The sequence below is a fragment of the Sinisalibacter aestuarii genome, assembly GCF_027923545.1.
Taxonomy (GTDB): domain Bacteria; phylum Pseudomonadota; class Alphaproteobacteria; order Rhodobacterales; family Rhodobacteraceae; genus Sinisalibacter; species Sinisalibacter aestuarii.
Map to the genome: position 1 here is coordinate 1 of NZ_BROH01000014.1, position 111,382 is coordinate 111,382.

The 111,382-nt window shown below is 59.6% G+C and carries 117 protein-coding genes and 2 pseudogenes (1 of these 119 cut by a window edge); 68 read left to right on the forward strand and 51 right to left on the reverse strand.

Annotated features, from left to right (window positions below):
- The 5 genes from QMG28_RS17810 to QMG28_RS17830 all read right to left on the reverse strand — a co-directional run.
- A partial coding sequence (locus QMG28_RS17810) for a VirB4 family type IV secretion/conjugal transfer ATPase (protein WP_491850074.1) occupies window positions 1-1,284 on the reverse strand: 1,284 nt, incomplete at its 3' end.
- Window positions 1,274-1,552, reverse strand: coding sequence for a VirB3 family type IV secretion system protein (locus tag QMG28_RS17815; RefSeq protein ID WP_009574151.1), 279 nt, complete (start codon window positions 1,550-1,552; stop codon window positions 1,274-1,276). The genes QMG28_RS17810 and QMG28_RS17815, both read right to left, overlap by 11 nt.
- A 21-nt stretch (window positions 1,553-1,573) precedes the next feature.
- Complete coding sequence (locus QMG28_RS17820; RefSeq protein ID WP_043872335.1) at window positions 1,574-1,888, reverse strand: TrbC/VirB2 family protein; 315 nt, start codon at window positions 1,886-1,888, stop codon at window positions 1,574-1,576.
- Window positions 1,885-2,568: a lytic transglycosylase domain-containing protein gene (locus QMG28_RS17825; RefSeq protein ID WP_043872336.1), complete on the reverse strand. Its 684-nt coding sequence runs from the start codon at window positions 2,566-2,568 to the stop codon at window positions 1,885-1,887. The genes QMG28_RS17820 and QMG28_RS17825 overlap by 4 nt, the downstream gene beginning before the upstream one ends.
- Window positions 2,525-2,851 (reverse strand): hypothetical protein, encoded by a 327-nt coding sequence (locus QMG28_RS17830; protein WP_009574148.1) that lies wholly within the window; start codon window positions 2,849-2,851, stop codon window positions 2,525-2,527. Before QMG28_RS17830 ends, QMG28_RS17825 begins: the two co-directional genes overlap by 44 nt.
- A gap of 218 nt (window positions 2,852-3,069) precedes the next feature.
- Between QMG28_RS17830 and QMG28_RS17835 the strand changes: the two genes are divergently transcribed.
- The 6 genes from QMG28_RS17835 to QMG28_RS17860 all read left to right on the forward strand — a co-directional run bounded on the left by QMG28_RS17835 (window position 3,070) and on the right by QMG28_RS17860 (window position 7,766).
- A complete protein-coding gene (locus tag QMG28_RS17835) occupies window positions 3,070-3,324 on the forward strand; it encodes a hypothetical protein (protein ID WP_158664612.1) in 255 nt (84 codons plus the stop codon).
- 651 nt (window positions 3,325-3,975) lie between these two features.
- Window positions 3,976-4,191, forward strand: coding sequence for a hypothetical protein (locus tag QMG28_RS17840; RefSeq protein ID WP_066707477.1), 216 nt, complete (start codon window positions 3,976-3,978; stop codon window positions 4,189-4,191).
- A complete protein-coding gene (locus tag QMG28_RS17845) occupies window positions 4,188-5,588 on the forward strand; it encodes a TolC family protein (protein WP_281843678.1) in 1,401 nt (466 codons plus the stop codon). Before QMG28_RS17840 ends, QMG28_RS17845 begins: the two co-directional genes overlap by 4 nt.
- Window positions 5,585-6,952 carry a multicopper oxidase family protein gene (locus tag QMG28_RS17850; protein ID WP_074646437.1) on the forward strand — a complete coding sequence of 456 codons (1,368 nt, stop codon included), beginning with the start codon at window positions 5,585-5,587 and terminating at the stop codon, window positions 6,950-6,952. The genes QMG28_RS17845 and QMG28_RS17850 overlap by 4 nt, the downstream gene beginning before the upstream one ends.
- A 26-nt stretch (window positions 6,953-6,978) precedes the next feature.
- Window positions 6,979-7,455: a cupredoxin domain-containing protein gene (locus QMG28_RS17855; protein WP_009574143.1), complete on the forward strand. Its 477-nt coding sequence runs from the start codon at window positions 6,979-6,981 to the stop codon at window positions 7,453-7,455.
- Between the two features lie 23 nt (window positions 7,456-7,478).
- Entirely contained in the window at window positions 7,479-7,766 is a 288-nt protein-coding gene (locus tag QMG28_RS17860; protein WP_009574142.1) for a copper-binding protein, read from the forward strand.
- A 55-nt stretch (window positions 7,767-7,821) separates the two neighbouring features.
- Here the strand turns inward: QMG28_RS17860 and cueR are convergent, their stop codons facing one another.
- On the reverse strand, window positions 7,822-8,226 hold the full coding sequence (gene cueR, locus QMG28_RS17865) for a Cu(I)-responsive transcriptional regulator (protein ID WP_009573646.1): 405 nt from the start codon (window positions 8,224-8,226) through the stop codon (window positions 7,822-7,824).
- Window positions 8,227-8,238: 12 nt separating this feature from the next.
- The gene (locus tag QMG28_RS17870; RefSeq protein WP_281843679.1) at window positions 8,239-10,743 is read right to left on the reverse strand and encodes a heavy metal translocating P-type ATPase; all 2,505 of its coding nucleotides are present in this window, start codon (window positions 10,741-10,743) and stop codon (window positions 8,239-8,241) included.
- Window positions 10,744-10,917: 174 nt separating this feature from the next.
- Between QMG28_RS17870 and QMG28_RS17875 the strand changes: the two genes are divergently transcribed.
- Window positions 10,918-11,115, forward strand: coding sequence for a heavy-metal-associated domain-containing protein (locus tag QMG28_RS17875; protein WP_009573644.1), 198 nt, complete (start codon window positions 10,918-10,920; stop codon window positions 11,113-11,115).
- An 88-nt stretch (window positions 11,116-11,203) separates the two neighbouring features.
- On the opposite strand, the gene QMG28_RS17880 is transcribed toward QMG28_RS17875, so the two are convergent.
- The 8 genes from QMG28_RS17880 to QMG28_RS17915 form a co-directional block, all read right to left on the reverse strand.
- Window positions 11,204-11,524 (reverse strand): YnfA family protein, encoded by a 321-nt coding sequence (locus tag QMG28_RS17880; protein ID WP_009573643.1) that lies wholly within the window; start codon window positions 11,522-11,524, stop codon window positions 11,204-11,206.
- Window positions 11,525-11,642: 118 nt separating this feature from the next.
- Window positions 11,643-12,371, reverse strand: coding sequence for a DsbA family protein (locus QMG28_RS17885; protein ID WP_040402930.1), 729 nt, complete (start codon window positions 12,369-12,371; stop codon window positions 11,643-11,645).
- A 5-nt stretch (window positions 12,372-12,376) separates the two neighbouring features.
- The gene (locus QMG28_RS17890; protein WP_009573641.1) at window positions 12,377-12,847 is read right to left on the reverse strand and encodes a c-type cytochrome; all 471 of its coding nucleotides are present in this window, start codon (window positions 12,845-12,847) and stop codon (window positions 12,377-12,379) included.
- The gene (locus QMG28_RS17895) at window positions 12,844-14,238 is read right to left on the reverse strand and encodes a multicopper oxidase family protein (protein WP_009573640.1); all 1,395 of its coding nucleotides are present in this window, start codon (window positions 14,236-14,238) and stop codon (window positions 12,844-12,846) included. Before QMG28_RS17895 ends, QMG28_RS17890 begins: the two co-directional genes overlap by 4 nt.
- 56 nt (window positions 14,239-14,294) lie before the next feature.
- Window positions 14,295-15,239 (reverse strand): c-type cytochrome, encoded by a 945-nt coding sequence (locus QMG28_RS17900; protein WP_066707480.1) that lies wholly within the window; start codon window positions 15,237-15,239, stop codon window positions 14,295-14,297.
- A 2-nt stretch (window positions 15,240-15,241) separates the two neighbouring features.
- On the reverse strand, window positions 15,242-15,814 hold the full coding sequence (locus tag QMG28_RS17905; protein ID WP_066707483.1) for a c-type cytochrome: 573 nt from the start codon (window positions 15,812-15,814) through the stop codon (window positions 15,242-15,244).
- Between the two features lie 426 nt (window positions 15,815-16,240).
- Complete coding sequence (locus QMG28_RS17910) at window positions 16,241-16,705, reverse strand: c-type cytochrome (RefSeq protein WP_066707486.1); 465 nt, start codon at window positions 16,703-16,705, stop codon at window positions 16,241-16,243.
- A 29-nt stretch (window positions 16,706-16,734) separates the two neighbouring features.
- Window positions 16,735-17,298 carry a L,D-transpeptidase gene (locus QMG28_RS17915; protein ID WP_066707488.1) on the reverse strand — a complete coding sequence of 188 codons (564 nt, stop codon included), beginning with the start codon at window positions 17,296-17,298 and terminating at the stop codon, window positions 16,735-16,737.
- Window positions 17,299-17,461: 163 nt separating this feature from the next.
- Between QMG28_RS17915 and QMG28_RS17920 the strand changes: the two genes are divergently transcribed.
- The 9 genes from QMG28_RS17920 (at window position 17,462) to QMG28_RS17960 (ending at window position 28,784) form a co-directional block, all read left to right on the forward strand.
- Window positions 17,462-17,758 (forward strand): DUF2933 domain-containing protein, encoded by a 297-nt coding sequence (locus QMG28_RS17920; protein ID WP_066707491.1) that lies wholly within the window; start codon window positions 17,462-17,464, stop codon window positions 17,756-17,758.
- Window positions 17,759-18,009: 251 nt separating this feature from the next.
- On the forward strand, window positions 18,010-20,190 hold the full coding sequence (locus QMG28_RS17925) for a protein-disulfide reductase DsbD family protein (RefSeq protein ID WP_281843680.1): 2,181 nt from the start codon (window positions 18,010-18,012) through the stop codon (window positions 20,188-20,190).
- Window positions 20,191-20,341: 151 nt separating this feature from the next.
- Window positions 20,342-20,662, forward strand: a complete 321-nt coding sequence (locus QMG28_RS17930) for a hypothetical protein (RefSeq protein ID WP_143093135.1) — start codon at window positions 20,342-20,344, stop codon at window positions 20,660-20,662.
- Window positions 20,663-20,752: 90 nt separating this feature from the next.
- A complete protein-coding gene (locus QMG28_RS17935) occupies window positions 20,753-21,934 on the forward strand; it encodes a YncE family protein (protein ID WP_281843681.1) in 1,182 nt (393 codons plus the stop codon).
- A gap of 33 nt (window positions 21,935-21,967) precedes the next feature.
- Complete coding sequence (locus QMG28_RS17940; protein ID WP_066707496.1) at window positions 21,968-23,353, forward strand: MBL fold metallo-hydrolase RNA specificity domain-containing protein; 1,386 nt, start codon at window positions 21,968-21,970, stop codon at window positions 23,351-23,353.
- Window positions 23,350-24,864 (forward strand): thymidine phosphorylase family protein, encoded by a 1,515-nt coding sequence (locus tag QMG28_RS17945; protein ID WP_066707498.1) that lies wholly within the window; start codon window positions 23,350-23,352, stop codon window positions 24,862-24,864. Before QMG28_RS17940 ends, QMG28_RS17945 begins: the two co-directional genes overlap by 4 nt.
- Window positions 24,864-25,754 (forward strand): ribose-phosphate diphosphokinase, encoded by an 891-nt coding sequence (locus QMG28_RS17950; RefSeq protein WP_009573625.1) that lies wholly within the window; start codon window positions 24,864-24,866, stop codon window positions 25,752-25,754. The genes QMG28_RS17945 and QMG28_RS17950 overlap by 1 nt, the downstream gene beginning before the upstream one ends.
- Before the next feature lie 65 nt (window positions 25,755-25,819).
- Window positions 25,820-28,180 carry a copper-transporting P-type ATPase gene (locus QMG28_RS17955; RefSeq protein WP_009573624.1) on the forward strand — a complete coding sequence of 787 codons (2,361 nt, stop codon included), beginning with the start codon at window positions 25,820-25,822 and terminating at the stop codon, window positions 28,178-28,180.
- Between the two features lie 121 nt (window positions 28,181-28,301).
- The gene (locus QMG28_RS17960) at window positions 28,302-28,784 is read left to right on the forward strand and encodes a c-type cytochrome (protein ID WP_009573623.1); all 483 of its coding nucleotides are present in this window, start codon (window positions 28,302-28,304) and stop codon (window positions 28,782-28,784) included.
- A 57-nt stretch (window positions 28,785-28,841) separates the two neighbouring features.
- On the opposite strand, the gene lgt is transcribed toward QMG28_RS17960, so the two are convergent.
- The 8 genes from lgt to QMG28_RS18000 all read right to left on the reverse strand — a co-directional run bounded on the left by lgt (window position 28,842) and on the right by QMG28_RS18000 (window position 36,515).
- Window positions 28,842-29,747: a prolipoprotein diacylglyceryl transferase gene (gene lgt / locus QMG28_RS17965; protein ID WP_009573622.1), complete on the reverse strand. Its 906-nt coding sequence runs from the start codon at window positions 29,745-29,747 to the stop codon at window positions 28,842-28,844.
- Between the two features lie 97 nt (window positions 29,748-29,844).
- Complete coding sequence (ccmI, locus tag QMG28_RS17970) at window positions 29,845-31,008, reverse strand: c-type cytochrome biogenesis protein CcmI (RefSeq protein ID WP_009573621.1); 1,164 nt, start codon at window positions 31,006-31,008, stop codon at window positions 29,845-29,847.
- Window positions 31,005-31,475, reverse strand: coding sequence for a cytochrome c-type biogenesis protein (locus QMG28_RS17975; protein ID WP_009573620.1), 471 nt, complete (start codon window positions 31,473-31,475; stop codon window positions 31,005-31,007). The genes ccmI and QMG28_RS17975 overlap by 4 nt, the downstream gene beginning before the upstream one ends.
- Before the next feature lies 1 nt (window position 31,476).
- Entirely contained in the window at window positions 31,477-32,037 is a 561-nt protein-coding gene (locus QMG28_RS17980; RefSeq protein WP_009573619.1) for a DsbE family thiol:disulfide interchange protein, read from the reverse strand.
- Between the two features lie 3 nt (window positions 32,038-32,040).
- Entirely contained in the window at window positions 32,041-34,041 is a 2,001-nt protein-coding gene (locus tag QMG28_RS17985) for a heme lyase CcmF/NrfE family subunit (RefSeq protein ID WP_028095416.1), read from the reverse strand.
- A gap of 47 nt (window positions 34,042-34,088) precedes the next feature.
- Window positions 34,089-34,409 carry an SHOCT domain-containing protein gene (locus QMG28_RS17990; RefSeq protein WP_281843682.1) on the reverse strand — a complete coding sequence of 107 codons (321 nt, stop codon included), beginning with the start codon at window positions 34,407-34,409 and terminating at the stop codon, window positions 34,089-34,091.
- A gap of 1 nt (window position 34,410) precedes the next feature.
- Complete coding sequence (locus tag QMG28_RS17995; RefSeq protein ID WP_281843683.1) at window positions 34,411-35,796, reverse strand: ATP-binding protein; 1,386 nt, start codon at window positions 35,794-35,796, stop codon at window positions 34,411-34,413.
- Entirely contained in the window at window positions 35,793-36,515 is a 723-nt protein-coding gene (locus QMG28_RS18000; RefSeq protein WP_009573615.1) for a response regulator, read from the reverse strand. Before QMG28_RS18000 ends, QMG28_RS17995 begins: the two co-directional genes overlap by 4 nt.
- On the opposite strand from QMG28_RS18000, the gene QMG28_RS18005 reads away from it, so the two are divergent.
- The 6 genes from QMG28_RS18005 (at window position 36,477) to QMG28_RS18030 (ending at window position 41,734) form a co-directional block, all read left to right on the forward strand.
- A complete protein-coding gene (locus QMG28_RS18005; RefSeq protein ID WP_081423917.1) occupies window positions 36,477-37,307 on the forward strand; it encodes an EF-hand domain-containing protein in 831 nt (276 codons plus the stop codon). The genes QMG28_RS18000 and QMG28_RS18005 overlap by 39 nt on opposite strands.
- A gap of 89 nt (window positions 37,308-37,396) precedes the next feature.
- The gene (locus QMG28_RS18010; protein WP_009573613.1) at window positions 37,397-37,783 is read left to right on the forward strand and encodes a DUF302 domain-containing protein; all 387 of its coding nucleotides are present in this window, start codon (window positions 37,397-37,399) and stop codon (window positions 37,781-37,783) included.
- A gap of 21 nt (window positions 37,784-37,804) precedes the next feature.
- Window positions 37,805-38,266, forward strand: a complete 462-nt coding sequence (locus QMG28_RS18015; RefSeq protein WP_009573612.1) for a rhodanese-like domain-containing protein — start codon at window positions 37,805-37,807, stop codon at window positions 38,264-38,266.
- A 15-nt stretch (window positions 38,267-38,281) separates the two neighbouring features.
- On the forward strand, window positions 38,282-39,730 hold the full coding sequence (locus QMG28_RS18020) for a multicopper oxidase family protein (protein WP_009573611.1): 1,449 nt from the start codon (window positions 38,282-38,284) through the stop codon (window positions 39,728-39,730).
- Window positions 39,727-40,419, forward strand: a complete 693-nt coding sequence (locus tag QMG28_RS18025) for a TVP38/TMEM64 family protein (RefSeq protein ID WP_009573610.1) — start codon at window positions 39,727-39,729, stop codon at window positions 40,417-40,419. The genes QMG28_RS18020 and QMG28_RS18025 overlap by 4 nt, the downstream gene beginning before the upstream one ends.
- The gene (locus QMG28_RS18030) at window positions 40,412-41,734 is read left to right on the forward strand and encodes an APC family permease (protein WP_009573609.1); all 1,323 of its coding nucleotides are present in this window, start codon (window positions 40,412-40,414) and stop codon (window positions 41,732-41,734) included. Before QMG28_RS18025 ends, QMG28_RS18030 begins: the two co-directional genes overlap by 8 nt.
- 208 nt (window positions 41,735-41,942) lie before the next feature.
- Here the strand turns inward: QMG28_RS18030 and QMG28_RS18035 are convergent, their stop codons facing one another.
- The gene (locus QMG28_RS18035; RefSeq protein WP_009573608.1) at window positions 41,943-42,263 is read right to left on the reverse strand and encodes a type II toxin-antitoxin system RelE/ParE family toxin; all 321 of its coding nucleotides are present in this window, start codon (window positions 42,261-42,263) and stop codon (window positions 41,943-41,945) included.
- A gap of 5 nt (window positions 42,264-42,268) precedes the next feature.
- Complete coding sequence (locus QMG28_RS18040; RefSeq protein ID WP_009573607.1) at window positions 42,269-42,511, reverse strand: type II toxin-antitoxin system ParD family antitoxin; 243 nt, start codon at window positions 42,509-42,511, stop codon at window positions 42,269-42,271.
- 473 nt (window positions 42,512-42,984) lie between these two features.
- Here QMG28_RS18040 and QMG28_RS18045 point away from each other — a divergent pair, with 473 nt between their 5' ends.
- Together QMG28_RS18045 and QMG28_RS18050 are read left to right on the forward strand one after the other, a co-directional pair.
- Entirely contained in the window at window positions 42,985-43,638 is a 654-nt protein-coding gene (locus QMG28_RS18045) for a hypothetical protein (RefSeq protein ID WP_040402907.1), read from the forward strand.
- 236 nt (window positions 43,639-43,874) lie between these two features.
- Complete coding sequence (locus tag QMG28_RS18050) at window positions 43,875-44,717, forward strand: hypothetical protein (RefSeq protein ID WP_096807337.1); 843 nt, start codon at window positions 43,875-43,877, stop codon at window positions 44,715-44,717.
- Between the two features lie 111 nt (window positions 44,718-44,828).
- Here the strand turns inward: QMG28_RS18050 and QMG28_RS18055 are convergent, their stop codons facing one another.
- The 6 genes from QMG28_RS18055 to QMG28_RS18080 all read right to left on the reverse strand — a co-directional run bounded on the left by QMG28_RS18055 (window position 44,829) and on the right by QMG28_RS18080 (window position 48,916).
- A complete protein-coding gene (locus QMG28_RS18055) occupies window positions 44,829-45,353 on the reverse strand; it encodes a L,D-transpeptidase (protein ID WP_235816322.1) in 525 nt (174 codons plus the stop codon).
- Between the two features lie 140 nt (window positions 45,354-45,493).
- Window positions 45,494-46,051, reverse strand: a complete 558-nt coding sequence (locus QMG28_RS18060) for a methyltransferase family protein (protein ID WP_165809144.1) — start codon at window positions 46,049-46,051, stop codon at window positions 45,494-45,496.
- Window positions 46,048-46,965, reverse strand: a complete 918-nt coding sequence (locus QMG28_RS18065; RefSeq protein WP_165809145.1) for a cation diffusion facilitator family transporter — start codon at window positions 46,963-46,965, stop codon at window positions 46,048-46,050. The genes QMG28_RS18060 and QMG28_RS18065 overlap by 4 nt, the downstream gene beginning before the upstream one ends.
- Complete coding sequence (locus QMG28_RS18070; protein WP_165809146.1) at window positions 46,955-47,710, reverse strand: transglutaminase-like domain-containing protein; 756 nt, start codon at window positions 47,708-47,710, stop codon at window positions 46,955-46,957. Before QMG28_RS18070 ends, QMG28_RS18065 begins: the two co-directional genes overlap by 11 nt.
- Before the next feature lie 95 nt (window positions 47,711-47,805).
- Window positions 47,806-48,384, reverse strand: a complete 579-nt coding sequence (locus QMG28_RS18075) for a cation efflux transmembrane domain-containing protein (RefSeq protein WP_088726088.1) — start codon at window positions 48,382-48,384, stop codon at window positions 47,806-47,808.
- A 103-nt stretch (window positions 48,385-48,487) separates the two neighbouring features.
- Window positions 48,488-48,916, reverse strand: coding sequence for a MerR family transcriptional regulator (locus QMG28_RS18080; protein WP_013959865.1), 429 nt, complete (start codon window positions 48,914-48,916; stop codon window positions 48,488-48,490).
- 207 nt (window positions 48,917-49,123) lie between these two features.
- Between QMG28_RS18080 and QMG28_RS18085 the strand changes: the two genes are divergently transcribed.
- Genes QMG28_RS18085 through QMG28_RS18145 form a run of 13 tightly spaced genes read left to right on the forward strand, consistent with a single transcriptional unit; the run spans window position 49,124 to window position 59,699 of the window.
- Window positions 49,124-49,690, forward strand: coding sequence for an SCO family protein (locus QMG28_RS18085; RefSeq protein WP_281843687.1), 567 nt, complete (start codon window positions 49,124-49,126; stop codon window positions 49,688-49,690).
- 5 nt (window positions 49,691-49,695) lie between these two features.
- Entirely contained in the window at window positions 49,696-50,118 is a 423-nt protein-coding gene (locus QMG28_RS18090) for a disulfide bond formation protein B (RefSeq protein WP_281843688.1), read from the forward strand.
- Window positions 50,115-50,768 (forward strand): DsbA family protein, encoded by a 654-nt coding sequence (locus QMG28_RS18095; protein WP_281843689.1) that lies wholly within the window; start codon window positions 50,115-50,117, stop codon window positions 50,766-50,768. The genes QMG28_RS18090 and QMG28_RS18095 overlap by 4 nt, the downstream gene beginning before the upstream one ends.
- 29 nt (window positions 50,769-50,797) lie before the next feature.
- The gene (locus tag QMG28_RS18100) at window positions 50,798-51,265 is read left to right on the forward strand and encodes a copper chaperone PCu(A)C (protein WP_281843691.1); all 468 of its coding nucleotides are present in this window, start codon (window positions 50,798-50,800) and stop codon (window positions 51,263-51,265) included.
- Window positions 51,265-51,891, forward strand: coding sequence for an SCO family protein (locus QMG28_RS18105; RefSeq protein ID WP_281843692.1), 627 nt, complete (start codon window positions 51,265-51,267; stop codon window positions 51,889-51,891). Before QMG28_RS18100 ends, QMG28_RS18105 begins: the two co-directional genes overlap by 1 nt.
- Window positions 51,888-53,261, forward strand: coding sequence for a M23 family metallopeptidase (locus tag QMG28_RS18110; RefSeq protein ID WP_281843693.1), 1,374 nt, complete (start codon window positions 51,888-51,890; stop codon window positions 53,259-53,261). The genes QMG28_RS18105 and QMG28_RS18110 overlap by 4 nt, the downstream gene beginning before the upstream one ends.
- A gap of 3 nt (window positions 53,262-53,264) precedes the next feature.
- A complete protein-coding gene (locus QMG28_RS18115) occupies window positions 53,265-53,720 on the forward strand; it encodes a DUF411 domain-containing protein (protein ID WP_111734014.1) in 456 nt (151 codons plus the stop codon).
- Between the two features lie 12 nt (window positions 53,721-53,732).
- Complete coding sequence (locus tag QMG28_RS18120; RefSeq protein ID WP_013959873.1) at window positions 53,733-54,515, forward strand: ZIP family metal transporter; 783 nt, start codon at window positions 53,733-53,735, stop codon at window positions 54,513-54,515.
- A 28-nt stretch (window positions 54,516-54,543) separates the two neighbouring features.
- Window positions 54,544-55,002: a signal peptidase II gene (gene lspA / locus QMG28_RS18125; protein ID WP_281843711.1), complete on the forward strand. Its 459-nt coding sequence runs from the start codon at window positions 54,544-54,546 to the stop codon at window positions 55,000-55,002.
- Entirely contained in the window at window positions 54,969-56,582 is a 1,614-nt protein-coding gene (gene lnt, locus QMG28_RS18130) for an apolipoprotein N-acyltransferase (protein WP_281843696.1), read from the forward strand. Before lspA ends, lnt begins: the two co-directional genes overlap by 34 nt.
- Window positions 56,573-56,767, forward strand: a complete 195-nt coding sequence (locus QMG28_RS18135) for a hypothetical protein (RefSeq protein ID WP_066707510.1) — start codon at window positions 56,573-56,575, stop codon at window positions 56,765-56,767. The genes lnt and QMG28_RS18135 overlap by 10 nt, the downstream gene beginning before the upstream one ends.
- Window positions 56,764-58,701 carry a penicillin acylase family protein gene (locus QMG28_RS18140; RefSeq protein ID WP_066707513.1) on the forward strand — a complete coding sequence of 646 codons (1,938 nt, stop codon included), beginning with the start codon at window positions 56,764-56,766 and terminating at the stop codon, window positions 58,699-58,701. The genes QMG28_RS18135 and QMG28_RS18140 overlap by 4 nt, the downstream gene beginning before the upstream one ends.
- Entirely contained in the window at window positions 58,698-59,699 is a 1,002-nt protein-coding gene (locus tag QMG28_RS18145) for a cytochrome c oxidase assembly protein (protein ID WP_281843697.1), read from the forward strand. Before QMG28_RS18140 ends, QMG28_RS18145 begins: the two co-directional genes overlap by 4 nt.
- A 219-nt stretch (window positions 59,700-59,918) precedes the next feature.
- Here the strand turns inward: QMG28_RS18145 and QMG28_RS18150 are convergent, their stop codons facing one another.
- The 3 genes from QMG28_RS18150 to QMG28_RS18160 form a co-directional block, all read right to left on the reverse strand.
- Window positions 59,919-60,431 (reverse strand): L,D-transpeptidase family protein, encoded by a 513-nt coding sequence (locus QMG28_RS18150; protein ID WP_040618649.1) that lies wholly within the window; start codon window positions 60,429-60,431, stop codon window positions 59,919-59,921.
- 182 nt (window positions 60,432-60,613) lie between these two features.
- Complete coding sequence (locus tag QMG28_RS18155) at window positions 60,614-60,901, reverse strand: TFIIB-type zinc ribbon-containing protein (protein ID WP_066707524.1); 288 nt, start codon at window positions 60,899-60,901, stop codon at window positions 60,614-60,616.
- A gap of 34 nt (window positions 60,902-60,935) precedes the next feature.
- A complete protein-coding gene (locus QMG28_RS18160) occupies window positions 60,936-63,284 on the reverse strand; it encodes a heavy metal translocating P-type ATPase (RefSeq protein WP_066707526.1) in 2,349 nt (782 codons plus the stop codon).
- 182 nt (window positions 63,285-63,466) lie between these two features.
- Between QMG28_RS18160 and QMG28_RS18165 the strand changes: the two genes are divergently transcribed.
- Entirely contained in the window at window positions 63,467-63,751 is a 285-nt protein-coding gene (locus QMG28_RS18165) for a hypothetical protein (RefSeq protein WP_066707528.1), read from the forward strand.
- Between the two features lie 47 nt (window positions 63,752-63,798).
- Here QMG28_RS18165 and QMG28_RS18170 read toward each other — a convergent pair whose 3' ends face one another.
- From QMG28_RS18170 to QMG28_RS18185, 4 genes and pseudogenes are all read right to left on the reverse strand, one after another.
- Complete coding sequence (locus QMG28_RS18170; RefSeq protein WP_009503854.1) at window positions 63,799-64,461, reverse strand: L,D-transpeptidase; 663 nt, start codon at window positions 64,459-64,461, stop codon at window positions 63,799-63,801.
- 257 nt (window positions 64,462-64,718) lie between these two features.
- A complete protein-coding gene (gene istB / locus QMG28_RS18175; protein ID WP_058317429.1) occupies window positions 64,719-65,483 on the reverse strand; it encodes an IS21-like element helper ATPase IstB in 765 nt (254 codons plus the stop codon).
- Window positions 65,480-66,978 (reverse strand): annotated as a pseudogene (gene istA, locus QMG28_RS18180) (IS21 family transposase). The gene istB and the pseudogene istA overlap by 4 nt, the downstream one beginning before the upstream one ends.
- Before the next feature lie 454 nt (window positions 66,979-67,432).
- Window positions 67,433-68,512: a hypothetical protein gene (locus QMG28_RS18185; RefSeq protein ID WP_066707532.1), complete on the reverse strand. Its 1,080-nt coding sequence runs from the start codon at window positions 68,510-68,512 to the stop codon at window positions 67,433-67,435.
- Window positions 68,513-68,738: 226 nt separating this feature from the next.
- Here QMG28_RS18185 and QMG28_RS18190 point away from each other — a divergent pair, with 226 nt between their 5' ends.
- The 8 genes from QMG28_RS18190 to QMG28_RS18225 all read left to right on the forward strand — a co-directional run bounded on the left by QMG28_RS18190 (window position 68,739) and on the right by QMG28_RS18225 (window position 79,176).
- Window positions 68,739-69,620, forward strand: a complete 882-nt coding sequence (locus QMG28_RS18190) for a recombinase family protein (RefSeq protein ID WP_281843712.1) — start codon at window positions 68,739-68,741, stop codon at window positions 69,618-69,620.
- Between the two features lie 366 nt (window positions 69,621-69,986).
- Complete coding sequence (gene repA / locus QMG28_RS18195) at window positions 69,987-71,186, forward strand: plasmid partitioning protein RepA (protein WP_009574209.1); 1,200 nt, start codon at window positions 69,987-69,989, stop codon at window positions 71,184-71,186.
- Window positions 71,171-72,154: a plasmid partitioning protein RepB gene (repB, locus tag QMG28_RS18200; RefSeq protein WP_281843703.1), complete on the forward strand. Its 984-nt coding sequence runs from the start codon at window positions 71,171-71,173 to the stop codon at window positions 72,152-72,154. Before repA ends, repB begins: the two co-directional genes overlap by 16 nt.
- Before the next feature lie 240 nt (window positions 72,155-72,394).
- On the forward strand, window positions 72,395-73,450 hold the full coding sequence (gene repC / locus QMG28_RS18205) for a plasmid replication protein RepC (protein ID WP_281843704.1): 1,056 nt from the start codon (window positions 72,395-72,397) through the stop codon (window positions 73,448-73,450).
- 106 nt (window positions 73,451-73,556) lie between these two features.
- A complete protein-coding gene (locus QMG28_RS18210; RefSeq protein ID WP_281843705.1) occupies window positions 73,557-75,725 on the forward strand; it encodes a ParB/RepB/Spo0J family partition protein in 2,169 nt (722 codons plus the stop codon).
- A 99-nt stretch (window positions 75,726-75,824) separates the two neighbouring features.
- On the forward strand, window positions 75,825-76,298 hold the full coding sequence (locus tag QMG28_RS18215) for a UCP036055 family protein (protein ID WP_281843706.1): 474 nt from the start codon (window positions 75,825-75,827) through the stop codon (window positions 76,296-76,298).
- Between the two features lie 387 nt (window positions 76,299-76,685).
- Complete coding sequence (locus QMG28_RS18220) at window positions 76,686-76,850, forward strand: hypothetical protein (RefSeq protein WP_009574204.1); 165 nt, start codon at window positions 76,686-76,688, stop codon at window positions 76,848-76,850.
- 217 nt (window positions 76,851-77,067) lie between these two features.
- Complete coding sequence (locus QMG28_RS18225) at window positions 77,068-79,176, forward strand: hypothetical protein (RefSeq protein ID WP_281843707.1); 2,109 nt, start codon at window positions 77,068-77,070, stop codon at window positions 79,174-79,176.
- Between the two features lie 145 nt (window positions 79,177-79,321).
- Here QMG28_RS18225 and QMG28_RS18230 read toward each other — a convergent pair.
- A pseudogene (locus QMG28_RS18230) lies at window positions 79,322-79,642 on the reverse strand (H-NS histone family protein).
- A 427-nt stretch (window positions 79,643-80,069) separates the two neighbouring features.
- Between QMG28_RS18230 and QMG28_RS18235 the strand changes: the two are divergent.
- Window positions 80,070-80,474, forward strand: a complete 405-nt coding sequence (locus QMG28_RS18235; RefSeq protein WP_281843708.1) for a single-stranded DNA-binding protein — start codon at window positions 80,070-80,072, stop codon at window positions 80,472-80,474.
- Window positions 80,475-80,578: 104 nt separating this feature from the next.
- Here QMG28_RS18235 and QMG28_RS18240 read toward each other — a convergent pair whose 3' ends face one another.
- Window positions 80,579-81,652, reverse strand: coding sequence for a hypothetical protein (locus QMG28_RS18240; protein WP_281843709.1), 1,074 nt, complete (start codon window positions 81,650-81,652; stop codon window positions 80,579-80,581).
- A gap of 236 nt (window positions 81,653-81,888) precedes the next feature.
- Between QMG28_RS18240 and QMG28_RS18245 the strand changes: the two genes are divergently transcribed.
- From QMG28_RS18245 to QMG28_RS18280, 8 genes are all read left to right on the forward strand, one after another.
- Complete coding sequence (locus tag QMG28_RS18245; RefSeq protein ID WP_074646415.1) at window positions 81,889-83,088, forward strand: DUF932 domain-containing protein; 1,200 nt, start codon at window positions 81,889-81,891, stop codon at window positions 83,086-83,088.
- 123 nt (window positions 83,089-83,211) lie between these two features.
- Window positions 83,212-83,652 carry a JAB domain-containing protein gene (locus tag QMG28_RS18250; protein ID WP_074646416.1) on the forward strand — a complete coding sequence of 147 codons (441 nt, stop codon included), beginning with the start codon at window positions 83,212-83,214 and terminating at the stop codon, window positions 83,650-83,652.
- A 108-nt stretch (window positions 83,653-83,760) separates the two neighbouring features.
- Complete coding sequence (locus tag QMG28_RS18255) at window positions 83,761-84,279, forward strand: DNA repair protein RadC (RefSeq protein ID WP_074646417.1); 519 nt, start codon at window positions 83,761-83,763, stop codon at window positions 84,277-84,279.
- Window positions 84,280-84,380: 101 nt separating this feature from the next.
- Window positions 84,381-84,872 (forward strand): DUF6878 family protein, encoded by a 492-nt coding sequence (locus QMG28_RS18260; protein ID WP_074646418.1) that lies wholly within the window; start codon window positions 84,381-84,383, stop codon window positions 84,870-84,872.
- 10 nt (window positions 84,873-84,882) lie between these two features.
- Complete coding sequence (locus tag QMG28_RS18265) at window positions 84,883-85,260, forward strand: DUF6915 family protein (RefSeq protein WP_074646419.1); 378 nt, start codon at window positions 84,883-84,885, stop codon at window positions 85,258-85,260.
- Window position 85,261: 1 nt separating this feature from the next.
- The gene (locus tag QMG28_RS18270) at window positions 85,262-85,459 is read left to right on the forward strand and encodes a hypothetical protein (RefSeq protein WP_074646420.1); all 198 of its coding nucleotides are present in this window, start codon (window positions 85,262-85,264) and stop codon (window positions 85,457-85,459) included.
- 75 nt (window positions 85,460-85,534) lie between these two features.
- Window positions 85,535-85,954 (forward strand): hypothetical protein, encoded by a 420-nt coding sequence (locus QMG28_RS18275; RefSeq protein ID WP_074646421.1) that lies wholly within the window; start codon window positions 85,535-85,537, stop codon window positions 85,952-85,954.
- Window positions 85,947-86,591: a DUF8835 domain-containing pootine gene (locus QMG28_RS18280; protein ID WP_074646422.1), complete on the forward strand. Its 645-nt coding sequence runs from the start codon at window positions 85,947-85,949 to the stop codon at window positions 86,589-86,591. The genes QMG28_RS18275 and QMG28_RS18280 overlap by 8 nt, the downstream gene beginning before the upstream one ends.
- Window positions 86,592-86,646: 55 nt before the next feature.
- Here the strand turns inward: QMG28_RS18280 and QMG28_RS18285 are convergent, their stop codons facing one another.
- Together QMG28_RS18285 and QMG28_RS18290 are read right to left on the reverse strand one after the other, a co-directional pair.
- Complete coding sequence (locus QMG28_RS18285; RefSeq protein ID WP_245708041.1) at window positions 86,647-87,261, reverse strand: Abi family protein; 615 nt, start codon at window positions 87,259-87,261, stop codon at window positions 86,647-86,649.
- A 361-nt stretch (window positions 87,262-87,622) separates the two neighbouring features.
- Window positions 87,623-87,919, reverse strand: a complete 297-nt coding sequence (locus QMG28_RS18290; RefSeq protein ID WP_074646424.1) for a hypothetical protein — start codon at window positions 87,917-87,919, stop codon at window positions 87,623-87,625.
- Between the two features lie 176 nt (window positions 87,920-88,095).
- On the opposite strand from QMG28_RS18290, the gene QMG28_RS18295 reads away from it, so the two are divergent.
- The 4 genes from QMG28_RS18295 to QMG28_RS18310 all read left to right on the forward strand — a co-directional run bounded on the left by QMG28_RS18295 (window position 88,096) and on the right by QMG28_RS18310 (window position 95,162).
- Entirely contained in the window at window positions 88,096-92,472 is a 4,377-nt protein-coding gene (locus QMG28_RS18295; protein ID WP_074646425.1) for a strawberry notch family protein, read from the forward strand.
- Window positions 92,473-92,475: 3 nt separating this feature from the next.
- Window positions 92,476-93,507: a DUF7146 domain-containing protein gene (locus QMG28_RS18300; RefSeq protein WP_105236777.1), complete on the forward strand. Its 1,032-nt coding sequence runs from the start codon at window positions 92,476-92,478 to the stop codon at window positions 93,505-93,507.
- 365 nt (window positions 93,508-93,872) lie between these two features.
- Entirely contained in the window at window positions 93,873-94,805 is a 933-nt protein-coding gene (locus QMG28_RS18305; protein ID WP_105236778.1) for a DUF2493 domain-containing protein, read from the forward strand.
- A gap of 84 nt (window positions 94,806-94,889) precedes the next feature.
- Window positions 94,890-95,162, forward strand: a complete 273-nt coding sequence (locus QMG28_RS18310) for a WGR domain-containing protein (protein ID WP_009574187.1) — start codon at window positions 94,890-94,892, stop codon at window positions 95,160-95,162.
- A gap of 261 nt (window positions 95,163-95,423) precedes the next feature.
- On the opposite strand, the gene QMG28_RS18315 is transcribed toward QMG28_RS18310, so the two are convergent.
- Genes QMG28_RS18315 through QMG28_RS18325 form a run of 3 tightly spaced genes read right to left on the reverse strand, consistent with a single transcriptional unit; the run spans window position 95,424 to window position 97,199 of the window.
- Complete coding sequence (locus tag QMG28_RS18315; RefSeq protein WP_105236779.1) at window positions 95,424-96,212, reverse strand: ImmA/IrrE family metallo-endopeptidase; 789 nt, start codon at window positions 96,210-96,212, stop codon at window positions 95,424-95,426.
- Window positions 96,209-96,622, reverse strand: coding sequence for a hypothetical protein (locus QMG28_RS18320; protein WP_107718005.1), 414 nt, complete (start codon window positions 96,620-96,622; stop codon window positions 96,209-96,211). The genes QMG28_RS18315 and QMG28_RS18320 overlap by 4 nt, the downstream gene beginning before the upstream one ends.
- Window positions 96,609-97,199, reverse strand: a complete 591-nt coding sequence (locus tag QMG28_RS18325) for a hypothetical protein (RefSeq protein ID WP_009574182.1) — start codon at window positions 97,197-97,199, stop codon at window positions 96,609-96,611. The genes QMG28_RS18320 and QMG28_RS18325 overlap by 14 nt, the downstream gene beginning before the upstream one ends.
- A gap of 162 nt (window positions 97,200-97,361) precedes the next feature.
- On the opposite strand from QMG28_RS18325, the gene QMG28_RS18330 reads away from it, so the two are divergent.
- The 5 genes from QMG28_RS18330 to QMG28_RS18350 all read left to right on the forward strand — a co-directional run bounded on the left by QMG28_RS18330 (window position 97,362) and on the right by QMG28_RS18350 (window position 100,818).
- Window positions 97,362-97,901 carry a multiubiquitin domain-containing protein gene (locus tag QMG28_RS18330; RefSeq protein ID WP_051130673.1) on the forward strand — a complete coding sequence of 180 codons (540 nt, stop codon included), beginning with the start codon at window positions 97,362-97,364 and terminating at the stop codon, window positions 97,899-97,901.
- On the forward strand, window positions 97,898-98,278 hold the full coding sequence (locus tag QMG28_RS18335) for an E2/UBC family protein (RefSeq protein WP_074646429.1): 381 nt from the start codon (window positions 97,898-97,900) through the stop codon (window positions 98,276-98,278). The genes QMG28_RS18330 and QMG28_RS18335 overlap by 4 nt, the downstream gene beginning before the upstream one ends.
- Entirely contained in the window at window positions 98,275-99,684 is a 1,410-nt protein-coding gene (locus QMG28_RS18340; protein WP_074646430.1) for a ThiF family adenylyltransferase, read from the forward strand. The genes QMG28_RS18335 and QMG28_RS18340 overlap by 4 nt, the downstream gene beginning before the upstream one ends.
- An 8-nt stretch (window positions 99,685-99,692) precedes the next feature.
- Complete coding sequence (locus tag QMG28_RS18345; RefSeq protein ID WP_009574180.1) at window positions 99,693-100,049, forward strand: ubiquitination-like system serine protease family protein; 357 nt, start codon at window positions 99,693-99,695, stop codon at window positions 100,047-100,049.
- Window positions 100,050-100,131: 82 nt separating this feature from the next.
- The gene (locus tag QMG28_RS18350; protein WP_074646431.1) at window positions 100,132-100,818 is read left to right on the forward strand and encodes a helix-turn-helix domain-containing protein; all 687 of its coding nucleotides are present in this window, start codon (window positions 100,132-100,134) and stop codon (window positions 100,816-100,818) included.
- Between the two features lie 81 nt (window positions 100,819-100,899).
- Here the strand turns inward: QMG28_RS18350 and QMG28_RS18355 are convergent, their stop codons facing one another.
- The 5 genes from QMG28_RS18355 to QMG28_RS18375 all read right to left on the reverse strand — a co-directional run bounded on the left by QMG28_RS18355 (window position 100,900) and on the right by QMG28_RS18375 (window position 104,567).
- On the reverse strand, window positions 100,900-101,355 hold the full coding sequence (locus tag QMG28_RS18355; protein WP_009574178.1) for a hypothetical protein: 456 nt from the start codon (window positions 101,353-101,355) through the stop codon (window positions 100,900-100,902).
- 205 nt (window positions 101,356-101,560) lie between these two features.
- Complete coding sequence (locus QMG28_RS18360) at window positions 101,561-102,673, reverse strand: Fic family protein (RefSeq protein WP_074646432.1); 1,113 nt, start codon at window positions 102,671-102,673, stop codon at window positions 101,561-101,563.
- Window positions 102,674-102,793: 120 nt separating this feature from the next.
- Window positions 102,794-103,033, reverse strand: coding sequence for a hypothetical protein (locus tag QMG28_RS18365; RefSeq protein WP_074646433.1), 240 nt, complete (start codon window positions 103,031-103,033; stop codon window positions 102,794-102,796).
- Between the two features lie 162 nt (window positions 103,034-103,195).
- The gene (locus QMG28_RS18370; protein WP_074646434.1) at window positions 103,196-103,837 is read right to left on the reverse strand and encodes a hypothetical protein; all 642 of its coding nucleotides are present in this window, start codon (window positions 103,835-103,837) and stop codon (window positions 103,196-103,198) included.
- Window positions 103,838-103,847: 10 nt separating this feature from the next.
- Window positions 103,848-104,567: a ParA family protein gene (locus QMG28_RS18375; protein ID WP_038073754.1), complete on the reverse strand. Its 720-nt coding sequence runs from the start codon at window positions 104,565-104,567 to the stop codon at window positions 103,848-103,850.
- 552 nt (window positions 104,568-105,119) lie between these two features.
- Here QMG28_RS18375 and mobC point away from each other — a divergent pair.
- From mobC to QMG28_RS18395, 4 genes are all read left to right on the forward strand, one after another.
- Window positions 105,120-105,707, forward strand: coding sequence for a plasmid mobilization relaxosome protein MobC (gene mobC, locus QMG28_RS18380; RefSeq protein ID WP_074646435.1), 588 nt, complete (start codon window positions 105,120-105,122; stop codon window positions 105,705-105,707).
- The gene (locus QMG28_RS18385) at window positions 105,694-108,042 is read left to right on the forward strand and encodes a relaxase/mobilization nuclease domain-containing protein (RefSeq protein ID WP_074646436.1); all 2,349 of its coding nucleotides are present in this window, start codon (window positions 105,694-105,696) and stop codon (window positions 108,040-108,042) included. Before mobC ends, QMG28_RS18385 begins: the two co-directional genes overlap by 14 nt.
- On the forward strand, window positions 108,035-109,990 hold the full coding sequence (locus tag QMG28_RS18390; RefSeq protein ID WP_009574171.1) for a type IV secretory system conjugative DNA transfer family protein: 1,956 nt from the start codon (window positions 108,035-108,037) through the stop codon (window positions 109,988-109,990). The genes QMG28_RS18385 and QMG28_RS18390 overlap by 8 nt, the downstream gene beginning before the upstream one ends.
- 313 nt (window positions 109,991-110,303) lie before the next feature.
- Window positions 110,304-111,023, forward strand: coding sequence for a HoxN/HupN/NixA family nickel/cobalt transporter (locus QMG28_RS18395; protein WP_009574170.1), 720 nt, complete (start codon window positions 110,304-110,306; stop codon window positions 111,021-111,023).
- A gap of 120 nt (window positions 111,024-111,143) precedes the next feature.
- Here QMG28_RS18395 and QMG28_RS18400 read toward each other — a convergent pair whose 3' ends face one another.
- Window positions 111,144-111,382, reverse strand: the 3' portion of a protein-coding gene (locus tag QMG28_RS18400; protein WP_009574169.1) for a TrbL/VirB6 family protein. 787 nt of this gene lie beyond the right edge of the window; 239 of the gene's 1,026 nt are visible here — the last part of the coding sequence; the start codon falls outside the window, past its right edge; its stop codon occupies window positions 111,144-111,146.

Consider the following 111,382-nt stretch of genomic DNA (forward strand, 5'->3'; position numbering starts at 1 on the left):
ACTGCGCTCGGGTGTCGGAAAGAGCGTGATCGGCACGCCCCAGGGGACTTCCCGACCTGTCTTTCCGAGCGGGGTGCGGTGAAAGGTGGCGAGATCGGTGAAGTTGTGGTTCGTGATTGCGGCCTTGCGGCTGCGCGCCCCTGTGTTCCCGGGATGCTGCGCCATGAAATGCGCCCGCGCCCCGAAAGCTTCCGAGATCAGGTTGATCCCGGAAGTGGCGGAGATGTTGCGGATTTCGGCCGCGATGTCGTCAAGCGCCGTCTGGGTGCGGGCATAGACGGCCACGGTCATGTGGTGCTCGCCGAAGATCAGGCGTTTGGATTCCAGATCGTCCTGCGCGAGTTCCAGTTCCTGGGCGAGACTGACGGCTCCGTCATTGGCGGCCTGCATTAGCCGCAGCTGCCGCTTGATCCGGCCCGCCATGATGTTGGCGTTGATCGGCACAAAAGAGTGCGTGACCACCATGTCGACGGGCAGATTCAACTCGTCGAGCATCAGGCTATCGGTCTTGGCCGGGTAGTTCTTCACCGCAAAGATCGCCCCGAGCTTGTCGCCGACGGCACCGTCCGAGAGTGCGATGGTCGTGCCGCGGAAGGTGACGCGCGTATTGGCTACGTCCTCGGCGATCACACCGAGGCGCGACCGGGGGAAAAGCGGGGACTCCTCGCCCGTGTTGAGTGAACCGAGGAAGCCCAGAAGCTCGCCGGTGCTTGCGGCCAGCGGGCGGGGCTTCAGCTCATCGAAGGAGGACAGCAGAAACCCCACAACCTCGTCGAGCTTGCGCAAGCGGCGGGTGGTGTCGGCCGCATGTCGCGAGCGAGACGCCCCCAGACCGAAGGGCAGACGGCTGCTCGCCTCGGGGCGCTTCAGCACGGTCAGAGTCAGCGTCTTGTCGCGCAAACTCGCGCGGCCGAGATGCGCGTGCCATCGTTTGTCGACGGCGGCCGCAAACCCTTCGCCCGGAACGGGCGGCAGGGTCACGTCGACCGCTTTCGAGACCTTGTGCAAGTAGAATGAGAACTCGGTCCCGACCTGCGCCACGATGCCAGCCAGCAACCCTCCGATCCGGTCGAGATGCCCGTCCTCGCTCGTGGTGCTGTTCACCCCCTCGAGCCGGATGCATTGCATCAGCTCGTTGCCGCGTGTCCGGATCGTTCGGTCGTTCACGAGGCTCACATAAGGCAGCATCATTGAGAGCCGCTTCTCGCCCTTGACCCATGCGGGTAGCGCGGTCAGCGGATCGATGGCGTTCTCAATCTCATCGGCAATTCCATCACGGGGCATAGCTGTCGCCTCCATGCAGCTTGCGGTTCGTCGTGGGCGGGGTTTCCTGCAGGGTGATCACCAGGACATCGAGGAAGTTCGGATCCCAGTCCGCGGCCTTCCAGAGCGCCGGCCAGGCCAGCCCCGCGAAAACAGCCACCACCCAGCTCTGCACCCAGAGGAACAGAAGCGTCGAGCCGAAGAGCCAGACCATGGCGTACATGATCGGCAAGCCCATCAGCTTGGGTGGCCTGAGAAGGCCGATGAACACGCGGGACTGGTCAGCCATGGCCAAGAACTCCGGGATTGCTCAGGTGGTCCAGATGGCGGCGACGATGGTGGGTGCTGCGGCGATGCCCGCGATTGCAACCACGACCCAAAGCGCCTGACGAAAGTCGAGGATGCCAAAGAGCCAGGAAAGAAACACACCGATCAGTGCGAGCGTGCCAATCACGATGCCCAAGGGACCGGTGATCGCATCGACAATGCCTTGAAGCAGGGTCTGTACCGGCGAGAGGTCGATGCTTTGCGCAAGCGCTGGACCCGCCAGCACGATAAGGGCCGTCGCGCCGAGCGCGACGATCGCCCGCGTGCGGAGCACGCTTTGACGTTTCCTCGATGTCATGAAAGATCTCCTCTGAGCCGCTCAAACACGGCAGTCACACGGGCCACATGCCCTTGGGTTTCTCGAAAAGGGGGGATGCCGCCGTGGCGTGTGACCGCCTCAGGGCCAGCGTTGTACGCGGCAAGGGCCAGAGAACCCTCACCGAACTGGTCGAGCATCATCAGCAAGTAGCGGGCTGATCCGTCGAGGTTCTGCGCAATGTCATGTGGGTCCACGCCGAGGTCGCGGGCGGTATCCGGCATAAGCTGGCCAAGGCCTATGGCACCGACAGGGCTACGTGCAGCCGGATTGTATGCGCTCTCGACTTCGATATTGGCCCGGTAAAGGAGCGCCCAATCAGTGACTGAAAGCCCTGCGCGACGCAGCGCACCATGCCCGGCATACCGCAGAGCCGTGGTCTCGATCGCATGGAGGATTTCTGGGGTGGCGCGGGCGGCGGATCGAGCCGGGATCGCTGTCTCGCTCGTTGCGTCAGGAACGCGAGGTTCTGCGAAGAGAAAAAGGCGCCCGTTTGCCTCTTGAGAAGAGGAAATCAATTGGCCGTCTGGGCCAACCGAAAAGATGAAACCGTCGGCCAGGGCCGGGGGCGCGGAACAAACGCCTGTACCCAAAGCAACGACGAGCGCAGTCGCGCGGTCAGCTGCCTTTGACCGGAGGCGCGGCGTGGCGCTCGCGGCCACCTTCTTCAAGTGGGATGCTAGCGGTCGTACAGCCCATGTCGGCCAGGAAACTGACAAGGCCAACGATGGTTTTGAAGTCGCGGAGCTTGAGGACGCTTCGGCTGGTGACGAGCATCTTATCGTCACGCTCATCAGTGGCGACGGCGCGGATGACCCACGAGCCGTACCAGCTGTTATGGCGCTTCTCTGCTCTCTCCTTGCAGACCACCTCAATGAGGTAGCCCTCGGCGAGCAAGCCGCGCAGTCCGTCTTCTGTAACCACATTCGGGGCTTCTTCAATCATGGCCTTCCCTTGGGTCCTTGTTCTGCCTGGGTGCAGTATCAGGCCCACGGGGTCGCAACACCGTGAGCGATACAAAACAACATTAATGATAGCAAGACAATAATAACGTGTTGACGAAGTTCGCCTTGCTCCGATAACGGTGATAGCCGACAGAATGATAATCTTAAAGGCGGCAAAGGAGTTTTGCCCTGCGGCTGTTTATTGCGCGCAACGCACCGTTGCTGTTCGCGTTCCTGCTTGGAAGCATGCCGATAGCCGCGGCAGCAGATTGCGTACCTCCCGAACGACCGTTCTTGCCTCAGTCGCAAGACGACATGCGTGCCTACGCCGATCTGATCAGAAGCGATTTCGAGACCTACATTGCCGATGTGCAGGACTACTTTCGTTGTCTCGACGCCGAGCGCGCTCGCGCCTTTGTTGAGGCGAGGGAGGTCAGTGATGACTACGCCAGGTTCCTGAATGCTCTCGAGTAAGCGACTACGGGTTTGTGCCGCCAGTAGAAATCAACCGTTAGACCAACGCTCCGTCAGTCTCTAACGCAATGATGTTTTTCAAGCGGGCGATCATGTCGTCACCGCTTGCGACATCCGCGCTCGCACATTCATTGATCGATTAGGATTTCAGCAGTTTGTTCAGACTTCTACGAAGAATGTATGAAAAATTGGCCCACACGTTTTGGTGACTTGCCGACATTTTGTTTCAGCAATACAGCTTCAAAAATGATGTACAGGATTCGGGCCTTTTTTGGGATACTCCAGATTGCCTCCATATTGGTGGCAGTGACCCTGATGCCGTCCAATGCATCAGCCATGGTTTCGTGCTCTGTTGAACAACTCGCCCAGGAGTCTTCAAACGAGCGCCACCATCATGAAACGGACATTCCGGCTGCAGATATCGACCATGGAGCAGACCACTGTGCGTCACATATCTGCGTGGTCGGAGACTTCGTAGGTGCCGAAAGTTGCACAAAGCAGTCCGCTAATGTTTCCCTCCGGTCCTGGGATATTGCGTCCCTAGTCCGTTCGGCCACACCCGAAGGTTTGCGGCGCCCTCCTCGCGCCTGATGCACCTGTAGCCGCAGTTTGACTGCGACCATCTGCATCTGACATTTCGAGGAAATCTAAGTGAAAATTCTGCTTGCGGCATCCTTGCCGCTGTTCGGGGCCGCCTGCTCGGCGCTTCCTGAACTTGAAACCGTGCCAGCGCTTACGGCGGCGGTTACATCGCCTGTGGTCGCGTCTGCGCAACCCGGGCCTGTTGTTGCTTACGCGGGCTACTCGGTCGGAGAACCGGCCGAATGGCGGACGCTGAATGATGAACAACGGGAGGGTGGCGAATGAAACTGCCTCTTCTCATGGGGTCCATGTTGCTGGTGTCCGCCTGCGCCAGTCCTGCCGTTCTTGAGCGCGCAAAACCAGATCGCGCGGGCTTTGGCAGTGTCGAGACGGGTGCACGCCAGGCTCTAGGGGCCACACCGATCTGGAACCTGTCTGCCGCGGACCTTGAGGAAACGCGCAAGAGGGTTCACGCCATGGTGCATGGTAAGACCGTCAGCGCCGACACCGCAGTGCAGGTTGCCCTGATAAACAGTCCCGCACTTCAAGCCAGCTTCGCTGAGCTAGGTCTGTCCTCAACTGACTTATGGGAAGTGGCTATGGGGCCGGTGCCCTCGATCGGTGTGTCAATCTCCGGGTTGGCTGGCGATGTCACTCGCACACTTGAGGCAACATTAATCAACTCCCTGCTCGACGTGGCAACATCCGCACCGCGGACCCAACTTGCGGAGATTCGCTTCAGACAATCCGAACTTGCTGCGCTCGCCGACACGATAGACTTGGCCGTTGAAACCCGCCGGGCCTGGATTGAGGCGGTTGGCGCTTTCGAAGCCGCTGCACTGATCGCTCAAACTCAGGGCACTGCCGAGGCAGCGTCCGAACTTGCTGTGCAACTGGGCCGTACCGGCGCGATGAGCAAGGCCGATCAAGCAAGAGAGCATGCCTTTACTGCTGAGCTTGCCGCCGAACGTGCAGCCGCCCAATTGGAGGCGCAATTGGCCAAAGAAAAACTGCTTCGGCTGATGGGGCTTTGGGGTAGCGACACCACTGTATTCGTGCCGGACTCGCTGCCCGCCTTGCCTGGTGGCCCGCGCGTTGCAGGAAATATCGAACAGCTGGCACTGGCAAACCGCGTAGACCTGGCATCTGGAAAGCTGGAACTCGAGGCGCTCGCGCTGGACTACCGTCTGACCGGGCAAACCCGTATGGTCTCGGACGTCCAGTTGGTGGCTGGTTTCGACCTGGAACGTGCAGCCGGAGAAACCGAGGCCAATCCAGCGCTTGCTCTAGATTTCGAGATCCCGCTCTACGACACCGGTCCGCTGGTGTCGAAGCGTGGCCGCATGGCCTATCTGCAGGCAGCGAACAGGCTGGCCCAGCAGGCCGTCGATGCGCGTTCGGACGCACGCATGGCCTATAGGGCCATCACCGGTCGCCATAGCATCGCGCGGCATTGGCGCGACTCTGTTTTGCCTCTGCGACGCCAGATCGATGACGAAGCGCTGCTGTCCTACAACGGCATGCTGACCTCGACCTTTGAATTGATCGCTGATGCCCAGGAGGGGCTCGCTTCGCGCCTCTCTGCCGCAGAAGCGAAACGTGACTACTGGCTTGCCGAAACAGACGCGACCGTGGCGATTTGGGGCGGGGCAATTACTCTGACCGGAGGTAGCGAAGAATGATGAACCGTCGTCAATTACTGGGCGCGGGATTGACCGCGAGCGCTGGAGCTGTGCTGGCGAACGCCGGGGCCGCGCAAACACGCTTTCGCGATCTGCCCGAGGCCGCCTTTACCGACAGCCCCTATACACAAGTTCCCCCAAGGCCTTCGGATCGGTTCGACTACAACCCCGTTGTAACACTGAACGGATGGTCTTTGCCGTATCGCATGAACGGAGATGTAAAGGAGTTCCACCTCGTTGCAGAGCCTGTTGAAAGGATTATGGCGGACGGGATGATTGCGCGGCTCTGGGGCTACAATGGCCAATCCACCGGACCCACAATCGAAGCGGTCGAAGGCGAGCGGGTGCGTATTTACGTAACCAACCGTCTTCCGGAACATACCAGCGTGCATTGGCACGGACTGATCCTGCCATCGGGAATGGATGGAGTTGGTGGTTTGTCGCATCCCGGCATCCCGCCGGGTAAGACCTTCGTCTACGAGTTCGACCTCATCAAGTCCGGCACCTTCATGTACCACCCGCATGCGGACGAGATGGTACAGATGGCCATGGGCATGATGGGGCTCTTCATCGTGCATCCGCGCGACACGGCGTTCATGCCGGTGGACCGGGATTTCGCGTTCCTCCTTGCGGCCTATGACATCGACCCGGGGACCTACATCCCGCGCGTGGCCGAGATGACCAATTTCAACATGTGGACCTGGAACAGCCGGATCTTCCCGGACATCGATCCTCTGGTGGTCAACAAGGGGGACCGCGTCCGTGTGCGTTGTGGCAACCTGACGATGACCAACCACCCAATTCACATGCATGGCTATGACTTTCAGGTCACCTGTACTGACGGAGGCTGGGTGCCGGAAAGTGCCCGTTGGCCCGAGGTCTCGATCGACATTCCTGTAGGCGCCATGCGCGCCTACGAGTTCGACGCGATTCACGAAGGTGACTGGGCGATCCACTGCCACAAGTCGCACCACACCATGAATGCTATGGGCCACGACATCCCTACATTTATTGGCGCCGACAAGTCCCGCCTGACCCAAATGATCCGCCGCCAGCAGCCTGGCTACATGCCGATGGGCACGGCGGGTATGGCGGATATGGGCGAGATGTCGATGGAGATCCCCGAGAACACCGTGCCGATGATGACCGGATGGGGGCCGCATGGCCCATTGGAAATGGGTGGCATGTTTAGCGTGGTGAAGGTTCGCGAGGGCATCGACCGCGACGATTACAGCGATCCTGGCTGGTACGACAACCCGCCCGGAACACAGGCCTACGAATGGACGGGCGAGCTGCCCGAACATGCATACAACACCAGTCCGAAAACCGTGATCACGCCGCGCGGCGGCGTGCGGCAGGGCTGATGCCAGAGCACAGGAGAAACACGCTCATGAAAACTGCACTTTTGACATTGGGGCTGGCCCTGATTCCCGCCCTCGCAATTGCGGACGCCGGGCACGGCAACGGTCAAATGGCCATCGGCATGCCTGCGATGCATGGCCATGAACCCACGCGAACCATCGATGTGATAATGCGTGAGGACTACGACAAGGACGCACCGTTCGTCTTCGAACCCTCCTCGGAAATGACTTTTTCTGAGGGTGAAACCGTGCGCCTGCGCATCACGAACATGGGTGAGGAAACCCACGAGTTCGTGATGGATTCGATGGCACAAAACGCTGAACACAAAGAGCTGATGGCCAAGTTCCCTGAGATGGAACATGACGACCCTAACGCTGTGCGCCTTGAACCAGGTGAAGAGGCGGAGATCCTTTGGACTTTCAACAAGGCCGGCAACTTCGAATTCGCCTGCCTGCTGCCCGGCCACTATGAAGGCGGCATGCACGGCGCCCTTACTGTCAACTGATCTCAAATCAAAGGAAACCAATCATGACCAAATTTTTGACGCTCGCCGCTGCCCTTCTGATGACCGCTGGAACTGCAATTGCTGCTAGCGATAGTGCCATGTCCTCGGGCACGGTGACCAAGATCGATGCCAAGTGGAACAAGATTACTGTCGACCATGGCCCGCTGGAAAACCTCGACATGCCAGCAATGAAAATGGTCTTCGTTCTCGCCGATCCCGCGATGCTGGAAGGGCTGAGTGAAGGCGCACAGATCAACTTCGTTGCCGACCGTGTGAATGGCAAGCTGACTATTACAGAGCTGGTGCAGTAACTACAGGTCGCGCGCCCTGTCTCGCAGGGCGCGCGATTTCATTCGTCGTCGGAGATCATGAGAAAGTTGCGTCGTCTACGACAGAAAGATCCGCAAGAATTGGACAATCCGGTCGGTGATCGCCAGCACACTGGTGCACGAGAGACGAAAGAGTTTCTTTCATCGACATGAGTTTAGAGATCTTTTCATCAATCTGGCGCAGGTGCACCTCTGCGACGGCCTTTACCTGCGCACTTTCTCGATTGTCATCGTTATAGAGCGCCAAAAGCGTACGGCAGTCTTCGATTGTAAATCCCAAGGCTCGCGCTCGTCCGATGAATGCCAGCTTATGAAAATCGATCTCTCTGAAGCTTCGATACCCGTTTGCAGCGCGCAAAGGTGTTACTAGACCGATATCCTCATAGTAGCGAATGGTCTTGGCCGGCACTCCTGACCGCTCGGCAACATCACCAATGTTCATTTCTGCCTCCTCTCACTCGGCCGGGACGGGGGCGAAGTCCTCCACCCGCCCAGACTCTTGGCGCTCGTCCATCGCCGGTCTTACGCGCCGCAGCCGCAAGGCGTTCGTCAAGACAAAGACCGAGCTAAGTGCCATCGCACCGGCAGCGACGACCGGTGACAGCAGCACGGCGAAACTCGGATAAAGCGCTCCGGCGGCCAAGGGTATCAAAGCCACATTGTAACCAAAGGCCCAACCAAGGTTCTGTTTGATGTTTCGCATGGTGTGTCGCGAGATCTCGAAAGCGTTCACAACGCCGCGAAGATCACCGGACATCAATACGACATCTGCGCTTTCGATCGCCACATCCGTGCCAGTGCCGATGGCGATGCCAACATCCGCGTGGGCGAGCGCGGGTGCATCGTTGATGCCATCGCCAACAAAGGCCAATGTGCCCTGCTGGCGCAGATTTTCCAGTGCCGCCACCTTGCCGTCGGGCAAGACCCCCGCGATCACGTGGTCGATACCAGTCTCTTCGGCAATTGCTTCTGCCGTTTCGCGTTTGTCGCCGGTAATCATTGCCACCTTCAAACCCAGACTGTGCAGTGCGGCAATCGCGGCTCGGCTCGAGGGTTTGACCGGATCGGCGACGCCAATCGCAGCCACCGCCTTGCCATTGATTGCGGCGAAGAGTGCGGTGCGACCTTGCCGTGCGAGCATAGTTTCAGCCTCTGCGAGTTCACCAAGATCGATCCCTTCGCGCTGCATCATTCGGTCAGCTCCGACAACAACCTCGGCCCCGTCAACGATGGCGCGCACGCCATACCCTGTAATCGAAGTAAACGCGCTCGGTTCCGACAGTCTGATGTTTTCCGCCTGCGCGCCGCGCACGATAGCTTCGGCGATCGGGTGTTCTGATCTGGCTTCGACCGATGCGACTGCCGCAAGAACGGTGCAGCGCTCGGCTCCTTCCGCCAGCACAAGGTCGGTCAGCGCGGGACGTCCGGCGGTGACGGTGCCGGTCTTGTCCAGAGCGACAACCTTGACGTCCCCCAATGCTTGCAGAGCATCCCCCTTGCGGAACAACACGCCCATTTCAGCAGCGCGACCGGTCCCGACCATGATCGACGTCGGCGTCGCCAGTCCCATCGCGCAGGGACAAGCAATGATGAGAACTGAGACACCCGCGACCAGCGCATAGGTGAGGGCGGGATCAGGGCCGAATATTAGCCAGACAAGGATCGTCAAGGCGGCGAGGGTCATCACAGCGGGGACGAACCAAAGCGTGATCCGATCCACCAACCCTTGAATGGGGAGCTTGGCGCCCTGCGCATCTTCGACCATGCGGATGATTTGGGACAACGTGGTATCCGCACCAACACGCGTTGCTTTATAGGTCAGACTGCCCGCGCCATTGACCGTACCGCCCGTGACAGGATCACCAGCCGACTTGCCGACCGGCACGGGTTCCCCGGTGATCATGCTTTCATCGACATGGCTTTCGCCGTCCACAACCTCACCGTCCACGGCGAGTCGTTCTCCGGGGCGCACAACAATCAGATCTCCGGTGCGCAAGGCATCGATCTCGACCTCGACCGCATCGCCGTCACGCAAAATACGCGCCGTACGAGCCTGTAGGCCGAGCAGCTTCTCGATTGCAGCCCCTGTTCGCCCTTTCGCTCGCGCTTCGAGCCAGCGCCCGATCAGGATCAGGACCACGATGACCGCGGCGGCCTCGAAGTAGACAGCGCGGACGGCCTCGGGCATCAGCGACGGGAAGAACGTTGCGACAACTGAATAAAGATAAGCTGCGCCTGTGCCGACGGCGACCAGACTGTTCATGTCTGGAGCACCTTTCAGCAAGGCCGGAAACCCTTTCAGATAGAACTGTCGGCCGGGCCCAATGAGCACAGCCGTTGTGAGGATGAACTGGATCAACCAGCTGGCCTGCTGTCCTATGGTATTGTTGATCGCCATATGCACGGCCGGGATCAGGTGCCCGCCCATTTCCATCAGGAAAACCGGCAAAGCGAGTGCTGCGGCCAGTGCCACCCGGCGTGCCAACCCGCGCGCTTCCTCTTCTTTTCGCGAAGTGCGATCCTGTGTTGCCGTGGCCTCGGCCACGCTGGCTGGATATCCGGCTTGCTCGGATGCACGGATGAGGGCCACAGGGTCGGTCATGCCCTCAAGATATGTGATGCGCGCATTTTCCGCCGCAAGATTAACGTTGACCTCCAACACGCCGGGAACCAAGGCAAGTGCCTTGTCGACGCGCCCGACACAAGAAGCACATGACATGGACGCGATGTTCAGCGTCACGGATGCCGTTCGCGCTGGATACCCGAGATCTTTCAGGGCTTGGACCGCATCTTGCAGGTGGGGCGAACCATCCACGCTGAAACGCGCCGTCTCGTTCGCGAGGTTCACCGAGACATCGGATATTCCCCTCAACGCGGCTAGGCCCCGATCCACGTGCCCTACGCATGAGGCGCAAGACATTCCTTCAATCGAGAGCGTCACTTTGGATTGATCTGTCATTTCAGTCTCCTGGAATCCCATTTGACACCCCAAATAGGAGTTCCAGTGACTGGAAGGTCAATACCCAATTTGAACTTTCCTGGCTTCGCTTTAAAAATCTACGGAGACCCTTGACCTTCCCCCCACTGGAAGCCCCATCTGCACTGAACAAGCTGTCACAGAGGAGACATCGACATGAAATTCAACGTTCCCGACATGAGTTGTGGTCATTGCACCAGTACGATCGAAAAGGCGATCAAGGCAGCTGACGCAAATGCGAGCGTATCTTGCGACATTCCGGCCCGCACGGTTTCTGTTGAAGGTGCACTGTCAACAGAACGGCTGACGGCCCTGCTTCGTGAAGCTGGGTACGAAAATACCGTGACTGCCTAATCTATGGGTCATCGCACCCGTCGTGACGGGTGCGATGACCTAGCGATTTCTAGCGACGGATTTGCCTGGTTTTCTGAGGTTCCGCAGATCATGAGCGCGAAGGCAACAGGATGAGAGCACTGCCTAAGAGGCAAAGAAGAATGCCTGCAATGTCCCAGCGGTCCGGTCGGCTCCCCTCCACTAGCCACATCCAGATCATGGACGCCGCTATGTAGACGCCCCCGTAAGCTGCATATGCCCGACCGGCCATTTCGCTTTCTGCGCGCGTCAAAAGCCATGCGAAGAGTGCCAAACTTACCAGACCTGGCCCGACCAAAAGTGGCGAACGATCGAGCCGCAACCATGCCCAGAAAGCAAAACATCCGGCGATCTCGGCAAAGGCAGCAATAAGATACCAAAGGTAAGTCATCTTCTCGCCGCCTCTTTCAGTGGTAGGCCGTGCCTAGGTCTTTTGGTATGTAGGGGCTCCGGCTCATTCGCCTGCATCATTGCTCATCGGGCGTGATGTCAGAACCCACCGCAGAGTGCTAGTTTGCCGACGCCCGCACGTTGTCGACCAGTTCCGTGAGCTTATCGCTCTCCACGAAGCCTGGAACCAGATTGTCGCCGATCACAAATGAAGGCGTGCCACTGAAGCCGAGCGACTGCGTCAACCGCATCGAGGTCGCGATGTGCTCTTCAATTTCGGGGCGCTCCATGTCGGTTTGAAGGCGTTCGATGTCGAGACCAACTTCTTGTGCTATCCTGAGAACGCTTGCCTCTTCCGCCCGGCCGTTCATACCCATTAGGGCCCAGTGGAATGCCTCATACTTGCCTTGCAGCCGCGATGCGAGTGCAGCTTTGGTTGCAAACACTGACCCGTCCCCGAGAATTGGCCATTCGCGATAGACCAGACGCACATCAGGATCGGCCTCCAACAGAGCCTGAACTTCCGGCATAGCGCGTCGACAATATGGGCAGTTGTAATCGAAAAATTCGATAACGGTCACATCCCCATCGGGATTGCCGAGAACCGGTGCATTCGGGTCTTGCTCGAGCAATTGTCGCTGATCGCGCAAGACGGTTGCCTGCGCTTGTGCCTGGGCTTCGGCGTCCTGACGTTGAAGTATTTCGACTGCTTCCATGATGATTTGCGGATTCTCGCGGATAGCCTCATATACAAGTTCCTTGACCCGCGCTTCGTCCAGGTCTGCGGCCTGCACTGCCATTGGAAGTAAGGCAAATGACGATACGAGCATCAAATTTCTGAAAATCATGTCCATTATCCCTCTTGTTCTGCTGCTGTGCGTGCGGCCTGAGCATTGCGCTCTCGCTCTGGCCAGGTCGACTTAATGAAGCCGAGAATGTTCCAAATTTCCTGATCTGTGAGTTTGCCGGCGAAGCCCGGCATGCCACTATCGAAATCTGAGCCCTGTTGTCGCATCAGTTCCGCCCCCCCGAGCTTGGTGTAGGAGAACAAAATCTGGTCACTATGGTGCCAGGTATGACCGTTGCGATCATGCGGCGGCGCGGGCAGGCGGCCATCTGAACCAGGGCTTCGCCAGTCTGGTTGCCCTTCGAGATTGGCGCCATGGCAGGACGCACAGTTTTCAGAATAGAGAGCTTGCCCCAGTTCGATATTGACGTCGTCAAACGGGGAAGAACCCTGGGAGGCATTGCCGCTGAACCACCAGGTTGCACCTAGCCCAATCAGGCCAATGGATGAAATTACCGCCAGGTAAGCTGATCTCATGCGACCTCCAGCCACGTCATCATGCCGGATGCCGCGTGCGAGAGCATGTGACAGTGAAACAGCCACTTTCCCGGATTGTCGGCAACGAAGGCGATCTCGCGAGTCTCGCCACCGAACATCAGCAAGGTATCCCGCAGGGGACCAACTTCACCGCCCTCCAGCACCTCCCGGAAATGCATCCCGTGCAAATGCATGGCGTGGGGGAAGGATGTATCGTTGTAGATCTCCACTCGCGCTGTTTCACCGCGTGACAGGCTAGCCAGTGGCTTCTCGGTCATGCCCACGGTACCATTGAAAGCCCAGAACTGGTTCGCGTCGACCAGTTGGCGGAACGTTTTTCGCTCACCCTCAAGTATGGCTGCGTCAAGGTTGCCCATTGCCCCGCCTTCCATGTTGAGCCTGATGCGTCTCGCCTGCTCCAGTCCCGGCACATCCATATTAGGGTTCGGTGGCAGAACTTGGGGGACATCCCGCACAGCGGAGGCCAAAGTGCCGGTCACGCGAAACTCGGTTTGGGCAAATCCCTGGCCGTCTTCAAGCCGCACCAGATGAGCACTTTCCCCTTCATCCGCAATGACGTCGACAAACAAATCCGCTCGTTGGCCCGGCCCAAGGATGATCGGTTCGCTGATCTCACTCGGCGTCACCAGTGGCATTCCGTCGAACGCCATCACCCACCCCTTTAGACCTGACAGGCCCAAAACAAAGATCCTGGCATTTGCCGCGTTGATCAACCGAAGCCGCATCCGCTCACCCTGGCTCACGTTGAGCGTAGAATTGAAGCTTCCGTTGGTGGCGACAAAGTTGCCACGTCGGCCTGCATGGCTACGATCATGAACGGCTTCAAAATCTGGGTCGAGTTGTGCGGTCTCCGGGTTGAGGAGCCAATCGTCAAGAATAAGGACTTCATCGCGATCAACATCCGGGGCTATCGGTTCTTCGACGATCAACGCTCCGTAGAGCCCACGAGCGACCTGTTCGACGGAGCGATTATGCGCGTGAAACCAAAAAGTTCCTGCATCTGGAACGGCAAAATCGTAGTCGAAGGTTTCGCCTGTGGGGATGGCATCTTGGGTGAGCCCGGCCACGCCGTCCATCGCATTTGATATCCGCACGCCATGCCAGTGCAGGGACGTCGCCTGCGGCAACTTGTTGACGAGCCGACGTTGAAGACGCGCGCCCTGCCGAACACGGATCACGGGGCCAGGAAACTTTCCGTCATAGCCCCAAATCTCCGTCTTGGGGTAGTCCGGAGGGGCGAGTTGTACGGCGCCACTTTGCGCTGTCATCACCTGAAATTCAGGGGTGGCTGCTGATCCAGCCTTAGGGAAGACGCTCAACGCACTCATTGCCAACCCCGATTGAATGAATGCTCTTCTGGTGTGTGTCATTTCGTTCTCGTTTGTTGTGCGAGCCAGTTTTGGCTCACACATTGTCTCTATTGCAGTCACATGTCTTTATTAGCAGCGGCGCCCTCGCCCTGAGCGACCCGGTCGGCTCGAGGTTCGTCACCATCAAGCAAGTACACGGCCATCGCTTCCAGATCATCGGGGGACAAAAAGCGCGTATTGCCCTGCACGACCTCCACCATGCTGCCGCCGAAAGCGTCGCCTGACGGCGTCACGCCAGTACGCAACGCATAGGCGAGGTTGGAAACGGTCCAGCCGCGTTCCGCCAGTGAGTTCGGCGTGATCGAAGGCGCCTTGCTCCCCCCTGGCAATGCCTCATTTCCAGCAAAAACCGCGTCAAGCAGGCGCCCGCCTCCGATATTGCGTGGCGTGTGGCAAGCACCGCAATGTGCTGCACCTCGAACCAGCTCGCGACCGCGGTTCCATTGTGCGTTTTTCTCGTCAATGGGTTCCGTGGGTGGATCGTAGAGATAGGCCGCCCGCCATAGCTTCAGGCCCCATCTCTGATCGAAAGGAAACTTGACATCATGCTCAAGCGCTGCCTCGGCGACCGGTGGCACGGTCTGGAAAGCTGCCCAAAGGTCGGCAATGTCCTGATCCGTGAAATCCGCATAGAACGGATAGGAAAAAGCGGGATAATACGGCTCTCCGCTAGGACTAATGCCCTGGCGAACCGCCTTGGCGAACTGCTCAACCGTCCACCCCCCGATGCCGCTCTCTTTGTCTGTCGTCAGATTGGGCGGAAAAAACGTGCCAAAATCTGTCGCCAGCCCCGCGCCGCCTGCGAGTGCGGCGCCGCCAGCCTCTGAATTGGTGTGGCATGAAATGCACCCGGATACGCGAGCCAAATAGGCGCCGCGCTGGACATCACCCGTTTGCGTGATCGACGCGGGCACCTTGCCAATCGGCCAGATCACAAGGCCGCCGACCACAAGGGCGCCAAGCGCCCCTGCAGCAAAGACCAGTTTTTTCATCCGGCCCATCTTTACTTCGCCTCGTAGCGGAATTTCGCGTGACATGCCGAACATGTCTGGGTCACCATGTTGAATGCCCCATCTGCGGGCATCGAGGCATAGTCCATCATCGGGCTTCCTGACGAAGTTCCCATCATGGACGAAGCTCCCATCATGCCACCGGGGGATTGCGTGCCCATCATAGAGCCTGCATCCATTCCCGCCGCTGACGCCATAAGCCCGTTGTCGGCGGCTTTGGCAAGACCTTCGCTAACCACCTTGAGCTGCTCTGCGAGCGCACTGAATTCTTCCCAATCCGACCAGATCTCGGGCTTTGCTTCCGACGGTTTCCCAGCAGACCCTTCGGGAAACAATTCGGTCATGCCTTCGCTATGTTCGACAAAGACGCGTGCTCCCGCACGAACAGCTTCAGCATCATAGGTGATTTCACCACGCATCATCGGAGCCAGTTCTTTGACCGATTGCCCCATGGCCATCATGCCGTCCATGCGTTCCTTGACGACGCCTTCCGCGCCACCATGTGCAAATGCAGCTGCGGCCATTGTCGTTCCTGCCAAGAGGCCGATCATCAGTTTGCTTTTCATCGTTCCGTATCCTGTATTTCCATGCTTGATAGATTTAATTTGATGAGGCGTGGTTGCCCCTAGGTCAGGATAGGTGTTTGGGAGGCGGGGTGTCCCTTAGGACATTCCGGTTAGAAAAGCTCTGATCTGGATGTTCGCGAGGCAATTGCGACAAGTTGGTCGAAGCTCTCGGAGCTGATAAAATGACAATTACCATATTTTTCGAGCAGTCCGGCCCCGGATCGCAATGCCCGGGGAGAAGATTATCTGCATCTTCCTCATGAGAGGTCTGATGTTTTTGCGCACTTCGTTCGGAAACTTTGGCAGCGACCGTTTCATGGCCAATTGCATCGAGAGATCCCGCCGGGAGAACGACAAATAACGCAATCGAGACCAGCAGGAGAATCTGGATCGCGCTACGGAAGATGTTCAGCCTGACGACCAAAGTCAGTTGATCCCGTTCGCGCGCTGCAGTTCGCGCACGTATCCAGCAATCATCTTCACATCACCTTGGGTGAGGCCTTCAACGGGAGGCATATTGCCAAAATTCCAATGATGAGATTGGACGCCGTTTTGCGCCGCATTCAGGAACGCGGCATCGGAATGGTGGTTCGGCTCGTAGATTTTGTGAACAAGCGGAGGAGCGACCCCATTCTGGCCTGCGGCATTTTCACCATGACAGCTGGCGCATTTTGCCTCGAACGCGCGTTGCCCCATTTGGGCTTGCGGCGAAAACTCAGCGGGAATTATTACATTGGCAATGGGCGCGCCCTGAGGAATGCCGCTCGTGTCCGGCGGAACCATTGAGTGTCCTTGAGCGGTCTGCGCCGGGGCCGGCTGCAACGCTTGCCAACCGACCGCTCCAAGGCCGAGCACGAAGAACCCGCTAACGAACCATCCCCAGAAATTCATAGTGTTTTACTCTCCTGCATGTGATCCGTTCAGATCAACTTAACCTGCGTCCCGACCGGCGTGCGATCGAAGACCTCTTCTATATGTTCGTTGTAAAGGCCGATGCAGCCGTTTGATGATCGACGCCCGATTTTCCGCGTGTCTTGGGTTCCGTGGATCCGGTAGTATTGCCACGACAGATAGAGCGCACGCGTTCCCAGAGGATTGGAGGGATCTCCTCCAGGCACATAGGCTGGCCATTCCGGATTGCGTTCCCGCATTGAAGGGGTCGGCGCCCAACTTGGATTTTCCCGTTTCTCGACAACTTCTGTATACCCGCGCTTCGTCAATTCATCAGTCAAGGGAACAGAGGTCGGGTAAATCCGCATCTCTTCATCCTCTGTCCAGTGTTGGAGCACCTTTGTGACAGTATCCGAAATGATGATGCCCTTCCCGAGACGGTCAAAGTGATCACGCCAATTGTGGAGAACGAACGACGAGATATTGCGTCTTACCACACCAGCCTCTTCCGCCCGAAGAGTGTGGGGGGTCATCAAGAATGCGCCTGAAATTGCAATCAGGCTCCGCCTGTTCAAACTCGGTCTCTCTGCCATTTGTTCGTCCTTGGTTACTCAATTGGACGAGACAGGCATTGCTCAGATGGGGCTGAATCTCAACCGCAACAGGCCGCAAGATTTGTATCGAAGTGTATCCTTGACCTTCCAGCGGGAGATCAAGCTAAACAGGATGCGTTGACCAAAATCAGAGGTGGATTCCATGCAAGAGGATAGCGAGTCAGGTGGCAATCGCCACGGAAAGTTGATGCACTGGGGCATGATGGCTTGCTGTGCTGTCATGCTTCTACCCATCGCAGCTTTCCTGATTGGCGGAGGCACCGTCGCAGGCCTTTGGGCAAACGCTACCGTCTTTGCGCCTCTGGTGCTCTGCGTTGGCGCCCATTTTGTGATGCACAAGATGATGGGGCGTTCATGCCATGGAAGCAAAGAGCACAAGCAGACCGCCCCCCAGCCAGTGCCGATTGAAGATATGACCGACAGCGCCGTCCGGCGGTAAGTCGAAATGAGAACAAGAGCGCGGCTGGCGACTGTCTTCTTGGGAGCGATTTTCGTGAGCGCTTGTTCCGGCGGACCAGTCCTGTGCCCGACAAACCCGCCGCCAACTTTGTCGACAAAGTCACCAGAGCTGGAGCTGCCCAATGGATGTCGTCTGGCAGGGCCTATCTCCAACGGTGTGGGCCAGTTGGATTGTGTAAACGGCCGATCAGGCTTTGTTGCCACTCAAGTTCAAAGCCTGGAGATAGTGCGATGACCATCTGGCGCTCGCCAATCCGTCTTGCTTTCTGCGGTACCCTCGCTGCCGCAATGTTCTGGCTCTTGATCCCCTTTGCTGCAACGGCCGAGGTATCAGTCGCCCACAAGGTCACTGCGGTGGAAGCGCGGCTGATCTCCGCCGAGGATGCCGTTTCCGCCGAAGCTCAAACGCTCTCCGCCGGTCTGGATCTGAACCTTGCTGACGGATGGAAAACCTATTGGCGTTCGCCTGGCGAGGTTGGCATTCCGCCACAGATCGACTGGAGCGGGTCGACGAATGTCGCGGGCGTTGATTTCCTATGGCCTGCACCCGAGCGGTTCACTGCCTTTGGCATCGAAAACTTCGGCTATCATGATGAGGTTGTCTTTCCACTTCAGATCACCCTGAAGGATCCTGGGGAACCTGTCGAACTCAGAGCAAACGTCAAGCTCTTGACCTGCTCAGCAGTTTGTGTCCCCCAGGATTTTGACTTGGCACTTTCGTTGCCTCAGGGGAACTCAATCGATCAAGTCTCGGCTAATCGTATCGGGGCATTTCTCGCACGCGTTCCGGCGGAAGGAGGAGCGGCAGGCGTGACCGCCGCCACATCCCATATAAACGATGATTTCACCCGCCTAACGATAGAAATAGCTGCCACGACTGCCTTCAAAACCCCGGACGTCTTTCCTGAAATTGGTGATGGCAACACGTTGGGGAAGCCCGACATTCGCCTTGGGGCAAGCGGGCGAACGCTTTGGGCTGAATTCCCAATTCTTGCCTACATGGCAGATACAGACGCGCCGCCACGGGTAACCGTGACGGACGGGCCGGATCACGCCCTCACCGTCACGCCAGATCGGGCAACAACCGCCCCAACTCCCCCTTTCAGTATTGATCGGGTGGTCCCCGGCATTGATCAAGTGATCTGGATCGCCATCATCGCTTTTCTTGGGGGCTTGATCCTGAACGCCATGCCTTGCGTGCTTCCTGTTCTGTCGATCAAGTTATCTTCTGCCCTGAAATCCGAAGGACGCGGCAATGCCCAAGTCAGGGCAGGCTTCTTGGCCGCCGCCGCCGGAGTCATGGTCTTTATGTGGGCACTCGCGGCTGTTCTCTTCGCATTGCAAAAGATTGGCGTTGCCGTCGGTTGGGGGCTCCAGTTCCAGAGCCCAACGTTCCTGGTTCTGATGCTCCTGATCCTTGGTCTGTTCACCGCAAACCTGTTTGGACTGTTCGAATTCTCTTTGCCAGCCGCCCTGACAACGCGGTTGATGAAAGCAGGAGGTACGGCCGGTTATGGAGCGGATTTTGCCACCGGATTTTTCGGGGCGGTCATGGCTACTCCCTGCTCCGCGCCGTTTCTTGGAACAGCTATCGCATTCGCACTTGCGGGGCGGGTGATAGACATCGCTGTCGTTTTCACCTTTCTCGGGTTAGGTCTGGCCAGCCCATATCTGTTGGTGGCCATCGTGCCGAACGTTGTTCGGTTCGTGCCCAAGCCCGGCCGCTGGATGATCGCCTTGAAAGCCGGCCTTGGCATCCTCCTGATGGGTACCGCGGCATGGCTGTTCTATGTCCTGCTCGGCGTTGCTGGATCGCGCGCGGCCCTAACAGTTGCATCTCTCGGTGCGGTTATGCTCTTCATAGCGGCATCGCCCTGGGTGCCAAGATCTCTTCGCTGGCCCTTTGGGCTGGCGCTGGCGGCACTCGCGGTCGCGGCCGCGCCATTCTTGGCAACACCCGCCGCACCCGATGCCCAAGCAGGAAAAATTGCCTGGGTCACATTTGACCGCGGCGATATTGCCCGTCGAGTATCACGCGGAGAGGTCGTTTTTGTCGATGTAACCGCCGATTGGTGTTTGACCTGCAAAGCCAACAAGGCGCTCGTTCTTGAACGCGACCCGGTTCTTTCGGCATTGAACAGCTCTGGTGTCACGCCGATGCTGGCCGACTGGACCCGCCCAGATGACGCGATCACCCGTTTTTTGGAGACCAACAACCGTTACGGCATTCCATTCAACGCGGTTTATGGGCCGTCTGCTCCCGAAGGAATTACCCTATCTGAAATATTGTCGACTCAGGATGTTCTTGCTGCTCTGCACGCGGCGCGTCCGGGGGCCGCTCAAGCAACGCTCATCGAGGACGATGTGAAGGTTTCCAGATTTGGAAACACTTTGGAGCAAAGTGCCGACTGAGTAATTTCGCCTAAGCTGCGCATCAAGGACGCCGAGTCAGGCAGCATTTAACGCCCTGATTTAGATCAACCACACCATCTGGATAGCGTGTTATAATCACCTAGGAAGGACTCAAATCATGCGATCAAGGCCACATATCGATGTCAGAAGAGTGTCGCGTATTCGCGTCAGCTTCGTCCTGATATTGATCGGAGCCTTGTTTTTCGGTCTCATTGCCGATGGTTTGCATGCGCATGAGGGCGAGCCTGCCGGGTTAGAGACGCAGATTGTTCAGGTCACCGACGCAAATTCCTCCGTCCACGTTATTCTGGACGCGGATTGCGGAATTCATCCCGGTTGCGCCGCTGCTCTGATCCCTAACGGGCTTGTCAGCGCAGTAGTTTCGAACCGTAGCACGCGAATGGTAATGTCGTGGCGGCAATCGGCGTCTTTCGCCGATGACGAATTCATACACGTCCCCATTCTCTTCTGAGCATTCCAGTCAGCGAGGTAGCGAAGCGCCTCCCTTTCGGCTTTTACGCCAATCGTGACGCTTAGGTTTTTCGACAGGCTCGTAGTCTGGATGTCCGGATTCTACCTGACCGCGCTCCTCACTTCATTCGCTCCTATCAACCGTGGATCCGCCGGTTTTCTGCCCTCGCCACGGCCACCGCATGATCTCGACCAGATAAAGGTTCCAAAAATGAACATGTCGCCCCGCATCGCCTATACGCTCGCCACTTTGTTCGTGTCAGCACCAGCTTTGGCCGCTCCGCCTACGGTCTTCATTCCAGAGGGCAGCGCCAATTCAGTCCTGATGGTTCAGGCGGAGACTGGAAAAGTCCTGCGTCGGATCAATGATGTCGAGGCGGTCCACGGTCTCGCAGGCGCACCCGGCGTGCCGTATCTGGTCGCCGGCAGCTATTCGGAGATCCCGCGCGAGGATGTCGCGGCGCTAGAAAAGCCCTCCACCGTGTCTGCAGACGATCACGCCGCGCACCACGCACCAAAGGCCGCGCCAATGGGGCCACCCGATGCCGGGATCAGTCTTCTCTCGATTCTGGACGCAAAAAGTGGCGATATCCTGCGTCGGATAGAGGTGCCGGGTGCCGTACATCATACGGCAGTTTCCCCTGATGGACGCTTTGCCGTTGCGACCCATCCGGCAGGTGACGGAATATCGGTGATTGACCTGGCGACTTTCGGCATGACGGCATTTGTCCCGACTGGATCGATGCCGAACTATGCAGCGTTCGGAACTGATCCCAATCTCGTCTACGTCTCCAACACCGGTAACGGAACGATCAGCGAAGTAGACCTGTCGCGGGGTATCGTTCGTCGCAACTTCATTGCAGGTGACACCCCGGAACATACGGCGGTTTCGCCCGAAACTGATCGACTCTTTGTGGCAGACGCGGACGCAGGTCAGGTTCTGGAACTGTCTTTGAGTACCGGTGAAAAGCTGCGGACCTTCGAAATTGGCGGCGAGATTCATGGACTGGGGCTGTCAAATGATGGGGCAACTTTGTTCGTCGCGGGTAGGGGAGAGGACAAACTCGCCTCAGTTGCACTCGCTACCGGGGAAGTGCGCACAGCCACGCTTGCACCAGAACCCTACCACCTGACGGTAATTCCAGGCTCCGACATCCTTTATGTCTCAAGCCGTGCAGAGCCCGTGGTTTGGCTCATCGATACCAGCTCACTGCAAACGCGTGAAACAGTTTCTGTCGAAGGAGAAGGACATCAGATGGTGGCGCTTCCCTGAAGGGCTGCCGATGGGAATGAAAGGCACAGGATCATGGCACAGGACACTCGCCCAACACTTCGTTTTCTGGGAGCCGCCGGAACAGTAACCGGATCGCGCTATCTGATTGAAACCGGGGATCGCCGCATTCTAGTTGATTGTGGCTTGTTTCAAGGCTTCAAATCGCTGCGGGACCGCAACCGCAAGGCGTTTCCGGTACGCCCCTCCACCATTGACACCGTACTTCTGACGCACGCGCATCTCGATCACTCAGGCTATCTGCCTGCGCTGATCCGCGGCGGGTATCGAGGGAAGGTGATGTGTACCGAAGCGACGGAGGAACTCTGCGGCCTGATCCTGCCGGACAGCGGCCATATCCAGGAAGAGGAGGCACGTTTTGCCAAAAGGCACCGATACTCCAAGCACAAGAACCCCAAGCCGCTCTACACGTTGAAAGATGCTCAGGCGGCGCTTGAGCATTTGCACAGAGTTCCCTTCAACAGCACAATCGATGTTGGTGACGGAATATCCGCAGAGTTCATCCCGGCGGGCCATTTGCTCGGTGCGGCGCAGATCCGTATCAGACTGCCGGGAAGGACAATCCACTTCAGTGGCGACCTCGGCCGACAGAACGACGCACTGATGCGACCACCACAACCGTTCTCAGGTGCGGACGTGTTGGTTTGTGAATCCACCTATGGCAATCGCCATCACGCAGCCATCGACGCGGAGGAAGAGCTTCTGCCAATCCTGAAACGTGTTTTCGGGCGGGGCGGTACGGTTCTCATCCCCTCATTCGCGGTTGGGCGCGCGCAGGGGCTTATGTATCACATTGCACGCCTGCAAAACCGCGGCGAGATCCCATATGTGCCGGTTTATCTCAACTCGCCAATGGCGATCGACGCGACCGAAATCTACCACGGCCATCACGAAGAACATCACGTTGCCTGGGAGGATTGCCTTGCGATGTTCCAGATCGCCAAGCGGGTCACTTCGGTCGAGGAGTCGAAGAAGCTGAACACGCAGCATGGCCCGATGATCATCATTTCGGCGAGCGGCATGTTGACCGGCGGGCGGATCCTGCATCACCTCGCCAGCTTCGGCGGCGACCCGCGCAACGCAATCCTGCTGTCGGGCTTTCAGGCTGGCGGTACCCGCGGGGCGGCACTGGCCGCTGGCGCGGACAGTCTGCGCATGTTCGGTCGAGATTTCCCGATCAGGGCAGAGGTGATCCAGCTCGAAGCCTTTTCCGGACATGCCGATGCCGAAGAGTTGCTGGCCTGGATGCGCGCGTCGGATCGCGCGCCGCGCATGACCTATGTGACTCACGGCGAACCTTCTGCCTCGGACCGGCTGCGCTGGCGGATCGAACATGAACTCGGCTGGCCTGCCCGCGCCCCCGAACACCTCGAAACGATCCGGCTGGACAATCCAAAATGACAGAAATCGACAATACGCTCGCCCTGTCCCGCGCGGGGATCGACACTTACCGGCAACCCGTTGTCTTCATGCGCGAAGACTGCCACGTCTGCCGCGCCGAAGGCTTCGCAGCCCTGACCCGGATCGAGGTCACGCTCGGCGACAGGTCGGTGATTGCCACGCTGAACGTGTTGACCAATGGCGACTGGCTGCCCGACGACACTGCCGCCTTGTCGGAAGAAGCCTGGGCCGCCCTGAAGCCCCAACCGGGGGACCGGGCAAGTTTTACGCACCCGGAGCCACCGGACTCCGTCTCAGCGATCCGCGCCAAGGTCTATGGAGAAACCCTTGAGCAGCAAAGGTTCGACGCAATCATTCGTGACGTCCTCGATCATCGTCTCTCCGATCTCGATCTGGCAGCCTTCATCACCGCCTGCGCGGGCGACCGGCTTTCGATTGCGGAAACCATCGCACTGACCCGATCCATGCAGGCGGCGGGCGAAACGCTGGATTGGGGCGGCGCCGAGATCTACGACAAGCATTGCGTCGGGGGGCTTCCAGGAAACCGCACCACGCCGATCATCGTTTCGATCATCGCGGCGGCGGGGCTGATGATCCCCAAGACCTCTTCTCGCGCGATCACTTCCCCCGCAGGCACGGCCGACACGATGGAGGTCATGGCTCCCGTCTCGCTCGACATCCCCGCGTTGAGACGCGTCGTCGAGGCTGAGGGCGGGTGCATCGTTTGGGGGGGCAACCTCGCTCTCAGCCCTGCGGACGATGTTCTGATCCGGATTGAACGGCCACTCGATTTCGACAGCGACGGACAGCTGGTGGCGAGCGTCTTGTCGAAGAAGGCTGCGGTCGGTGCGAAGCGCGTGCTGATCGATGTGCCCGTCGGACCAACGGCCAAGGTCCGCTCGGCGGAAACCGCCGCTGCGCTGGCAGAGCGGCTCCGCGCCGTTGGCAAGGCCATCGGCCTGACGCTCTCGATCCATCAAAGCGACGGGACTGCACCTGTCGGCCGCGGAATTGGACCCGCACTTGAAGCCCAAGATGTCCTTGCCGTGCTACGCCGCAACGAGAACTTCCCTGTCGACCTGCGCGACCGTGCACTCGACATCGCTGGAGCGCTGCTGGACCTTGTCCCCGAGACGGGCAGCGCGGGCGGGCGAAAGGTGGCCGCACAGCTGCTCGACAGCGGCGCTGCCGAGGCGAAGTTCATGGCGATTTGCGATGCACAAGGCGGTTTCACTGAGCCCGGTGAGGCGCGTTATCATGCGGTGATCACCTCCCGCACGGCGGGGCGCCTCATTGCGATTGACAATCGTCGCATCGCGCGCACAGCGAAACTCGCCGGCGCACCGCGGCAGCAGCTCGCAGGGCTGCGCCTTCTGGTCCAGATCGGTGACCATATCGAATTTGGCAAGCCGCTGTTCGAGATCCACGCCGAAACGCTGGGAGAACTGGAATACGCCCGCTCCTATGCCGAGGCGCAATTGGGACTTTGCACAATTGAGGAGGCAAACTGATGACCATTATCGCCCCCTTTCCCGGCATGGAGCCATTGGCGCGCAGAATGGCGGCGACATCCGGTGCCGAAATCCAGCCGGTGGACTTGCACCATTTTCCCGATGGTGAAACCCTCGTGAAGCTCGGCGGCGATCCTGCAGGACGCGAAATCGCCTTCCTCGCCACGTTGCGCGATCCTGATCGGCTGGCGTTGCCTCTGCGTTTCGCAGCTCTGACGGCGCGCGAACTTGGGGCCGCGCGTGTGGGGCTGGTCGCGCCCTATCTTGGCTACATGCGCCAGGACAAGCGGTTTCATCCACGCGAAGCTGTGAGCGCCCCGATCTTCGCGGGATTTCTTGATGAATGTTTCGACTGGGTGATGACCGCTGACCCCCATCTGCATCGCAACCCGAGCCTTTCAGCGCTGTTCCGCATTCCCGCATATCGTGTCGCCACAGCCCCTCTGCTGGCCGACTGGATTGCGGCGAACGTTCCAGAGGCCGTGCTCCTTGGGCCTGACAGCGAAAGCCAGCAATGGGTGGCTGAAGTCGCCAGGCTCGCCGGACGCCCCTACGAAGTGCTGACAAAACATCGCTCCGGGGATCGGCAGGTCGAGATCAGCCTGCCGGGCAGCGCCGTTTTCCGACAGGGGACACCCGTGATCCTCGATGATATCGCCTCGTCCGGACACACGCTGATCCGAACGCTCGAACAACTCGAGCAGGCCGGTGCCCGACCTGCGACTTGCGTAATTATCCACGCGGTTTTCGCACACGGCGCAGAGGAAGCAATCCGCCATGCCGGTGCCGCGCGGATCGTCAGTACCGATACGATTCCACACTCAACGAACGCAGTCTGCGTCGGCGAGCTGTTAGCGACAGAAATGAAAGTTGCTCAATGCGCCACTTGACCTTCCAGTTACTGGAAGAATTAGGTTTGAGGCAATGAGCTAGAAATACGGGAAAGGATCCCCGAATGAACAACCATCACGAACATGCCAACGGATCTGACGATCAAGTTCCTTCTGGCTACGCGGGCACGGTCTTCACTTGCCCGATGCACCCCGAGGTACGCCGCGCCGAACCGGGAGATTGCCCGAAATGCCAGATGCATCTGGTGCCGGAGGGCGAGCCCTCGCAACACCACGCCCATCATCAGCACACGGGCGACGCGGTGGAGCCAAACCACTTGGACTCGGTTCCCAACGACTACACTGGCCCGGTTTATACCTGTCCGATGCACCCTCAGGTGCGCCAGACGCATCCCGGGTCTTGTCCGATCTGCGGTATGGGGCTGGAACTGGAATCGGCCGCCATGGAAGCGGAAGGCCCGAACCCGGAGCTTGTGGATTTCAGCCGTCGTTTCTGGGTGGGGGCCATTTTGACCGTACCGCTCCTTGTGCTGACCATGGGCCCCTATCTTGGCCTGAGCGGGGTGCGCGAGATATTCGGAGAACGCGTCACCCTCTGGGTCGAACTCGCGCTCGGGACACCCGTTGTCTTTTGGTCCGGCTGGCCTTTCCTTGTTCGTGGCTGGAACTCGTTCCGGACAAGGAACCTCAATATGTTCAGTCTCATTGCCATGGGTGTAAGCGCCGCATGGCTGTTCAGCATCATCGCCGTCCTGGCACCGGGCATATTCCCCGATGGGTTCCGGGATGCCGAAGGGCATGTCGGCGTCTATTTCGAGGCGGCGGCTGTGATCGTCACGCTGGTCCTTGTGGGACAGGTGATGGAGCTGCGCGCTCGCGAAGGCACTGGCAAGGCGATCCGTGCTCTTCTGGATATGGCCGCCAAGACGGCACGTATTATCCGCGACGACGGAAGCGAGGAAGAGGTTCCATTGGAACAGGTCCAGGTCGGCGACCGACTACGTGTGCGACCCGGTGACAAGGTGCCGGTCGATGGTATGGTCGTCGAAGGCAGGTCCTCAGTTGACGAAAGCATGATCACGGGCGAGCCGGTACCTGTAGAAAAGGTCGGAGGAGACCCTGTAACGGGTGCCACGATCAACGGAACCGGCAGCCTGATCATGGAGGCGACGCGCGTCGGCGCCGACACGATGCTGAGCCAAATCGTCGAGATGGTGGCCAATGCGCAGCGGTCTCGCGCGCCGATCCAGAAATACGCCGACAAGGTCTCCGGATATTTCGTGCCTGCAGTTATTGGCATCGCCGTGCTGGCCTTCATTGGCTGGGCCATTTGGGGCCCGGTCCCGGCCCTTTCCTATGCTCTTATTGCGGCCGTTGCCGTTCTCATCATCGCTTGTCCCTGTGCCCTCGGCCTTGCGACACCGATGTCTATCATGACGGCGACGGGGCGCGGCGCGCAGGCGGGTGTCCTGATCAGGAATGCAGAGGCACTGGAACGGTTCGAGAAGGTCGATACCCTGATCGTCGACAAGACCGGCACGCTGACGGAAGGCAAGCCGAAACTTGTCGGCGTCTACCCTGAACCGGGTCACGATGAGGTAGAAGTGCTTCGGCTTGCCGCATCGCTGGAACGCGGCTCCGAGCATCCTCTCGCGGAAGCCATCGTACGCGGTGCTGAAGAGCGTGGCGTCGACCTGGCAAAAGCCGACGCCTTCGAGGCGGTCACCGGCAAGGGCGTCAAAGGCACGGTGGACGGGCGGGTAGTGGCGCTCGGCAACGTGAAACTCCTGACTGACCTCGGACTTGATGCAGCAGAGCTTCGGGACAAGGCGGATGCCCGTCGGGATAATGGCGAAACGGTTATGTTTGTCGTCGTCGAGAATGACGTTGCCGGTCTTGTCAGCGTCGCAGACCCGGTAAAGGCGACCACACCGGCCGCCCTGAAGGAACTGCACGCACTTGGGTTCCGTATTATCATGGCGACGGGAGACAATGAGCGTACCGCTAGGGCCGTCGCGTCCAGTCTAGGCATCGACGAGATCCGCGCCGATGTGATGCCGGAAGACAAAGCGAAGATCATCAAGGAACTTCAGGCCAAGGGGCACAAGGTTGCCATGGCCGGCGACGGTGTCAACGATGCACCTGCCCTGGCTCAGGCCGATGTCGGGATTGCCATGGGCACCGGCGCCGATGTGGCCATTGAGAGCGCAGGGTTCACGCTCGTCAAAGGGAACCTCGACGGTATCGTGCGTGCGCGCAAACTCGCCCGCGCGACCATGCGGAACATACGCCAGAACCTGTTCTTTGCTCTGATCTACAACACTGCGGGCGTGCCCGTCGCTGCGGGGATCTTGTTCCCATTCCTCGGGATCTTGATCAGTCCGATGTTTGCGGCCTTTGCCATGAGCGCTTCCTCAATCTCGGTCGTCCTAAACTCCCTTCGGCTACGGCGCGCGCAGATTTGAGGGGAAACAAGAACGATCGCGAGGTCCATCAGACCGTTCAATAAACAGTATTGGGTACAATCCATCGCCGGAGAAGGGGCAACAGCGTTCAGACAATCACCTGCAAACCAAGGAGACCAAAATGACCTACATTTCCAGACAGATGATCTTAGCCATTGCTGTGGTGTGGGCGCTGCCAGTCGGCGCCCAAGACAGCGGGCATATGACAGATAATGGGGCGATGAGTCAGATGATGAGCTCCGGACTGTTCCTGCCAAACATGGATGCAGCCAAGGGGCGTGCGCTGTTCGCCTCGAAAGGCTGTGTCGTTTGTCATTCTATCAACGGGGTCGGAGGCGAGGATGCCCCCGCCCTTGATGCAGCGTATATGGACCTGCCAATGAACCCGTTTGAATTTGCCGCCCGAATGTGGCGCGGCGCGCCGGCGATGGTCGCTGCCCAAGAGGATGAGCTCGGCGGGCAAATTGAATTCACAGGTCAGGAGCTTGCCGATATCATCGCGTTCGTTCACGATTCCGAAGAACAGAAGGCATTCTCTGCCGGCGACATCCCCGAAAAGATTGAAGAAATGATGCACCAAATGGGTGAGGAGGATCACGACTGAAGCGTCAGGGGATATCGCAGTAGAATAAGGCAATGCGTCGAAAGTTTCATTTGCGCCCTAAGATGCCGATCCTATGGCGGACCGCTTCTGCGCCAGCCAAAGTAATCCAAATCCCGCGGCTAACATCGGCAAGGAAAGGAATTGCCCCATCGTAAGCCCCCAGTCACCAAACTGCACAACATACCCAATCGGATTGTTCACGTCTGCGAATTGAGCGTCGGGCTGGCGAAACAACTCTACAAAACTTCTCGCAAAACCATATCCGGCCAGGAAGAGCCCGCAAATTGCCCCTGGTGTCCTAAGCCATCCGCGCCGCCACGCAAGGAATAGGAGAGCGAAGCCAAGCAACAGGCCTTCCAAAAGGGCTTCGTACAGTTGCGAAGGATGCCGTGCGCAAATGTCGGTTATTCCCGGGCATGATTGCGCTGCGTCACCGGGAAATATGACGGCCCAGGGCATGTCCGATGGGCGGCCCCATAGTTCATTGTTTATGAAATTTGCGATCCGGCCCAAGAACAAGCCCGGAGGCGTTGCCAGAGCGAGAAGGTCAGCCATGCTCAGGAGCGGCATACGCTGACGGATGCCATAAACAAGCGCGGCAATGGTTACGCCAGCAAACCCACCATGAAATGACATTCCCCCTTGCCAGACCTTCAGAATTTCTAACGGATTGGCAAGATAGAACCCGCGCTGATAGAACATCACGAACCCTAACCGCCCGCCAACGATCACCCCGATGATAATCCAGGTCAAAAGATCCTCAATTTGGCGCGGTGTTAGCGGGGCGCCCGATGCAGGCCACAGAGCGGCGCGTTTGACCGTGGCAACACAAATTCTCCAGCCGACGAGAAGGCCGATGATATAGGCCAACGCATACCAGCGGAGAGTCAACGTAAACGTGCCGATCTCAACCGAAAATATATCCGGCCCGATATTTGGGAACGGAAGTGCGGACAAAGGCATGGACATTCTTTCTAGTCATTCGGGTGAGGTCGGATCGTGCACATACGCCGTTCGTGCTCTCTCATGGTTTGTTCATCGCGAGTGAAGCTTCCGCGGGCTATTGGCCCGACTGGAGTTCTTCCAAGGACTGCAAAATGACACTTTGGCGCGGGTCTTCGGAGGAAACGGGCACCAATAGCTCTTTGGCTCGACTGTACGCGTTCAAGGCGAGGTCAGTTTCGCCGAGCACCCTGTAGGCCCTGCCAAGACGCATCCATCCATCGATATCGTCTGGTTCAGCCTCAAGGCGTGTTGCCAAACGTTCCACCATGGATCGGATAAATGCATCTCGATCGACATCATCCATCTGGCTGGCCGCTTCGACATCTGCAGCAGTGGGGCCGGGCGAATTGCCTGACATTACTGGAGCATAATCCGACAAACTGATAGGCGCTCGGCCTAGTGCCGCACCTATCCGGTTTGCTTCCGCGACAAATGTTTCCATCCAGGGTGCGAACCCATCCACTTCGTCCAATCGCGTGAGAAGACGATTGTAGGCCTGCTCATTCGCACCCGCTTGCGCAAGCCCGACAGCATCGTAAAAAGTTCCAGCAGGATTGGTCGGATCGAGCTCAAGTGCTCTTGCAATGGCCCGCTTCGCTTGGGGTGTCACGATCCCCTGTTCGGAAACGATGAGAGCTTCCGCATAGATCGAAAACACAGCAGAATCGGCATTCATGGATTGTGTTGCACGCTCGTAGGCCGATGCGGCATCCGAAGCGCGGCCCAATTTCATGAAGGTCTGTCCAAGGAGCATCCAGCCCTCCAAGGCTCCGCCTTCTGAATCCGCCTGCAACCGCTGCAATAGCTTCTGCGCCAACGCTTCGATTTCACGATTTTGCGCGACCTCTGCCTGGCGATCCTCGAAAGCGATGCTGGATAGGTTTGGCGCTCCAGCAAAACTGTAATACCCCGCCGCGAACAGCGGCACAAAGACCGCAGCAGCCATGAGTATGACCCTGCCGCCGCCGTTGGATTCCCCGGTGTTTTTTACTCTCCCCACGGAGAGAACCCGCCGCTTGATTTCCTGTCGCGCCGCATGCGCCTCTGCGACAGAAAGCAGGCCGCGTTCAGCATCCCGATCGACTTCAGACAACTGGTCCTTCAAAACTGCGAGAGTCCTGTCTTCGGCCGGACCTTGCACCAAGGCAGGCTTCCACGCCGAAGCCGCAACAATACCTGAGGCAGTCAAGGCGAGGACTGCCATTGCAATCCATATCATCGGTGGTCCCCTTCGCTGGATGAAGTGAAAATGCGTGCGACCTCGGCCTCCTCGTCATCGCTCAGGTCTGCGATTTTTTTTCTTTTTCGAGAGCCCATCAGGATGCCGCCACCGATCCCCAGAGCCAAGAGCCCAAGGAGTGGGGGGGTAAACCAGAGAGCGTAGGTCTCGGGTTTAAACGGAGGCTTCAGTAGAACGTAATCGCCGTATCTCGCTTGGATGAAAGCAATTGCATCTTCGTTCGTGTCACCCGCAACCAACCGTTCCCGGACCAAAAGTCGTAGGTCGCGCGCAACGCCGGCGTTCGAGCTGTCAATATCCTGATTTTGGCAAACTACGCAGCGAAGCTGCCTGGAAACCTCCCGTGCCCGAGCCTCGAGGATTGGATCGGAGAGGATTTCGTCGGGCTCAACAGCCTGCGCAGACATTGGCATGATGAGTGCCAACACAAGGAAAAAACGACGCATGTCAGCTCCTCTCCTCTAACACACCCGCTTGTCGGAGAGCCTGGCGAAAGGTTGATACAGCCTCTTCACCGACGATCGGGCCGACGTATCGGTAGAGCACCGTTCCATCGCCTCCGACAATGAATGTCTCGGGCACACCCGAAATCCCCCACTCGATCCCGGCACGACCTGACAGATCCAAGCCAATACGTTCGTACGGGTTCCCGAGATTTTGAAGCCAATTGACCGCGTCTACCGGTTGATCCTTGTAGTTGATCCCGAACAAACGCACGCCATCGCGCTCAACCAAAGCGCTCAGAACCGCGTGTTCGGCACGACAGGGAACGCACCAGGAAGCGAACACATTAACGACGACTGGCGTTGGGTTTCCGAGCAGGTTTTCCCGAGACAGTCCCTGTACATCAAGACCCGGCACCGGCCCGAGAATGAACGAGGGAGCTGGCTGAGAAATGAGAACCGAAGGAATCTCGCTTGGGTCACGATTGGGATTCAGGCCCCACAAGAAAAATCCGCCGACAATCACTGCCAGTACCAAGGGAATAATCGCTACAGCTCGTTTCATTGCTCACTCCGCTGCGACCGGTTTCGTGGATCGTGCCTTGGAGCTTTGGGGTGCCCCGACCCGGAAGCGGCGATCGGACAAGGACAGACTGCCGCCTATGACAAGCATGGCCGCACCCAACCAAAGCAAGCCGACGAATGGCTCATAGAGAATACGCAGAGTCCAGGCACCGCTCTCTTCGGCTTTGTCCAGAGAGGGTTCCGTGATCGAAGCGTATAGGTCTCCCGCCAGGGTTGACCGTATCGCCGATTCTGTTGTCGTACTTTGTGCGACCGGATAGCTGCGCCGTTCAGGTTTGAGAGCCGTCACGAAAGAGCCGCCCCTTTCGACGCGCAGGGTTCCCTGATCCGCAATATAGTTCGGGCCACGAACGCGCTGCACACCTTCAAATGTGACATCAAATCCCGCAATGTTGACACTCGTGCCGGGCTCTACAAATGCGATCTCTTCAGATTTCCAAACCGAAGAGCCAATCATGCCGATCATCAAGACCGCAACTCCCGCATGAGCGAGCGTCATTCCATGCGCCGCGCGGGGCAAATTGCGGGCACGCCGGATGCTTTCCTGGAGCGGAACCTCGAACAAACGAACCCGCAGCGCCCATTCACGTAAGGAAGCAAAAAACAACCAAAGCGCGATGAGGATCGAAAGATATGCCAACACGGGCCCGCCTTTGGCGAAATACCAAATTGCGAGCGTTGCCAGCACCGCCAGCACCACCACGAAGCGGACACGTTGAAGCACTCCGACGAGATCGGCTCGTTTCCAGGACAAAAACGGCCCCAGACCCATGACAAAAACCAAGGGGAGCATCATTGGTACGAACGCGCCATTGAAGAACGGCGGACCGACGGAAATCTTGTCACCAGAAACGGCTTCGAGAAACAGCGGATAAAGCGTACCGAACAGAACCGTGCCAGTCGCTGTAGCCAGGATCAGGTTGTTTAGCAACAACCCTGCCTCTCGACTAATCGGCTTAAACAACCCGCCACCTTCCATCATTGGCGCCCGCCACGCATAGAGTGCAAGTGAGCCACCAATTGAAATCGCAAGCAGGCCAAGAATGTATAGGCCTCGCTCCGGATCCACGGCAAAAGCATGCACAGAGGTCAGCAAGCCAGACCGAACCACAAATGTGCCGAGGAGTGACAGCGAAAACGTCAAGATCGCGAGCAGGATTGTCCAGCTTTTGAACGCGTCACGCTTTTCAGTGACAATCGCCGAATGGAGAAGTGCTGTCCCGAGAAGCCAGGGCATAAAACTGACATTTTCAACCGGGTCCCAGAACCACCATCCACCCCAACCCAGTTCGTAATATGCCCACCACGATCCGAGAGCTATCCCCGCAGTCAGGCTGATCCACGCGGCCAGTGTCCAGGGTCGAACCCATCTTGCCCAGGCTGTGTCGATCCGTCCCTCGATCAAGGCTGCGGCTGCAAACGAAAAGACGATCGAGAAGCCGACATATCCAAAATACAGCAGCGGCGGGTGCATCGCGAGGCCGATATCCTGGAGCAGAGGATTGAGGTCAGCGCCATCAAGCGGCGGAGGAAAGACGCGCTCGAACGGATTGGATGTAAAGAGAAGGAAGGACAGAAACCCGACGCTGATCCATGCCTGCATTGCCAAAGTTCGCGCTCGAAGTGTTTCCGGTAGGTTTGAGCCGAAAGCAGCAACCGCAGCACCGAAGATGGTCAGAATGAAGACCCAGAGCAGCAACGATCCTTCATGACTTCCCCAAGTCGCCGCGACTTTGAAGATCATTGGTTTCAGCGAATGCGAATTGTTCGCGACGTTCAAAACAGTGAAATCAGAGACAACAAAAGCGCGCATCAAGGCGGCAAAGGCAAGTCCGACGAAGACGACCTGCCCAAAAGCAGTTGACCGGGCTGAACGCATCCAGAGAAGATTGCCCCGGGCCGCGCCGAAAAGAGGAATAGTCGATTGGACGATGGCCAACGCCAATGCGAGGGCCAGCACAAAATGGCCGAGTTCCGGGGTCATAGGAGCCTCATGATCTTTGGCAGTGGGATCGACTGGTGATCAGTTTCTCAGTCGTCTAAAGCGGCCTTGCGCTTGCGATACTCGTCTTCATCAATCTCACCGCGCGCGAAGCGATCCCTGAGAATGTCCTGAGCACTAGACCCGGAAACACGGTCCTTTTCGCTGAACCAGCGAACGGCGAAGAATATCAGCGCAATAATCACGCCCCAGAACACGATCATCATCAGCCCTCCCAGCATTCCAAATCCACCGCCCCACATGTGGCCGTAATAATCTCCGCCTGGGTCCGCCATGGCGGCCGTCGCGAACAGCGTGAATGCTGCGGTTGTGTTGGTAAGTCTAAGCATGTCGGTTTCCTTTTCTGTCATTTCATGTTTCAGCAACTGGCAATCGAATTGTCGCGATAAGCCCGCCGTCCGGGTGGTTCACCAGACTGATCTCCCCACCCTGCGCGCGAAGAATGGACCTTGCGATCGACAGGCCCAGCCCATGCCCGCCGGTTTCCAGAGATCGGCTTTCTTCAAGCCTGAAGAATGGGTCAAATACGCGTTCCAATTCTGCGGTTGGAATCCCCGGCCCTCTGTCAGTGACGGAAATTTCTATTTCCCCATCGGCTGATATCCAGCCCAGCGTTGCGGACCCGCCGTAGCGCACCGCGTTCTCGATCACGTTTCGCAATGCCCGTCGAATGGCATTGGGGCGCAATCGAACCGTGACTTCGGGGCCGTCAGAGAGCACAAACGGTACGACCATATCCCCCCGCAGAGCTTCTAGGAACGATTGCAGGTCAACATCCTGCATTGGTTCGTTCCCTGAGAGACCTTTCGCGAAGGTAAGGGTTGCTTCCACCATCGACTGCATTTCTTCGACGGTTGCGACGAGACTCTCTCGGGTTTCGTCTTCCTCTACCATTTCTGAATGTACTCTCATTGCGGTAAGCGGAGATCGAAGATCATGTCCAAGGGCCGCCAGAACCCTCGTTCGGTCGGCAACGAACCGTGTCAGCCTGTCCTGCATGCGGTTGAAACCAGCGGTCAGCTCCCGAACCTCCTGGGGTCCCCGTTCTGGCAACGCGTCTATGTCTTCTCCACGCCCCAATCGTTCCGACGCCCCGGCCAATCGCCGCAGAGGGCCCAGCAGTCCGGTCATGACAAACCAGCTCACTGCGACCAACAGGGCCATTGCCGTCAGACCAAATGTCAGCATGGAATAAAGCGGCCACTGGATCGGCGGACGCTCAAAGCGCGTACTTACGTTCAACCACTGGCCACCGGCGATCGAAATTGAAAGGTTCATCTCGATAGCGGACAGTTCACCTCGCATCATGGCCAAGTGCATCTCGGTCATTTCGTGCGACAGGTTCGGTAGCGGCAGGATCGCGCCTTGGATCTGGTGAAGCTCCACACGAATGTCGCGACTGTAGCTGTCGTTCAGGAGTGCGCGGACGCGGGTTTCAACCAACCCGCCATCCGAATGGTCGCTATGTTGCACAAGCGGCTTCGTCCCGAGGTCAAAGCGAACAAGGGGCGAGTTCGCCGCGCGGATAATTGATGGGCGCAGGTCAGCGGGTGCCTCTTCAATCAAGCGCGCAACATTTGCCGCTCGTCCAGCTGCCTCAAACCCAAGAGCAGCCCGTATGGCGAGGCTTCGTTCATCGGCGAAGAGCCACAGGCTGACAAACTGTGCGATCCCCAACGCGATAATGATGAGAAGAACGAGTTGGACCCGGAGAGATCGTAGGAGCCGCCAGATCATTCGGACACCTCGACGTCGACCGACAGGCAGTAGCCGCCGCTTCTGATCGTCTTGATAATACGTGGACGGAGAATGTCGGGCTCGAGCTTTCGCCGAAGGCGCGAAATCTGGTTGTCAATTTTCCTGTCCAACGGACCAGCGGAAATGCCCTGAGAAAGATCTAGCAACTGATCGCGGCTCAACACCATCCGAGGGCGCTCCAGAAGGACCGTCAGCAGTTTGAATTCTGCGACCGTAAGAGCGGTCTCTTGTCCCGCGTCGTCGAGAAGCACCTGCCGGTCTACATCCAAGGTAAGGTGTGCAAAGCGGACTTTGCGGCCGCTCAGAGATCCGGTGAAGGCCTCTTTGTGCTCGCTTCTTCGCAGGACGGCTTTGATCCTCGCAAGGAGTTCGCGTGGATTAAACGGCTTGGGAAGATAATCGTCCGCACCGATCTCCAAACCGACAATACGGTCCGCATCTTCACCGAGCGCGGTTAACATGATGATCGGCAGTCGCCCTTCGCTTGACAGACGTTGGCAAACGGAAAGGCCATCCTCGCCAGGCATCATGATATCCAGGACCAGTAGGTCGAAGCTTCCGACAGCCAGCTTCGCGTCCATCTCCGCCGCATCCTTGGCAGCGGTTGCTCGCATGCCATTCTTTTCCAGATAGCGGGTTACACTTTTCCGGATCTGTTCATGGTCATCCACGACGAGAATATGTGGCGCGTGTTGCATGGGGCCCTTCTAAAGCATTGGAAATCAGACGGTCAGGTTCCTTTTTGTCGCCAATTGTATCAGCCCCTGTCCATTGCGACAGACGGATACAAATCCACGGGTGTACGTCCTTACATTCAAATGTTTGATGCCAAGTTGTATGAGGTCAAAAGAAGGAAAGGCTTCAAAATGTCCTACTCAACAAAAGTTTCTACCGGTCTTCTGGTTGCCGTTCTCACAGCAGGTGCTGCGCTCGCCGATGACAGCCATCACCAAGCTGCGGGCGGTGAAAGCGTCTCTCCCAATGTACTTGCTCAACCGATGGCAGGGACGGGCGGGCCCGGAATGATGATGGGTGGCGGCATGATGGATCCCAGTCAGATGGCCGAGCATCTTCAGATGATGCACGGCATGATGCGCATGATGATGCAAATGCATTCGGGCATGATGAGCGGAAACGGCAGCATGATGGGACCAAGCACAACCGGTCAAGGTATGTTCCCGATGATGGGGGGCAACATGATGTCAATGTTCGATATGGATGGAAACGGCGCGGTGTCTCCCGAAGAGGCGCATGAGGGCCTTCAGTCGATGCTGTCGGACTATGACGCCGACGGTAATGGCACGCTCTCGATTGACGAATTCGCGTCGCTTCACGCCAAGGCGATGCGCGAGACCATGGTCGATCGTTTCCAGATGCTTGATGCTGATGGCGACGGCCAGATTTCTCAAGGCGAAATGGTCGCCCCTGCCGACAACATGGCACAGGGTATGGCCGCAAATCCCGGAATGATGACGGACGAAGACAACTGAACCCCGTCGTTCAGAAATTCCCCATTCAGGTAAGCCCGTCAACGGTTCGGTGCTTTGGGTTTGCCTGAACAAGATCGAGAGGGCTCAAAATGAGTTATACCTACAACAGACATCTGCCCAATACGGCGATTGATGATGCGGAGATGCGCCTGCGCGAAGCCCTGAAAGAAAAGGGATTTGGTGTACTGACCGAAATCGACGTACAGGCAACAATGAAGAAAAAGATTGACCGCGACATGGATGGATACCGCATTCTGGGTGCGTGCAACCCTCATATGGCATGGGAGGCCATTGGGCTGGAGCCCCGTATAGGATCGATGCTGCCTTGCAATGTGATCTTGCGGACGGTCGAAAACGGCACTGAAATCAGCGCTGTTGATCCAGTGGCTTCGATGGCCGCTGTCGAGAATGAGAAGCTGCACGAAGTCGCCGCGCAGGTGCGCGATATGCTGCGATCTGCGGTTGATAATGCATAAACTAAACTGAGGAGGCAGACCATGCTGAGCCGCCGTCAAACTTTTGGCCTGTTCGCATCGAGCACCTTGCTTGCCTATTCGCCAGCTTGGGCTGACAACCATGACGTATGGGCGCTCGATACTCTCCATGATGCGCTGAAAAGCGATTTGGCAAGGCTTGTGGACATCCGCAGACCCGAGGAATGGCAAGATACCGGCGTCGCGGAGGGGGCGTGGCCAATCGACATGACCCATCCGCGGTTCGGGGAGCGCCTCTTCGACGCCCGCGATCTTGCTGCGGGACGCCCGGTCGCCCTGATTTGTCGGACCGGCCATCGCTCAGGTCTCGTAATGAGCAAGTTGCGTGAAGCGAAAGCTGCCGGCTTTGTTGACGCCGTAGGCGGGATGCTTGGCGCCCCGGGGAGATCCGGCTGGATCGAGCAAGGTCTGCCGACAGTAACAAGAGAAGCCGCACTGGCCGCCCTCCCAAGTGAGCTAGCGTGAGACACAAGCTATACCATGACAAATCGTAGAGCCTTCATCGCCGGCTTGGCTGGCCTGCCGTTCGCCACAGGTCCGCTGGCGGCCATCGCACAGGGGAGTGTCAGGGCGTTGGCTATGCCACCATTGCTCGACGCAACCCGCGATCGGCATTTCCGTCTGACTGCCCAAAAGGGCAAGACCGATTTTACAGGACTGGGCGGCGGTGAGACCTGGGGGTTCAACCAATCCTTTTTGGGGCCTACGCTACGTCTTCCCGCAGGAGCTTCGACGCAAGCACAGATCGACAATACGCTGTCAGAGAAAATCTCGGTGCACTGGCACGGTATGCTGATACCCGGCGAAGTTGACGGCGGCCCACACCAGACCATTGAACCGGGCACGACTTGGTTTCCCGAACTGGATCTGACACAACCACCCGCTACTCTTTGGTACCACTCGCACGTTCATGGTGACACCGGACGACAAGTTCAAAGGGGATTGGCCGGTGTGATCCACGTTGATGACGGTCGGGACGATGCTCGGGGTCTCCCGATCTCATACGGCGTCGATGATTTGACCTTGGTTCTGCAAGACCGCCGGTTCGACCGGCAGGGCCGCATCGATTATGGCCTGTCTATGCCAGATCAGATGATGGGTTTCATGGGCAATGTCATTCTTGTTAACGGTCAGCTAGGCACCCAGGCTGTCGTCCCTCGCGGTATTGTCCGTTTGCGCTTGCTCAACGGCTCGAACGCGAGGATTTATCCCCTATCGTTTTCTGACCGTCGCGAGATGCACCTCATCGCGACGGACAGTGGCTATCTCAATCAACCTGTCGCCATTGAGTCCCTCGTGATCGCTCCCGGCGAACGATACGAAGTCCTCGTCGATTTTTCGGGAGGAGAGGCTGGCACGCTGGTATCCTCTGCAAATCCCAATCAGATGATGGGTGGGATGATGGGCGGCGCGAGCACTGCTGGGGGGAGCTTCGTAGTTGTACCCTTTGGTGTGGATGCGAGACTTCCTGCCCGCATTCTGGAAATACCCGCCGACTTGGGCGGCGTCCTGCCTGACGGTGAGGCCCGATCAGTCAATACACGTCAGATCACACTCGATATGCCAATGGGGATGGGCATGATGATGCGTAGGTCGAATGATCGGTTTGCGATCAATGGGCAGTCCTTCGACATGGGGAGGATAGACTTGTCTCTTTCGAAGGGGGCGACCGAGATTTGGCAAGTCTCCTCAAACATGATGATGCACCCGTTTCATGTTCATGGCGTGAGGTTTCAGGTGCTCGCCGAAAACGGAAAGAAACCAAGCATACAAAATTCTGGCTGGAAGGATACCGTGCTCGTAAATGGCCGAGTCGATATCCTGGTCAGCTTTGAGCAGACGGCAGATCGCGCCAATCCCTTCATGTATCACTGTCACATCCTTGAACACGAAGATGGAGGAATGATGGCGCAGTTCACGGTCACATGATCGTGCAAGCATGGGGATATGGTCGCCTGATTGGTTGTTTGGCGATAGCAACAGTTCTGTCTCTTGCAGCTTTCGGTTTTTTTTCGGGCACGGTTTCTCTGAGCAATCTTGGGGTCGCCTTTTCACAGGCTGAAGTGCAGCGCCATATTGAAAATGCCGGAGCCGTTGGCCCCCTCGCGGTTATTGCACTCATGGCCCTCGCGATTGTCGCAAGCCCCATACCGAGCGCACCAATCGCACTTGCCGCCGGGGCTGCATTTGGTCACTATCTCGGAGCCGCCTACGTAGCCATAGGCTCGGAGCTCGGTGCTACAATCGCATTTGTCTTCGCGCGAAAACTCGGTCGAAGCACAGTTCGGCGTTTTTTGGGTAAGTATTCAGAGTTCGGGCTGTTGGGGTCGCAAAAGGCTCTGATGTTATCAGTGTTTGCGTCCCGCCTGCTTCCATTCGTTTCTTTCGATGCAATCAGCTATGTTGCGGGCTTGAGCCAACTTCATCTATGGCGCTTCATGCTGGCAACTTTTGCCGGGATTTTGCCGGCGAGTTTTGTTCTTGCCCATTTTGGAGCTGTGGCCATGTCAGGGGATTGGGGAACGGCTGAATGGATCACGATAGGACTTGGGGTTGTGACAGCACTGCCTTTTGTCTTTTTGACCCTCAAAAATAGAAAGCAGATCGACGATGAATAGCGACTATAAAGCGGGCAGCATTTCTCTTTGGGATGCCGTCGCCATGGGGACTGGTGTCATGATTGGCGCCGGAATTCTGGCACTCACAGGCCAAATTGCGGAACTGGCCGGCCCTACCTTTCCACTTGTGTTCATCGTTGGAGCCATCGTTACAGCCTTCAGCGCTTACACTTACATAAGAATGTCCAATGCCTACCCGTCAGCTGGCGGAATTGGAATGATCCTGCAAAAGGCCTATGGACCAACCGCCGTAGCCGCTGCAGCGGCTTTGCTTATGGCTCTGTCAATGGTCATTAACGAAAGCCTAGTCGCACGGACCTTCGCAAACTATTTGCTCCGTGGACTGGGCATTGCACCAGATGGCTTACTGGTTCCGGCAATAGGCGTTGCTCTCATTATCGCAGCCTATGTCGTCAACATCTCGGGCAACCGCTCTGTAGGCTGGATTTCCCAGTTGCTCGCGGTACTGAAGGTTGGCGGTATCACTCTGTTTGGGATCTCTGCGCTTTGGGCCGGCGGGTTTACTTTTGGCACAACAGGAGATGGAACAGCTTCACAGGGTCTCAGCGGATTTGTTGGTGCCACAGCGTTGGCAATTCTGGCATTCAAAGGGTTCACGACAATCACCAACAGCGGCGCCGAGATAGTGGACCCACACCGCAACATCGGACGCGCGATCATCATTTCATTGGCGGTCTGCGTAGTGGTGTATCTCTTGGTAGCATTTGCGGTGGGAAGCAGCTTGCCGCTTGGCAAGATCGTCGAAGCAAAAGACTATGCGCTCGCGGAAGCGGCAGCACCGTCCCTTGGGGAAACGGGCTTCTATCTGACCGTCGCGCTCGCTTTGATCGCAACTGCATCAGGCGTGATTGCCAGCATCTTTGCGGTATCTCGTATGTTGGCAATGCTGACAGAGATGAAATTGATCCCGCACAGTCATTTTGGGATGTCAGGCGGAGTCCGCGACCATACACTGATCTACACAGTAGTGATTGCGAGCCTGCTGACCATTCTCTTCGACGTTAGCCGAATAGCGTCGATGGGGGCCTTCTTTTACCTTGTAATGGATATGGTTATTCACTGGGGAGTGTACCGAAACCTTAGGGCCGAGCTTTCTGCGCATGGATGGATCATGTTGACTGCAATCGGTCTCGACGCGATCGTGCTTGCCGTATTCGCTTCACTAAAGTGGCAGAGCGATCCAATGATTGTAGTGGTCGCATTCGCGATCATGGCTTGTGTATTGATCTTTGAGCATTGGTTTCTTCAGCGCACAAAAACCGAGCCACATCAACATGATCACAATGGGCATTGAGTGCTCGCGTGATGACCAGGTATCGAAGCAGTAATTCTTAGCGCTTCCAACATTCAAATTGGTCGGGTTTGAGCGATTTTGAGACCCACTTTGCCGATGTGTAGGACTACTTTCGTTGCCTCGATGGCGGGCGCCAACGCGCGTTTCACGAGGTCAGTGAAGACTATGGAAGACTGGTCGAGCCATTGAAATGAGGAAACGCAAGGGCTTAACCGCCGTCGAGATCCTCGTAGTAGACGAGCGCGGGCATGTTGCGGCGCTGATGCACGATGCGCAGGATGACTGCCGCCCCATCCGCCGCATCTAGCCGCTTGTAGAAGATCACGTGACGTTGGCAGTTGACGGACCGCAACCCCGGAACGAAGAGACTCCTGTCCCGACCCCGGTCGGGATCCCCGGTGATCTGCTCGAAGGCGTTGACCAACTGGCGGTAATAGACGAGCCATTGGTCCCTACCCCAAGTTTCGACGGTGTAGGCACGGATCTCTTCAAGGTCGGCCCTGGCCCGACCGGAAAGTCGAATAATCATATGGGTCAGCGATCAAATGCATCCGGTTCGAAGGCATGAGCATCGAACTCGGCGAAATCCCCATTTTCGGCCAGGGAGGCTGCTTCCTCTAGGTCGGCCTTGAGGGCATAGAACTGCCGGGCGCCATCCTTCTCCATCAGCATCCTTACGCCGGCGCGCACGACTTCGCTCAGATTGGCGTAGGCGCCGGACTCGATCTGCGCCTGCACATATTTCTGCATCGGTTCGGTCAGGTGGACGTTTGGCATCAGACTCTCCTATCCATGCTCAATCGTATCAGATACTGACATAGATATTCAAGCTCATGCTCGATCCCAACTTGGGCCCTAAATCGGCTCGCTGGCTGCTCCCGCCCTTCTGCTCCCGGATTCCATGCGGAGAGCCGGGCCGGGCAGTTTCCCGATACAGCCCTTCCCGAGGCCAGGAGCGCTGCGCCACGCGGTTTGGAGGGCTCATTCGATCTGTCCTTCCGTGACCACTTTCGCGGCCACATTGGAACACCCAATTTCCCCTTTGTAACAGACGTTTGTTTAGCAGCTAACATGAAAGGGGTCCGCAATTTTGGCCACTTTCAAGACGCAGAAGCAGCCAGAACCGGCGTCAGATCTTGGAAGCGGTCAAGCGACACAAGCGAACAGTCGCAAGCAACCATCAATCAAATCTCCTTGCTATCATTAATGTTGTTTCGTATCGCTGCACCATTATAGATGGAGTCGGCATCATGAAGCACGTGATCCACAGCGTGGCAACAGCCACGGCACTAACCATATCCGGACTAATGGCCTCGTCAGGTCCGGCTCAGGCCTATCAGGTGGACTGTGCAATCCTCCTCTGCCTTGCGGGCGGCTGGCCTGCCTCCGCGCCCTGCGCGCATGCCAGAGCGGTCTTCATTCGGCGGATCACACCATGGCCGATCGAGCCGCCCTTACAAATCTGGCGGTGTCCGATGGGTGTGTCGTTCAACGATCCCAGCCCGATGTCGCCTATGGAACGCCTTTATGACACCACGTTCCGCGATCCGCCCGAACCGCAGGAATCGACTTCGAAACCCCTTGTTCGCGTCCAAGCAGATGAGCAAGCTGACATCGACATTTCGGGCGACGCCTTTGATTTCGTGCGCAGCATACGGGTCTATCACATCCAGTATCGCCAGCACGAAAACCGAGATGGCGACTGCAATCGCAGCGACTCGACGCGATTGGGGTCCTACGGCGTGCAGGGCGACTACCGATGGACAAGATCCACCGTGGGCCAGGTGCCAGCCGCATCCGGCCTGAGCATCCCGAATGGATGCGGCAGCTACTTTTACCGTTCCGTCTTCGTCGACTGGCGTGATCACGCCGGGAACTATGGCTCTGAAGAGGTTCGCTACTGACAAAATCTGCGCGCGGTATTACCGCGCGCGTCCTGACAACCCCGCACGGAAGGCTGTGCAAAACCCCCGAAAAGGAGACGACGCCAGACCGTGAAGCCTGACGCCGTGCTAGAAAACTCCGTGAACAAGAGTTTCCTAGCGCACCGCTAAAACACCCGCAACCAGCAAAGTTGTTTTGCTGGCAAGAATGTTGTTGTCTCACGACATGGCGTCGGTTCTCCAAGGAGACCTCGACCATGGAACCTACGACCGGCCTGATCCTGCGACGGATCACACAGACAAATCTCTCTGTTGCTGCGCACAAGCTTGCTACCCTCATCCTCGATGCCATCGCCTGGAAGGATGGCTACAACGGTTTGTCGCGCGGAACGGCAGCCTTCACCCTCTCGGCCCTGGCGGAGAAGATGGGTGTTTCACGACAATATCTTTCGGTTCTATTGAGCGAACTTGAGACGTCGAAGTTGCAGCTCGAGCGGGCAAAGCCGAATGGAAAGTTCGCGCCCTGGATCTTTCGGTTTTCCGCCTTCGACGAGGAGAGTGAAACCCATGATCTCGTGTCAGGTGAAGGTGACACATCACTATCTAGAGATAATAATAACAAAACTATCTTCTCAGGACTGATCGACATCACCGCGAGTTCGAACGTTTTTCAGACCAGTTGGGCAGAGCTCATCAAAGCAGCGAAGGCCACGTTGCCCTGCTGGAACATCGACACCCAGGTCATCTGGGATCGCTTCCTCGCCTTCAATCGGTCCCGAGGCAACGGCAGGGTGCCGGCCGGCTTCCTGCTTGGCTTCATGCGCCGGTGGCGAAATTCGTCGGGAACTCCAACTCGTCCCGCGGTCAAGCCGCCCGCGAGACCAATAACGGACCCCAAAGAGCGCGAATTGCTGAGACAGATGCAAGCCGCACCAACTTCGAACCGCCAGTTCCACGCGTCCGACTTGTGTCGCTTGATCGGATACACTGCCTACGAAGCGCGTGTACTCGATGTGATCCACGAGTTTGGGTGCCAGAGGTTTTCAGCGACGTTGGCGGTGCACGGACGAGCGGTGCTGGCAGGGGAGATATCCAGGTAGATTCACCTGCCAAGCTTTGGATCCGGGAAGGCTCTGCCCCCGCGTACAGAAAATCGGCAGATAATGAAGTTTATGTTAAAAATGGAAGTATTAGCCAGCTTTCCTTGGCTTTCAGAAAATCCTGACCTGAGTTCCCACTTCTGCCAGAGCAAAAAGTTCAGCAATGTGCTCGTTGTACAGTCCAATACAGCCGTTTGATGATTGCCGACCGATCTTGCGCGTGTCACCGGTTCCGTGCACCCGGTAATACTGCCACGACAGATAAAGTGCGTGTGTTCCAAGCGGGTTGTCAGGACCCGGCGGCCAATAGTCAGGCCATTCGGGGTTACGCTCTTTCATTGATGGAGTGGGCCGCCAACTCGGCCCCTCCACCTTCCTTATAACCTCTGTATATCCTCGGCGGGTCAACTCTTCCGAGGCAGGGACACTCGACGGATAGAGTTTGTAGACACTTTCGTCTTCCGACCAATACTGGACTGCACGCGAGTCGATGTCGCACAAAATTGCACCGTGCTGAAGGTTATCGAAGTGGTCTTGCCAGAGATCCACACTAAAGGACGAAATATTTCTGCGTACCGCCGAGGGCTCCTGCTCCTGAGCACGGAGAAGGGAAGGTGCTGCCAGAAGTCCGATCATAGTTGTCGAAACGAACTGGCGTCGTGTTTTCAGTGTTTTTGTCATATGCCTCGCCTCACTCTTTTGTTGGCTGACGGATACGACCTCTAGTAGCTAGAGGTTCAACTGAAAAACGATGACGTTCTCGTGAGGCAGCGAGTTTACAGGTATCGACGCGTTTCAGCGCAATAATCGCGATACTTGGAGTCGTATTGTTCATGCAGCCATGGCTCTTCCGCGAGCGGGGCAAGGGCCAGCGCGGCAACTCCAACGATGACGATAGGCCAAACCCAAGATGAGGCGAAGAGAAGACCAAAACCTATCAGGATGGCCATGTCGGCAAGGTACTGCGGATGCCGAGAGAAACGGTAGAGACCCGAAGTGATCAGCTCGTCTTTCGCACCGCTGGTGGCTTTCAGTCCAATGCTGAATGCCCCCCACCAGACAATCAGATTTCCGGTTGCGATCAAGAACGGCCCGACCGCCCAACGGAGTGCGTTGGCCATAGAAGCGGATTTCCAATCCAAGATGCCCAAACCGATCACCGCCCCAAACACGGCCAATGTGAGTCCCCATGCAATGTTTGGTATGACTGAATGCTCTCTGTTTGGAGGCCAGATGCGCTTGGACGGGCGGGCGATCGACCAAAGGAGCGCACCAATCAAAACCAGACCGGATAGCAGGCCAACGACCACTAGTATGCCTTGGGCAATCGTCATGAGCGGTGTCCGAACACCTGCGCCTCCTGATGCGCATTGTCGCTCGCTTCGAATTCAAGCGTGGAATGCTCGATTGAGAAACGTTCATGCAGCACCGATTTGACGTTTTCTTTAATCTTGTCGGCCTCACCCATCCGTTCGCGTTCGACGACAATATGGCAGTCCAATGCCGCGGCGTGCTCCTGCATTTGCCACAGGTGGACATGATGCACGTCCACAACGCCATCGACACACTGGATCGCTCTGACCACGTCATTTCCATCAATACCTGGTGGGCTCCCAAGCATCAGGGTTCGAATTGGGCCCCCTATTTCGGTGAAGGACAGATACAGGATGTAGAGCGCGATGCCGATAGTGATGGCCGGATCAACCCAACGCATATCATAGAGTATTATGAGCGTCCCGCCGACTATGACGGCCACTGAAGCCAACGCATCCGAAAGGTTGTGGAGAAAAAGCGCACGGATGTTCACGCTCCCCTTCTGCATCGAATAGGTCAGCATTGCGGTCAGCGTGTCGACCACAAGCGCGATTCCACCGAGAATGACGACGGTCCACCCCATGACTTCGGGTGGATCAATCATGCGCATGCCACCTTCGTAGATCAGATAGAAGCCGATCACGATGAGGGTGGTGTAGTTGATCAGGGCCGCGACGATTTCGACCCGGCCATAGCCGAAGGTCATGCGCTCATCGGCCGGGCGGCGCGCGATCTTGCGTGCGGCGAAGGCAATGACAAGCGAGGCCATATCGGAAAAGTTGTGCAGCGCATCGGCGATCAGTGCCAGACTGCCCGAGAATATGCCCCCGACGACTTGCGCAACGGTAAGTAGCCCGTTTGCCCAGATGGCGATGGCAACCCGCCGGTCCCCAGAATTCGGATCGATATGCGCGTGCCCGTGGTCATGTGGCATTGGCAGGCTCCGCGTGCGCGTGTGTCGCGCGTCGGTCAGTCTTCAGGCGGCCGCTGCGGAAACCACGTACGCGCGCATTCATCCAGTGGCGTATTATATGACGGTAAAGGGCACCACGCAGCCATCCAAAGGATTGCTCATGGGACAAATAGAAGGCGTCCGGCGTATCGTACACGCCAAAATCTTGCACAATACCGGTTTTCTGAATGTAGGTATCTTCTCCGTTCCAGGCGACGGGAGGCGCGCCAAGGCAATCCGTGCCCGCGCCATAACCGCAGAGATTGTCTGTGTTCGAGAAAGACGTTTGCAGGACTTTGAGGAAAGCGTCATCCAGGATGAAGCCTTCAAGGTTAATCCAGGCACCTTGATATTCGATCTCTACCCATGAGTGGAGAATTTCCTGCGGAGCAAGCGGATACACCAGCTCAGGGACAACACCGCGCTGCAAGCCTTTGTGGATCGTAAACCCATGCAACCGGCAACGAATGCCGACACCACGCAGCAGCGCCATCAAGAGCGTGCCTTTGGTATTGCACTGCCCGTAGCCGTCGGAAAACACCTCGGATGCGGGGATGTCGTCAGCTCGATTGTATCCGAACGCGGTTTCATTCCGAACGAAATCATAGACTGCTCCGATCCGATCGTATTCGGACAAGTCGCGCCAGCTGCGGTTCTCTATTAGATGCGCAAGAGGCGCGGCATCAAAATCTAGTAGTTTGGTGGGTACAAGTAGGGGGTCGGTCATATGCAACAGGTCGCTCCTCGAATCGTCTTGGAACAAGACTAATTGCTATAGTCACTGTAGCTTCAATCCTTTCTTTCAGAAAGAATCTCCCGCAACTATTTGTCCGTGTGAACCGCTTTGTGGTGTTCGCCGTGTGCGTCGCGCAGAATGTCGATACCTCCCCAGGCCGCGATCCCGGCGACAATCACGCCGACGACGAGGTCCGGCCAGTTGGTTCCCAACCAGGCGACGAGGCCGCCAGCCACGACGATTCCGAGGTTCGCGGCGAAATCGTTGTAACTGAAGGTGTTGGCCGCGCGGATGTTGACGTCCGGATCTTTGAGCTTAGCGAGCAGCCAGACGCAGACTGCGTTGATAGCCGCCGCGATCAGGGCCATGGCGATCATGATCGTCCCGAGCGGATCTGACCCGCCGATGTAGCGGCGCCATGCATCGTAAAGGATACCAGCGGCGAACAGAATCAGCAGCCCGCCGGAAACGTTCGCCGCCCCGCGTTTCCATTTGTCGGATCGGGACAAAGCGAAAAGGCTGATCGCGTAGACGAAGCTGTCGGAGAGGTTATCGAGCCCGTTGGCGATCAGGGCACTTGAGTCGCCGAAGGCGCCTGTTGCGAAAAAGGCCACGGCCAAACCGATATTGAGCGCAAGAACGATCCAAAGCGTCCGTCTCTCCATTGAATCTTGTCTAGCGGCCATTTTGTGGTTCCAGCTTGTGTTGTACGACACATTAACTTCTGCGGCTGATCTGCGTTCCAGCCGGAATGTTGGCTGAATTCCTTCAGGCCCCGATTTCCTCGTGCTCGGTCAGGCATTCCGAATGGTCCCGCAACACCTCAAGCACCTTGCAGTCTCCGGTCCGCCCGCCGCTGCATTCGTGAACCATGCGTTTCAGTTCCGTGCGGAGCGCCTTCAGGCGGGCCATGCGCTGCTCCACCTGTTTGAGCTGGCGACGCGCGATGGCATCTGCCTCGTCGCAGGGGCGGTTGGGATGGTCGCTGAGGTCGAGCAGCTCGCGGATCGCATCGAGCGAGAAACCGAGTTGCCGCGAATGGCGGATGAAGGACAGTCGGTCGAGCTGTGCATTGTCGTAGCGCCTCTGTCCGCCTTCGGTCCTGCCAGGTTCGGGCATGAGTCCGATCTGTTCGTAGTACCGGATGGTCTGCACTTTTGTGCCAGTCTTCTTTGACAGAGTACCGATCGTGAGCATTTTCGCCTCCATGAAAAAGATACAGTTTGTGTAGGTTTTGCCGTCGGAATAAACAAGTGTCGGATTCACAGACGCGTGAGTTCAAGCTATACCATGATTTCGTGCTTGAACCTCTAGCGGCTAGAGGATGTATCCGCACATGCAATAAGAATCAAAAACAGGCGAACAGGATTGTCCCTTACATCGGCACAGAAGTTTCTTTGGGTTTTGGCAGGCGTGGCAGCGCTTGCCTTCGTATGGCTTTTGCTATGGTCCGATTATCGTGCCGATAGCGCCCGAACTGGCGCCGAGCCGCCTTTTTTCGCTGAGTTCGAACTGACGGACCATCAGGGTATGGTTCAAACCGAGGAGGACTTTGCGGGGCGCTGGATGCTGGTTTTTTTCGGCTTTACCAACTGCCCCGACGTCTGCCCGACGACCCTATCTGAGGTCGCGGCGGTGATGGACGGTCTGGGCGACGATGCCGCCAAGGTCCAGCCGATTTTCATAACAATCGACCCTGAACGAGACACGCCCCCAGCACTCGCCGAATACGTCCCGCTGTTCGATGCGGGCATCATCGGGCTGACGGGCACGCCGGAACAGATCGCCGCCACGTCCGAGACGTTTCCAATCTTCTTTGAGCGCGTCGAAGAGACCGCAGCGCCGGATGGTTACACGATGGGCCACACGTCGCATCTGTTCCTCTTCGACCCCGAGGCAGGCTTTGCCGACTCCTGGCCCTACGGCACCTCCGCCGAAGAGATCCTCGCCGATCTGGAAGAGAGGATCTGACCGAAATGAACCGCATATCCGGAGAAACAGCCCTCGGGCTGGCGTGGATCATCGCGCTCGTCGCCTCGCTTGCCGTGCTTTTCATCGGCGAGGTGCTGGGGCAGACGCCCTGTGTGCTGTGCTGGTTCCAGCGCGCCTTCATGTTCCCCTTGGCCATTGTCCTCGGGCTCGGCCTTTGGTGGCGGGACGGCCGCGTGGGGCGCTACGGCATCGCATTGGCGCTTGGCGGCGGCGCAATCGCCCTCTGGCACATGGGGCTGTACGTCGGTCTTGTTCCCGAACGCATCCAGCCCTGCACGGCCACCGGCCCCTCTTGCACCGATGACAACCAACTGGTCTTCGGCATCCCGATCCCGCTGATGGCGGTCGCCGCCTTCGCGCTGATCGGGGCGCTGTCGGCCCTTTCATTGAAGGACACTCGAACATGAACCGACGCGGCCTGATCCTGTCCGTTCTCGCCCTCGGCGTCGCCGGTTTCGGCGGAGCCACCTGGTTTGCAACCCGCCCCGGCCCGGTGGCCGAAGCGGAGCCTGTTGCGCCGGAACTCGCGGACGCGATGATCCGCCCCTACTCGCCCATCCTCGGGCCTGCGGAAGCGCCCGTCACGATCGTCGAATTCTTCGATCCGGCCTGCGAGGCCTGTCGCGCCTTTCATCCCATCGTGAAGGACATCATGGCCGAGCATGGGGATGCTGTCCGCGTCGTGATCCGCTACACGCCCTTCCACGGCGCGGCATCCGAGGAAGCGATCCGCGTGCTCGAGGCGGCGCGCATGCAGGACATTTACGTGCCGGTGCTCGAGGCCGTTTTGCGGGAACAGCCGAGATGGGCGTCGCACGGTGCCCCGGAGCCTGGTCTGATCCTTCAAATCGCCGCCACGGCCGGACTCGATGCCGAGGCCGCGCGCACGCAAATGCTGGCACCCGATGTCGTGGCGATCCTGAACCAGGATCGTGCTGACGTCGAGACCGTGGGAATTCGCCAGACGCCCACATTCTTCGTGAACGGCAAGCCGCTCGATCCGTTCGGGGAGGCAGAACTGCGGCGAATGGTGGCTGCCGAAGTCGCTGCCGCGTAAAGCTGAATGGAAAGGGCAGGATCAGAACGATGAAAAAGTATATTTTGACCAGCACACTGGCGGCGCTTTTGACCCTTGGAGGGCTCTCAGTGCCCGCGCTGGCCGGACCCGAGGATGTTGTCGTCGAGCACGCGTGGTCCCGCGCCTCCATCGGGATGAACCGTCCCGGGGCCGCTTACATGACGATCCGCAACACTGGCGACGAGCCAGTGACGCTGATCGGCCTTGCAACACCGCTCGCGATGATGCCCGAAATTCACGAGACGAAGACAAATGCCGAAGGTGTGAGTTCCATGAGCCCGGCGGGGGAGATCGCGATCGCCCCGGGCGAGAGCGTCGCGCTCGAACCGGGGGGCCTGCACGCAATGCTGATGCGGCTGCAAGAACTGATGACGGAAGGGGACACCTTTCCGCTGACCCTGCTTTTCGACGACGGAGGCGAAGTGACGGTCGAGGTGCCGATCCTCGGAATCGCCGCGCGGGGGCCAGAGGACTGATGCGGCGACGGGCGATCCTGGGGTACGGGGCGGCTGGTGTCGGGGCGGTCGCCCTGATGCTCTTCGTCGGTTGGTGGCAGGTCGATGGACCCGGTGGACCCGAACCTGTCGGGCAGCGGCCTGTGGCCCTGACCGAGATGGATTTCCGTCTGACGGATCATGAGGGCAACGCGGTCGGGCCAGAAACCCTGATCGGCCGCCCGACGATGGCGTTCTTCGGCTTCACCTACTGTCCGGATGTCTGCCCGACCACACTCTCTGACATTTCCGAATGGCTCGACGATCTGGGAGACGAGGCCGAAGAGATGAATGTGGTTTTCATCACGGTCGATCCAGAGCGCGACACTGTCGAAACGATGGCCGAATATGTCGGCTACTTCCATCCGGCGATCCGCGGCTGGACGGGGCCGGAGGAGCAGATCGCGCGCGTCGCGGACAGCTTCCGCGCCACCTACGAGCGGGTGCCGACGGAGAGCGGCGATTACACGATGAACCACAGCGCGAGCGTCTTCCTGTTCGCAGCCTCCGGGCGGTTCGTCACCATGATCGACTATCACGAACCCAGAGAATTCGCGGTGCCAAAAATTCGCCGCGCTCTGGAAGAAGAAATGGAGGGGGCAACATGAGGCTCAGAACTTTGGCGGCTTGTGTCGCAATTGTGGGGACGGTTTCCGGGGCGACTATTGCCATCTCTGGTTTAATGTTGAAAGAACCCGTGCCGCCGGAACTTGCCCAGGCAGGTAGCTGGATGCCCCAAGGTCCTGAAGCCCCCCAGAACGTTGACATCCTCGTGACGCTGCCCGCGACGGCATGGGCAGAGGATGCACCCGACCTCGGCCCCCTACCCCTTCTGCAGGTCGCGTTTGCCGACAGGCCGGTAAGGGCGATCGAGCCACCGCTGTCGACGTGGTCGCGCGACATTGCACCTGGCGAGACGCTCGATTTCTTGCTGTCCGAAGCTGGACTTGCGGCACCTGACAGAGCCGAAGTTGCCCTCGCGCTTGGCGCGGAATACGATCTGCGACGGCTGCGGCCGGGGCACTCGGTCACTGTTGCTTCGACCATGGACGGCAGCCCCCGCACCGTCTCACTCGCCGTCGAGGACGGAGTGCGGATCGAGGTGGTTTTCGGCGAGCAGTTGTCTACGCAGGTCGTGGCTCCGGATCCGGAGATCGTAACCCTTGCCGGCAAAGCCGTGATCGGCAGCTCGATCTTCGCGGCACTCGACGAAGCCGGCATACCCGCCCGTTTTTCCGTGGACCTTGCGCAGATGCTGGGTGGGACCGTGGATTTCCGCCGCGAGATGGCCGGCGGCGAAACACTAAGGCTTCTCTGGCGTGAGGCGCGGGTCGGCGAGGACAGGATCGGACAGCCCGAACTCGCCTTCGCCGCACTGGAGATTGGCGGTTCGCTTTACGAGATCGTATGGCCGGACGACGGCAGCGGTCAGGCGACGATCTACGTCGATGGCGAGGTGCTGCGTGTCTTCGCACAGCCGGTCGAGGGTGCGCGCCTCAGCTCGGTGTTCGGACGCCGCACGCATCCGGTCTTTGGCAACGTCCGGATGCACACCGGCGTCGATTTCGCAGCGGCACGTGGGACACCGGTTCAATCGACGGCACCGGGGCGGGTCAGTTTCATCGGCTGGCGGGGCGGCTATGGTCGAGTGGTCGAAATCGCCCACGGCTCCGACACCATGACGCGCTACGCGCATCTGAGCGCCGTGCCGGATGGCCTGGCACAAGGCCAACGCGTGACGGCGGGAGATGTGATCGGCCGCGTCGGCGCGACTGGCACGGCGACAGGTCCGAACCTGCACTACGAAGTCCTCGTGGATGGGCGCCCGACTGACCCGCTCTCTGACGACCGGCTCGCCGAAGCAGCCGAGAGCGAAGCGGATGATACCGCCGCGCTCTCGCGTCTGGCCGAGGCGCGCGCGCTTCTGAATCAAAACCTCGGCAGCGAGATTGCCGAAACGACAACCGAAAGGCTCTGACCCATGAAACGCATGACCCAAGCTCTGGCAATCACCCTCGCCCTGTTCCCGGCGGCCCAGGTCCTCGCAGAGGCAACGGCGATCGAGGTCCGCAAGACGAACGGTTGCGGCTGTTGCCTGTCTTGGATGAACCATCTCGAAGAAAACGGGTTTGCGCCGACGGGCGAGAACATGTTCGGTGGGTCGCTGGTTCGCTTCAAGCTCGACAACGGCGTGCCGCAGCGCATGGTCTCCTGCCACACCGCGCTCATTGATGGCTACGTGATCGAAGGCCATGTCCCGGCCGCTGACATCCGCCGCATTCTCGAGGAGCGCCCGGACGCCGTCGGCCTCGCCGTTCCGGGGATGCCCTATGGCTCGCCCGGCATGGGGCCAGAAGACGACCGCGAGGCCTATGATGTCTTCCTCATCCGCAAGGACGGGTCGACGGAAGTCTTTTCGAGCTACGCCGAAGGATAATCTGGCTCGCCCATGGAAAATCTGTCTCCGATAATGCTCGGCTTTCTCGGAAGTCTCGCCGCCGGATCCCTTACGGCAGTCGGGGCAGCTCCCGTGCTGTTCGGGCGCATCCCGTCCCGGGCCACGCGCGATCTGTCGCTCGGCTTCGCTGCCGGTGTCATGCTGTCAGCCTCGTTCTTTTCGCTGATCATCCCGGCATTGGATGCGGCAGAGCCAATGTTCGAAAACGGCGCGATGCCTGCGGCCATCGTATGCGTCTCGATCCTTCTGGGCATGGGGGCTGTCGCGCTGATGAACGAAAAGCTGCCGCACGAGCACTTCAAGACGGGACGCGAAGGGCCCGAAGCGGCGTCTTTGCGGCGGGTCTGGCTGTTCATCATCGCGATCACGATCCACAACTTCCCCGAAGGCCTCGCGGTCGGGGTCGGCTTCGGATCCGGAGGTATGGAGGGCGGTCTGCCGCTCGCCATCGGCATCGGGCTTCAGAATGCGCCCGAAGGATTGGCCGTCGCTGTATCTCTGCTGGGCGAGGGATATCCTAAGCTGCGCGCCTGGGGCATCGCGGCGCTGACGGGCATGGTCGAGCCGATTGGCGGTTTGCTCGGGGCCGGCATCATCACACTGTCGGAACCGCTGCTTCCATGGGGTCTGGCCTTTGCCGCGGGCGCAATGCTCTACGTCATTAGCCACGAAATCATCCCCGAAACCCATCGCAGCGGCCATCAGAACAGGGCGACGCTCGGTCTCGCAGTCGGGCTCGTTCTGATGCTGTTTCTCGATGTCTGGTTGGGGTGAGGCAATGTCACTCAACAAGGTATCTCCGATGATCGGCGTCTTCGCAGCGCTTGCTACGTTCGCGATCGATCAGATCACCAAAGCCATTGTCGTTGCGAATGCCGTCACTTTAAGCGTCGGGATTTCCGTGTTTCCGGGATTCAACCTCGTCTTTTATCGTAATGACGGCGTGACTTTCGGGATGCTGGGCGGCGCTCCGTGGTGGAGCCTAATCGCTCTCGCTCTTGCCATTTGTATCTGGCTAGGGGTTATGCTGTTTCGCGCCGAAAATGCGGTCGAAACACTTGCCTATGGCGCGATCATTGGCGGAGCCCTGGGCAATGTCATCGATCGTGTGCGGTATCGGGCTGTAACAGACTTTCTCGATTTCTACATTGGCACAACACATTGGCCTGCCTTCAACATGGCCGATGTATTTGTCGTCAGTGGCGTGGGGCTCTTGCTCGCCGCGCCATGGATCAGCGCGCGGCGTTCGATCAAGTCGTGAAGCCGGAAATTCTGAACCGCATCGCTCTGCGCCACCGTTTTCTTTCGCGGATGACGCTTGGTTTCGCCGCCGGGGCGCTGACCGTTCTGACTTTCCCGCCCTTCTCGCTTCTCCTGCTTGTTCCAATTGCCTATTCCGCGTTGTTTGTCGGTCTTCGCGATCTCTCCTTCGGGCGCGCTTTCCTCGTCGGCTGGGCGTTTGGTCTTGGCCAGTTCGGTTTCGGGATTTCGTGGATCGCGGAAAGTTTCTACGTCGAGGCCGGGCGGTTTGGGACGATGGCGATCCCGGCGGTCGCGGGATTGTCCGCAGGTCTCGCGATTTTCCCAGCCATTGCCGCCGCGCTTTTTGCCGAAATCGCGCGGCGCGGAGCCATGGGCAGTCTCTTGGCCTGCCTCCTGTTCGCGACCTCCTGGACCGCTGCCGAGTGGTTGCGAGGTCACGTTTTGACAGGATTTCCGTGGAACCTCGCCAGCTACGCTCTGGTCGATTACGCCGCTTTTCGCCAGCCCGCCGCCTGGGTCGGAAGCTATGGGTTAAGCTTTCTCACCGTGTTCGTTGCGTTACTCCCCGGCGCGGCTGCCATGGCGTCCGGGCGGCAACGATTGACCATTTCGCTCATGGCGCTGGCCGGCATAGCGACGATGTGGGCTGTCGGCACGCTTCGCCTCCAGTCGGATGCACAACAGCCACCCGGTGTCGATTTGCGCATCGTCCAGGGCAACATTCCACAAGAGGAGAAATGGGCGCCCGAGAACCGCGAGGCGACCTTCGCGCGCTATCTTGAGCTTTCAACCCGGCGCGGCGATTTCGACGTTCTTCTCTGGCCGGAAACCGCCTTTCCGGGTTTCCTCGATGAGGATACGGAGGCACAGGCCCGCATTGCCGCTGCGCTACCGGAAGGCAGCGTGCTGCTCACCGGGGTGCCGGACCGTGTACCGAGTGAGGATGGGATCCAATATTTCAACACGGTCCAGGCTTTTGGCGAGACCGGCAAAATCCTGACCGGATACGCGAAACACCATCTCGTACCCTTCGGCGAATATGTGCCATTCCGCGGCTGGTTGCCCATCGAGCGGCTCACGGCGGGTCTGGGCGATTTTACGCCCGGACCGGGCCCGCGAACGCTTGCGCTTCCGGGTGTGCCGCTGGTCGCCGTGGCGATCTGCTATGAGATCATCTTCCCAGGGCATGTGGTCGACGACCTGTTCCGGCCGGACTGGATTTTCAATGCGACCAACGATGCTTGGTTCGGAACCAGCATTGGACCGGAGCAGCATCTCGCCTCCGCACGCATGCGCGCTGTCGAGGAAGGGCTTCCCATCGTCCGGGCCGCAAACACAGGGATCTCCGCGATCATCGACGCAAACGGTGACCTCGTCGCGCGGCTCGGCAACGGAGAAACCGGTGTCATAGATGCGGCTCTGCCCTCTGCTCATCCGTCAACGCTCTATGCGCGCTTCGGCGACTGGGCGCTGCTGGCTCTCATCTTCACTACTTGGGCCGTGGGACTGGCTGCAGGTCTGGTCGGCACACACCGGTGCAACAAGAGAACAAGAACGGAGAAAAAGTCATGCTGGTAATCGCGGGCATTGTCGCGGGTGCGATCTGGGGTGGATATCTGGCGCGACGCCGAAAAGGAAACCGGCTGGATATCCTCCAGTATGCGGCGAGTTCGGCGATCGCCTTCGGTCTTCTCACCTATTTCATATCGGTGGTCCTCTTGCGCATCTTTTTTAAGAAGGGTTTCGAAACAGCACCGACATGAGACGGCTTTTCAACATATTGCTGTACGGGTTTCTGGCAATCTGCATCACGGTATCGGTTGGTTCCGGGTTGGTCTATTTTCTGCTGAGCGCATCCGTTCCCGATTACGACGAGGACTTCACGGTCGCAGGCTTAGGCGGACCGGTCGACATTCTGCGAGATTCTTCGGCAGTCCCGCACATCTCCGCAGCTTCCGCTGCGGATGTTTACTTCGCGATCGGCTTCGTTCACGCCCAAGACAGGCTCGGTCAACTGTTAAGGGCAAGGCGAAAAGCGGAAGCTTCGTGGCCATCGGATGAGATCTTGGACCTTGAGCCAGCGGTCTCAGACGCGCTCGCATCCTATGCCGCCGGCGTTAATGCGTGGCTGGAGCTAGTGTCGGAAGGCGGGCGTGGCCGAGGCTCTCCGGAGCTGCTGATCGCAGACGAACGGTCGATCGCGGCCTGGACACCCGGCGATAGCCTGAGGATTGCCCGGTCTTTCCTGAATGGCCTGCGACCGGGAAGCGCACGGGAAGGAATGCCGAGTATATCAGGTGCCATTATACCGGCGGATCGCCTGAGAGTGCCCGAACTGTTTGCGACTGATCCGGAGCAGCGCCTTGATGCATGGGCGATCGACGGCGACCGAACAGCGACCGGAACGCCAATTCTAGCCGCCGATATCAGCGGTTCCCTGTCGCTTCCCTCGGAATGGTATCTCGCAGATCTTCAATTTTCGACAGGGCCGGCCATAGGGGCCACAATACCGGGCGTACCTTTCGTTATTGTCGGTCGCAATGCGCGCGTCGCCTGGGCCTTCCGGTCATTTCCCGTGCCAGACGAGGAGGCACCAAGGGGGCCGTCACCCGTGCGGGCGGCAGGTTTCCTGACGATGCTGGAGCTGTTCGCGCGTTCGGCCGACGCGACCGATGCCATCGGAGTTGCCGCAGACATGTTGCCGAAGGGCATGGAGGCATTGGCCATTGACCGAGAGACCGTTGCCCGATGGCCAAGAGCGGAGGCCGTACGGGCGTCGTCTTTTCGCGACATTCGACTGGCGGAGCTTGAAGCGCGGCAATCGATCTTCTCGACGGAAGGCGCCATCGGTGTTCAAAGGGACACCGTAAGTTCCGTGGCGCGAACCCTCCTGCCCCTGATGGCGAAAGAGCTTTGGTTCGTGCAGTCCAGAGACAGCATCGAAGGCACCGATGCGGACAGCCTTCGTCGTGAGCTTCTGGACAGGCTTGCCTCGTGGAATGGCGAAATGGATCGCTATTCACCGGAACCTCTGCTGTTCTGGACCTGGGTCCGGGCTTTGCAGCAGCGCATTTTGAAGGACGAGTTTCCGACAGCGGAGCAACTCTGGACCCGTCCGAACCCAAACTTTCTTTATGCGGTACTCAGCGATCGTCGCGGTAGCGCGATCTGGTGCGACATCCGCCTATCCTCACCTCGCGAGACATGTGAGGAGCAGGTTCGCGTGGCCCTGGATGATGCCCTTGGCTGGCTGGTCGATCGATATGGGCGCGATCCCTCGACGTGGACCTGGGGGGAGGAGCATAGATTGGACATGCAGTGGTCGCCAATCAGTTCACGTGGGTTGCTGACCGACCTGCTGTCCCTTCAAGCGCCGATTTCAGGCGATCCGTATACGCTATTCTTGACATCATTTGGTGTCGAAGAAGACCGTCCATTCCTTGTGAGTGCCGGAAGCAATTTTCAGGCGGTCATGTCGATATCGGAAGCAGCGGGATCATACTACATCTCGCCCACCGGACAGTCGGGACATCCGCTATCTCGATTCTACGACAATCTCTTTCCCTCCTGGATACGAGGCGAATACCTGGCCATGTCGACCGATCTGTCACTGGCCCGTGGCGGCGCTTCCGGGATCTCGCGACTCACACCGGCTACCTCGGACAGTCCTCGGATGAGCGAGGGCCAGAGCGAATGATCACGAACCTCTTCTTTCTTTACGACCCTTTCGGCGATGCGCTGTCACCGGTGTCGCTCATTGTTGTCGGCCTTACAGCATGGCTGTTTTTGCGTGGGCTCAAAATACACGTTCGCTGTCTCGGAAGGGTTTCTGGCTGGCGTCGAACCGTCTTCTTTGTCGGCCTCGCGGTCGTCCTCGTCGCGACGAATGGGCCGCTCCCGCCATTGGGGCACAGTCTGTTTTCTGTACATCAGGTCGAGCATCTTCTTCTGCGACTGGTAGGACCGCTTCTTATCGCGGTTTCTCAGCCCTGGCTTGGCCTTCAAGCCGGATTGAAAACGGAATGGCGCCGACGCCTTGCCGCGATTGGGCGTGCGCGCATCCCGCGATTCTTGGCGCTTCCTGCATCTGCCACCTCCCTGTTGATTGGCGCGCTTTTCGTCTGGCAGATCCCGATGATCTACGCCCTTACACAACGTATTGCGGCGATGGAAGCGCTGGCACATCTGTCTATGGTGCTGGCGGGGCTTTGGTACTTTGCTATGCTGTTCGATCCGCGTGATCCGCCTGAAGGAGCGCGGCGCGGTGCTCGACTGATGTCAGGGTTCGTGGTGATCGTTTCCAACATCTTTCCGGGCTCCCTGACAACGCTCAAGGAGGTGCCCCTCTATGGATCAGAAATCATCGCAGCGAGCGGTGGTCGACTTCGCGCCCTGGCTGACGAGACAATCGGCGGCTACGTAATCTGGGTCCCGTCGTCGATGGTTCTCATCGTGGCAATCATCCTGGTGCTCAACGGCTGGAACGCGGCGGAGGAACGGCGCTGGACGTCCCGCTACGACCTGATGCGCCAATCGAATGCGGCGGCGCTCGAGTTTCCGGAAACCGCGGAGGAACTGCGTCTGAAAGTAGAGAAGCCGAACCGGGACATGGGCCGTACCCTCGCCCTTGGCGCATTCGCCATGTTCATGGTTGTCATGATTACCGTCGTGACCATCGTCTATGCCCTCGGATAGATTGAATTCGACATGATACCAGACGTATTCTTCCCCGCTAGGGCCCGCCTGTTTCGCCACTGCCACGGCTGGACACATATTGTAGTGTCCTTACGCGTACCGGGTGCTTGCGCTGGCCCACGGCGGCGAGCGTCACTTTGGCCGTGATCGCCATCGAAGCGATCAACGTCGCCCTGTGCCGACGATTTGCCTGATTTGACGGAAGATCATCTCCTCCCATCAGGCGTAGATGTCGATCGGTGTTCCGTCTTTCACCATTGCATAGATGTCCTCGATCTGCCGATCTGTGACCGCGATGCAGCCAGCTGTCCAGTCGCGGACGTCCGTTGGGTCGATGCCTGGGCGTGGACCACCATGGATGAAGATGTCGCCGCCGGGGGAAAGGCCCTGCGCTTCAGCAAAGGCGATGTCGGCCTCATTCGGATAGGAGATGCCAACCGAAAGATGATACGTGCTTTCGGGGTTGCGCTTATCGACTACGTAAGCGCCCTCAGGGGTCCGGCCGTCTCCCTCGAATTGCTTGTGACCCTCAGGAGCGAAACCCAGCCCGACCGGATAGGTTTGCAATACGCGATCGGCTCCGTCCAGAACAAGCAAACGCTGCCCCTTGTAAAGCCGAACACGGGTCACCTCGGGTCCGCCATAGCTGCGGAACTTGCTGGCACAGCCAGACAAAAACGCTGCCAACCCGCCCAACAGGACGGCGCGGCGGGGAAATCGGATGGTTTTCACTGCTCGATGCCTCTTTCGTGAGGTCTGATATGGACATTACGTTACCTTGCAAATGCTGCGTGATCAATGTCCGTGGGCAAGCGCGGCCTTTGCCATCTCTGGACCAACCTGCTCACCGCTGAATGCCTTGCGGGCCTACCGCAGCGCCTTGAGGGCGACCGGCAGGGAGGCCACGGCAAGCCTTAATCGAACAACTCGTGAAGCCAGGATTTGCGGCGATAGCCGTGCTTGCCGTCGCCGCCGCCGTGCTTTCCGCGCCGGTAGCCGCGATCATCGTCGTAGCCGCGCGGCTCAGGCACCCGCTGAGGCGTCACATCGGGTGCCGAACGCTCGATGATCTTGTCCAGTTCGCCCCGGTCTAGCCAGACACCCCGGCAATCGGGACAAAAGTCGATCTCGATCCCCTGGCGGTCGGTCATGCTCAAGGGCACCTCGCAAACCGGACACATCATCCTGCCCTTCACGCTCATGTCTCGTCTCGGCTCCTTTCCGGGTTCTCCCAGTTCAATGACCATGTGCCAGCGCCCCTTTGGCCAAGCCTTCGCCAACCTGCTCACCGCCGGACGGCGGTGCCTTGGCCTCTTGGCTGTTCAGCAGGCGCAGGGCGTTGGCCACCACCAGCAATGACACTCCTACATCGGCTGCAATAGCGCCCCACATCGATGCCACTCCGAACGCAGTAGCGACGACGAAAACGCCCTTGGTCGCCAAGGAAATACCGATGTTCTGACGGATAATCGACATTGTCCGGCGCGAATGACCGATCAGCCAAGGCACCTTGCCGAGATCGTCGGTCATCAGGGCTATATCCGCCGTCTCGATTGCCGCGTCCGAACCAACGGCACCCATTGCGATGGCGTAATGCGCGCGCGCCATGGCCGGGGCGTCGTTGACCCCGTCGCCGATCATGGCCACCATGTCATGCGTTTCGACCAGTTCTTCGATGGCAGTCACCTTGTCTTCGGGCAGAAGCTCGGCACGGACCTCGTCGATGCCGACCTCGGCTGCAACAGCGCGCGCTGTCCGCTCGTTGTCACCGGTCAGCATGACGATGGTCTTCACACCCTGCGCGTGAAGCTGCGCCACGATGCCTTTGGCATCCGGGCGGATACGGTCGCGCAATTCCAAGATGCCGGTGACACCGGTGTCGTCGCCCACGGCAACAAGGGTGCTGCCAGCCCCTTCGATGCGGTCGCGCAAATCCTTCGGAATGGCGTCGCCGAAACCCTTCTCCTCGGCAAACCGGTCCGACCCCAGCCAGATCGACCGGCCGTCTGTGCGTCCTTCAAGTCCCCTGCCCGGAACGGTTCGGGTATCTTCCGCGGCGGATACCTTGATGCCGTCGGCTTCTGCCCGCGCAAGAATGGCGCGCGCCAAGGGATGCGAGGAACGTGCCTCCAGCCCAGCGGCGAGGGTCATCAGATCTTGCGCCGATGCTTTGCCCAGCGGATGCACCGCCGCCACCTCGGGCTCGCCCATGGTGATCGTGCCGGTCTTGTCCATGGCCAGTGCAGTGGTCTTGCCCGGTGCCTCAACATATGCACCGCCCTTGATCAGCACCCCGGCCCGCGCTGAGGCGGTGAGTGCAGCGACGATGGAGACCGGTGTCGAGATGACCAGAGCGCATGGGCAAGCGATCACCAGCAGCACGAGTGCATTGTAGAACCAATAATCCCAGGCCCCCCCGAAAATGAGCGGCGGCAGCAGGGCAATTGCAATGGCGAGAGCCATGACGATAGGCGTGTAGATGCGGGCGAACTTCGCCACCCACTGCTCCACCGGCGCGCGGCGGGCATGGGCGTCACCGACCATGCGGATGATCTTGGCCAACACGGTATCCGAGGCGGCCTTCGTGGCGCGCACCGTCAGTGTGCCTTCGCCGTTGATCGTACCGGCATAGACTTCGTCGCCCCGTTCCTTTGGGACCAGCGCACTCTCTCCGGTGATTGGCGCCTGATCGACGGCCCCTGCCCCATCGACAACCTCACCATCCAATGGGATGCGGTCTCCGCCGCGCACGACGAAACGTGCGTTGATAGCAACCGCAGAAGCCGGAACGTCCGCTTCCGAGCCGTCATCATTAAGAACTCTTGCCGTCGGCGGCGCCAGGTCGAGCAGAGCTGAAACCGCATTCCTCGCACGCCCGACGCTCCAGCTTTCGAGGAAAAGCGAGAGCGAGAAGAAGAACGCGACCGTCGCCGCCTCGAAAAATTCGCCGAGGCCAATTGCACCCGCGACTGCGACGACCATCAGCAGGTTCATGTCGGGCGACAGCCTCCGTGCAGACGACCATGCCTTGGGTGCCACGAGCCAGACACCGAACAGGATCGCAACCGCGAATAGCCCTGCCTCGACCAGTGGCATCGGCGCTTCGCCGTGCCCTGCGAAGAGGCCGAGTGCCCCCCCCATGCCGGTCTCGATGATGTGCCACAGAAATCCCGCGGCCCAGAAGCCGCCACTGAGCGCCGTAAACAGCCGCTGGCGTGCAAGATGGGCCGCCTGGTCGACCGACGCGTTTTCGGCATCCCAGGGCTTGGCGGTCATGCCGGTGCTTGCGACCAGTTCTGCAATTTCGCCGTCCGATACACTCTTGGCGCTGTCGAGAATAGTCATCCGTCCATTGATCACGTCGAACGCGAGATGCTCGGCCCCGCCGATCTTCGGGCCGACCACCTTGTTCAGGATTGCTACCTCCTCGGCGCAATCGAGGCCGGACACCTGAAAACTGCGCCCGCCCGCTGGCGCGGGCGTCGTTGGAACGATGTCGCCGCACGTTCCGGCGCTCCCGCAGCAGCTGCCGCCGCTTGTCTGGGCATCTTCGGCGTGATCGTGACGATGGGTGTCGGACGGCATGAATGGACCTCTGGATTCGGGTGCTTTGTAATGACATAGCCCCTACAGTAGCTAGAGCTTCAAGAGCAAAATACGGTGGTATTTCAGTTTGTTTTATTGCTAGAGGGTGCGGTGACCGGCTCTATCATTCCTTGAGGCATGAAAAGCCGATGCAAAGAAAAACAGACACGAAAGGAAGCTTGATGCGGGTTTTGATGCTGAAGCAAAAAATAATGGTTGCAGTGGCGCTATCGCTTACGGCCGGGTGCGCAGTCCAGCCGACTGGGCCGGGCGACGCGGCAGACCAGCGGGGCAACGTTCCCGAAGCTGTGATTGCAATGGCTGCCCCGGATCAGGATGTTGCAACCGCGCGCTTGGTGCCGGAAGACGGGTGCTACTGGTACGAACACAGCGGCCCCGTTGAAACGACCTTGCTGCCGCTGCGCACGGCGAACGGCAATCCGATCTGCGTCGCGCGGGAAGCGTGACGACGACCCGCACGTCACATCATTTCGCTCAAAGCTAATTACCTCATTCAACTTCTCGCGGTAACACTGTCCTCAGCCGAATAAAGATGTGCTGTCGATCCAATCTCGACGTTCGGATAAAGCTCGTTGATGTGTGCCATAACCATCCGCACGCAACCCGAACTCGCGCGCCCTCCGATGCTTCTCGGATAGGGTGTGCCGTGTATCCGAAGATAGGTGTCGCGATCTCCGACATAGAGATAGAGCGCCCGCGATCCCAAGGCGTTTTGAGGGCCGGGTTCCATCCCGTCGGCCCATCTTGCGTTTTCGGGATCCCGCTCGATCATGTTCTGTGTCGGCGTCCAGTGCGGCCACCTGACCTTGCGCTTGATGTTATAAACACCTGGCTCGTAGAGGTTGCCCCGCGCGATCGCCACGCCGTAGCGCATCGCGGTTCCACCCTCCTCAATGTGGTAGAGATATCGCGCAACCGCATCGACATGGATGTCTCCTGGCACGAGGCCGTCCTTCGCGTCCACACGCTGAGGCAAGAAGCGCGGGTGTAGCCCCCAAGGGTTTGACGTGGCCGGATCGAAGCCGGGCGGGCTGACTTGCGCGTCCCATTCAGCCTTCTGCGCTTCGGTGGGCCAGCTATCGGCAAACACAGGGTTGGCCACAGTCGCCGAAAAGAGCGCTGTTGTCGTTTGAATAAAGTGTCGTCTTGTCAGCATGTCATACCCTCTCGGTTCCCACCGGCGATCAATGGCAAGAACGATATACATTCTCGTCGACTAGATAGGACTTCTAGTGGCTAGAGGTTCAAGGGCAAATTTTCGTGAACGCATGCACGTGTCAACGGCGGAGTAAAATTCGGCCATTGTGGCGGAGCAAAAGTCGGCCAGTTTGGGGCGAGCGCCTTGGAGCGTGCGGCCCTCATATAGCAAGCCCGGTCCAAGGCGCATTGGCCGTCAGGCCAATTCTGTGAGGTTCATTTGTTAGCGGCGGCGAGGCGGGCGCGGCTTTGATTGAGGCGGTAGCTTTCGCCGTTCATCTCGAGGATGTTGACGTGGTGTGTCAGCCGATCCAGCAGCGCGCCGGTCAGGCGTTCGGTGCCGAAGGTTTCGGTCCACTCCTCGAAGGGCAGGTTGCTTGTGATCAGGGTCGACCCTCGCTCGTAGCGCTGTGAGATCAGCTCGAACAGAAGCTCGGCGCCGGTTTTGCTCAAGGGGACGAATCCCAGCTCGTCGATGATCAGCAGTTTGACCTTGGCGAGTTTGCGCTGGAGTTGCAGGAGGCGTTTTTCGTCGCGGGCCTCCATCATCTCGTGCACGAGGGCTGCGGCGGTCACGAAGGCGACAGGCAATCCTTTCTGGCAGGCAGCCAGTCCCAGCCCGAGGGCGACATGGGTCTTGCCGGTGCCGGAGGGACCGAGCGCGATCACATTCTCCTTGCGTTCGATCCATTCGCAGCGCGCCAGCTCCAGCACCATCATCTTGTTGAGCGACGGGATCGCCTTGAAGTCGAAGCTGTCCAGGCTTTTGATGGTCGGGAACTTTGCGGCCTTGATCCGGCGTTCCACCATGCGCCGTTCCCGGTCGATCAGTTCCAGCTCGGTCAGCCGGGCCAGGTAACGCACGTGATCTACGCCTTCAGCGGCGCAGATACGGGCCTGCTTGTCATGTTCACGCAAGAACGTGGGCAGCCGAAGCGTTTTGAGATGGTGGGCCAGCAGCAGTTCGGGTGCATCCGTCATGCCCCACCTCCTGCCAGCAGGCTCATGTAGGATGCGGCGGAGGTGGTGGTGATGTTGGTTCTGGGCAGGAAGGGATAGACATCCAGATCCAGCCTCGGAGGCCTTTGCTCGACCCTGCACAAGATCAGGTGCTTGATTGCATCGAAGCTGACCGCTCCCATTCGCAGGGCATCTTTGACGGCAAGATGCAGCACGTCAATCTCGAAGCGCTCCAGAAGGCGCAGGACCTGCACATACTCGCGCTTGCCGGCTTTCCCTGCCGGGCTTCCAGCAGTCGGCGCAGGGTTTTGAACGCTTCGGGCAACTCCCAGCCCTGCAGAGGCGCGGCCTGATCGAAGGACATGATCTTGCGTTCGATCAGCGCCAGGTAATGCAGTGGATCAAACACCATGTCGCCGGTGTCATAGGAGCGCGAATGCTCAGCGATCACCTCGGCGCCGCAGCCGATAACAACCCGGGTCACGAATCCCTTGATCCAGACCGCACGGTGGCCGCAGGCAACCGGCACCGAGTAATCATTGCCGCGATAACGCACCACCGATGTCGATGTGACCTGGCCACTTTGCAACTCACAGGCCTCAAAGGGGGTGCCGGGCAAATCCCGCATCGCCGCGAGATCGGCCTTCAGCCGTTCCCCGATGCTGACCTTGTGGCCACGCAGAACATCACCCTGGCGCTTGCGGCACTGCTCTTCCAGGTGAGCGTTGAACGCGTGCCAGTCCGGAAAGGACGGGATCGGCACCATGAAGTTGCGACGTCCGTAGCCGACCAGCCCCTCCACGGCCCCTTTGTCATTGCCCTTGCCGGGACGGCCATAGCGGTCCCGGATCACGTAATGCGACAACATCGCGCTGAACCGCTGGGTTCTTTGCCGGGAGCCATCCGGCAGAATCCGGGCTACCAGGCAGCGGTCATTGTCATAAAGAACCGACTGGGGAACCGCGCCGAAGAACGCAAAGGCATGGACATGGCCGTCAAGCCACGTCTCGGTATTGGCCGCAGGATAGGCCCGGATGTAGCATGCGTCGCTGTGCGGCAGATCGAGGGCAAAGAAGTGTGCCTTCTGCTCGACGCCGCCGATCACGACAAGCGCTTCACCAAAATCGGCCTGTGCATGACCGGGCGGATGGCTCAGCGGCACGAACATCTCCTTGCCGGTCCGCTTCCGGTCTCGAACGTAATCCTTGACGATGGTGTAGCTGCCATCAAAACCGCACTCGTCCCGCAACCGCTCGAAAATACGCTTGGCGGTGTGACGCTGCTTGCGAGGGCGGCTCCTGTCTTCAGCAAGCCATTGGTCCATCTGGCTGGTGAACGCATCCAGCTTCGGGCGCCTGATCGGCGCTGTCCGCCGATATCCCGGCGGTTCCGAATAGGCCAACATCTTCGCAACACTGTCCCGGCTGATCCCAAAATCCCGGGCAATCTGACGCCCGCTCAATCCATCCTGGAAATGAGCGTGACGCACCTTCAAATACAAGTCCACGGTGTATATCCCCAAGCCCTCCCGAAATCCGAAAGGGCAAAAGTGGACGACTTTTACGCCGCCCGCGACAACACTATGCCGTCGCTACCGTGGCCAAGTATTGCTCCGCCGTTCACAGGCATTGATCAAGATCTGAGCGGTGATCGGCTGTTTCGGCTTCATGGGGCGGTCGCCCAACTCTATAAACTGACCCCGTGTGTCCACGGGGAGATCGCAATTTTCGTGCCCCAGTTTGTGCGCCCAAGAGACTTATTCTTTCGTGATTTCGAAATGAAGAATTTGAGGCTAGAGCGACTAGAGGATCCCACAGATAGGTGAAAACACTGCAAATCCATCTGACTACTATTGCTGAGCCGCGCGTCGAAATAGACTGTCTCATATTTTCATTCTGTCACGATTCAGCGCCTCCGTTGAACTATCAACAGATGTTACGCACCAAAACGAGTGCTTCTGTAGAGGTGTTTCATGGCATCGCCCGCCACATGCGGAAACGCCCTTGCCCGGTCACCTCGCGGATCAGGTCGCGCGTTTCCATCCAAGCAAGGTTGCGCTGGACGGCGCCGCGGCTGGCACCGGTCAGGGTCTCGGCCATTGGGGCGGAGACGAGGGGCCATTCGGTCAGCACAGCGCGCAATGCAGGTGGTGTCCTGCCAGAGAGCGGGGCCATCATGGCTTCCGCCCGCACTGACCATGCCTGGATATCGTCGAGGTGCCGCATCGCGGTCAGGCATGCTGTTTCCATTCCCTCGAGCCAACGCTCCAAGCGCTCAGCAGGTGGGCCACTGGCGCGCAGCCCCCCTGCCCCGCGCATAGCCAGAGGCGCAAAGATGGCCCCGCGATTCGAATTCGGGCCTTCGCTCGCGGCAATGCGTGCGGCGGTAACCGCTGCTTCCGTCCGGTCGCCCTGTTGCCTGAGGCCCGCAAGGTTCCAGAGGTGAAACCCCATGCAGGCGCGTGTGATCGAGTGCAGGTCGGCGGCTTGCGCCATCAGGTCAAGCCAACCGACCGCGCGATCCGCAAAGGGCTCGGCTTCATTGGCCATGTTTTCAGGGTCACGGCGATCGAGGAAAGCGGATAGGTCCACCTCTGGGCCGGGACCGCCTGTCAGACGCCGCACCGCCCATCCGACACGCGCGAGTGCTGCGGTGTCGTCCTGCACACCCGACAGGCGCATGGATATCCAGAGGGCCAGCCGATCCGGGCCAATTCGGTCGCCCACAAACCAGCTGAGGTCTGCCGCCTCCATCAGCGCGAGCCTATGCCGCCAGCCCTCCGGGCCACGGTGCAGACGGTCATCCAGCGCGCCAATCCGGCCCGCCACACGGGCGAGACGGGCGGCATTGCCTGCCTCTGCCTTCCGCCAGTCGTCGAGGACTGCGGTTTCACGCAGCTCTGCCCTCGGTCCGGGCGGCAGATAATCCGGCTCCACTTCCATCGGACCGGGCAGGAACCACAGATCGTCCTCAGACGTCACTTCAAGCCCCTCCGCATCCACTAGAGGATCATCAAAACTATTATACTGCGTAGTTACTTGAGGCTTCATATGTGCAAAATATGGCAGTTTTGCAGTTTACCCAAGTGTTTTGTCAGGGTGCGCCTGTACACCTTATATAGCACGCGCGCGCGGTGGTCTGCGAGATCTCTCTGATCGCGCTCAGCGTATGAAAACCAAGGGGTTTTTGATGAGCGGCACCACAGAGAGCGCCCTTGCATCTGTTTACAAACGGTCGTTTATTAGCGATATATTAAATTGCAAACGGCCCGGTTTCATGCCCCTGATTGGCTATGCGCGCGTCTCCACCGAGGATCAGACCCCCCTGCCCCAGTCTGAGGCACTGCAGTCTGCGGGATGCGCCGAGATCTTTGAAGAACACGCCTCGGGCGGCAATCGCGCGCGACCGGTGCTGGCACGCGTGCTCGAACGCGTCCAGGGCGGTGATACGCTGGTCGTTGTGCGGATCGACCGGCTTGCGCGATCTCTGTCGCACTTGCTGGAGGTGATCGAACGTCTGGAGGCCAAGGGAGCTTTCTTCCGCTCCCTTCAGGACCCCATCGACACCGCTTCCCCGCAGGGCAAGTTCACATTGCAGGTTCTGGGCGCCGCGGCAGAGTTCGAGCGCGCGCTGATACGAGAGCGCACAAAAGCCGGACTTGCCTCGGCACACTCAAAGGGCCGCGTAGGCGGCAACCCAGGTCTTCGCGCCAAGGACCCTGAAGCGCTGCGCAAGGTGCGGTTGGCTCGACAGGACGGCTACATGGAGCGCTTGAACGAGACAGCGCAGGATTGGGTGCCCCATGTGCGCCGCTTGCGCCCCGATATGGCTTGGGAAGACGTCCTCCGGATTATCAATGGCCCCCTGCCCCCAGATCGCCATTGGACCCAAAGCCGCCTGCTCCGCGCCGTGAAGGCATATGTGCGCGACGGCTTTCTGCCTGATGAAGTTCTTGGCCGCGCCGGACGCCGCGAAACTGACGATCGCCTGCCTGCGATAGTCGCTGCGATCAAAGGTGCTGACCCCGAGATCACCTTGCAGGCAATCTGCGACCGACTGGAAGCCATGCGTGAGCGCACCCCTCGCGGTCGTACCAGCTGGCAGCCTTCCTCAGTCAGAATGCTGCTGGAGCGGGCAGAGCGTCTCGGCCTTTTGTAGGCGCCAATGGTCGGCAAACCACTCTGTTCGCTCGGCCCAAATCTTCCAGAATCATCACCTCAATTGGACGAAAGCCACGTAAATATCCAACAAAGCCTTGGGGTTAGTTCGCGCGAGCAGAAAATATCTCGAAGGGTATCGGCTTCGCCAGAAACGGTCTTTATCGTTGTTAATCAATGCGTTATCTGTCGCAAGCCCCGCGCGACCAAATTGGTGCTGTGGATAACTTTTCAACTACATCTAGATTCTTCTTGCCGGACACAGATGTTCGTGGCATCTCCATTCTGACGGCAAAACGCGTCAGACGCGGCTTCGACCGTCAGAACGACAAAGAGCCTTAGCAAAGGCCATGAGAGGCGGCAGAACATGGATGATCGAAATACGGGCTACACGCAAGGTATAGGCTCTTCCGACATCGGAGCATTCGCAGACAGTCTTGCTGAGTCGCTTGACCGGCAGATGAAAGTTGCGTTCGAGCCAGAAGAACGCAAGTCCTTGCGCCGCTTCAGCTCGACCGAGGTCGCCGAGTTGCTGCGCGTTAGTACGTCGAACCTGCGCAACCGCCACAAAGATGGCAGCTTCCCAGAAGTTCACACTGACGGTCGCGGTCATAGGTTCTACACGGCCGAAGAAGTTGACGACCTCCGCAACATTTTGGCGCGGACAGGCAAAAATGCTGACGCGTACAGACCTGGCCGCCGAGACGGCGACCGTCTTCAGGTCATTTCGGTCGTGAATTTCAAAGGCGGTAGCTCGAAGACAACAGCGACGATCCATTTGGCACACAGGTATGCCCTGCGTGGCTACCGCGTGCTTGTGCTGGACCTCGACCCACAAGCCAGTTTGACGACATTTTTCGGCTACCGGCCTGAGCTCGAATTTGCCGAAGGCGGCACAATCTACGACGCATTGAGATACGATGATCAAGTTCCGCTCTCGGAGGTCATCCAGAAAACATACTTCCACAAGCTCGACATGGTCCCGGCTGGCTTGATGTTGTCCGAGTACGAAACCGAGACAGCGAATGCCCTTGCGCGTAGGGTTCAGCCGATTTTTGCAGAGCGTCTTGCTCTGGCGCTAGAGGAAGTCGACTCAGACTATGACATCGTGCTGATTGATTGCCCTCCGCAGTTGGGCTTCCTGACATTGACAGCATTGGCAGCGTCCACGGGCTTACTTGTGACGGTCGTCCCCGGCATGCTCGACATCGCTTCGATGAGCCAGTTCCTCAAACTCGCTTCGGAAACGGTCAAAGCCGTCGAAGAGGCGATTGGACGACATGTCACTTGGGACTTCGTAAAGTTCCTGATCACACGCTACGAGCCGTCGGACGGACCACAAACGCAAATGGCCGGGTACCTGCGTTCAATCCTTGCGGGCCAAGTCATGACTGAACCGATGCTGAAGTCGACAGCCATTTCTGACGCCGGCATGACTCAGCAAACCATCTATGAGGTAGACCCGAGCCAGCTCATTCGGAAGACCATTGATCGGGCTTTGACCAGCGTGAACAGCGTTGCCGATGAGCTGGAGCAGACAATCCAAATGGCATGGGGGCGTCGCTGATGGCTCGAAATATCTTCAACCAGCCACCGAAAGACGAGAAAGAGTCGGCAGCCCCCTCCCCTGCCCCGGTCAAATCCTCGAAGCTACCTGGCTCGGTTGGCGGATTGCGGGATTCTCTCCGGGAAATCACTGCCAACTCAATCCGAGATATCGAACCCGACCGGATCGATATGGATGGTCTCCGGGATCGCCTGATCCTGGAAGATAGTAGCATTGAAGATCTCGCCGAAAGCATTCGCAAGCATGGTCAGCAAGTGCCAATCATGGTTCGCCCCTCTGACCAACCGGATCGATACCGCATCATCTACGGGCGTCGTAGACTTGCAGCCATTCGAAGAGTTGGTGGAACCGTCAAAGCGATCGTTCGAACGCTCGATGATGATGCTTCTCTGATCGCGCAAGGTCAGGAAAACAACCTGCGGCTGGATCCGTCCTTCATTGAAAAATCTCTTTTTATCAAAGAGATGCAGGAGGCCGGTTACAAGCCTGGCGTCATTCAGGACGCCCTAGGCCTCACCCGGCAAGGTGTGTCGAACCATCGTGTAGTCATCGAGCAGCTGCCTGACGAACTTGTCCGGCTTATCGGCCCGGCTCATGGCGTAGGTCGACGCCAATGGGGTGATCTTGCTGCACTTTCAGAGAAGGTTCCGCTTGTCGACATTGCGCGTGAGACACTTGCCTCTCTGCCTGACACCACTCCAAGCACGGACAAGTTTCAAGCCGTCTATGTTGCTTGCTCCAGCAAGGCGCGTGGCGCAGCCAACCAAAGCGCCCGTGGCCAAACGACCGTGGTAAAGGACAATAGTGGTAGCCCTGTCGGCACACTTTCAGTCGATGGCAAGTCGATCGCTATCAAGATCACCCGCAAGGACAACCCGGAATTCGGCCAATGGCTCGAAGAGCGCGCGGAAACCACGCTGCGACAGCTTTTTGAACAATGGCAGAATGAGAGAGGCTCGGGGAGCTGATCCCCGGTCATAACCAAAAACACGAGCAGAGGAGAAAGGCGAAGACCGAAAAGAAAAGAGCCCCCCAAGGTTTCCCCCGGAGAGCCCTCATCATCTGATTTGCACCTGTGATGTAGCAATCTCCGACATGCCGGTCAAGAGTCACCGATTCGGTGGACGTCTTTTTGTTGCCTTTTCTCGCCAAAAACAGCGAGAAGAGCCGGGGAAGTTGTGGGCCGCAACGGTCGTCGTTCAACAAACATGGCATTCACAAAGCTTTCCGTTCAGACCTTTGGCGTCGGCAAGGACACCCCCCCCACGACCACACCTGAAACCGACATCTGGGCAGTCTTCCGCGCGCTCAGAGATAGTCGCAGCCTGTTCGGTCTCCGTCCAGGACATGTTCAAACGCTCCAAGCGATGCTGAGCTTTCTCAAGCCTGGGCATGGCGACACAGTCTTCGCTTCCAACGACGAGATCTGCCGTCGAGTTGGCGGGATCGATGAACGAACCCTCCGTAGGCACATCGATCGCTTTGTTGAACTCGGTTTTATGAAGCGCCACGACAGCCCAAATCGCAAAAGATACCGAGTGAAGTCGTCCGAAGGTCAGTCCATTAGCTATGGCTTGTCGCTGGCTCCGTTGCTTGCGCGTGCCGGCGAACTACTTGCAACAGCCCAAGCGATGGAAAACGCTCGTCGGGATCGCGTGTTTTTGCGAAAACAAATCCTAACCAAACTTGCGCAGATCGACGAAGCTGACCCCGAGAACGAACTCACTCATCAGGTACGCCGAGTTCTTCGGAGGAAACTCTCGATCGCGGAGTATCGTGCTTTGCTCGGCGAACTGGAAGCTCAATGCAAACAGATGTCCACCGCGGTGGACGCACCAGAAACAATGAAACTGCCCGCCAATGACGGGCAAACTGTCCGCCACCATTCTAAGTCTAAAAAAGAACAAAAAGATTTAGAAAGCGGGACCGACAGCGAAACACTTCCCCTGCAAACACTCACAACCGTTTGTGATCAAGCTACATCGTTCGCGACGAACTCACTTAGAAACTGGCACGATGTCGAAAGCCACGCCAGAACGCTCGCTCCAATGATGGGAATCCACGAAAGCACCTTCGAAAAGGCTGCTAGAAAGATAGGCTCTCAAAAAGCATCGTGCGCCATCTTCATAATTCTCCAGATGAGCAACCGCATCCGAGACTTCGGAGCGTATTTCCACAGCATCACGCTCGGTCGCAGAGAAACTGACTTCAACCCATCAGTGTTGTTGGAGAGGCTTTCTCGTTCTGGGGCAGCTACTGCGTGATGTCCACCGCGGTGGACATGTTGAGAGGTAGAGATGGGCTGTGAAAGGGTTGACGGGAAGTGAGATCGGGAGAGTGGCTTCCGGCGCCCGTCGTGGAGAATATCTGATGGCGAAATCTACCCAGAAAGTCACCCTGTCCCCGTCCCGGGATATCCCCTTCGACAAACTCGTGCTGAGCCAGTCCAACGTCCGGCGCATCAAGGCTGGCATCTCGGTTGAGGAACTGGCCGAAGACATCGCCCGCCGCGGGTTGCTGCAGAGCCTGAGCGTTCGGCCCGTTCTGGCGGATGATGGATCCGAGACCGGCAAGTTCGAAATCCCCGCTGGTGGTCGGCGCTTCCAGGCCCTGTCTCTCCTGGTGAAGCAGAAACGCCTGGCCAAGACCACGCCCATTCCCTGCATCGTGCGGGATGCCAATTCCACCATCCTCGCCGAAGACGACTCGCTCGCTGAGAACATGCAGCGCGCTGCCTTGCATCCGCTCGATCAGTTCCGCGCCTTCGTGGCGCTTCGGGAGAAGGGTCAGGGCGATGAAGAGATCGCGGCCGCTTTCTTCGTCACGCCGCAGGTGGTCAAACAGCGCCTGAAACTCGCCGCCGTGGCCCCTGCCCTTCTTGAGCTCTATGCCGAGGATGAAATGACGCTGGAGCAGTTGATGGCCTTCACGGTCAATCCGGATCACGAGCGCCAGGTTCAGGTCTGGGAGGCGATCCGGTCGTCCTGGAACAAAGAGCCCTATCAGATCCGGCGCATGCTGACGGAAACCTCGGTGCGCGCGTCTGACCGTCGTGCCGCCTTTGTCGGCGTCGAGGCGTACGAGGCTGCTGGCGGCACCATGTTGCACGACCTCTTCCAGGGCGACGACGGCGGTTGGCTGGAAGACCCTGCCCTGCTCGATCGTCTGGTCACCGAGAAGCTTCAGGCTGAAGCCGAAGCGATCGCGACCGAAGGTTGGAAATGGATCGAGGTCTCGCTCGACCTGCCCTATGGCTACAGCCACGGCTTGCGGCGGCTGAGCGGAGACCCGGCGCCGATGACGGATGACGAAGGCGCGGCGCATGCCAAACTGCTTGCCGAGTATCGGGCGCTCGAGGAGGAATACGAGGGCCAGGATGAATTCCCCGAAGAGATCGACGCGCGTCTTGGCGAGTTGGAAATTGAGATGGAGAAGCTCGAGGCCCGGCCGTTGATCTTCGACGATGAGGAGATCGCGCGGGCAGGGGCTTTCGTGACGCTTGATCGCTATGGCGAGCTTGCCGTTTATCGGGGCTTTGTGCGGCCCGAGGATGAGCCTCGGGAAGACGCCGACGTCCACAGCGGTGAAAAGGCGGAAGACGGGCATGGCGCTGCGCATTCAACGGGGAGCCACGCGGATGGTATCGGCCACGGCACGGTAATTACTTCTGCTGGTCAGGCGCTTGGTGCGAACCTGCCCGACGACGAGGACGATGGTGCGTTGAAGCCCTTGCCTGAGCGGCTGGTCATGGAGTTGACGGCGCACCGGACATTGGCACTGCGCGAAGCTGTCGGTCGCTCCCCTGACGTCGCGTTGACACTGCTGCTCCTGAAGCTCGTCAATGACACCTTCCGGACGTCCAGTTCGGCCGGCAGCTGCCTCGAAGCTTCGGTTCGTCACGTCTACATGTCGGCGCAGGCGAGCGATCTGAAGGACAGCGTGGTGGCCAAGCTGGTGGACGATCGCCACGCGGAGTGGGAAGCCGACCTACCGCTCGGCGACGATGCCGCTCTCTGGGACTACCTGACCTCCCTTGATCAAGGGAGCCGGCTGTCGCTGCTCGCGCATTGCCTCAGCTTCGGGGTCAACGCGCTCCATGAGAAGGTGAACCCTTATGGGGCCGGTATCTCCGCCAGCGGTTTGACCAGGCGGATCACCCAGTCTGACTTGGTCGCCCAGGCGGTCGAACTCGACATGGTCGAGGCGGGTTGGCAGCCGACGGCCGATACCTACCTGAACCGCGTGCCCAAGGCCCGGATCCTCGAGGCCGTGCGTGAGGCGAAAGGGGAGGGGACGGCGCAACTCCTCGATCACCTGAAGAAGGGCGAGATGGCGAGTGAAGCCGAGCGTCTGCTGAAAGGCAGCGGCTGGTTGCCGGAGGTTCTGCGCCGTCACGATCTGGCAGCACTCGATGGCGCGGAAGGGCAGGGGGCGCCTGAGCTCGTTTCCGACGCTGAGCAAGCTGAAGATGTCGACCTTCCCGCCTTCCTCACCGCTGACCTGCCGGGTGATGATGCATCGATGATGGCTGCGGAGTGATCCGCGCCATCCGAGGGCGGGTTTCCCCGCCCTCAATCGAATAAAAATCAACAATATCAATATGATGAATGCAAAATGGCGCATTCAGGATGAGGAATCATGTCTGCAACCACCATTCTCGACACCGCGCCCCTGGGCGCGCTCATTCGCTACACCGACAACAGTCCGAAACCGCCTGCGCGGTTCACGAAGAAGCTCGCGGCCTGGGAGCGCTCGAACGGCGTCGGCCGTCTCGTCAAGAAGGAGCCGCCGCGACCCTATCCGACCTGGACGGCGCCGGCGTCGTTCACGCTGCACGAGGGGAACTTCTCCTCGGACGGGGTCATACTCGTGACGATCATGCGGACCCATTCGGCGGATAGCGCCTTGACCTTCGAGGTCGCTGAGGAACCACAGCCCGGGCAGGTGCGTGTCCTTTTGGATTTCGGCGGTTGCACGGAGCTGCTCCACCTGGCCGAGTCTGTCACGGCTGCGGAACTCTGGATCGCCAGAGAAGGCTATCGCAACGCGCGGCTGGAGATTGTCGGCAGCGAGGACGGCGATAGGGCAGGGAACGCAGAATTCGCCGCCTGAGCCTGTAAAATCCAAGGGGCCCGCCCAAGCGCGGGCCTCTCACCCATCACGACTCTGTCCTGTGAGATCGCGGGGCACCATAGGATCCAATCCATTACGGAAAGAGATCTTCACCCAAGAGCCTGCCCGGGAGGCTGGCAGCGATAGCATCAGCGGGACACTCGGCTCCAGTCAGCGGTCGCACCATCCCCCGCTCGCCATTCCCTTCCTTGCCCCAAACCCTGTCTTGGAGATCAACCCGCAAAGGGGTCGGACTACGGGCGAGCCCGTGCCGCCGGGTGGATTCGGACGAGCCGAACGCACCCGGTGATGTCAGCCAGTCTTCGGGCCTGCGGGGTCCTGTCGCGCGGGGGATGGTCCTCCGCCTCCAAGACAGGAGCCAAACAGATGTCCCGCAAAGATGCTCACGCCTTCGCCGCCTCTCTCGCCGCCACGCTCATGGTCTCGATCGTCGTCTTCCAGGCCGGTGATGGAACCTATGGCGCCGTCCCCGCCGATGAAATCGACGGAGACGAAGTCGTGATCGTCTCGGAATACGATCCCTTCGGGTGAGGCTTCGGCCTCACTTCCCGAGGGCCCAGGCAAGGCGCAGGTGCGCCCCCGGGCCTATCGCCGACAGAGTGACCGGCGGTACCTATCTGAAGAACGCCTGTGTGCCACCAGCGCAGATTATAGAGCTTACAAGGGCTCAAGCACGCGAAAATTGACTTGGAGAGAGCACGCTAGGATAAGTGGGAAAAACAAATCGTTAAATGATTGAGGAACGACAGTGACGCTGGATATCCGCGGTAGCCTAAAAAACACGCGCATCAGTAAGAATCCATTGGTGGTCGTGGATGAGCTACTGGCGAACTCGATCGACGCGTTCCTGATCCGAAAGAGGGATGAGGCCGACGCGGTTGCCCTGGAAGTGACGCTCAAGGTGAAAGCTACGAAAGCGGACTTGCTCGGCGAGGTGTTCGAGCTTGAGATCACCTGCGAGGACAACGGTTGCGGTCTTGGGCCAGAGCAGCGCAAGGCCTTCCTGACTAAGGACACCTCCTACAAGGACGACCTCAACATCCCTGGCATTGGGAAGTGCAAGGGAACGGGTCGCGTCCAGTTCTTCCACCATTTCACGGCGGTGTCACTATCATCAACCTACAGAGAGGGAGACGGGCTTAAGCATGTCTCACTGCCTTTTCTGCGCGACCGAAAGACCATCGAAGAGACCGATTTCACGGTAGAGGATCGGGACACCGGCGAAGTCGGGACCCATATACGACTTTCGCACGTGGTGCCGAAGCTGCGCGAGACCATCCTATCCGTCGCCAGCGTGCACAGGACGTTCACTGCCGAGGCGATCCGACAGCACGTTCTCTTCAACCTGCTGCAAAGGTTCGTCAGCCTTAAGGATGACCTCGGCGACTTCCGGATCAAGTTCGTCAGTGACCTCGGGGGCAACACGTCTGAAAAGACCCTGACGCCCGCGGATATCCCCGAGCACACGTCCGTGACGTCGATTACCGTCGAACACGTCGAAGGTAAGGAAAAGGTGTCAGCCGACTTCACCATAACGCACTACAAGCTGGACGAGACGCAGTACCCGTTGCCTCGCAACATCATAGGTTTGTGTGCGAAGGCATCGATCGCTGAGCTCATCACTGGTCGTTACCTCAAGACCAAGACGCTCGAAAACAATGCGATTGACGGTCATTACCACATTGTCCTGATCGAGGGGGCCCTGTTGGATGATGGTGTGAACGAGCAGCGCGATGGGTTCGATAAGATTCCATTGGACGACGGCTCAGGCGACCTCTTCGGAGGGATGCAGATTACGTTCGAAGACATATTCTCGGTTCTCGACGACAAGGTACAGGAGCTCATAACGCCACCGGATTGGTCCAGGGACACTATCGTGAAAGACGTGGCGAAGGACTTCGGCGTGTCTGAGGAGATGCTCTCGTACTCGAACACGCGCGTGAAGTTCGGGGACACCCCGAACGAGGTCGCGAAGCGTGTCTTGACAAACCTTCAGGAGCAGGTGGTCAACGAGACGTCCAGCCTCTCGGCCATGAAGGAGGCCATCAAGGGCCTCGCCCCGGACAGCGATGACTTCCGACGCAAGATCGACGATCTTTCGTGGGAATTCGCCTCCTCGCTCAAGACGATAGACATGGCCAACCTTTCGCAGCTGGTTGTTCGCAGGTCAGCATTGATCGACGTGCTGGACTTGGCCGTGAAACAGGGCCTCAACGTCCAGACCGAACTACCCGACGGAAAGCGCCGCAAAAACGAGGCCCTGATCCACAGCATCTTCTTCCCGATGCGGAAGGACAGCGAGGATGTCTCGGACCACGACGTCTGGTTGCTCAGCGAGGAGTACCACTACTACGACTACATCGCCTCTGACATGCCGCTGAACCAGATCAAATGGGACAATGGCCAAAGCCTCTTTGAAGCCGACGTCGATGATGCCGTTGGCGAGTTGCTAAACCGGATAGGTGAGGAGAACGGGGGCTGCCGCCCGGATATAGCGCTGTTCCACGAGGAAGGCTCCGTTGTGATCGTCGAGTTCAAGGCGCCCGGCGTCAGTCTCGACGAGCACGACAACGACCTGATGGAATACGCCACACTCTTGGCCGCGAAGTCCAACGGAAGGCTGAAGAAGTTCTACGGATACCTGATAGGGGATACCATCAATCCGATCCGCCTGAGAGGCTACAATCGCTTGCCCGGTGAGAACGGCTTCTTCAGCACCGACGACGTGAAGGAGCCGAAAAGCCAGGCTACACTTGGGCAGCTGTACTCGGAACTTCTTTTCTACGGGGACGTCGTGGATCGTGCTCGCAAACGCATCGGAGTATATAGGGACCGCCTGAAGCTACCACCGCTTTGATCAAGGTCAGCTTGTTGCCGCTCCGCCGACCCGCACCCACCAAAAATGCTGCGCGATGGACGAATGACCGGTTCTGTGAAGCTGCGTGGCAGCGCTCGGCTGGGAGGCGAACTGCCGCTCTGGGCCGATCGCGTAGACCAAGCCTTCAACTGATGGCCAGATCGCTCGCGGTCTTTCCTGCTTCCAGGGCTTCCACGAACCACTGCGGTTTGCGTCCTCGGCCTGACCAGGTGAGCGCCGGGTTCTCAGGGTGCCGGTGTTTCGGTGCTGCAGGCGAACGCGAGGATTTCGTCTCGGTGCCGACAAGTTCGGCGAGGGTGTAGCCCAGTTCCTGGGCGAGAGCTTCCACCTTGGCGCGGGCTTTCACCTTCTGCCGATCCTCAAAGGTGGCAATCGCCTTGGCGACGTCCTTCTACATTTTCTTCAGCTCGCTGAGCGACAGTGCCTCGAGATCGTGATCAGCCATTGGTGCGAACCGTGTCCTGAATGCTCCGGTACCGATAGCCCGTCGCGGCAGGGTGCCGCAACTCCCGGAAGGCGGGCAGGGGTGGCGGAGGCTTGTGATCGCCGCTTTCGTCCCCAAGGAGGTGCTGGACTGGGGGTCAGGCTGTCCCGGTTGCCGGGATGTCAGGGTCTGGCATGCGCTCTCCCCGCATCTCTGTCTCCTGGGCCATCCCTTCGACTGACAATCCCCTAATCCCGTTTGGTCTCCTGCGCGCAACCCCGCGTCAGTCCGGGCCGTGTTGGCCGCCGTTGGCGTCCTGCCCGCTCCACCCCGGTCCTCTGGGGGTGTCCGGTGTCCATGCTGTCCACCGTGCACGCGTCGCCCGACGGGCTTTTTCAGGGTCTTGTCGAAGGGACGGTCCCGAAGACAGGAAACACAGGAGCTTATCATGCAGAACATCGTCATCCTCGCCGGCAACATCGGTCAGACCCCCGAAGTCCGCACCACCCAGAGCGGCAGCAAGATCACCAACTTCAGCCTCGCCACCTCGCGCCCCCGCCTCTCGGAAGGTCGTGTCCTGCGCGACGAGAACGGCTACCGGGTCATGGACACGGAATGGCACCGCATCACCTGCTTCAATGGTCTCGGCAAGACGGTCGCTGAGCACTGCGAAAAGGGCATGAAGGTCCTCGTCCACGGCCGCATCCACTACACCAAGTGGACCGACAGCATGGGGAACGACCGCTACGGTTGCGAGATCATCGCCGAGAAGGTCGACTTCCTGAGCCGCCCGAAGTCGGCCGAGAACGAAAACCCCGAACTGGTCGACCGCGACGATGAGATCCCGTTCTGAGGAACGGGGTCTCCCCCCCCTCAGGCCCGGCGGGGAAACCCGCCGGGTTCGCTGCACTGCTACAATGTAGCTTCGAGCCCACTTTGGCCGATGATGCAATGCAGCTATCTGCCGAGCAGTGCACGCATTAACGGGTTCGTCATGGCAATGTCGGGCATGCTTTCCGGTCGGTATGGAATATTGAATTTGATCAGGTCGTCGGACTCGCGCGACGCTTCGACACCAATGCTCTCAGCCATGTCCTCTAAGATATCGCCGATTGCCTCGAAGGCATCCAAATTCTTCCATCTCCCAAACTCGTTCCAAAGCGCCTCCTGCATTTCAATCAAGCGTTCGTAGAACGGAGAAAACCACCCAAACTCAGCCTCATCGGTGAGAGCAGGCGGATGCGTTTCTGGGGTTTCCTGCGCCGCTGCAGCACCCACAAAGTAAGATGAATACTTCAGCAGATCGCCGAGCTTCCCATATACTTCCCCTACAATCTGCCCAACATCCCCGTGGGTCCGATATGCCTTAATCAGCTCACAGCATTGGCCCCTGGTATCGCCCAACACCTTGACCAAGGTTTCGAGGTAACCCTCTACGGGATCATCTCCAATGGAGCCGGCGATGCGGCATACAGCATACTCATCCCACGTTGCCAGAATAACCTGCCAGCGCATGTTATCTAGGATATTGCTGTGTGTTTTCTGAAGAAGAAACCCGGGGAACGACTTGTCAAATGCTGCTGTCACCTCCACATGCGCGCATTCGTGTGCAATTAGGTGAAGTGATTGCCAAAAGTATTCGGTTTCCTCCCCAGGTCCTTCTAGGATGCTGAGCGCGTAGTTCGCGTTAAGTACTAGATGCGTTTTGATCACACCGTCGCGAATTACCGTGGGCGCCATTGCAACACCGATGGCGACACCTTTGGTGGCGGTGAGTGTGTAGGTTGTCTCATATCCACGATCAAGATCAGCCAGTGCTTCGTCGTAGTCGAAGGCGACCGTCACGCCATCCAGGTTGGTTAGGTCGATGGATTGACTGATGACGCTGAGAACGGAATGCAACTTGTACATCGCCTCCTTGGCGTAGTCCTCGTCTGGAAACATTCTGGCGGAAAACTGAAGATCGCTCGGAATCGTAGTGCCTTGTGGCAGTTCGGCGGTCTTGCCCTCTTCATCCTGCAACTTGCTCACCTTTCACCCCCTAAGTCTGAGATTCCCACGCACATCTAGAGATGGACACATACTGCGCTGGTACAACCGAATCTGGGTAGGAAATTCGGCGATTGCGCAATCGCAGCGAGCGCCCGCTTCGTCCCGCATTGCCGCCGCTCGTGCCTCTTTTGAAGAGTGAGAGAAAGGCTGGTTGCTTTCGCGACAGGTTAAAGGCTGGGAGAGTGGCTCCCGGCGCCTGTCGCGGAGGAATGCCGATGGGCGTTGTTGAAGTTCTGGATCCGGTACAGCCGACGCGGGCTGGTGGCTGGAAGGTGGATGTGAGCCGGGGTGAGCGGAACGGGCGGGTGTCGTCCGAATGGTTCAACCGGCCCGATGACGAGCGGTATCTGTCGCTCGACGATCTCTGGGCGAGCGTGAAGGGTCGCTCCGAGCGCAGCCGCAGCCGCGTGGTGCAGACAGCGGACATCCGCGTCGAGGCCGCGCGCGACAGCGCCGAGCGATTGCACCTGGTCCTGCCGAAGGCGCATGAGCCGGTCGTGCCTACCCATTGGGCGTTTGGCCAGCTTGCCAGCATTGTCGGCGCTCCGGCCTCCTACCTGCGGCAGTTGCCCGCGCCGCTGGCGGGGATCAACCTGCAATACGGCCTGACCAACCACCGCGCCGAGCAGGTGAAGACTCTCGAGACGGAAGACGGCCAGACCGAACTGCGCGCCGTGACCGGTCCCGACTACGGCCGCATCCATGACTTCGAGCTTGTCGAGGCGGTGCAGCGCATCGCGGGCAATGGCACGGGCGATACGCGCTGGAAGGTGCCGGGTGTGCTCGACTGGTCGACCGGGGTCTACAACCCCGATGTCGAAATCAGCCGCGATACGACCACGCTCTACGCTTCGGACCGCGATGTCTTCCTGTTTCTGGTCGACGACCGCAATCCGATCGAGGCGGGCAAGTTGCCCGACGGCTCCCCCGATCTCTATTTCCGGGGCTTCTATTGCTGGAATTCCGAGGTGGGCGCGAAGACCCTCGGCATGGCGAGCTTCTACCTGCGGGCGGTGTGCCAGAACCGCAACCTCTGGGGCGTCGAGGACTTCCAGGAGATCAAGATCCGCCACTCGAAATACGCCGCTTCGCGCTTTGCCCATGAGGCGGCCCCGGCGCTGACGCGGTTTGCCAACTCCTCGCCGCAGGGCTTCGTGAATGGCATCAAGGCAGCACGGCAGCAGGTCGTGGCGCGCAGCGACGAAGACCGCGCGGATTTCCTGCGCAAGCGGGGCTTCTCGAAAGCGGAGTCGGGCAAGATCATCGAGAAGGTGCTGATGGAGGAAGGCCGCCCGCCCGAGAGCATCTTCGACTTCGTGCAGGGCATCACGCGGCTTGCGCGCGACAAGACCCAGCAGGATGCGCGCCTCGACATGGAAGGGCGCGCCAAGAAGCTCCTCGACCGGGTCGGCTGACGCGAAGCCCGGCACAGCGACCGCCTGCATCCGCGGCGGTCGCGTTTTCCTCTTCCACATGCACGCCACTGGCCCCGCCTCGAGAGGGCAGGGGCTTCGAGGTGGGCAACTCGCGAGACCTCCATGACCCCCCAGGAAAAAACCGTCATCCTCGAGGCCCGAGACATCCTCGGCCGTTATCTTAGCCAAAACCCCGTCATCGACAGCTGGCAGGGGCTTTTGGACTATTGCGCGCTTACCGTCCGCGGCCCGATCGAGCGATTTCACGTGCTCTATCTCGACCGCAAGAACCGCATCCTTGCCGATGAGCTCCTGTCGACCGGAACGGTCGATCACGTCCCGGTCTATCCGCGCGAGGTGATCAAGCGGGCGCTGATGCTGAACGCCAGCGCCCTGATCCTGATCCACAACCACCCATCGGGCGATCCAACGCCGTCCGAGTCCGATCTCAGCATGACGAAGGAGATCCAGAATGGCTGCAAGTACCTGGGCCTGACGTTGCACGACCACATCATCGTCGGCGCCGGGACGGAGCTGAGCTTGCGGGCCCTCGGCAAACTCTGAGGGCCCATCGGACCCATCACCGCCGCCCCTTCGAGGAAGAGGGCGGCGGTTTGGTTTTTGACGGATGAGGCGGGGAGAGAGGCTTCCCGCGCCGTCGGAGATACTCCCATGTTCGACCTGTACTTGCCCATCCACCCGACCGCCTTCGCGCGGGGCATCCCGCCACATTTTCCCTTGGGCGACACCGATCCCGATCATCCCTTCGCCCTGACACTGTCGCGCCGCGCACCGGCTGACCTCATGTCGGGCCGGGCCGCCCCGCTGGTCCTCGCCCGTTTCGCTTCGCTGGCCGAGGCCATGCAGGGCGCGATCGATCATGCCGAGGGGATCGACCCGGGTGCCGCACCCCAGCTTCTGGCAATCCTCGACCGCGACGCCCGCCTTGTGCTGGCCGGGGCCGCCAGTGATTACGCGGTCGCCTGGTGCCACCCGGTGACGAGCGCGGCCGAGGCGCGGGGCGTGGTGACCGAGGCGAGCCAGCTGCGCGCACAGGCGGGCCGAGCGGCCACCTGGGGTGAGCCCGATCTGGCGCAGCGGCTGCGCCACCGCGCCGATCTTCTGGATGCGCGGCTGGTCGATCCGCTCTGGCGCGGTTTCGCCGCCCGGGCGCTGCAGGTCGCGGCGTGAGGCCCGAGAGACAGAGGAGGGCAGGGAGGAATTGGAGTTGTTCCGGGTGAGAGAGAACGCCCGGGACAGCTCCGATCCCTTCCCTTGACCGGAGACACCCGATGACCCTGACCGAACCCTCCCTCACGCCGCCTATGGTGCCCCCGACCGTCGACATGGCGCAGATCATCGCGGCGCATGCCGAACGCACGGCTCGCATCGAAGCACTGCGCCCTGGCAACAAGGACCGCCTCTTCGACGGCCTCATGGCAGCCGGCATCACCCATGTCACCGTGACGTTCGATGGTGCCGGCGACAGCGGCCAGATCGAAAGCATCGGCGCATGGTCCGGTGATACCGCCGTCGATTTCCCCGCCACCGAAATCGAATACGCCGCGCTGACCTGGGACGACCCCGAGGTCGAGATGCGCAGCCTGTCGCTCGAGGATGTTGTCGAACAACTCGCCTACGACTTCCTCTCCGACACCCATGGCGGTTGGGAGAACAATGACGGCGCCTGGGGCGAGTTCTGCTTCGACGCCGCTGCCCGCTGCATCCATCTCGAGTTCAACGAACGGTTCACCTCGTCCGAACTCACCACCCATGATTTCTGAGGGGGCGGGTATGGCACATCCCTATCACCACGCCCTCTCCTCGGTGAAGAAATGGGGCGGCACGGTCGACGACTTCATCGCCGTGCATTCCTGGTTCGACCAGAGCAAGGAGATCACAGCCGACTTTCGGCACCGGGCGCTGCGCCACCATGCGGAGGGGATCTTCATGGCCGAGACGATTTTCGGGCAGACTCTCACGCTCTCGACCGGGCGCATCATCCCGACCCGCTGGGTCGGGGAACAGCATGTGAAGGAAGACCTCGGCTTCATCCCGAGCTTCGCCGACTGGGTAAAGGCGATCCGGCCCGAACCCTGGATGGGCCGGGCCGAGCGGATCGAGGCCCTGGTTGATCCGCATCTCGCCTCGCCCGTGGTCGAGGTCACCTGAGATGAGCGATCCAGCCTATCAGCGCCTCGGCCTGTCCGAAACGGCTTCGCCCTACGCCGTCCTGCGGGCGGCGGTCAGGGCGCTGCATCCCGACACGCGCGCCCTTCGCACCTTCCGGACGGCGCGCAAGCGCTTCTATAGGCAGATGCTCTGCGCGCATGCCGCGCGACAGGCGGCAGGCGACAGTCCTACCGGCTGATCGCCCCCAACCACCCCTTCATTCCAACACAACGCCCGGCCGCCCGGCCGGGTTTTCCTCATTCAGGAGGTCCCCATGGCGGATTACTTCACCCATTTCTCATGCCTGCTCGACGTCGGCACCCCCGACAAGGCTGCTCGTGCACTCGCGCTGTTCCAGAAACTGCGCGCAGCGGATCAGGACGCCGACGATCCGGAGGTGGCGGGTTTCACCCTCGTGCATCAGGACGCGCCCGAGGGCAGCACCCTCTGGATCCATGATGACGACGACGGCGATGTCGAAGCCGTCATCCGCTTCGTGCTCCGCCTTGCGGACGACCTCGATCTCACCGGGCTTTGGGGGTTCCAGCATGCCCTGACCTGCTCTCGGCCACGACTCGACGCCTTTGGTGGCGGCGCGCATGCCATCGATCTCAGCACGCGCAAATCCATCGGCTGGTCCAGCACGCAAGAATGGCTGGCCGCAGCATTGAACGGGGAGGGCATCGATGCCTGAGGTGATCTGCACCACCGTCTACCAGTTCCCCGAACTCTCGGATGCCGCCAAGGAGAAGGCGCGCAGCTGGTATCGCGAGCTTGGCCCCCATGACGATTGGTGGGACGCGGTCTATGAGGATTTTGAGCGGGTCTGCGAGATCCTCGGCATCCGCCTGAAAACCACACCCATCCGCCTGATGGGTGGCGGGACGCGGGCCAAGCCTTGCATCTGGTTCTCCGGCTTCTGGAGCCAGGGCGACGGGGCCTGCTTCGAGGGCTACTGGTCCCACGCCAAGGGCGCGGCCGCGCGCATCCGGGACTACGTACCCACGGACACGACGTTGCATGGCATCGCCGACCGGCTGCAGGCCATCCAGCGGCGGAATTTCTACCAGCTCGCCGCGGAGGCCAGCCACCGTGGCCGCTATTACCATGAATGTACCATGTCAATCGACGTCACGCGGGACAGCGCGACCTGGCAGCCGCCGACTGAGGACGCGGAAGAAGTCGTGACCGAGGCGCTGCGTGATCTGGCCCGCTGGCTCTACCGCCGGCTTGAGGCCGAATACGACCACCTCACTTCGGATGAGGCCATCGAGGAGGGGATCATCGTCAACGAGTATACGTTCACGGAAGGAGGGCGGCGGTTTGGGTGAGCTGATCTCGTTCCACGCAGACAAGCGGGGGCTAGGTGTTGTCAGTCGGCAATGCTCACGGCTTCTGCCGCACGACCGTCATGACCCGGGAATATTGTTTGATCCAGATGGCCTTATCTGGGCTCAACCATTTAATCAGTTCCATGATCTGACTATACTCAGCGGTGATATTTCGATGATGAATTGGTTCATGATGAAAGACGCGGTTGCGAAATTCACGGACATCGTCACAGCGCTTGTATAGTTGTGCATAGGAAACAGGCCCCGGCAGGTGAGGGAAGTCTCCATGCAGATTTGCCCAGAAGACGGGTTCGTGCCTTGGCAGCAGCATTTTCACCCAGAATCCAAAATTGAGCTCTGCGGTCATTCGCCCTGAGGTAACCGCGCCCGTTGTGACGAGCTTGTCGCGTGCTGTTTTTACTATGCGCTTGCCGCCGCTCTTGATCTGCAAGAGAAAGGCAGGGTCATCCCACCATTGCGGACCATAGAGCGCGATGAGGCGAGCGACGATTATGTTCCTTAGACTGACCTCGGCTGCGCTCAGTACAGGGAAGAAAGCCTCACTGAGCTGAATGTTCCAGCCATAGAGGGCGAGAGCGTGATCTGGATCGTGACCAGCAGCAATGAGGTACTTCGTGAGGCGTTCTTGAGAAATTATATTTGTTACCAAGTACTTAATGCTCCGATCGACTGTTCGCACGACTTTCACACTGCGCTTGACAGTCGTGCGAAGATACCCATATATGAGAGCAATCGAAGGCAAAGTCAGGCCTTCAAACCCTTAGAAGCCCGCGACAGCCGTTACAGGTCCTCGCGGGTTTTCGCTTTTTATACATCTACTTACGGAAATCCAAGAAGATTTGGCGAGGCAAACTCTCAGCCCAATATGGTGCGGTGGCGCTTGGTCATCCCACTATTCTGCTTCTAGTCGACCTTCACCAGGAATGGCTTTTCCAAGCTCAGAGTTATGACGTGTGAAGATACCGCAGGCCTGTGACCCCGTTCGTCGGGGGACGAGCGCCCCGTTCCTGTCACTTGTTCCCGTCGATCCACTTCGACATGAGCCCCTTGTCGCGGAAGCATTCGTCCGGAACGGCGCGCCTTTTGATCCGGGCGAGTTTCTCAGCGAAGGCCACCTGCTTGGACGTGGGCAGCCGGTCCATGTCCGATACCGGTTTCATCTGGGCCTGAGCCTCGATCCAAGCGCTCAAAGATCGCCGGTCTTGCTGAACCTCCCAGGGCAGGAGCGTTCGGTTGCGCAGGGCGAGCGACCGCGCATAGGCAATCTGCTTGGGCGTTACGGGCAGGGCGTGCTTGGTGCTTTCCATTGTGGAACCCCCTTTCTGGCTTGGTTCTAAAATAGAACATAACAAGAACAAAATCAAGCCAAGCGTCGGGAACACCTTGGTGCGAGAGGGAGAGAGGGGCCGGGAAAGATCAGGTCCGAGGCTGCCCGAGATAGGGTGTCCGGGCCTGATCCTGTCCTTCATTCCGGAGTTTCCCGATGACCCATCTTGCCCCTGTTGCGCAGGCGTCCTTGCCTGCGCCCGTTGTTCCGTTGGCAGCAAATCCTGCCCCTGCGATCGTTGCTGTTGCCGAAGCGCTGCAGCCCGATCTGGCGCAAGGACTTCAGATCGACGCGCTGCACCTGCGCCGCGAGATGGAACATGCCTTTGGCGGTTCCGATGCGACCGGTGCCTGGGACTGGAAGCTCGCCTATGAGGCGGGTGAGGTGGCGCAGATCCTCTTTCTGCAAAAGTTCGGTCGGGCGCTGCTTGCGCGTGCCGGCTCGCCTGCGGCGCTCTTGCCGATCCTCGCCAAGGTGGCAGGCCTCTTACCCACGCACACCCGGCGGTCGGAAGAGATGGAGCGCTTTCAGCAATTCTCGACGCCGCTGCCTATGGGGCTCACGGCTGTGGCGGCAGCACAGCTCACGCCCCGAGATCTCGTCCTCGAGCCGTCGGCCGGGACCGGGCTTCTGGCGATCCTCGCCGAGATCGCCGGCGGCACTCTGGCTCTGAACGAGTTGGCGGACACCCGCGCCGACCTTCTTCGGCTGCTTTTCCCGGGTCGCCCCGTCACCCGGTTCGATGCCGCGCAGATCGATGATCATCTCGGCGAAGAGACCCGCCCGAGCGTCATCCTGATGAACCCGCCCTTCTCGGCCCAAGCCAATGTCGATGGTCGGTCGACCGAGGCGACGGCCCGGCATCTGCGCTCGGCCCTCGCGCGTCTGGCCCCCGGCGGACGGCTCGTCGCCATTACCGGAGCTGGTTTCGCGCCGGATGCGCCTGCCTGGGCCGAGACCTTCGGCCGTCTGACCGAGACCGCGCATCTGGTGTTCTCCGGCGCGGTGTCGGGCGCAGCTTTCGCCAAGCACGGCACCAGCTTCGAGACGCGGATTTCTGTCTTTGACAAATGCCGCGGCGGTGAGCCGGGCGGCACCACCGCAGACCTGCGCCAGCCCACGTCCCCGGACGTGGCACATCTGATGTCTCGGGTCACTGCCGAGGTCCCGCCGCGCCTGGAGCTTGATCCGGCAGCTACCGTGAGTCTGGGCCACACTTCGCTCTTCCCGGGAAGTCCTGCCCCGACCCCCCGCAAACCCGTCAGCCGATCCCGCGCGACCTCCGCAGCTCAACCGGCGAAATCAGACATACCGATCGAGGTCGAAGACCTAAACTACGCGCTTCGCGACGTCGCCGGGGACGAAGATGCCGCACGGCTGTCCGACGCGATCTACGAGACATTCCGTTTGCAGGCTATCGACATCCCAGACGCCGCATCGCACCCGACCAAGCTTGTGCAATCGGCGGCCATGGCCTCTGTCGCACCGCCGAAACCCACGTACCGCCCCAAGCTGCCCCCGGCCATCCTGCGTGACGGCCTGCTGTCAGACGCGCAGCTCGAGACCGTCATCTACGCGGGGGAGGCGCATGGCGCGCATCTCACTGGGTCTTGGACCGTCGATGAGACCGGTGACGTGGTCTCCGCTGCACCGGACGATGCCGCTGACGCCGTCCGCTTCCGCCGCGGCTTCTTCCTCGGCGATGGCACCGGAGCGGGCAAGGGCCGCCAGTCGGCTGGGATCCTGCTCGACAACTGGTGCCAAGGCCGCCGCAAGGCGCTCTGGATCTCGAAGAGCGACAAGCTTCTGGAGGATGCGCAGCGCGACTGGTCGGCGCTTGGCCAGGAGCGGCTTCTGGTGACGCCGCTGTCGCGTTTCGCACAAGGGCGCGACATCCCTCTGACCGAGGGCATCCTCTTCACCACCTATGCGACGCTGCGCTCCGAAGAGCGGGCGGCCAAGAAATCCCGCGTCGACCAGATCGTCGACTGGCTCGGGGCGGATTTCGACGGGGTGATCCTCTTCGACGAAAGCCATGCTATGGCGAATGCCGCCGGGGGCAAAGGCGAGCGGGGCGATACCATGGCATCGCAGCAGGGCAGGGCGGGTCTGCGCCTGCAGCACAAACTTCCGAATGCCCGCGTGGTCTATGTCTCGGCCACGGGCGCGACGACGGTCCACAACCTCGCCTACGCGCAGCGTCTCGGGCTCTGGGGCGGGGAGGATTTCCCCTTTCAGACCCGGTCGGAATTTGTGGAAGCCATTGAGGCTGGCGGTGTCGCGGCGATGGAGGTTCTTGCCCGCGACCTCCGGGCGCTCGGTCTCTACACGGCGCGGTCGCTGTCCTATGACGGTGTCGAATACGAGATGCTCGAACATGCGCTCAGCCCCGAGCAGCGCGGCATTTACGATGCCTATGCCGGGGCCTTCGCCATCATTCACAACAACCTGATCGCGGCGTTAGATGCGGCGAACATTTCTGGCGAGAGCGGCACGTTGAACCGTCAGGCGAAATCCGCCGCGCGGTCAGCCTTCGAGAGCGCCAAACAGCGCTTCTTCGGCCATTTGCTCACCTCGATGAAGACCCCCACGCTGATTGCATCCATCGATGCCGATCTGGCTGCGGGTCATGCGGCGGTCATCCAGATCGTCTCGACGGGCGAGGCACTGATGGAACGCCGCCTGACGGATATCCCGACTGACGAATGGAACGATATCCGTTGTGACATCACCCCCAGGGAATACGTCCTGGACTACCTTGCCCATTCCTTCCCGGTGCAGCTCTACGAGCCTTTCACCGACAGCGAAGGTAATCTTTCGTCGCGCCCCGTCACGCGAGACGGCCAACCGGTCGAATGCCGCGAGGCCGTCCGACGGCGCGATGCGCTGATCGAGAAACTGGCTTCGCTTCCGCCCGTGCCGGGCGCACTCGACCAGATCGTCCAGCGCTTCGGCACCGACCTCGTCGCCGAGGTCACGGGCCGGTCGCGCCGTATCGTGCGCAAGGGCGAAGGAAGTGCTGCGCGCCTCGTCGTGGAAAATCGGGCGGTCTCGGCCAACCTCGCGGAAACCGCCGCCTTCATGGATGACGAAAAGCCTATCCTGATCTTCTCGGATGCCGGGGGCACCGGGCGCAGCTACCACGCCGATCTCGGGGCGAAGAACCAGCGCTTGCGGGTCCACTACCTCCTGGAACCCGGCTGGAAGGCAGATGCGGCGATCCAGGGCCTCGGGCGCACCAACCGCACCAATCAGGCGCAGCCGCCGCTGTTCCGGCCGGTCGCCACCGATGTGAAGGCGGAAAAGCGGTTCCTCTCGACCATCGCGCGTCGTCTCGACACGCTTGGCGCGATCACCCGCGGCCAGCGCCAGACTGGCGGGCAAGGGTTGTTCCGACCCGAGGACAACCTCGAGTCGCCTTACGCCCGTGATGCTTTGCGCCAACTCTACCGCCGCATCTATCGTGGCGATGTCGTTGGCTGCTCGCTCGGGGCGTTTGAGGACGCGACAGGTCTCAGCCTGACCGACGACAACGGGCTAAAAGACGACTTGCCGCCGATCACGACTTTCCTCAATCGCCTGCTGGCGCTGACGATCGACATGCAGGCCGTGCTGTTCGCGGCCTTCGAGGAGCTGCTCGATCAGCGAATTGCGGGTGCTATCGCCGCCGGGGTCTACGATCTCGGGCTCGAGACACTCCGTGCCGAGAGCTTTCGAGTGACCGACGCACGTGTCATCTACGCCCATCCCGGCTCCGGCGCAGAAACCCAGCTTCTCACCATCGCGGAGAAACGCCGCAACACGCCGACCTCGCTCGCGGATGCGTTCGACTGGCTGGATGACCCGAAGGCGCGGTGTCTCATCAACAGCCGCTCGGGCCGGGCTGCCGTGCAGGTTCCCGCCACTAGTCACATGCTGGACGATGGGACCATCGAGCCGCGCCTGCGCCTGATCCGCCCGCTTGATGCCAGCACGGTCCCGGCCAAGGTCATGGAGGACACCCACTGGCTCGAGGCCGACCGCGCGGCCTTCACTGCGGCGTGGACTGCGGAACTGGCCGAGGTGCCGGAGTTTTCGGGCTCCACGCTGCACATCGTGGCAGGTCTGCTGCTGCCGATCTGGAAGCAGCTTCCCCAGGATGAAACCCGGGTCTATCGCCTGCAGACCGATGACGGGCAGCGCATCATCGGCCGCCGCGTCTCGCCTGCCTGGGTCGCGACCACGCTGGCCACCGATGCGCCCAAGCTCTCGGCCGCTCAGATCCATGCCCTCGTTCTGGAGGGCAAGACCGTGGTGTGCCTGTCCGAAGGGATGGAATTGTACCGCTCGCGCGTCATGGGCGCGAACCGGATCGAACTGTCGGGCTTCTCGGAGGCAGCCAAGGATCGGCTCAAGGCCGATGGCTTCTTCTCGGAGATTATCAGTTGGAAGCTTCGGCTGTTTTGCCCGACCGACGCCGATGGCATCGCGATACTGGATCGTCTGCTTGCACGTTGTCCTGTTGCAAGGCTACATGATCGCGGAGGTTGTTGACCCATGTATTCCGAGACCGAAGACCTCGTGCGCGATCTGGCAGAAAATGCCGAAGGCGTCTGTCGTGCCTACCTTCCCGCCGGACGGCGGGAAGGATCCTACTGGATCGTCGGCGATCTGCAGAACAACCCCGGCCGGTCGCTCTTCGTGCGGTTGACGGGCCCTGCGTCGGGACGAGGGGCAGCGGGCAAGTTTATGGATGGGGCCACAGGCGAGCATGGCGATCTCCTGGACATCATCCGCGCCCGGACGGGGATCACGCGCTTCCCCGACCTTCTCGCCGAGGCCCGAGCGCATCTTGGCCGTCCGCAGCCGGTCGTCCCGGATAGGCAAGAGCCGAGGAAGGCTAAGGCGCCCGGTGGCACTCCTGCGGCGGCGGCGCGTTTGTTCGCGGCCTCGAACCCGATCACAGGCACGCTTGCTGAGACCTACCTCCGTTCCCGAGGCATCACCCAATTCGGGGCGAACGGCGCCTTACGCTTCCACCCGAAGTGCTGGCATCGGGAAGAGGGGCAGACCCGGAGTATCCCCAGACCTGCGATAATCGCGGCGGTCACCGATGGGGCAGGGGCCGTTCAGGGCGTGCATCGCACCTGGTTGGCCGCTGACGGGCAGGGGAAGGCGGCAGTGAAGCCAGAGCGTCGGGCTATGGGTCACCTCCTCGGCAATGCTGTCAGGCTGACCCCGCAGGATGACATCCTCGTCATCGGCGAAGGCATCGAGACCATGCTGTCCCTGTCCGAGGCGTTCCCAGGTCTGCCCGTCTGGGCGGCACTCTCTTCGGGTCACCTCGGGGCGGTCCTGCTGCCAGCGGGGCTGAAGCGCCTCTACATCGCGATCGATCGCGATCCGGCCGGGCATCGCGCGGCAGAGAAGTTGAGCGCCAGAGCCTCCGAGGTCGGGGTGCGCGTGCGGGTGCTGGAACCGCGGCTCGGGGATTTCAACGATGATCTTCGGGCGAACGGCAAGGACGCGCTGCGCCAGCATCTGGCAGGTCAGATCGGGCCAGAGGATCGGCATCGCCTATTGGGCTGAGCTGCATCGCGCAGGGGGGGGCTGGGAGTGCGGGGCAGGAGGCAGCATCCCAGTCGTGGCACTGGATCGTCGTCCTCACCCCATCCCGGTCCTTGCGCATCCACCCGTCAGCCCTGCGCGGCCTTCAAGAGATGGGCAGGCCGTCAAAGCGTTTGCCCCTGCAAGGTCGGCAGGGAACCTATTTCCGCCGGCGGCAAAGCCGCCTTTGCATCGCGAGACAAATAGCTTCCCTGCCGACCTCCTCCACGCTGTTCCGGCCCCGGTGAAGCCGGGGTGAAGGGGCAACCGCTCCGACGGCTCGGGTCTGCCCATGAAGGCCGCGCGGGATGACGCGCGGACGAGACAGGCCCGGAGGCAAGAAACCGATGACGATCCAGACCCACGACGACGCGTATGAACCCGCCCATAGCGCATCCCAGACCGCCCATGCGCTCGACGAGCTTCAGCTCTATGGCTATCGCCCCTTTGACGAGCCCGATCCGCGCCCGATGCCCGATGGGCAGCGCCTCGCCGTCGCCGTCGCCGACATCTTCGACGCCCTCGTCGCGACCCTGGAAGACACCCGTATGGAACCCGACCTCGAAGAGGTGCTCTGGGGCCAGGTCAACCTCTTCCACCGCGCCACGGCCCGGATCGAGCGGACGCTCGATGAGAACGAGCAGGCGCAGCGCCGCCTCCAGCGCGAGCAGGACGGCTCCGAAGTGAAGTCCGTCGAACTCGAGCGCCTGACGGCCGAAGGCCTGACTCTCGTTGAACGGCGCAACTGCATGGACATGATGCGCGATCACGCCGCCACCGAGTTCGTCCATCACACGGGATCGACCTGGCGCCCCCGCACCGGCTCGATGGTGAACCGCCAGCACATGACCGCATCGCTCATCGACAGCCGCGACTTCCTGGCCGCCAAGCGCCGCGCCGAGACCGAGGTAATGCTTCCCGCTGGTCCCAAGGTCGCCCTCACCGGCGGGACCGACTTCAATGATCACCGCCTGATCTGGGGTAAGCTCGACCAGGTCCGGACCAAGTATCCAGACATGGTCCTCCTGCACGGTGGAAGCCCCAAAGGCGCAGAACTCATCGCCGCCAAATGGGCAGAGTCTCGGGGCGTGACGCAGGTCGCCTTCAAGCCTGACTGGACCAAGCACGCCAAGGCCGCGCCCTTCAAACGAAACGATGCGATGCTGGATGTGCTCCCGGTCGGGGTCCTTGTCTTCCCCGGCACCGGTATCCAGGAAAACCTCGCCGACAAGGCCAAGAAGCTCGGCATCCCGGTCATGAAGTTCGAGAAGGGGGCGTGAGCCCCCGACTTCAATCCGGCACAGAACATTGTGGAAACGTCGAAGAGCGCTTGATATTGTGGTCCGGAGAGAGGCGCCAACAACATGTTCGACATATCGCAGCAAATGGAAGTGTTCCCGACAACGGTCGATCTCAAGCGGATCGACCCGTCTCTCAACATGCGGCGCTTCTATCGAATGAGCGTTCAGCCGGACCTGTTTGGCGGCGCATGCCTTGTGCGGGAATGGGGCCGTATCGGGTATAGAGGGCAGATGCTAATCGAACAGCATGATGACGAGGGCAGGGCGGTCAACGCTCTGATGAAGCTGTCGGCGACGAAGCAGCGGCGGGGCTACAAATTATTGGGCGAAATTTGAAGAAGCGGCCCGATGCAGCCACTGACCTTGAACTCAAACGCTGCACTGTCATTTCCCAAGAGATGTATTGCTTTGAAGCGATATGCGAAAGGCTGTGAACGTGAAGCGCAAGCCGACCAAGCACGTGATCTAGAGCAGGAGCGGCAGGTGTACGAACGCATGCTTTAGAGACAGTCTGAGGCATCTCGTCAATACAGCGTGGGTAAATTTAAGTCAGCTTGAGCACTTGCTGGGTGAAGAAGCTATTGAGGTTGTGAATTTTTATCGCGCCATCATGTATTCGCTCTTCAGGACCAGCAAGGTCATGACCTCGTCGTCACCCACACGGAACGACTGCTCAGCAAGCTCATACCGATCGGCGCCCTCTGTATCGAACCAGGTGTCCGCGTCCATAAGAGACAGCGAGATGTCGTCCCGGGCTCCCTTGTGCAGGATATCGTGAGCGTTGCTCTGCGGGTCAAGTGTTCGACGCAGGAACCATCGCTCCCCGACGCTCTTCGATCTCTTGAACCAGTTGAGGCCGCCGCGGCTGTAAGAGGCCAGGAGGCTCGGCTCGAAATCCAGATCCACCAAGCGATACGCCATGGCCGTCTTGCTGACAGAAAAGGCGTCCGAAAGAAGACGGACGGTGCGCATATCGAATTTCCTGAAGTCATTCAGTGCGCTCTTGAGCATGAACTCCGGCATCAACAGCTCTGAGGCGAACCGGTTGGCGCCCTTCTCTCGGGACATTCCTCGTTCCCGCCCCTTGCTACCCCCGATATCCTCTTTTGCACAAAACAGATGTTCTCCCCTGTGCCATTCCCAGTGCCCCAGTTCGTGTGCGAGGGAGAACCTCTGGCGCCGTAGATTTCCATGCGCGTCATTCACGGCGATTATCGCGCGGCCGACGTCAGCTCGACCATGGATGCAAGCCTCACATCCGTCCATTTCCCGGTAGTCAACCTTGGCACCTTGAAGCCAGGCAATGGCTTCAAGGTTGATGTCTTCCGGTCGCTTCAGGCGCAAAGCCTGGAGGATCTCCTCAGCACGACGCGGAGAATGAGTCATTCTTCATCGCCGTTTTTGTCAGGCCAAGCGTCATCGTCGAACAGGTCTTCCAAGTCCTTCTCGATCCCTTTTCTGTCTCTCTCCGACAGCTTCTTTCCATGACGAGCGGCCACCGTATCGGGCATGAAGTTGCCAGGCCTGTTCGCAGGCCTGCGTTGAGCCATGGAGACGACATTCTGGTCGCGCGTTGCACGACCTTGCTCAGCTGCGGCCTTGGCTTCCTTCATTGCCATTTCGGCGACCTCGTCTTTCGCGGTCTCCAGCCAAACTCTCATGCGATCACCGAAAGCAGCAATGTCCTCCCCGGCCTCTTCAGCCTCTTTTCGAATATCCTCGTCTGAAGCGTTCGTGATAGCTTCGTCGATTTCCTCCGCCAGGCGATCTTGAAAGGTTTTCTTATCCTTCGCCATTGAGCATCTCTTTCATTTCCGGGTGGGCGTTGCGTGTCCTTTTGACCCGCTGCACCACCGTGTTGTATTCCCTTTCATTCCAGTCGAGGCCCGTCATGATCTCGGACTTCGATTGCCCTTCCTCCAGAGCCAGGAGGTATAGCTGTGAATCGTCATCACCCTCGAAGAGCGCCATGAAGCGGGCCATAAATTCTTTCTCGAAGAGCTGCCCTTCTTGGTTGCACGACGAGGCAATGTCCTTCGCGGCCTCCATGTCTTTGTCGGCGTTCTTGCGAAACCCGATCTTAGGCCGCTCCGATGCAATGCTCCGCATCACGCCGGAGAGAAAGTCCATAAGCGCAACACCTTTGGGCCATTGGCGTGTCCCGGTGATCTCACTTTTCATCACCCTCATGACGGCCTCTTGAAGGACCTCCTCCTCGTCGCCGACTCGGTTGTTCCGAATGCACCAGTTGCGCGCCTTCTGAAGGAGCTTTCTGAGTGCGACATCATCGCGGAAGAGAAGGTCCAGTTCGTCAGTGAATTCCTTGAGGGTATTGAACTCTTGGGGTGTGTCTTTCGCCATGCCAATCGCCATCTTCGCTGCTCTTAATATACATATGCGCACGCAGCGACCTATCGCAGTCAAGAAAATTCAAAAAAATATCAAGGCTAAGAACGCGAACCCTCTTGTGCCGCGCATACACCATTGATGGCGCCTGCTGCGGGCGTCGAGCAGACAAGAAAAGGATTTGCTGCCATGACTACCGAACAGATGGAAATCGAAGATCTCCAGGCCGCCCTGAAGGCCGGCCGCAAGCCCCGCGACCACGGACCCTACAAGGTCAAAGTCGGCGACCACGACCTGAAGTTCACCGACGCCGTCATCGACGATCCGACGCCCACCGGCCGCCAGATCATCGAGGGGGCCGACTTCCGTAAGGCCGAGGAACACCTCGTGTTCCAGGTGCTGCGCAACGGTGAACTTGAAGAACTGCGCCTCGAGGAAACCACGGATCTGCGCCCTGGCCAGGTCGAGCGCTTCCTGGTCTTCCCGAGCGCGGAATCCTTCCGCTTCGACATCGATGGCAAACGCCTCGAGTGGGGCCACAAGGTCATCAGCGGGCGCGTGCTCAAGAAGCTGGCCGGGGTCGATCCCGCGAAGTTCGCCGTCTGGCAGGTGATCCCCGGCAAGGATGACATCCTGGTCGGCGACACCGATCTGATCTGCCTCGCGGATGCTGGCCTGGAGCACTTCTTCACCGGCGTGCCCCAGACCACGGAAGGGGGTGCGGCATGAGCCTCCTCCCCCGTCAGGATCGCCGCTACCTCGAGGGTCGCGGCATCACCGTTCGCGAGGTCATCGAAGGCGGAAAGAAGGGCGTGATCCTCACCGGGATCACGCTGCCGGAAGGCAAGTATCAGGTCGCCCAGGTGGATATCCTGATCCTGCTGCCGCCCTCGTATCCCGAGGTCGCCCCCGACATGTTCTACGCCGTGCCGCATCTGAAGCTCCTTGTCGGCCAGCGTGAGCCCCGCTGCACGCAGGCACGCCAGGCCTTTGATGGCCAGAACTGGCAGCGCTGGTCTCGCCATAACAACCAGTGGCGTCCCGGCACCGACGGCATCTGGACCATGCTGAAGCGGGTCGAAGAGGCCCTGGAGGTGGCGGCATGAAGCGCAGCGACATCACCCTCCACGCCCGTCACCGCGACAAGCTGCAGGCGCTGCTCGCGCACCCCCGTGGGCACGAGGGCGCCGCCTACATGCTGCTCGGCAAAAGCGAGATCGCGCAGGACCCCTGGGACCTCGAGCCGCGGACCCGTTACACCTCCTACGAGGTCATCGCGATCCCGCAGGAGGACCGCGTCGATGCCAGCGACAAGCACGTCACCTGGAATACCAACTCCTTCGCCCAGCTCTGTCGCCGGGCCAAGGAGGAAGGCCTGGTGCCGGCGATCGTTCATAGTCACCCGGGAGGCTTCGACGGTTTCTCGGACCAGGACGATCGCAACGAGCGCGACCTCTTCACCATGGCTCGGAACCGTAACGGCGAGGGGACACGCTTGGTGAGCGTCGTGCAAGTCGGTGACGGCCTCTACCGGGCACGGGTCTGGGAAGACGACATGACACCCTTGCCCTGTCGCCGCGTGACCGTCATCGGCACTCGGCTCGAGATCCAGTCGACCGACGTGCCGACCCCGTCGGAAGCCTTGGCCCGGCAGGCACTGGCCTTCGGGCCGGAGGTCAACGGACTCCTCAAACAGCTCTCCGTTGCCGTGGTCGGCTGCGGCGGCACCGGCAGCCCGGTGGTCCATCTCCTCGCTCGCCTCGGCGTGGGGCGCATCTTGGTCATCGACGATGACGTGGTCGAGCATTCCAACCTGAACCGCCTGTATGGCGCGACCCGAAAGGATGCTGAAAACGCGGTGCCCAAGGTCGACGTCATGGCGCGCGAGGTGACGATGATGGGCCTCGACGTCGAGATCCGGTCGATGAACGGCTGGGTGGATGCGCCGCATATCCGTGACGCGCTGAAATCCTGCGACGTCATCTTCGGATGCACGGACGATCACGCCGGGCGCCTCTACCTGAACCGCGTGGCGCACTTCTACCTGATCCCGGTCATCGATGTCGGGCTGGTCCTCATGCCCCGTGATGATGGTGAGCCCGGCCTCCTCGAGATGGCCGCGCGGGTCAGCGTGCTGTTTCCCACGTCGGCGTGCCACGGCTGCCGCGGCACAGTCGATCGCGTCAGGGCTCGCGAGGAGGACCTCCAGCGATCGGACCCCGTCGAATATGAACGGCAGAAGACCGAAGCCTACGTCCGCGGCGGAGGTAATCCCGCGCCGGCCGTCGTGACCTTCACCTCCGAGGCCGCCACCATGGCAGTGAACGAACTTCTTGCCGGTCTCGTTGACTTCCGCGGCGGCGGTGGATGGACATGGCAACGCTATCGCAAGCTCGACAAGGGTTTAGAGCGTTCGCAGGCGGCGCAGCCTCGGTCCGACTGCCCGGTCTGCGGCAGCGAGGAATACTGGGGTCTCGGCGACATCGATCCGTTCCTGGATCGCATCGGGTGAGCGGGATGATGATCGACATTCTGCGGAAGAGCCTCGAGCTCTTCCGCCTCATTCCACGAAGTGACCTGCTTGCCAGGGTAACACCCAGACACCCGACGCCGGATCAGATCGTGCCGGGGGAGATGACCATCGTGCGCGATGGCGTCGACAAATGGGCCTGCTTCCACTGCCCTGGTGGGTGCGGCGAGACCATCAAACTGTCCCTCAGCAAGAACCGGAGGCCCAGGTGGACGGCCATGTCAGACTGGCTGAGGCGCCCGACCATCTCGCCGTCGGTCCGCCAGACGAACGAATGCCGGTGTCACTTCTGGATCCGGCAGGGGCGGATTGACTGGTGCAAGGACAGCGGCCCCGGGGCGGGATAGCAGTCGAGCGTTCGGGTTGCGTTCGGGGACCCCCCAGAGCCGGCGTGCCATGCTATTCCTGTCAGCAACATGGAGTGATCTGATGGAAACGATGGAACGAGACGCCGAGTATATCGCCAACCAGTGCAAGTATATCCGCAAGATGTTCTCTCTAACCCAGGAGAACCTTGCGGACACCTCCGGGTTGACGGTCCGCACGATCCAGAAGGTGGAAAGCGGACGGCACGTGCCCGAGGTGCAGACCTTGCGAAGCCTCGCGCGCGGCCTCGGGTTCGACATCACGGTCTTCTCCAAGCTCACCCCCGAGGAGGAGAAGCGCCAGCAGGAAGAAATGGAGCGCGCGCTGAAAAAGACGGTGCTCGTGCCCACGTCCCCCATCAGGAAGCCCAACGACTTCTATTCCCGTAACCGCGAATGGCACGGGCTCCTGTTCAACGCCGGCGCGGTGGAGGCCGGCAATGCCCTCGAACTGACTGCCGCGATTTCGGACTGGATGACCGATCTGGACGGGATCTGGGATATGAGCAGCGCCGGCCAGCGGCTTGAGTATTCGGCCGCGATCTCCGCGCTGTGTCTCGAGTTGGAGGGCCTCGGATATCTCACGCACTTCGGTCACTTCCGACAGCAGCACATGCACGACAAGGGGATGATCCTGGATATCGGGATGATCACCTTTCTTCCGAAGGCCGGCCGCGATGGCGTCCGCTACGGCATCGTCACCCTGGAGGACCCGTGGGAGGTTCCAGAACAGGATCGCCCCAAGCTGTGATTTGTTCTCGACGGGCCTCTCTGTCTGGTCATGACCATCATCTGCACGTCTGTCGCAGGCCTGGCCATATCGGCCGGGCCTCTACTTTTCAGAGCTGACCGTCATGAGACGACAGGCGAGTTCACGGTCGCCCCATCGGGCCGCGAAGGCCTCGCTTGTCGAGAACCAGCCGCCATCGTCGCCCTGGCCGTGGTTGGCCCCCATACAGGAACACTGGCACTCATGGCCGATGGCGTTCATGCAGGCCGGAGCGCAGATCTCCTGCTCCCGGTAGGGTTGGATGACATAGATCAGGCCCCAGCGGCGAAGACAGCGGTTCACGAGGTCATTGAACCATGCCTTGGGACTCTCCCAGCATCCCAGTGCCGAGTTCCAGCTTGGCCGGATGCGCCGGCCATTCCTGAGCCAGGCATAGTTGTCGTCCGCATAAGGAAGGCGGACCCTGACCCGTTCGCCCTTGCCGTCACGGCGAAGCGCGACAGGGATTGTCTTCTGGTTCCATGCCGCCTTCAGGCGGCCTTCGTCCTGTATCGTCATGCTCGTTGCAGCTCAATCAGGCTGAATCCGGGGAAGCATTCTCAATAAAGCGCTACTTGGAGCTATTTTATCGCGCTGGTTTTTTCAGATTCTTAGCTAGCCCGATTCAAATATCAATAGGGCAAAAAAATTACATAAAACGAATTATGCGTATTTTGGTAACATATTGATAATAAATACCAATATGAAGTCATCGTCGCTTGCGCTACTCCATATGGTCTAGGTTCAACCAGTACCTCGTATGCCGTCGCTCACCGGTCCGGCTGAGCGCACCTTTCTCGACCAGATCCTGCAGATCGCGGGTTGCGGTTGCGCGTGAAGTTCCGGTGATCTTGAGATAGTTGTCGGCGCTGAGGCCGCCTTTGAAACCGCCAGGGCCTTCCTGAAACATTCGAGCGATGGCCTTGGCCTGGCGTTCGTTCAAGTGGTCTCTGTGACGATCGTAGAAGTGTGCCTTGCTGATGAAGAAGCCTACGCGGTCGAGTGTTGCCTGTTGGGCCTTCAAGACAACTTCTGCGAACCAGACGAGCCAATCGGTCACGTCGAGCGTTTTTTGATGCTGCTCAAGCTGATCGTAGTATCCCTTGCGCTCCTTCTCGATGGTGAAGGCGAGCGAGATGAGGGTGGGCTGGCCAATGTTCTGCGCCAGCGACTTTTCAGCGAGGGCGCGACCCAAGCGGCCGTTGCCGTCTTCGAATGGGTGGATACTCTCGAAATAGAGGTGGCTTAGCCCTGCGCGCGTCAGTGCTGGAAGCGGCTCTGCTCCCCCCGGACCGGTCTTGTTGAACCAATCCGCGTATCGCTCCATCTCAGGCATGACCCGCTCCGAGGGCGGCGCTTCGAAATGGATCGTGGGCCGGTCAAGGCGGCCGGAAACGATTTGCATCGCCTCGGCGTGTTGTCGGTAGGCCCCAATGGTTTCCAACCGACGGTCATGGGACAGGAGCATCCGATGCCAGCGGTACAGTGTCTCATGGGTTAGCAGCTCTGCAAAACTGGAATAGACGTCGACCATCATTTCCGCGACGCCCTGTTCGCGCGGTTTGGCAGGGTAGCTGTCCGGATCGAGGCCCAGATGGCGGCGCAGCGAAGATTGCACACTGAGCCGATCGAGGATTTCACCCTCGATGGCGCTCGTCTGCATCGCTTCCTCGCTGAGCAGTTCGATGCGGAGTTGCTCGCGTTCCGGCTGGCTGACATGATGGACCGCGCCGAGGATTTCTCCGGACGACAGCAGGAACGTCTGCTCAAACGGCTCCAGAGCGGAGGCGTCATACCGGAAATCCGGCCAATCAGGCAGCGTCCAGTTCCAAGCCATGAGTTATAGACATCCTTTCTATAACTCACATCTAGACCACTTCTGAGGCATAGAAGTCAACTCTATCGCTCAAAGGACCTGCGCGATGGGGTGACCCACAAAACGACGCGAGGCCTTGAGCTATGCCTTTTCAAGGTGCGTCAGACCTTGCTGACGCGGTCTGGGGGCCTTCGGATCGGCGGGGTTTTGTTCCGGCGCTTGAAAGAATGGTTCATAGCGAACGTCCGCCATGGCGCCGTCGAACCAGGCAGGCTGCACGTCACCATTGTTCCATTGGTACAGGTAGCCAACCAGATTTTCAGATGTCTTGCAGAGGATGCGCATGATCGGTTCGCCAGTCAGGCGGGGCTTCGTGTTCATAATGCGTTCCTCCAAAATGGACCTCGTAACTCTTTAACAATGAGGTCATAAAAAAATCTGTTCGGCGGTGTTAATGGCGGCATTATGCAACTTCAAGGCGAATGGCCGCGTATGGGCAAAAATCCACCGGCGAAGTGAAAGTTGTCCTTTCAGATAGGTTCCTTAAGGTCCGGGCTGCTCATGCGGCGATGCAGCGGGAACAGCAATTTCTTCCAAGATTCTGTCGATCTCGCCCCATATGCGTGGTTCCACCTGACCGCGGATCAGAGCCCATTTACTCAAGACGTCGAGGGGGTCGTGGTCCCGGAGGAGGACACCCAGGCTGGCTGCATCTACTGCCAGAGATGTCCGGGCCTGCCACTGCGTGTTTCGAGTGCGTCGCTCCTCAGCGACTGGGGCGAAGACCGGCGACAGTTGCCAGCCTTTGACTGCACGGCGCAGGGCGGCACGCACCACATGTGCTGGCTCAACACCACAAGTCTCCAGCGCTGCTTCCTGTCGTTCGAGTGCGTTGACCCTGATGTCGATCTTCCGGGTCGGGCTCAATGCGCGCGCCGATACGGGAGCTCTCAGGCTGGTATGCGGGTCAGAGCTTTCCGCGGTGACTTGGTGCGGCGCCACGGTACCTCCCGGCATAAGCTCTGACTCGTGCCGATCAGCGTCAACGTCAGTGGCTGGGGTGCCTGTCTTTGTTGCTGTGACCTGTGCCTCATCTTCCGTCCCGGGAATCTCGCGGTCACCCTGTTGCAGGGTGGCGGCGTAGGCTGGGTCGGGCCTGGTGATGGTCGGGATCTTCTTGCGCAATCGACTGTCCTCACGCAGCAAGAATGTTGTTGAGGATGTCCGTCGCCTCCTCGAGCGCCTCGACGACATGACGTACATGTGGACGCATCAGAGGGTTTGGATCAGATTGCTTTTCCAGTGCCAAGGCGTGGAGAAGCCCCTTCTGGTCCATCTCCTTGTAAGTGTTCCGCCGCATCATGACGGTCTCAATCACCGGGAAACGGGTGAGCGCTTCTTCAATCAGGGCGGCGTCAGCACGGGTCGTTTTCGGGTCGACCATGTTCAGGACGACGTGGTGGCGCGGAAGGCTGGAGGGGTCGTCAACACGGGATTTCAGTTTCTCAAACCAATCAGCCGTCTGCGCTCCGACATCGAAATCAGATGTCGACAGCATGACGGGCGTCACAATGTGGTCCGCAAGCACCGCGATGCCGTCTGACCATTCGGCACCGACCCCCGCGGTATCGATGAAGATGAAGTCTGCCGTGCCTGCCATGTAGACCTGATCGATCTGACCCTCGACACCCGCCACGCTTTCGACGGTGGCCGAGCAGAGAAGCGGCGAACTCAGCCCACCGGCTTCCGCCCGAGCATGCCATGCCCCGAGTACTCTCGTGCTGTCCGTGTCGATCAACATCACTCTGCGTCCGGCGGCGATCGCGGCACTGATCAAGGCGCGCGAAAGCGTCGTTTTTCCACTGCCCCCTTTCCGGGCCATCGCTGCGATCACCACAAGATTTTCGTTCGGCATTCTGATCCTCCGCAAAAATAGTGAATCGCAACGATAATGCAAAAGCGTCGCTAAACGCATGAGGCGGAGGGGTCAAGCAGAAGTCGGGATGCGAACTGCGTTTGGCATGCAGCGGGTGGCGTAATGCGATGACCGTGCGACGTCTGCCGTGGCGCCGTCAGCATTCGTCGCGGGGCACCGCACACCCTCCAAATGTCGGGATGCGCTCGGCGATGTGCTGCGGACGGAATGCAGGTGACGGATAGCGCGCTCCAGACGACGGGAGGCAGTCTCGCGTATGGCGTTCTGCGGGTGACGCGAGACGGTCAGCGCGCGGCAGAACCCGTCTTGCGGGGTGCAAGAGACGGGGCGCAAAAGACGCGATGCGCGATGCGGAGACCGCATCGCGTGGTGCAATGAGCGCGGCGCGCGATCCATTTGACAAAGGACGGGAAATCGCCCCTGCAGGGCGATTTTCTACATTGAGTACAATCCCTTATGGCCGACTCCACTTGCGTTGGGAGTCGGCGGGCTTGTACGAAGTTGGCAAGAAATAGGAACGTTAACTTCAAAATGTCCCGCCGCCGCAGACTGTCAGAGATCGAGCGATCGACCATCGCCCAGGAGCGCCGGAACGGCGTCTCCGCGGCGTCATTGGCCGCGCGCTACGATGTCAGCCTGAAGACGATCTACAACGTGGTGAACCACCGGGATGAGCGTCAGACAGCGAACGGCAGCCGATCGCGGGTTGTGGGGATCCGGGTCTCGGACGACGACCTGCGCCGGTTCGACGCGGCACTGTCGCGGCGCGGGATTGCGCACCGCTCTGATGCCATGCGCCGCCTGATGCTGGCGGCCGAAGGTGTCTTCTTGCCCGACGACGAGATGTGTGACGAGTTGCGCAGCCTCGGCGCCGCGCTCAACCGGGTCGGCAACAACGTGAACCAGATCGCGCGACGTCTGAACGAGGCCAAGGTGCGGGGCGAGAGACTGTCCTACCCGGCCTCAAGTCACCGTGACGTCCGCGCCCTTGCGGGTCTGGTCTTCGATCTGGCCGACCAGGTCCAGGAGATGTCGCGTGCGCGGCGCAGCCTGCTGGACCTTGAGATCAGCTCTGCCCTGGCGGGCCTCGCCGAGAGGGATGAGAATGGCGCGGAGTGACCGGGTCCGTGGCATCGATCCGGCGCTTTTCGACCGCGGCTGGAGCCGGGTTTCGGGATCCTGGCAGGGGCTTTCCAAGGGCGCGCAGATGGTCCGGGCCGCGCGCGGCTATTCGCCAGCGATCTTCAAGGCTATCTCGAAAGGGGGCTGCCACACCGGGGCGCAGCTACGGGCGCAGCTCACATATCTCACGACGAAGTCGACCCATATCCTCGACAGCCGCGGCACCCATGACGGGAAGAAGCAGCTCTCGGAAGCCGAGATCAACCGAGTGGCGCGGCGGTTCGAGAACCAGTGGAACGAGCGCTACAGCCCCAAGCTTGGCCATACGTCGCATCTGCTGATGGCATTCCCGGTTGGGACCAGTGGTGAAGAGGTGCGCGATATCACCCAGGCCGTCTGCGAGAAGTTCTTTCAAGGTGAGGGCTCGCAATTCGACTATATTGCTGCAATACACCAAGATCGCGCGCATCCACATGCGCATATCGTTCTGAACCGCCGCAGCAAGGATGGCGAAATGTTCTTTCTCGGGAAGGATCATCACTTCAACTACGACGCCTTTCGCGAGGCGATGGTCGAAGCGGCCAGAGGACACGGGATCCGGCTCGAGGCAACGCGTCGTCTGGATCGCGGCGTCACGACCTACCGCGCCGAGATCGATGAAATCTACAAGGCCCGCGACGAAGGTCGTCCCCCAGTCGAGCGCCAGAGAACCGGTGCTGACCTGGCGGCCGCTCTGGAAACCGTCCGGCACAACGCTTTGATCTATCGCGGGCTCGCGGCGGAGGCGTCCCGTTCGAATTTCGAAGACGTGTCCGAGGCGCTCGAGAGGGCCAGCACCATCCTTGCCAGTGGCGGTCAGATTCAATCTGACGGAGCCATCTACATGTCCCAAGACGAAGCAGCGTTCGACACGCTGATCACCGAGTTTTCTCAGAACATTCGCCAGATCGAGGCGGCGATCGACAGGGCGCCAGCGGCCGAGAGGCCGGTGATCGAGCGCAAGCTGACCGACGTTCTGGCCTCGGTCGCGCATTTGAACCCGCTCGGGGATCGCTCCGCCGCCCTGGTCGATGCCCCATCCCGGGACGGCATCTATGCAAGGCCGAACTTAAGTGAAGAACACCTCGCGCGTATTGACGATGGAGAGGTGGCATCAAAGCTGGCCGAGGCGTTGCAAGGCACGGGCATCGATGCCGAGGCTGTGGCCGCGCGCCTGCGGGAGGGGGCAGGCAATGCCGCATTGGAGCGCCAGTGGCTGGCACAGGATCTGCAGGGGATTGCCAAAGCAAGCGACCTCGATCTGGAGAAATCTGCGGACCGGGAAGACGCGCTCGACCGGCTGGAAGCCGTGCATGTTCGGTTGGGCGATGTTCTGACTGACGTGCGCGTCCTGCGCGCGCCAACCGAGGTCGACGAGGTGGATGACGCTGAGGCAGCGCTTGGTGAGCGGTTGACGACACCTAGGAGTGATCTCGCGCAAGACGGGTCCGACATCTTTGCCCCATCGGAGCGGCAGGCGTTCAGGGCGCTGGTGGCGCAGTTCCGTCGGACGGATTTCGATCATCCGTTCTCCGACGACCCCTCGGTGCGGCGGGCGGGCGCCGTGGAGGTGGAGGAGGCCCGCGTTGCGTTCGACGCCTATGCGCAGAGATCTCCGCAGCATGCCGAATTGGCCTCGATGGCTTGGGAACAGATGACTGACAGTCGAATGCCGCCGCAATATGCGGTATCGGAACAGGACCGCACACTTCATGCTGGCGACATGGACCTCGCCTTGCGGGATCCTTCGGATCATCTCGGTCCGATTACCGAAGAGCTCCGTACCCTCGCCCGCTATCGCACGGAGATGCCGGATGACGAGTTTGGGCAGGCCGTCCAGGACGAAATCAACCACCTTCGTTCGCTCGGCGCGTCGCGTGCCTATATCAGCGAGCGCAGTTTCGAGATCGAGGACCAGGCGCGACAAGACTACGCCGAGCGCCGGTATCTGGAAGAGACAGCGCCAACCGTCATGGCCTTTGTGCGAAACGCAGACGTCGAGGGCCCGCTCTCCGAGGCAGAGCGACATGACATCGTCCGGCAGGTCAACGAACGGCTAAGCCCCGACGCAATCGACGCGCTGCGGGCCGGAAACGCAGAAGTCCTCGATAAGTTCACTGAGGATCCGCTCCGCCAGCTGGAACTCGCTAGAACCTATCTCCAGAGCAGCGAGGTCACTGCGCATGGCCCGGCCATGGAGCGCGTTCTCGATGCATTGGCGGAAGAACAGATAGAGGCGCAGCGCGCACGCCACGCCGCGGCACATGGTGAGAAGGGGATCACCCATGGATAAAGGCAAGATTGCCCTAGGAGTGTTGAGCCTCGTGCTGGTCGGTCTCGCCATGGGCTATGTCGTGGCGACCGGCTTTGTCATGTTCCGCTATGGGCTTTCTCCCACGCGTTTCGACGTCACCCTGCTTGCCCGCGAATATCGGGGTCTGTCTCAGTCCGCACCAAAAGACTTCCTCTGGGTGAACCTCATACTTGGCGGCTTCGGTCTGGCATCGCTGATGCTGAGCGTCACGCTTCTGGGGGATGCATTGACCCGCTTCGGGACGACGCATTGGCAGACTCGCAGCGAGATGAAGAGGAACGGTTTCTTTGCCAAGCCCGGCGGCGGCTTCCTTCTGGGCAAGCTCGGCTCCCCGAAATCCAAGCGCCCGTTCCTAGTCTCAAAAACCTTCCCCCACGCGCTGATCGTGGCGCCCACGGGCCGGGGCAAGGGCGTGGGGTTCGTGATCCCGAACCTGCTGACCTACAAGGGCTCCGCCGTGGTGCTCGACGTGAAAGGCGAGAACTTCCGCGAGACCTCGCGCTTCCGCGCCAGCATGGGGGACAAGGTTTTCCGCTTCGCGCCGACCGACTGGGACCGACCAACACATCGCTATAATCCGCTGGCGCGCATTGCTGCCATGACCAACCCCGACCGGCAGCAGATGGAGCTTAAACTCACCGCGAAGCTCTTCCTGCAGACCGACAACGAAAAGCTGAGCGGCCTTCTCGCAGGCGGTATCGACTTGTTCGTGGCGGCCGGTCTTCTGGCTTTCGAGCGCGGCGTGCCGACCATCGGCGAGATCTACCGCATCACCGCCTCGGGGGGCGACAAGCAGAAGGAATATCTGAAGCGTTCGCAGGAGGTGAAGAACACCTCGGCCAAACTGATCTTCGAGCGTATGGCCTCGACCAACAACGACACCCTCACCTCCTACCTCTCGCTTCTCATGACATCGGGTCTCGACACCTGGGACAACCGCGCGATCGACGCGGCCACCGCGACCTCTGACTTTTCCTTCCGGGATATCCGCCGCCGCCCACATGCGATCTATCTTGCGGTCGAATCCGAGATGATCCGCCCGCTTGCCCCGCTGATCCGCCTCTTCTTCTCGGACCTGATCGCCTCGCTGCAAGCACAGGAACCCGGCGATGACGAGCCCTGGCCGGTGATGATCATGCTCGACGAGTTTGACCGGCTCGGGAAAATGCCAATCGTCGCCGAAAGCATAAAGACGCTGCGCTCCTTCGGCGGCAACCTCGCCATCGTGACCCAGACGATCCCGGCGCTGGACGAGATCTATGGTGAAAACACCCGCAGGTCGCTGCAGGGCGGCGCCGGGGTAAAGCTCTACCTCACCCCATCCGAGCAGAAGACCATCGAGGAATTGAGCCAGGCTGTCGGCAAGACCACCAAGCGTGTGGTGACCCGCTCCCGTGCTGTTGGACGCAATCCATTCGAAGGGCGCAGCGTCTCGGAGAGGACAGAAGATACCCCGCTCCTGACCGAGGATGAGGCCCGACGCATGGACCTCGACGAGGTCATTCTCGTGATCGACGCGCAGATGCCCATCCGCGGGAGAAGGGTGAAGTATTTTGAGGATCCGGCATTGCAGATTCTGCACGCCGGTCAATCGGGAAGCTTCCCATATCCAGACGAGGACAAACTGAGGCGGGATCGGCAGATGTCCGAGACCCGCGAGACGGTGGCTAGGCTGAAGCAAGAACTGCAGGAGGTGCGGGCGGCTGCGGGACCGCGGGACGTCGGCCCGAATGCGCCCAACGTATCGAAAACCGACCCTGTCAGCGCAGCGAAGGCCCGCGGCCGCGCGGCTCGTGTCGCTGCAAGCGGCGGTGGCCAGGGCCAGCTGTCGCTTGATGTTGAGGGCCTAGGTATCACGAACACAGACCGGACAACGCTTGCTTCGGCAGTTCAGACAACGAGAGCTATCATCGCGGAGCACGGATGAGTTTCGCAGGAGTTGACGTTCATTCTCCTCGCGGCGAATGTAACTGAAGAGCCCTTTGCGGACGACAGCTGCACATGCGGTCTTGACCGCGTTCCGGCCATTGGTAGCAGAAGGCACGTATGGCCGTCATGCCAGACACGGGATGCGGTCTGGCGTGACGGGTTGCGCGCATCGTCGACAACTGCGATCGGGAAGGGGGCCGCATGGGAAGTTCGAAGCGGTGGTTTAGAAGGGCGCTGTTGGTCCTGCAGGAATGGTGGGACGGCGCCTATTCCGGTGATGCGTCCCGGGCTCAATACATGAGGTCTAAGGCATGAGTTACTCCGCGATCCTATTGCTCGCCTTCGTCATCGGCATGGGGCACGCGCTTGAGACCGATCACTTGACCGCCGTATCCAACATGCTGGCTCAGAAGGGCAGCCGCCGAGCGCTGATTGCCCGTGGGGCATTCTGGGGGCTGGGACATACACTCGCGTTATTCGGTTTCTGCGCTGCTGTAGTGCTGCTGGGCCTTACAATTTCGGGCCAAATGCAAGCAGGACTTGAATTTGCGGTTGGCGTGATGATCGTGGCGCTCGGCACGCAGACACTTTGGCGGTTGCACCGAGACCGCGTACACATCCACATGCACGAACATGACGGCTCCCAGCACATGCACGCCCATTCGCACAAGGGAGAGACGCTGCCTCACGGCGAGGTGTGGCACAACCACAGCCACCACAGGACCAACGCCAAGGCCCTTGGTATCGGGCTGGTTCACGGCGCCGCAGGCTCAGGAGCGCTCTTGGTGCTAGCAATCAGCGCGACACAGAACATTAGCCAAGCTTTGGCGTATTTCGCCGTGTTTGGACTGGGTTCGATGGCCGGAATGGCGGCGTTGTCCACGGTGGTCAGCTTTCCGTTGCTGCTAGCTCAGCGCGGGGCGAATTGGCTTCGAATTGGGACCTCTGGAGCAATCGGGATAGCAGCGCTATGGATCGGCGCAACCATCATCGTTGAGAACGGAACAGCGCTTAATATCTTCGGAGGCTGAAAGCGTACTCGTCAACGCCTCACGGCCTGCACGCTTGATTCGGTCGAACAGCAGAAGGTGCGGAAAGTCCCGCATTGTGTGAGTTCATGCACAGTGCGGCGAAAGGCTGCTTTCTCCTTTCTACTCTCGCAAACGTTTTGCCCGTTCCGCCATTCTGACCACCTGCGCGCTTGTCGTTGCCGCGGCGCTCCGCACAGCGGCAGGCGTCTGCACCGCGCCTCGTCCGATTACTTCGCTTGTCGTGAGCGCACCGATCCGCGCCCGGCCCTTCACGCCGTCGGTATTGAAGATCCCCCGCATGATCCCGGTCGATCCAGCGACCACAGCGGGCGCTGCGGCTACCATCAGGTTCCCAGAGA

Bases quoted from the DNA above. Each gene is read 5' to 3' on its own strand.
- QMG28_RS17815 (WP_009574151.1), bottom strand. From the start codon at position 1,552: ATGGCTGACCAGTCCCGCGTGTTCATCGGCCTTCTCAGGCCACCCAAG.
- QMG28_RS17820 (WP_043872335.1), bottom strand. From the start codon at position 1,888: ATGACATCGAGGAAACGTCAAAGCGTGCTCCGCACGCGGGCGATCGTC.
- QMG28_RS17830 (WP_009574148.1), bottom strand. From the start codon at position 2,851: ATGATTGAAGAAGCCCCGAATGTGGTTACAGAAGACGGACTGCGCGGC.
- QMG28_RS17845 (WP_281843678.1), top strand. From the start codon at position 4,188: ATGAAACTGCCTCTTCTCATGGGGTCCATGTTGCTGGTGTCCGCCTGC.
- QMG28_RS17850 (WP_074646437.1), top strand. From the start codon at position 5,585: ATGATGAACCGTCGTCAATTACTGGGCGCGGGATTGACCGCGAGCGCT.
- QMG28_RS17855 (WP_009574143.1), top strand. From the start codon at position 6,979: ATGAAAACTGCACTTTTGACATTGGGGCTGGCCCTGATTCCCGCCCTC.
- QMG28_RS17860 (WP_009574142.1), top strand. From the start codon at position 7,479: ATGACCAAATTTTTGACGCTCGCCGCTGCCCTTCTGATGACCGCTGGA.
- cueR (WP_009573646.1), bottom strand. From the start codon at position 8,226: ATGAACATTGGTGATGTTGCCGAGCGGTCAGGAGTGCCGGCCAAGACC.
- QMG28_RS17870 (WP_281843679.1), bottom strand. From the start codon at position 10,743: ATGACAGATCAATCCAAAGTGACGCTCTCGATTGAAGGAATGTCTTGC.
- QMG28_RS17875 (WP_009573644.1), top strand. From the start codon at position 10,918: ATGAAATTCAACGTTCCCGACATGAGTTGTGGTCATTGCACCAGTACG.
- QMG28_RS17880 (WP_009573643.1), bottom strand. From the start codon at position 11,524: ATGACTTACCTTTGGTATCTTATTGCTGCCTTTGCCGAGATCGCCGGA.
- QMG28_RS17885 (WP_040402930.1), bottom strand. From the start codon at position 12,371: ATGATTTTCAGAAATTTGATGCTCGTATCGTCATTTGCCTTACTTCCA.
- QMG28_RS17890 (WP_009573641.1), bottom strand. From the start codon at position 12,847: ATGAGATCAGCTTACCTGGCGGTAATTTCATCCATTGGCCTGATTGGG.
- QMG28_RS17895 (WP_009573640.1), bottom strand. From the start codon at position 14,238: ATGACACACACCAGAAGAGCATTCATTCAATCGGGGTTGGCAATGAGT.
- QMG28_RS17900 (WP_066707480.1), bottom strand. From the start codon at position 15,239: ATGGGCCGGATGAAAAAACTGGTCTTTGCTGCAGGGGCGCTTGGCGCC.
- QMG28_RS17905 (WP_066707483.1), bottom strand. From the start codon at position 15,814: ATGAAAAGCAAACTGATGATCGGCCTCTTGGCAGGAACGACAATGGCC.
- QMG28_RS17910 (WP_066707486.1), bottom strand. From the start codon at position 16,705: ATGAATTTCTGGGGATGGTTCGTTAGCGGGTTCTTCGTGCTCGGCCTT.
- QMG28_RS17915 (WP_066707488.1), bottom strand. From the start codon at position 17,298: ATGGCAGAGAGACCGAGTTTGAACAGGCGGAGCCTGATTGCAATTTCA.
- QMG28_RS17920 (WP_066707491.1), top strand. From the start codon at position 17,462: ATGCAAGAGGATAGCGAGTCAGGTGGCAATCGCCACGGAAAGTTGATG.
- QMG28_RS17925 (WP_281843680.1), top strand. From the start codon at position 18,010: ATGACCATCTGGCGCTCGCCAATCCGTCTTGCTTTCTGCGGTACCCTC.
- QMG28_RS17935 (WP_281843681.1), top strand. From the start codon at position 20,753: ATGTCCGGATTCTACCTGACCGCGCTCCTCACTTCATTCGCTCCTATC.
- QMG28_RS17940 (WP_066707496.1), top strand. From the start codon at position 21,968: ATGGCACAGGACACTCGCCCAACACTTCGTTTTCTGGGAGCCGCCGGA.
- QMG28_RS17945 (WP_066707498.1), top strand. From the start codon at position 23,350: ATGACAGAAATCGACAATACGCTCGCCCTGTCCCGCGCGGGGATCGAC.
- QMG28_RS17950 (WP_009573625.1), top strand. From the start codon at position 24,864: ATGACCATTATCGCCCCCTTTCCCGGCATGGAGCCATTGGCGCGCAGA.
- QMG28_RS17955 (WP_009573624.1), top strand. From the start codon at position 25,820: ATGAACAACCATCACGAACATGCCAACGGATCTGACGATCAAGTTCCT.
- QMG28_RS17960 (WP_009573623.1), top strand. From the start codon at position 28,302: ATGACCTACATTTCCAGACAGATGATCTTAGCCATTGCTGTGGTGTGG.
- lgt (WP_009573622.1), bottom strand. From the start codon at position 29,747: ATGCCTTTGTCCGCACTTCCGTTCCCAAATATCGGGCCGGATATATTT.
- ccmI (WP_009573621.1), bottom strand. From the start codon at position 31,008: ATGATATGGATTGCAATGGCAGTCCTCGCCTTGACTGCCTCAGGTATT.
- QMG28_RS17975 (WP_009573620.1), bottom strand. From the start codon at position 31,475: ATGCGTCGTTTTTTCCTTGTGTTGGCACTCATCATGCCAATGTCTGCG.
- QMG28_RS17980 (WP_009573619.1), bottom strand. From the start codon at position 32,037: ATGAAACGAGCTGTAGCGATTATTCCCTTGGTACTGGCAGTGATTGTC.
- QMG28_RS17985 (WP_028095416.1), bottom strand. From the start codon at position 34,041: ATGACCCCGGAACTCGGCCATTTTGTGCTGGCCCTCGCATTGGCGTTG.
- QMG28_RS17990 (WP_281843682.1), bottom strand. From the start codon at position 34,409: ATGACAGAAAAGGAAACCGACATGCTTAGACTTACCAACACAACCGCA.
- QMG28_RS17995 (WP_281843683.1), bottom strand. From the start codon at position 35,796: ATGATCTGGCGGCTCCTACGATCTCTCCGGGTCCAACTCGTTCTTCTC.
- QMG28_RS18005 (WP_081423917.1), top strand. From the start codon at position 36,477: ATGGTCATCCACGACGAGAATATGTGGCGCGTGTTGCATGGGGCCCTT.
- QMG28_RS18000 (WP_009573615.1), bottom strand. From the start codon at position 36,515: ATGCAACACGCGCCACATATTCTCGTCGTGGATGACCATGAACAGATC.
- QMG28_RS18010 (WP_009573613.1), top strand. From the start codon at position 37,397: ATGAGTTATACCTACAACAGACATCTGCCCAATACGGCGATTGATGAT.
- QMG28_RS18015 (WP_009573612.1), top strand. From the start codon at position 37,805: ATGCTGAGCCGCCGTCAAACTTTTGGCCTGTTCGCATCGAGCACCTTG.
- QMG28_RS18020 (WP_009573611.1), top strand. From the start codon at position 38,282: ATGACAAATCGTAGAGCCTTCATCGCCGGCTTGGCTGGCCTGCCGTTC.
- QMG28_RS18025 (WP_009573610.1), top strand. From the start codon at position 39,727: ATGATCGTGCAAGCATGGGGATATGGTCGCCTGATTGGTTGTTTGGCG.
- QMG28_RS18030 (WP_009573609.1), top strand. From the start codon at position 40,412: ATGAATAGCGACTATAAAGCGGGCAGCATTTCTCTTTGGGATGCCGTC.
- QMG28_RS18035 (WP_009573608.1), bottom strand. From the start codon at position 42,263: ATGATTATTCGACTTTCCGGTCGGGCCAGGGCCGACCTTGAAGAGATC.
- QMG28_RS18040 (WP_009573607.1), bottom strand. From the start codon at position 42,511: ATGCCAAACGTCCACCTGACCGAACCGATGCAGAAATATGTGCAGGCG.
- QMG28_RS18045 (WP_040402907.1), top strand. From the start codon at position 42,985: ATGAAGCACGTGATCCACAGCGTGGCAACAGCCACGGCACTAACCATA.
- QMG28_RS18050 (WP_096807337.1), top strand. From the start codon at position 43,875: ATGGAACCTACGACCGGCCTGATCCTGCGACGGATCACACAGACAAAT.
- QMG28_RS18055 (WP_235816322.1), bottom strand. From the start codon at position 45,353: ATGATCGGACTTCTGGCAGCACCTTCCCTTCTCCGTGCTCAGGAGCAG.
- QMG28_RS18060 (WP_165809144.1), bottom strand. From the start codon at position 46,051: ATGACGATTGCCCAAGGCATACTAGTGGTCGTTGGCCTGCTATCCGGT.
- QMG28_RS18065 (WP_165809145.1), bottom strand. From the start codon at position 46,965: ATGCCACATGACCACGGGCACGCGCATATCGATCCGAATTCTGGGGAC.
- QMG28_RS18070 (WP_165809146.1), bottom strand. From the start codon at position 47,710: ATGACCGACCCCCTACTTGTACCCACCAAACTACTAGATTTTGATGCC.
- QMG28_RS18075 (WP_088726088.1), bottom strand. From the start codon at position 48,384: ATGGAGAGACGGACGCTTTGGATCGTTCTTGCGCTCAATATCGGTTTG.
- QMG28_RS18080 (WP_013959865.1), bottom strand. From the start codon at position 48,916: ATGCTCACGATCGGTACTCTGTCAAAGAAGACTGGCACAAAAGTGCAG.
- QMG28_RS18090 (WP_281843688.1), top strand. From the start codon at position 49,696: ATGAACCGCATATCCGGAGAAACAGCCCTCGGGCTGGCGTGGATCATC.
- QMG28_RS18095 (WP_281843689.1), top strand. From the start codon at position 50,115: ATGAACCGACGCGGCCTGATCCTGTCCGTTCTCGCCCTCGGCGTCGCC.
- QMG28_RS18100 (WP_281843691.1), top strand. From the start codon at position 50,798: ATGAAAAAGTATATTTTGACCAGCACACTGGCGGCGCTTTTGACCCTT.
- QMG28_RS18105 (WP_281843692.1), top strand. From the start codon at position 51,265: ATGCGGCGACGGGCGATCCTGGGGTACGGGGCGGCTGGTGTCGGGGCG.
- QMG28_RS18110 (WP_281843693.1), top strand. From the start codon at position 51,888: ATGAGGCTCAGAACTTTGGCGGCTTGTGTCGCAATTGTGGGGACGGTT.
- QMG28_RS18115 (WP_111734014.1), top strand. From the start codon at position 53,265: ATGAAACGCATGACCCAAGCTCTGGCAATCACCCTCGCCCTGTTCCCG.
- QMG28_RS18120 (WP_013959873.1), top strand. From the start codon at position 53,733: ATGGAAAATCTGTCTCCGATAATGCTCGGCTTTCTCGGAAGTCTCGCC.
- lspA (WP_281843711.1), top strand. From the start codon at position 54,544: ATGATCGGCGTCTTCGCAGCGCTTGCTACGTTCGCGATCGATCAGATC.
- lnt (WP_281843696.1), top strand. From the start codon at position 54,969: ATGGATCAGCGCGCGGCGTTCGATCAAGTCGTGAAGCCGGAAATTCTG.
- QMG28_RS18135 (WP_066707510.1), top strand. From the start codon at position 56,573: ATGCTGGTAATCGCGGGCATTGTCGCGGGTGCGATCTGGGGTGGATAT.
- QMG28_RS18140 (WP_066707513.1), top strand. From the start codon at position 56,764: ATGAGACGGCTTTTCAACATATTGCTGTACGGGTTTCTGGCAATCTGC.
- QMG28_RS18145 (WP_281843697.1), top strand. From the start codon at position 58,698: ATGATCACGAACCTCTTCTTTCTTTACGACCCTTTCGGCGATGCGCTG.
- QMG28_RS18155 (WP_066707524.1), bottom strand. From the start codon at position 60,901: ATGAGCGTGAAGGGCAGGATGATGTGTCCGGTTTGCGAGGTGCCCTTG.
- QMG28_RS18160 (WP_066707526.1), bottom strand. From the start codon at position 63,284: ATGCCGTCCGACACCCATCGTCACGATCACGCCGAAGATGCCCAGACA.
- QMG28_RS18165 (WP_066707528.1), top strand. From the start codon at position 63,467: ATGCGGGTTTTGATGCTGAAGCAAAAAATAATGGTTGCAGTGGCGCTA.
- QMG28_RS18170 (WP_009503854.1), bottom strand. From the start codon at position 64,461: ATGCTGACAAGACGACACTTTATTCAAACGACAACAGCGCTCTTTTCG.
- istB (WP_058317429.1), bottom strand. From the start codon at position 65,483: ATGACGGATGCACCCGAACTGCTGCTGGCCCACCATCTCAAAACGCTT.
- QMG28_RS18185 (WP_066707532.1), bottom strand. From the start codon at position 68,512: ATGAAGCCTCAAGTAACTACGCAGTATAATAGTTTTGATGATCCTCTA.
- QMG28_RS18190 (WP_281843712.1), top strand. From the start codon at position 68,739: ATGCCCCTGATTGGCTATGCGCGCGTCTCCACCGAGGATCAGACCCCC.
- repA (WP_009574209.1), top strand. From the start codon at position 69,987: ATGGATGATCGAAATACGGGCTACACGCAAGGTATAGGCTCTTCCGAC.
- repB (WP_281843703.1), top strand. From the start codon at position 71,171: ATGGGGGCGTCGCTGATGGCTCGAAATATCTTCAACCAGCCACCGAAA.
- repC (WP_281843704.1), top strand. From the start codon at position 72,395: ATGGCATTCACAAAGCTTTCCGTTCAGACCTTTGGCGTCGGCAAGGAC.
- QMG28_RS18210 (WP_281843705.1), top strand. From the start codon at position 73,557: ATGGCGAAATCTACCCAGAAAGTCACCCTGTCCCCGTCCCGGGATATC.
- QMG28_RS18215 (WP_281843706.1), top strand. From the start codon at position 75,825: ATGTCTGCAACCACCATTCTCGACACCGCGCCCCTGGGCGCGCTCATT.
- QMG28_RS18220 (WP_009574204.1), top strand. From the start codon at position 76,686: ATGTCCCGCAAAGATGCTCACGCCTTCGCCGCCTCTCTCGCCGCCACG.
- QMG28_RS18235 (WP_281843708.1), top strand. From the start codon at position 80,070: ATGCAGAACATCGTCATCCTCGCCGGCAACATCGGTCAGACCCCCGAA.
- QMG28_RS18245 (WP_074646415.1), top strand. From the start codon at position 81,889: ATGGGCGTTGTTGAAGTTCTGGATCCGGTACAGCCGACGCGGGCTGGT.
- QMG28_RS18250 (WP_074646416.1), top strand. From the start codon at position 83,212: ATGACCCCCCAGGAAAAAACCGTCATCCTCGAGGCCCGAGACATCCTC.
- QMG28_RS18255 (WP_074646417.1), top strand. From the start codon at position 83,761: ATGTTCGACCTGTACTTGCCCATCCACCCGACCGCCTTCGCGCGGGGC.
- QMG28_RS18260 (WP_074646418.1), top strand. From the start codon at position 84,381: ATGACCCTGACCGAACCCTCCCTCACGCCGCCTATGGTGCCCCCGACC.
- QMG28_RS18265 (WP_074646419.1), top strand. From the start codon at position 84,883: ATGGCACATCCCTATCACCACGCCCTCTCCTCGGTGAAGAAATGGGGC.
- QMG28_RS18270 (WP_074646420.1), top strand. From the start codon at position 85,262: ATGAGCGATCCAGCCTATCAGCGCCTCGGCCTGTCCGAAACGGCTTCG.
- QMG28_RS18275 (WP_074646421.1), top strand. From the start codon at position 85,535: ATGGCGGATTACTTCACCCATTTCTCATGCCTGCTCGACGTCGGCACC.
- QMG28_RS18280 (WP_074646422.1), top strand. From the start codon at position 85,947: ATGCCTGAGGTGATCTGCACCACCGTCTACCAGTTCCCCGAACTCTCG.
- QMG28_RS18290 (WP_074646424.1), bottom strand. From the start codon at position 87,919: ATGGAAAGCACCAAGCACGCCCTGCCCGTAACGCCCAAGCAGATTGCC.
- QMG28_RS18295 (WP_074646425.1), top strand. From the start codon at position 88,096: ATGACCCATCTTGCCCCTGTTGCGCAGGCGTCCTTGCCTGCGCCCGTT.
- QMG28_RS18300 (WP_105236777.1), top strand. From the start codon at position 92,476: ATGTATTCCGAGACCGAAGACCTCGTGCGCGATCTGGCAGAAAATGCC.
- QMG28_RS18305 (WP_105236778.1), top strand. From the start codon at position 93,873: ATGACGATCCAGACCCACGACGACGCGTATGAACCCGCCCATAGCGCA.
- QMG28_RS18310 (WP_009574187.1), top strand. From the start codon at position 94,890: ATGTTCGACATATCGCAGCAAATGGAAGTGTTCCCGACAACGGTCGAT.
- QMG28_RS18315 (WP_105236779.1), bottom strand. From the start codon at position 96,212: ATGACTCATTCTCCGCGTCGTGCTGAGGAGATCCTCCAGGCTTTGCGC.
- QMG28_RS18320 (WP_107718005.1), bottom strand. From the start codon at position 96,622: ATGGCGAAGGATAAGAAAACCTTTCAAGATCGCCTGGCGGAGGAAATC.
- QMG28_RS18325 (WP_009574182.1), bottom strand. From the start codon at position 97,199: ATGGCGATTGGCATGGCGAAAGACACACCCCAAGAGTTCAATACCCTC.
- QMG28_RS18330 (WP_051130673.1), top strand. From the start codon at position 97,362: ATGACTACCGAACAGATGGAAATCGAAGATCTCCAGGCCGCCCTGAAG.
- QMG28_RS18335 (WP_074646429.1), top strand. From the start codon at position 97,898: ATGAGCCTCCTCCCCCGTCAGGATCGCCGCTACCTCGAGGGTCGCGGC.
- QMG28_RS18340 (WP_074646430.1), top strand. From the start codon at position 98,275: ATGAAGCGCAGCGACATCACCCTCCACGCCCGTCACCGCGACAAGCTG.
- QMG28_RS18345 (WP_009574180.1), top strand. From the start codon at position 99,693: ATGATCGACATTCTGCGGAAGAGCCTCGAGCTCTTCCGCCTCATTCCA.
- QMG28_RS18350 (WP_074646431.1), top strand. From the start codon at position 100,132: ATGGAAACGATGGAACGAGACGCCGAGTATATCGCCAACCAGTGCAAG.
- QMG28_RS18355 (WP_009574178.1), bottom strand. From the start codon at position 101,355: ATGACGATACAGGACGAAGGCCGCCTGAAGGCGGCATGGAACCAGAAG.
- QMG28_RS18360 (WP_074646432.1), bottom strand. From the start codon at position 102,673: ATGGCTTGGAACTGGACGCTGCCTGATTGGCCGGATTTCCGGTATGAC.
- QMG28_RS18365 (WP_074646433.1), bottom strand. From the start codon at position 103,033: ATGAACACGAAGCCCCGCCTGACTGGCGAACCGATCATGCGCATCCTC.
- QMG28_RS18375 (WP_038073754.1), bottom strand. From the start codon at position 104,567: ATGCCGAACGAAAATCTTGTGGTGATCGCAGCGATGGCCCGGAAAGGG.
- mobC (WP_074646435.1), top strand. From the start codon at position 105,120: ATGTCCCGCCGCCGCAGACTGTCAGAGATCGAGCGATCGACCATCGCC.
- QMG28_RS18385 (WP_074646436.1), top strand. From the start codon at position 105,694: ATGGCGCGGAGTGACCGGGTCCGTGGCATCGATCCGGCGCTTTTCGAC.
- QMG28_RS18390 (WP_009574171.1), top strand. From the start codon at position 108,035: ATGGATAAAGGCAAGATTGCCCTAGGAGTGTTGAGCCTCGTGCTGGTC.
- QMG28_RS18395 (WP_009574170.1), top strand. From the start codon at position 110,304: ATGAGTTACTCCGCGATCCTATTGCTCGCCTTCGTCATCGGCATGGGG.